This window comes from Klebsiella quasipneumoniae subsp. quasipneumoniae, assembly GCF_020525925.1.
In the GTDB taxonomy this organism is placed as follows: domain Bacteria; phylum Pseudomonadota; class Gammaproteobacteria; order Enterobacterales; family Enterobacteriaceae; genus Klebsiella; species Klebsiella quasipneumoniae.
Window position 1 is genome coordinate 1,582,363 of sequence record NZ_CP084876.1, and the last position, 115,343, is coordinate 1,697,705.

Sequence of the window (115,343 nt, forward strand, 5' to 3'; positions counted from 1 at the left end):
GACGTGGGCCAGCACCAGCACGCGGCCGCGGGCCAGTCGGGCAAGCTCGGCGATCACCAGGCTTTTGCCCGCGCCGGTGGGCAGGACAATCGCCGCCGGCTCGGTATGGCGACGAAACCAGGCGAGGGTGGCATCGACGGCTTCTTGTTGGTAGGGACGTAATGTAAAAGTCATGAATTCACGGGGCTAATTAACTCGCGAATAGTATGCCATGAATCTTTTCCCTTGAGTGGTGTTAAGAGCCCGTTATACTAGCCAGTGAATTTCTTCTTTTTCGGGCGATTTGCCCGCTCCAGCACTTTGACAGGCTAAAAAAATCTCATGCGACTTGATAAGTTTATCGCTCAGCAGCTTGGCGTCAGCCGGGCTATTGCCGGGCGTGAAATCCGCGGCAGCCGCGTTACCGTGGACGGCGACATTGTAAAAGATGCTTCCTTTAAGCTTCAGCCGGAGCACGAGGTGGAGTATGACGGGAACACGCTGACCCAGCAGAACGGCCTGCGCTATTTTATGCTCAACAAGCCGCAGGGGTACGTCTGTTCCACCGACGATCCCGATCATCCGACTATCCTCTATTTCCTCGACGAGCCGGTGGCGCATAAGCTGCATGCCGCCGGTCGGCTGGATATCGACACCACCGGACTGGTGCTGATGACCGATGACGGCCAATGGTCGCACCGCATTACCTCGCCGCGACACCACTGTGAAAAAACCTATCTGGTGGCGCTGGAAAGCCCGCTGGCGGAAGGGACCGCGGAGCTGTTTGCCAAAGGCGTCCAGCTGCATAACGAAAAAGATCTCACCAAACCGGCGGTGCTGGAAGTTATCACTCCGACCGAAGTGCGCCTCACCATTAGCGAAGGCCGCTACCATCAGGTGAAACGCATGTTCGCCGCCGTGGGCAACCACGTGGTTGGCCTGCATCGGGAACGCATCGGCGACATCCTGCTGGATGAATCTCTGGCGCCGGGTGAATATCGTCCGCTGACGGAAGCGGAAATCGCCAGCGTGGGCGCTCCGCAGCCACGGAGCAAAACGTGACGCTGAAGCAAAATTCGTCTCTGGGGATTGTCTTTATCCTTGGCCTGCTGGCCATGCTGATGCCGCTGTCGATCGATATGTATCTCCCGGCCCTGCCGGTGATCGCTGCCCAGTACCACGTGCCGGACGGCAGCGCGCAGATGACCCTCAGCACCTATATCCTCGGCTTTGCGCTGGGGCAGCTGCTGTACGGTCCAATGGCCGACAGCCTCGGCCGCAAGCCGGTGATCCTCGGCGGAACGCTGGTCTTCGCCGCGGCGGCGGTGGCCTGCGCCCTGTCGCAGACCATTGAGATGCTGATCGCCATGCGCTTCTTCCATGGTCTGGCGGCTGCGGCGGCCAGCGTGGTGATCAACGCCCTGATGCGCGATATCTATCCGAAAGATGAGTTTTCGCGGATGATGTCGTTTGTCATGCTGGTGACGACCATTGCGCCGCTGGTGGCGCCGATGGTCGGCGGGGCGGTGCTGGTCTGGTTCAGCTGGCATGCCATCTTCTGGATCCTCGCCCTGGCGGCCCTGCTGGCGTCGCTGATGATCGGCCTGTTTATCCGCGAAACGCTGCCGGCTGAAAGGCGTCAGCCGTTCCACCTGCGCACCACGATGGGTAACTTTGCCACCCTGTTCCGCCATAAGCGGGTCCTGAGCTATATGCTGGCGAGCGGGTTTAGCTTCGCGGGCATGTTCTCTTTCCTTAGCGCCGGGCCTTTCGTCTATATCAATATTAACCACGTCGCGCCTCAGCACTTTGGCTACTATTTTGCGCTGAACATTGTCTTTCTGTTCCTGATGACCATGTTCAACAGCCGGTTTGTGCGGCGGGTAGGGGCGTTGCGCATGTTCCGCGCCGGGCTGTGGATCCAGTTTGCCATGGCGGTGTGGATGGTGGTTTGCGCGCTGCTCGATGTCGGCTTTTGGTCGCTGGTCATCGGCGTGGCGGCCTTCGTTGGCTGCGTATCGATGGTGTCGTCGAACGCTATGGCGGTGATCCTCGATGAGTTTCCGCATATGGCGGGCACCGCTTCGTCGCTGGCGGGGACTTTCCGCTTTGGTATCGGGGCGATTATCGGCGCGCTGCTGTCGATGGCCACCTTTACCACCGCCTGGCCGATGTTAATCTCCATCGCCTTCTGCGCCACCAGCTCTATTTTCTTCTCCCTTTACGCTTCCCGCCGGCGAAAAATCGCACGCTAGGTCACATTTTCAGGGGCGAAATCGCCCCTTTCTTGATGCACGTCAACCGCAATGGGCTTCAGGGTTCTGCGATTTGTTTCCTTTATGTAAAATCAATTAGTGTAAAAAGTCGCATTGTTGCGATAAAAAAGTTGTTTTGGATCACAGAAACGGGTACATATAGCGCCAATCGGCTTGCCGGGTGAAAAAATAACACGCTGGAATATAAGCGCTTAACCCTGGGCCGCCGCGGCTGTAAACGTTTTCTGCGTCTGAGCAGGACTATTTGTCAACAGTGTGTTAATATTGATGTAAATTTATTGTGAAGCCTTTTGCTTCCGGGGAAACCACGTGAATACACAACAACTCTCTATCGTACACCGTCTGCCGCAGAGCTATCGCTGGCTGGCCGGTTTTGCGGGTTCCAGAGTTGAACCGATTCCGCAAAACGGCGCGCAGAACGAAAACAGTCTCGTCGCCCTGAAGTTGCTGAGTCCGGACGGTGAAAAAGCCTGGCCGGTGATGCATAAGCTCAGCCAGGCGTTAAGCGACATCGAAGTCGACTGTTCCGTTCTGGAGTGCGAAGGCGAGCCCTGCCTGTTCGTTAATCTGCAGGATGAGTTTGCCGCCACCTGTCGTCTGAAAAACTTTGGCGTGGCGATCGCCGAGCCCTTCTCCGGCAATAACCCTTTCTGACCGTCAGCTTAGCGCCAGCAGCTGGCGGGTATACTCATGCCGGGGCGCGCTGAAGACGGACTGGCACTCGCCCTGTTCGACCACCACTCCCTGCCGCAGCACCATCACCTGGTGACACAGCGCGCGCACCACGCCTAAATCATGGCTGATAAAAATATAGGCCAGCTGATGCTTCAGCTGTAACGCTTTCAGCAGATTCAGGATCTGCGCCTGAACGGTTTTATCCAGCGAGGAGGTCGGCTCGTCAAGGACGATCAGCTGCGGCTTGACGATTAACGCTCTGGCGATGGCGATACGCTGGCGCTGGCCGCCGGAGAAAGCCGCCGGGTAGCGCTGGCGGCTGGCCGGGTCGAGGCCGACCTCCTGCATGGCAAGGATCACCGCCTGTTCGCGTTCAGCCGCCGTCAGCGTCGGCTGGTGGACGCGCAGGCCCTCCTCAATGATCTGCTGCGCCGTCAGGCGCGGATTGAGCGACGAGTTCGGATCCTGAAAAACCACCTGCATCTGTCGGCGCAGCGGCAGCAGCTGTCGGCGACCGCGTCCCTGAATCGGCTGGCCGGCAAAGGTTATCTTGCCCTCGGAGGGGATCAGGCGCAGCAGCGCAAGACCGGTCGTGCTTTTGCCGGAACCCGATTCTCCCACCAGACCCAGCGTCTCGCCGGCCCGTAGCTGGAAATGGAGATCATTGACCACCCGATGGTGATCGACCACCCGACGCAGGATCCCCCGACGAATGGGGAACGCCACCTGTAACGCCTCCGCCTGCAGCAGCACCGGGGCATCGGCGGCCAGCGGCACCGGCTCGCCGTCCGGTTCGCTATCCAGCAGGCGTTGGGTGTAAGGATGGGCCGGCGCGCTAAACAGCGCCCGACAGTGATTGTGCTCCACGCAGCGGCCGTTCTGCATCACCGCCACCCGGTCAGCCAGCTGGCGGACGATGCTCAGGTTATGGGTGATAAACAGCAACCCCATGTTCAGCTCCCGCTTTAGCTCGCGCAGCAGCTGCAGAATTTGCGCCTGCACTGACACATCGAGGGCGGTGGTCGGCTCGTCGGCGATCAACAGCTCCGGGCGCGTCAGCAGCGCCATGGCGATCATCACCCGCTGGCGCTCGCCGCCCGAGAGCTGGTGCGGATAGTCCGCCAGCCGCCGCGGCGCCTGACGGATCCCGACGCGCTCCAGGCAGTCGAGGATCTCCCCGCGCGCCGCCTCTTTGCGCATTCCCCGGTGTAACGACAGCACCTCGTAGAGCTGTTTTTCCAGGGTATGGAGGGGATTGAGCGACACCATCGGCTCCTGAAAGATCATCGCGATCCGGTTGCCGCGCACGCCGCGCAGGGTCGCCTCATCCGCATGCAGCAGCGACTGGCCATGAAAACGGATATCGCCGCTGGGGTAGCTGGCCGGCGGGGTAGGGAGCAGCCGCAGCACCGACAGGGCGGAGATGCTCTTACCGGAGCCGGATTCCCCCACCAGGGCCAGCGTTTCGCCGGCCGCCACCTCGAGCGACAGATTATGCACGACGGTCTGCGTCTCCCCCTGCTGGCGAAAGGCGATAGAGAGATTGTCGATAGCTAACAGCGGGTGGGTCATATTATACCGCCTTACTGGGGTCAAAGGCGTCGCGCACCGCTTCACCGATGAAAATCAGCAGCGTCAGCAGCACGGCGACAGAGAGAAACGCGGCAATGCCCAGCCAGGGCGCCTGCAGGTTGTTTTTGCCCTGCAGGAGCAGCTCGCCGAGGGAGGGCGAGCCGAGCGGCAGGCCGAAGCCGAGAAAATCCAGCGACGTCAGGGTGGTAATAGAGCTGCAGAGAATAAAAGGCAGGAAGGTGAGGGTCGCCACCATCGCGTTGGGCAGCATATGCCGCAGGATGATCTGCCGGTCGCTGACCCCTAACGCCTGCGCCGCCCGGATATAGTCGTAGTTGCGGGTGCGGAGAAATTCAGCGCGCACCACGCCCACCAGCGTCATCCAGCCAAACAGGACGGTGATCGCCAGCAGCCACCAGAAGCCCGGCTGCACGACGCTGGAGAGCAGGATGATCAGAAACAGCGTCGGCATACCGGACCAGACTTCGATAAAACGCTGCCCCCAGAGGTCGATTTTACCGCCGTAATAACCTTGTATCGCACCGGCCAGCACCCCCAGCACGCTGGAGAACAGCGTCAGCAGCAGACCAAACAGTACCGAGATGCGCGTCCCATAAAGGATCCGCGCCAGCACATCGCCGCCGTTGGCGTCGGTGCCGAGCCAGTTGCTGGCCGAGGGCGGCGATGGAAAAGGAACCGTGCTGGCAAAATTGATCGTCGTCGCGCCGAAGCGCACCGGCGGCCAAAGCGCCCAGCCGTGGCTGGCCAGCTGCTGCTGCAGCCAGGGATCCTGATAGTCGGCGGCGGTGGCGAATGCGCCGCCGAAGGTCTGCTCGGTATAGTTTTTTAACACCGGGACGTACAGCTGGCCCCGGTACTGCACCAGCAGCGGCCGATCGTTGGCCAGCAGCTCAGCCCCCAGGCTGCAGAGGAAGAGGATTAAAAACAGCCACAGCGACCAGTAACCGCGACGGTTGTGGCGAAAGCGCGCCCAGCGGGCCTGATTAACGGGACTGAAGAACGACATTAGCGGCCCTCAAAATCAATACGCGGGTCGACCAGCGTATAGCTGATATCGCTGACGATATTCAACAGCAGGCCGATCAGGGTGAAAATATAGAGCGTGCCGAACATCACCGGATAGTCGCGGGAGACCGTCGCTTCATAGCCCAGTAGCCCCAGACCATTCAGGGAGAACATCACTTCGATCAGCAGCGAGCCGGTAAAGAACATACTGATAAAGGTGGCCGGGAAACCGGCGATCACCAGCAGCATGGCGTTGCGGAACACATGTCCCCAGAGGATCTGTTTCTCACCGACGCCTTTGGCGCGGGCGGTGACCACATACTGTTTGCGGATCTCGTCAAGGAAGCTGTTTTTAGTCAGCATGGTCAGGGCGGCAAAGCCGCCGATCACCGTCGCCAGCACCGGCAGGGTGATGTGCCACAGATAGTCGAGGATCTTTTCATACCACGGGAGGGTGTCGAAGTTTGGCGAGACCAGACCGCGTAGCGGGAAGAGGTCGAAATAGCTGCCGCCGGCGAAAATCACGATCAGCAGGATGGCGAACAGAAAGGCGGGGATCGCATAGCCAACGATAATCAGCGTACTGCTCCAGATGTCAAAGCGGCTGCCGTTGCTGACGGCTTTGCGGATGCCCAGCGGAATGGAGACCAGATAGATGATCAGCGTGCTCCACAGCCCGAGGCTCACCGAGACCGGCAGGCTGTCTTTAATCAGCTGCAGCACGGAGGCGCTGCGAAACAGGCTGTCGCCAAAATCAAAGCGCAGATAATCGCCCAGCATCTTCAGGTAGCGCTCGTGCAGCGGTTTGTCGAAGCCGTAGCGGTGGGTGATCTCGGCGATGACTTCCGGATCGAGGCCGCGCCCCCCGCGATAGTGACCCTCGCTGATATTGCCGGCGCCGGTGCGGGCATGGCTGGCGCCCATCCCGCCGTCGCCGGCGCCTGGCATTCCGCCGTGCTGACCAAATTCGATGGCGGCGATGGCCTGGTCGACCGGGCCGCCGGGAGCGATCTGTACAATAAAAAAGTTAATGGTAATGATGGCCCACAGGGTGGGGATCACTAACAGCAAACGGCGGATCAGGTAGCTGCCCATGGTATGTCCTTAGCGTCTGTCCGCGGGGAGGGTGGCCGCTTTGTTCGCGTCATACCACCAGGTATCAAGGCCGGACGAATAAATGGGGCGGGTTTGGGGGAACGAGAATTTATTCCACCACGCGGTGCGGTCCTGCGCCATATACCACATCGGCAACATGTAGTGGTTCCAGGTGAGGACGCGGTCCAGCGCCCGGCCAAGCGGGATCAGCTTCTGCTTATTACCCTGCCACTGCAGGATCTGCGCAATCAGTTTATCCACCACCGGACTTTGCACCCCCGGCGCGTTGTAGCTGGAGTGAATATAGTCCGACGCCCAGGAGATTTGCAGGTCAGTGCCCGGCCAGGGCATGGCGCGCCACAGGCTCGGCATCATGTCGTAATCGCGGCTGCGGCGGCGGTTGCTGTACTGCGAGTTATCCACCTGACGAATATCCATGACGATCCCCAGGCGCTGCAGGTTGTGCTGAAACGGCAGCACCCAGCGGTCATTGCTTCCGGCCGGCATCAGCAGTTCAAAGCGCAGCGGCTTGCCGGTGGCGGCGTTAACCCGGCGCTGGTTCTTCACCGTCCAGCCCGCCGCGTTAAGCAGGGCGTCGGCTTGGAGTAAGTTGGCGCGGTCGAAGCCATCGCCGCGGGAGACCGGCGGCTGGTAAACCTGGCTGAAGAGCTCGGGGGGCAGTTCGTTTTTCATCGGCGTCAGCAGGGCCAGCTCGGCCGCGTCGGGCAGGCTGCGGGCGGCATATTCGGTGTTCTGGAAATAGCTGTTGGCGCGCTGATACGCGCTGTAAAACAGCGCCTTGTTCATCCATTCAAAATCAAACGCCAGGGTAATGGCCTCCCGCACCCGGCGATCGGCGAATACCGGGCGCTGAATATTGAACGCCAGCCACTGGGTATCCTGCGCCGAGGTGTTGGCATACTCCTCTTTAATGATGTAGCCGCGGCTGAAGTTGCGGCCGACGTAGCGGGTGGCCCAGTTTTTGGCGACCGTCTCTTCCCGGCGGTCGACGGCCCCGGCTTTAAAGGCTTCGAAAGCGACGTTGTCGTCAAGATAATAGTCATAGCGCAGCGTATCGAAGTTCCAGCGACCGCGGTTGACCGGCAGGTCGGCCGCCCAGTAGTCGGCGACCCGGGAATAGGTAATATACTGTCCCATCCGCCAGGCGCTGATGCGGTAGGGCCCGCTGGCCAGCGGCGGCTTTGACAGCGGGTCGCTGAGTTTGTGATGACGCCAGAACGCCTCGGGCATCACCGGCAGGCTCAGCAGGCTCAGCATGTTCTCTTTACCGGGCTGGCCGAGGTCGATACGCACGGTCAACGGCGCGATGGCCTTCACGGTGGTGCCTTTATAAAAGAGGCGGAACTGCGGCACCCCTTCGGTCATAAACTTATTGAAGGTAAAAGCGACATCGCGGGCGGTGATTGGCGTGCCGTCGTGAAAACGGGCGCGCGGGTTGAGGGCGATCTCCATCCATGAATAGTCCCCGGCGTAGCGCGCCCGTTCGGCAATCAGCGGATAGTAGCTGCCGGGCTCATCATCCGAGGTGGTGAACAGGGGATCGTAGAGCGCCTCAGTGCGTACCGCCGGATTGCCGCGCAGCGCGTAGCGGTTGAAGTTGTCAAAGGTGCCAATCGCCGCCAGGGTGAGGGTGCCGCCTTTCGGCGCCTGTGGATTAACATAATCAAAATGGCTGAAATCGGCGGCGTATTTGGGTTCGCCGATAATCGCGAAGGCGACGCTTTCCTGAATGGATTGCGCTTTAGCGCTCAGGCTAAACAGAGCAAGCAGAAGCAGAAAAAGTCGCGCATACATAGGCGGCAGAATACCCTGTCATAGCCGGCCCCCGTGGCCGACTTCTGTTCCCGCATCATAAGTGAGACTTAACGCGTTGTGAAATAATTCGCGGGTTCATCGTGCGCGGCCACTAGCGCCGCCAGCGACAGCGGCCGGCTGATCCAGTACCCCTGCAGGAAATGCACTCCCTGAGCGCGGAGCCACTCCGCCTGCTCCTGGGTCTCCACCCCTTCGGCAACGGTCATCAATTTCAGCCGACGGCTGAGGGTCAGCACCGCATCCAGCACTGGCGAGGTGACGGTTTCGGTGCCGATCGCCTGCACAAAGCCGCGATCGATCTTCAGATAATCGAAGTTATAGCGTTCGAGATAGATCAACGCGCTATGCCCGGTGCCAAAATCATCGATCGCGATTTCAAAACCGTGCTGGTGCAGCCAGGCGAAGTTAGCGACCGATTTTTCTTTGTCAATCATCGCCCGCTCTGTGACCTCCAGCACCACGTGAAAATGGCTGGCGGGCAGCGCGGCGGCGAAGCGCAGCATATCGTCGCGGAAGCTGTCGGCCTGAAGATGGGCGGGGGAAATATTGAGCCCCAGCTTGACGCCGTGCGGCAGAATACGCTTCAGCGCCGGCGCGTCGCGGGCGATCAGCGCCAGCAGGTGATCGGTCAGCGGCACGATCATCTGCTGGGTTTCCGCGAGGTTAATAAAGACGTCAGGAGGAATTTCGCCCACCACCGGATGGCGCCAGCGCATCAGGACCTCCACGCCGCTGATACGCAGAGTCTGGGCATTCACCACCGGCTGATAGACGACGTAGAACTGGTTGTTTTTGATCCCCAGCAGGATGGATTTTCGCGGATCGGATTTGATCGACAGCACGTAATAGCAGAGCAGCCCCGCCAGCAGGCCGCACACCACCCCGAGCAGCAGAGCAAACTGCGTATTTTCCGCCAGCCAGCTGTTGGCATACAGGTAGACCTTGAGGGGGAAACCGTCGATCTGCACTTCGCGGATAGGCACGTTATGCAGCGTTTGCGGATCCACCAGCCGGTTACTGAAGGTGGAGATAGCGGTGTGGCCGATGACCAGCGCAATACCGCTGAAATCATTCTGCCGTGCGGAATAGAGGATATACGGCGTGAGATTGGCGTTAATCGACACGAAAATGCCGCTGTTTTCATCACCGGGTTTGCCTACCCATAGCGCCAGCGCCGCGCTCTTCGGCATCATCGGCGTGCCTGGCAAAATCGCCATATCAAGGGGTTTGCGGATATCAATGGCCGGGATCAGCTGGGTGAGGGGGGTATTCATGGCGCCGGTTGCCGAGGAGCAAAAGGCCACGCCGTTTTTGACCAGCAGGAAAGCGCGGACGTTAGGGCTGAACGCGGCGTGGGAGGTGAGCCCGGAGTCAATATTCTCGCAGGGCTGCTCCACCAGCGGCTGCAGGCCGTCAATGGTCTGGCGCAGGTCGTGAAAATAGCTTTTCAGATAGGTATTAACATTGTTGATAATGGCGTCGAAACGCTCGGCCCGGTTATGGTAAATCACCATAAACTGAATGCTGCCAGCCAGTAGCGCGACGATAATGCCCACGCACAGGCTGGTTAGCCAGGTTTTACGCTGGGGCGAAAAGTAGCGAGTCAGCATAGCTATAGTCTTTCCGTGTTATTGATGCGCAGCAACGGGTTGTCAGTCGTCGTTTTTCTCATTCCCACTTAAAAGACATAGCTTATTTTGCGTCGTTCAGAATCAGGTGGCAAAAAAAAACACTGCCGGGGCAGTGTTTTTTATCCCGCTTCCAGCCAAGGGATAACCGGCGGCGGTAGAGGACAGTTTACGAGCGGCTCAGGACTCGACGCGCTTCGTTGTAGCGCTTTTTCCAGTATGGCTCATCCATGCTGGAGATGGTCACTCCGCTGCTGGTAGAGGCGTGAACAAACTGATTGTTGCCGAGGTAGATCCCGACATGGCGGCCGGTAGAGCCGGCGCGGAACAGAACCAGATCGCCAGTACGCAGCTGGGTACGGGAAATCGATTTTCCGGTTTCCTGCTGTTCAGAAGTTGAACGCGGCAGTTCCAGACCAAATTGTTCGCGGAAGGTGCGCTGCACGAACGCCGAGCAGTCGATACCTTTGCGAGTGCTGCCGCCGAGGCGGTAACGCACGCCTTTCCAGCTGGCATACTGATCCATTAAACGGGACTTCACGTCCAGGTTACGGACCATCGTTTCAAATTCATCCTGAGAGGCTTGCAGTGATGATAAATCGCCACTACCCACAGCATGCGTCTCAGAATGCATATTCCTGGCGGTACTTGTTGAACTACACGCGGAAAGCAGAACCGCTACTGCAATCGCGGGGGCTACCCGCAAGATGTATCTCAAAATCGGCTGAGATTTGACCATGCTGTTTATTTTCCCTTGTTGTCCTTAACGACAATGTCGTTATAAAAAATGCCAAACGTGTTAGAGCCTAAATACCCATCCGCAATGAGACAATTCCTTAAGCTTAAATTTGTGCAGTCACGCACAATTTTATTCAGGGCCTGAATTAATGTTGCGGAAAAGGCAAAACGAGAACGAGATTACCCTATCAAACGCCGCATGGCGAGCGGTTTTGCGCGATTTCTTATAAGTATTTTGGTGACAAAAAGTGAATCATCGGGAAAGGACAAAATTGCGGCAATTACGGGCAAAAAACAGACAATTCCTTCATTTGTCACGGGATTAATGTGACAAGAAGATGAACGCGATGTTGAAAAAAAGGACAATTGAAAAAAGGGACCCAAAAGGTCCCCTTATAGATAATGCCCCTGGCGGCGGCCCGCGGCTTTATTTGGCCGATATTCCGCCGGGTAAGTAGCGATCGAAAAAGGCGATCAGTTTATCGCTCAGCGGCGTCATCAATACCCAGGGCGCGCCAATCAGCACGGCGGTCAGAGAGCCGACGGCAATATCGCTGAACCAGTGGGCGCCAATCATCACCCGCGGGAAAGCAAAGACCACAAATATCACCAGCGCCACGGCCAGCGCGCGGCGGCCAAAATAGCGCCACATAAAGCTCGCGAAGATCAGCAGCATCATCCCATGATCGCCGGGGAAGCTGTCCTTGGAAGCATCCTTAGTGGGGAAATTAACGACGTCGCTGACGCGGGTGACACCGTTAAAAAACAGCGACGGACTGGCGCGCTGAACCGGCATCAGGTGTTGCGCCAGCTGGTTGATGATCACCGCCGCCAGCAGCATCACCACGCCCATAATGGCGATCTGACGACGGCCTGCCGCCGGCGCCTTGAGCCAGTAGCTGAGCATCAGGCAACCCATCGCCAGCAGCGAGCAGGCGTCGAAGGCGCGATTGTTGATGATCGCCAGCAGCCAGGCGTAAGCGCGGCTGACGCTGACGCCATGGTTAAAGAAATGGAAGATCGCGGCGTCTACCGGCGCCCACGCGCCGTGGTTGGCTGGCAGATACCAGGAGCAAAATAGCGCCACACCCGCGATGTTAAGCAGCAGGATTAAAGGAATTCGGTTTTTCATCATAGCCATTGCGATTTTGTGACAGTCGGCGGCAACCTTAGCCGCCTTAACTTAAACGAAGCCTCAACAATGAGGTCTGGAGCGCGTTCCAGTCGGCTTCATGGGCGGAGATAAGCTCGATGCGGCTATCGGGCGGGGCGACGCTAAGGGTCTCGATATGCAGATCCTCGCCCTGGCGGTTGATCCGCACCGCCCCTTCGGCAATGCGCAGCACACCTTTGACGCGCGCCACCGGCGCCAGCCGGGCCCACTCCAGCAGGGCGATGGTGTCAAAGACCGTTTCCGCGTCGAAGATCCAGCCGCAGGCCTGATAGCTCTGGCCGCTGTTAAGGTGGCGGCGCCAGCGCTGGTGTTCCGCCAGACTAAGGGCGGCGAGACCGGCTGTGGGGGGATGGCGGTGAGCGTGCTCCGCGCTCGCCGGCAGCGGGGCGGTGTTGCGCCGCGGTTCATCAAGCAGGGCCAGGTCGATATTACCCTGGGTCGCTGACACCTGGCGGCGATCGCCGCCCCAGCGTTGCCACCAGTCGACAAACGCCTGAGCGCTTTCGGGCGTTTCCCGATCGCTTTTATTGGCCACGATGATGTCCGCCGCCGCCAGCTGGTCGCGAAAGTTGTCGTTGTTGACCGCTTTCTCGTCCAGTAGCTGACGCGGATCGAGGATGCACAGGGTCGCGCGCAGATCGATCCAGGGTTCATACACCGCCGCGGTGAGGATATCGAGGATCTGCTTTGGATGGCCAAGTCCGGTGGGCTCAATCAACAGACGATCGGGTTTCCCCTGGCGCAGCAGGGTATTCAACCCGACCTGCATCGGCAGGCCATTGACACAGCACATGCAGCCGCCGGGGATCTCCTTGAGCAGGGCGCCGCTGTCGGCCAGCAGGGCGCCGTCTATCCCGACTTCGCCAAACTCGTTAACCAGTACGGCCCATTTTTCATCCGCAGGCTTCTGCGCCAGTAGATGAAGAATCGAGGTCGTCTTACCGCTGCCGAGAAAGCCGGTGATCAAATTGGTTCTGGTCACTCTTTTCTCCAGGATAAATGTAATGTTGTAACAGTTACGCCTATCCTGACGAAAAAAGAGGGAAAAGAGAAGTCCTGAGGCGGACAGAAGGAAATTCTGTCCGCATAAGCGCAAATATTGTTAAGAATTGAGCGCGCGGGCAACCGCCTCGCGGGCGCCGTGCATCGCCAGCTGCTGCCAGGCGGCGCGGATCCCGGCGACAAACTGCGCGTTGCGCGGCAGGTCGCGGCCAAATATTTCCTCCAGACCCAGCAGGGCGTCAACGCGCTGCTGCTCATCGCTCTGCGCCACCCGCTGCTGGATCTTGTCCACCAGCGGATCGCGGACGTCGATGGCCTGACCGGCATCGTCCGTACCGCTGACGTAGCGCATCCAGCCGGCTACGCCGAGGGCCAGCAGCGGCCAGCGGCTGCCGCGCTCAAGATGCACGCGAATACCGTCGAGCATACGCTGGGGCAGCTTCTGGCTGCCGTCCATGGCGATTTGCCAGGTACGGTGTTTGAGCGCCGGGTTGCTGAAGCGCGCGATCAGGCTGTCGGCATAGGCCGCCAGATCGACGCCGGTAATGGTCAGCGTCGGGGCCTGTTCGTCAAGCATCAGCTGGCGGGCGGCGCGGCGGAAGACCTCATCCTGCATGCAGTCGCTGACGTGCGCATGACCTGCCAGATAGCCAAGCCAGGCGAGGAAAGAGTGGCTGCCGTTGAGCATCCGCAGCTTCATCTGCTCCCAGGGCAGCACGTCGTCGGTCATCTGCACGCCCGCCGTCTCCCAGGCGGGGCGCCCGGCGACAAAGTGGTCTTCGACCACCCACTGAATGAAGGGTTCGCAGCTGATGGCGCAGGGATCTTCCACCCCCAGCACGGCGGCGATTTCCGCCAGCGACTCCGCGGTGGCGGCGGGAACAATGCGATCCACCATGGTGCCCGGGAAGCTAACGTTGTCGGTGATCCAGCTCGCCAGCGCCGGACTGCGTTTTTCCGCCATGCCGAGGACGGCATTTTTCACCACGTGGCCGTTGTCGGGAATGTTATCGCAGGAGAGCACGGTAAAGGGCGACAGGCCTCGTTCCCGGCGGCGGGCCAGCGCTTCAACTAAAATACCGGGAGCCGACTGCGGCAGCGTCGGATTTTCCAGATCGTGAACGATACGCGGATGCGTCGGATCCAGCTTGCCGGTCGCCGGATCGATGCAATAGCCTTTTTCCGTGATGGTCAGCGAGACAATCGCTACCTGCGGCTCGCAAAATTTCTCGATAATCGCCGCCAGCGAATCGAGCCTGGCGTTCAGGCATTCGTGTACCGCGCCGATAACAATGGGCTGATTACCGTCGGCGCCTTTTTCCAGTACGGTAAACAGGTGGTCCTGTTCGCGAAGCTGGCTCATCAGCGTATCGCCGCTGAACAGACTAATTTCGCAGATCCCCCAGTCGCCGCCGATGTTATTCAGCACGCGATCGGTCAGCAGCGCCTGGTGCGCGCGATGAAACGCGCCAAAGCCGAAATGGACAATACGCGAGCGGAGCTGGCTGCGATCGTACTGAGGACGTTGCACGTTTTCCGGTAGCGTAGCGGTTGCAATTGTTGTCATTCTTTACACACCTGTTTAACTGCTTATTAACATTGCCAGTCTAAAGTTATATGACAGGAAATTAAATTGGTAAGCCGAAATTATCCGCTGACTGTGAGCTGGATCAATCAATGCGCCGGCTCTGTTTGCAGCCTGACGAGAAACATGTATGGTAGTCGTCATGATTGTCGCCATTATTGGTATAACAACTTTTGTGAGGGCATAGCGATGGAGCAAACCTGGCGGTGGTATGGGCCGAACGATCCGGTATCGCTTGATGATGTACGACAGGCGGGGGCGACCGGGGTCGTCACTGCGCTGCACCATATTGCAAACGGTCAGGTCTGGCCGGTCGACGAGATTAAAGAGCGTCAGGCGCTGTTAGCGGCGAAAGGGCTGACCTGGTCGGTGGTCGAAAGCATTCCGGTGCACGAGGATATTAAAACCCACAGCGGACAGTATGCGACCTGGATTGCCAACTATCAGCAGAGCATCCGCAACCTCGCGGCCTGCGGCATCGATACCGTATGCTACAACTTTATGCCGATCCTCGACTGGACGCGCACCGATCTGGAATATGAGCTGCCGGACGGCTCCCGGGCGCTGCGTTTCGATCAGATCGCCTTCGCCGCCTTTGAACTGCATATCCTCAAACGCCCGGGGGCGGAAGCGGATTACAGCGAAGAAGAGCAGCGCCAGGCCGAGGCGTATTACAAGGCGATGAGCGAAGCGGACATTGAGAAACTGACCCGCAATATCATCGCCGGCCTGCCGGGGGCGGAAGAGGGCTACACCCTCGACCAGTTCCGCGCGCGCCTGGCGGAATATGACCACATCGATAAAGCGCAGCTGCGCGAAAATATGGCCTATTTCCTGCGGGCCATCGTACCGGTGTGCGAAGAGGTGGGGATCCGACTGGCAGTGCATCCGGACGATCCGCCGCGGCCGATCCTGGGCCTGCCGCGTATCGTGTCGACCATCGAAGATATGCAGTGGCTGAAAGAGACAGTGGACAGCATCAATAACGGCTTTACCATGTGCACCGGATCCTATGGCGTCCGCGCCGATAACGATCTGGTGAAGATGGTGGAAACCTTTGGCGATCGCATCCACTTTACCCATCTGCGCGCCACCTGCCGCGAGGCGAACCCGAAAACCTTCCACGAGGCGGCGCACCTTAGCGGCGACGTCAATATGGTGGCGGTGGTGGATGCGATTCTGCGTGAAGAGCAGCGGCGTAAACAGGCCGGCGATCTGCGCCCGATCCCGTTCCGTCCGGATCATGGTCATCAGATGCTGGACGATCTGCGCAAGAAAACCAACCCAGGCTATTCGGCGATTGGCCGTCTCAAGGGGATGGCGGAAGTGCGCGGCGTGGAGCTGGCGCTGAAGATGACCAAATACCCTGAACTGCTGTAATCGCGGCAACGGGGATAACAAAAAGGACAGCCAGCGGCTGTCCTTTTTTCTGGTCAACTCGTCACGGAAAATTAATCCGCGCGGCCCATATAGCGGCACTCTTCGATATGAATGCGGATTTTCTCACCTGTGGTCAGGTATTCCGGCACCTGAATCACCAGGCCGGTGCTCATGGTGGCAGGCTTGGTGCGGGAGCTGGCGGATGCCCCTTTAATACCCGGCGCGGTTTCGATAATTTCCAGGTCCACGGTCTGCGGCAGCTCAAGCGCCAGCAGCTGACCATCCCAGGTCAACACCTGCATATCCGGCATGCCGCCTTCCGGAATAAACTGCAGCTCTTCTTCGATCTGCTCTTTCGTGAAGGTGTAAGGGGTGTAGTCTTCTTTATCCATGAACACGTATTCGTTGCCATCGACATAGGAGAAGTCAACGAAACGGCGGGTCAGGGTCACGGTATCGACGATATCGTCGCCTTTGAAGCGCTCTTCTACTTTCAGGCCGGTACGCACATCGGAGAAGCGCATTTTATACAGTGTCGCAGCACCGCGGGCGCTGGGTGACTGAATATCGATATTTTTTACAATCAGCAGCTTGCCGTTGTAATTCAGCACCATACCTTTTTTAATTTCATTCGCTCTTGGCATTGCAGTAATCCTGTCACTTAACGAGTCAAAAATATCGCGTAAAACTACTCGCGCCCGGGCGTTCAGGCAAGTGGAATTCGCGAGTTTTGCTATCTTCTGGCAAAACGTTTAGGCTGTGGCGCAAAATGAGCGTTTGGGAGCTGGGTTGTGGAATGTCGTACTGATTGTGGCGCATGTTGCATCGCCCCCTCTATATCCTCGCCGATCCCCGGCATGCCGCAGGGCAAGCCGGCCAATACCCGCTGTATTCAGCTCTCCGAGCACAATCTGTGCCTGATTTTCGGCTCCCCACTGCGCCCGAAGGTGTGCGCCAGCCTGCAGCCCTCGCCGGAGATGTGCTTCACTCATCGTGATGACGCCATCACCTGGCTGCTGGAGCTTGAGCTGGCCACCGCGCCCTGAGCTTAAAGCAGCAAATGAGACAGGTTTTTGATATGGACGCTGAGGCCGTCCAGCAGCGCCTGGACGCGTAGCGGAAGAATGTCCCGTCGCTGGTAGATAAGCCAGGCCTGCAGATCGATGCAGCGCTCCTTCTTCAGACAGGGAACCAGCTGTCCTGCCGCCAGCTCGGTGGCGAGTGAATAGTAGGGCGCATAAACGATCCCCATCCCCAGCTTCGCCAGCTCCACCGCCGGCAGCGTGTTATCGCACACGAATCCCCCCTTTACCGTGAGATTGAGCGGTTTGCCGTTTTTGCTTTTGAAGGTCCAGATATTGTCGCTGCCGCCCAGCATGCGCAGGGTGATGCACTCATGATCCACCAGCGCCTCCGGCTCGGCGATAGGGTGTTGCGCCAGGTAATCCGGGGAGGCGAAAACGCCGGTGCGAAAGCGGGTGAAGGGGCGGGCGATAAGGTTTTCATTCTGTGGCTTAAAGGGGCTTATCAGCAGATCGCAGTCGCTATTGAAAATGGCGCCGTATTTCTGTTCCCGCTCGCTGGCGTTGCGGGTGACCAGATTGATCTGCAGCTCCGGCAGCGTTTTTCTTAGCGCCGGCAGAATATAGCGCCCGAGAAACTGGTGGATGCCGATGGGCGCCCCAAGGGTGACGACGCCCTGCAGCGTGTTTTTATAACGGTCGGCGAGGTTGATAAGCTGCTCATGCTGCTCAAGAACGGCGCTGCTGGCGTGAATAAACTGCTCGCCGAACTCGGTACGCACCAGTTCCCTGGCGGTGCGCAGAAAAATGGCCAGGCCGACTTTCCGCTCCACGCTGGTCAGCGTCCGTGAGACGTTAGACTGGGGCATATTCAGGCGCTGTGCTGCCCGGCTTACGCTGGCGGTTTCGGCGATGGCGCAGAGGATCCTCAGCTCATCCATTTTAAAGTCTTTCAACATCTTATCGCTTCCTGATATTGATGGTATATCAAAAATGATATACCAGTTTGGCGGAATTGCCATGTGATTTATTGATCTGCTGAACGTATGATGGCCTTTGCCGTGAACAGTCGGTTATTTAAGGAAACCTGTGCGTTTTATTGCTTCTTTTGTGGTTCTCGACGTCATTAATAATAACGATCTTCCCGCTGGCTTTCTGAGTGTATATGCACCATGCTGCTTAATTATTTTGCTTTGTTTGTATTAATACTGGTTTTTCTCATACTGTTTTATGGAGTTATTATTATCCACGATATTCCCTATCACATCGCGCAAAAACGCCAGCACCCCCATCAGGACGCGATTCATGTGGCGGGCTGGATAAGCCTGTTTACCCTGCATGCTATCTGGCCTTTCCTGTGGATCTGGGCCACGCTGTACCGGCCCGATCGTGGCTGGGGGATGGCTTCGCAGTCCGAGGGACATCAGCAGCGAGCGGAGCTGGAAAAACGCATTGCGTTACTTGAAGCGGCGTTAAAAAACAGCCAGCAGGCGTCGGCGGAGAATAGCGAGAAATAATATGGATCTGTTAATTATCCTTTGCTATGTCGCCATTGCCTGGGGCGTGTTTAAGATATTTCGCATTCCAGTAAATAAATGGACAATCCCGACAGCGATATTAGGCGGAATAGTGGTCGTTGGCGCGTTAATATTAACGATGAACTATAACCACCCCTATACGATGCGAGCGCAAAAAATTGTCGTCTCCATTCCGATGGTGCCCCAGGTATCAGGCGAGGTGGTGGAGGTCACCAGTAAAACCAATGTGTTAATGAAGAAGGGCGAACTGCTGTTCCGCATCGACGATACCCGCTACCGCGCGCGGCTGAACAAGCTGAAAGCCGATCTGGCGGCCGAAGAGGCCACGCTGCGGGCGAAGCAGGCGACCATTGACGATGCCCGTGCCAGAGTACAGCAGGCGCAGGCGGAGTACGACCGGGTCACCCGTGACAACCAGCGCTATGCTCAGGGGGCGGCCATGCCGGTGAATCCTTTTTCGGAACAGGATGTGACTCACGCGAGGCAGCAGGTGCAGATCCAGGCGGCGGTCCTGCAGGCGGCGAAAGCGCAATTACAAAACGCCAGAGAGCAGGTATCCGGCCGCTACCACGGGCTGGATGCCAATATTGCCAGCCTGAAATCGCAGATCCTTGAGGCGGAGTATAATCTGGCGCAAACCGTGATTCGCGCGCCGAGCGACGGCTACGTCACACAGCTTCTGGCGCGGCCGGGGATGACCGCGGTGCGTCTGCCCTTCAAGCCGGTGCTGGTGTTTATTCCCCAGCAAAAGCGCCAGGTGGTGGCGGTATTCCGTCAGAACTCGGTCCTGCGTCTGACGGCCGGGGACAGCGCGGAGGTGGTGTTTAACGGTCTGCCGGGCAGCGTCTACAGCGGTAAGGTATCGCGCGTGTTGCCGACCGTCCCGGACGGCAGCTATCAGGCCAGCGGCGCGCTGCAGGGGCTGAACGCCGGGGCGGGGAAAGAGGGCATTTACGTGCTGATCGACCTCGATCCCCATCCAGAAGTGGAACATTTACCGGACGGGGTCAGCGCCCAGGCGGCGGTATATACCGATTATTTTGCCCATGTGTCGATTATGCGCAAGGTTCTGCTGCGCATGACCAGCTGGCTGCATTATCTCTATCTGGATCACTAATCTGCACTGCCCGGCTCCGGCCGGGCAACCTTATCTATACGTCTCTGATCCGCCACAGGCAGGCCTGCGTGGCGATCCCCATAACCAGCGCTATCCAGAACACCGCATGATAGCTCCAGATCTCTGCCACCACGCCCGCCAGTGAGCCGGCGATGATCCAGCCGACGCGGGTGGTATTGGTGTAGAGGGTGGTGGCCGCGCCCGCCTGCCCGGGCATCAAATCCTGGAAATAAAGCATGCCAATCCCGGCGAGGATCCCGATATAGATGGCGTTCAGCACCTGCATCGCCAGCAGCAGCGCCGGCGTGTGCACCGTCAGCATGCCCACATAAAACAGCACCCCAGCCACCGCGGAAAGGCGCATCAGAAAGCGTTTACCGAAGCGCCGGGCGTAGTAACCGGCAATCAGCATGGTGGGAATTTCCAGCCCGGCGGAGGTCCCCATCATCAGGCCGGCCAGCTTCTCCGGCAGATGCAGCTCGTTAATGATAAACAGCGGCATATTAATGATGTACAGGCTGTTGGTGCCCCACATCAGCGTGCAGATGCTGAACAGCAGCAGCGCATCGCGGCGGTGCGTGCGCGGGGCTTCCAGCCGGCCAGTCGCCACCGCCTTCGCTTTGCGCATGCTGGGCAAGAACAGCCAGACCATGATCCCGCAGACGATAAACGCCGCCGCGGCGCTGAGGTACATCGCGGTAAAGCCAAACCCCATCGCCAGCGCATAGGCCAGCGGGGGACCAATCACCCAGGCCAGGGAGACCTGGGCGCGCAAAATGGAGCTGAACATCACCGCTTCGCGGCCGGTTTTGTCGGCATGCTCGCGCGCGAGGGCGAACATCTGCGGGTTGGCGGTCGAACCAAAGCTGCTAAGGAATACGCCGATGAACAGCAAAATGAAATAGTTCCGGTTCCAGGCAAACAGCACGCAGGCCAGCACCCCCAGCAGGCAGCAGACGACAATCAGCTGCTTGCGATCGCCCTGACGGTCAGAACGTCCGGCGAGGAACTGGCTGACCAGAATGCCGATGACGGCGCTGCCGGTAAAAAAGAAACCCACCATCGCCGGGCGGACATGCACTTCATTGGTCAGAAACAGGCTCAGGGTCGGCGTCTGCAACGCCCCGGCAATGCCCGTCAGAAAGGCGACGATCAGGAAGGCGGAAGAGGTGACATCGAACCCGCGTCGGGGAAGGGCGGCGCTTCGGTTTTCCATGTGTTTGGTTTTCTGTAGTTTCAGGAGACGGCGCGGAGTTTACGCCTGCTGGCTGAAAATAAACAGTAGTATGGCACGAATAATTAAAAAGGTGTTTCAAAATAGAGGGTTCAGCAAAAAGCTGACGTTTACCGCAGCCAGGCGCCAGGGCTTCAGCAAAAGTGTGCAGTACCTCTAAGTTCTGCAATCAAGTCGCTGACGTACCTTGCGCGTTGAGCAAGAAAGGTACAGAATTCTTGAAACGTTTCAGCGTCATTCGGCATATCGTTCACCGTCAGATGGCGCCTTTTTTCTCAAGTTAGCTGAAACGATTCAATTCAGCAGGAGAGGAGAACCATGTTCCAGTTATCTGTGCAGGATATTCATCCCGGCCAGCAGGCCGGTAATAAAGAAGAGGCCATCCGGCAGGTCGCCGCCGCGCTGGTCAGCGCCGGCAACGTGGCCGATGGCTACGTGAACGGCATGCTGGCGCGCGAGCAGCAGACCTCCACCTTCCTCGGCAACGGGATCGCGATCCCGCACGGCACGACGGATACGCGTGACCAGGTGCTGAAGACCGGCGTTCAGGTGTTTCAGTTCCCGCAGGGCGTCACCTGGGGCGAAGGGCAGACCGCCTATGTGGCGATCGGGATTGCCGCCAGCTCAGATGAACACCTCGGCCTGCTGCGTCAGCTGACCCATGTGCTGAGCGATGACGCGGTCGCCGCCCAGCTGCAGTCCGCCACCACCGCGGAAGAGCTGCGTGCGCTGCTGATGGGGGAGAAACAGAGCGAAGCGCTGAAGCTGGACAACGAGACCCTGAGTCTCGACGTCGCGGCCAGCGATCTGCTGACCCTGCAGGCGCTGAACGCCGCGCGTCTGAAAGAAGCAGGCGCTGTGGATTCCGCTTTCGTTAGCCACGTCATTAACGATACGCCGCTGAACCTCGGTCAGGGCATCTGGCTGAACGACAGCGCCGAAGGCAATCTGCGCAGCGCCGTGGCGGTCAGCCGCGCCGCCACCGCCTTCACCCGCGACGACCAGCCGGTTTCCCTGCTGGTTACGGTGGCGATGACCGACGATCAGCCAACCGCGGTGCTGAACCGCCTGAGCAAGCTGCTGCTGGACAAGAAAGCTGACCATCTGCTGAAAGCCGACGCCGCCACCGTGCTGGCGCTGCTGACCAGCGACGACGCGATTGCCGAAGATGTGCTGAGCGCCGAATTCGTGGTGCGCAATGAGCACGGCCTGCATGCCCGTCCGGGCACCATGCTGGTCAACACCATTAAACAATTTTCCAGCGACGTCACCGTCACTAACCTCGACGGTTCCGGCAAGCCGGCCAACGGCCGCAGCCTGATGAAGGTCGTGGCGCTGGGTGTGAAAAAAGGTCACCGTCTGCGCTTTACCGCGCAGGGTGAGGATGCGCAACAAGCGCTGGATGCGATTGGCGAAGCGATCGCCGCAGGCCTTGGGGAGGGCGCATAAATGAGCAGACGTGTAGCAACCATTACTTTAAACCCGGCGTACGATCTGGTGGGCTTCACCCCGGAGATCGAGCGCGGTGAAGTGAACCTGGTGCGTACCACCGGCCTGCACGCCGCCGGGAAAGGCATCAACGTGGCGAAAGTGCTGAAAGATCTTGGCATTGACGTCACCGTCGGCGGCTTCCTGGGGAAAGACAACCAGGATGGCTTTCAGCAGCTGTTCAGCGAGCTGGGGATCGCCAACCGTTTCCAGGTGGTGCAGGGCCGGACCCGCATCAACGTTAAGCTGACGGAAAAAGATGGCGAAGTGACCGATTTCAACTTCTCCGGCTTTGAAGTGACCCCAGGCGACTGGGAACGCTTCGTCAACGACTCCCTGAGCTGGCTGGGGCAGTTCGATATGGTCTGCGTCAGCGGCAGCCTGCCGTCCGGCGTCAGCCCGGAAGCCTTTACCGACTGGATGACCCGTCTGCGCAGCCAGTGCCCGTGCATCATTTTCGACAGCAGCCGCGAAGCGCTGGTTGCCGGACTGAAAGCGGCGCCGTGGCTGGTGAAACCGAACCGTCGCGAGCTGGAGATCTGGGCTGGCCGTAAGCTGCCGGAGATGAAAGACGTTATCGACGCCGCCCATGCGCTGCGCGAGCAGGGGATCGCCCACGTGGTGATTTCCCTGGGCGAAGAGGGCGCGCTGTGGGTGAACGCCTCAGGCGAGTGGATTGCCAAACCGCCTTCAGTCGAAGTGGTCAGCACCGTTGGCGCCGGCGATTCGATGGTCGGCGGCCTGATTTACGGCCTGCTGATGCGTGAATCCAGCGAGCATACCCTGCGCCTGGCGACCGCCGTCGCTGCCCTGGCTGTCAGCCAGAGCAACGTCGGGATCACCGACCGTACCCAGTTGGCCGCGATGATGGCGCGCGTCGACTTACAACCCTTTAATTGACAGCAGGAGAGGCATAATGAAAACGCTGCTGATTATTGATGCCGGACTCGGACAGGCGCGCGCCTATATGGCGAAAACCCTGCTGGGTGCCGCAGCGCCAAAAGCGCACCTTGAACTGATTGATAATCCGAACGACGCCGAACTGGTGATTGTTCTCGGGTCGGCGCTGCCCACTGACAGCGCGCTGAACGGCAAACAGGTCTACCTCGGCGATATTAATCGCGCCGTGGCGCACCCGGAGCTGTTCCTCAGCGAAGCCAAAGGCCACGCGACGCCGTACGCGGCGCCTGCCGCCGCGGCAGTCCCGGCGGCCACCGGCGGACCGAAACGTATTGTCGCGGTCACCGCCTGTCCGACCGGCGTTGCTCATACCTTTATGGCGGCAGAAGCCATTGAAACCGAAGCCAAAAAACGCGGCTGGTGGGTGAAAGTGGAAACCCGCGGCTCCGTCGGCGCGGGCAATGCTATCACCCCGGAAGAGGTGGCCGAGGCGGATCTGGTGATCGTCGCCGCCGATATCGAAGTCGACCTGGCGAAATTCGCCGGCAAGCCGATGTATCGCACCACCACCGGTCTGGCGCTGAAGAAAACCGCCCAGGAGCTGGACAAAGCGGTGGCTGAAGCCAAACCGTACCAGCCTTCCGGTAAACCTCAGGCTGCTGGCGAAGGTAAAAAAGAGTCGGCGGGCGCCTACCGCCACCTGCTGACAGGCGTCTCCTACATGCTGCCGATGGTGGTGGCGGGCGGCCTGTGTATCGCGCTCTCCTTTGCCTTCGGGATCAAAGCGTTTGAAGTGAAAGACACCCTCGCGGCGGCGCTGATGCAAATCGGCGGCGGCTCGGCCTTCGCGCTGATGGTGCCGGTGCTGGCGGGCTTTATCGCCTTCTCTATTGCCGACCGTCCGGGTCTGACCCCGGGTCTTATCGGCGGTATGCTGGCGGTCAGCGGCGGCTCCGGCTTTATCGGCGGGATCATTGCCGGTTTCCTTGCCGGTTACGTGGCGAAAGCCATCAGCACTAAGCTGAAACTGCCGCAGAGTATGGAAGCGCTGAAGCCGATTCTGATCATTCCGCTGGTCTCCAGCCTGATCGTGGGCCTGGCGATGATCTACCTGATTGGTAAACCGGTCGCCGGTATCCTCGCCTGGCTGACCCACTGGCTGCAAACCATGGGCACCGCCAACGCGGTTCTGCTGGGCGCGATCCTCGGCGCGATGATGTGTACCGACATGGGCGGCCCGGTGAACAAAGCGGCCTATGCCTTCGGCGTTGGCCTGCTGAGTACCCAGACCTACGCGCCGATGGCGGCGATCATGGCGGCCGGTATGGTGCCTCCGCTGGCGATGGGTATCGCGACGCTGGTTGCCCGCAATAAGTTCGACAAAGGGCAGCGGGAAGGGGGTAAAGCCGCGCTGGTTCTCGGCCTGTGCTTTATCTCTGAAGGGGCGATTCCTTTTGCCGCCCGTGACCCGATGCGCGTGCTGCCTTGCTGTATCGTCGGCGGCGCGGTAACCGGCGCTATCTCGATGGCGATTGGCGCGAAACTGATGGCGCCGCACGGCGGGCTGTTTGTTCTGCTGATCCCGGGGGCGATTACGCCAGTGCTGGGCTACCTGCTGGCGATTGTTGCCGGGACGCTGGTGGCGGGCCTCTCCTACGCGGTGCTGAAACGCCCGGAAGCGCAGGTAGCGGAAGTCGAAAAAGCGGCATAATCTCTGCGCAATAAAAAAGGGCCGACTGTTCGGCCCTTTTTTTATGTCTCTATTTACGCCACTTCGGCGATCTGCTGCGCCCGCAGCCAGGCAATCTCTTCCGCCCAGATATCCGGGTTGATGGTTTCCAGAATCAGCGGAATGCCGTCGAAGCGGTTGTCCTGCATGATCCAGCTGAAGCAATCGTGGCCGATGTTGCCCTCCCCCAGGCTATGGTGACGGTCAACCCGGCTGCCGAAGGCGCTCTTGGCATCGTTAAGGTGCATGCCGCGCAGATACTGAAAGCCGACGATACGGTCGAAGTCGGCAAAGGTCTTCTCGCAGGCTTCCGCGCTGCGCAGGTCATAGCCGGCGGCGAACGCGTGGCAGGTATCGATGCAGACGCCGACGCGGGTTTTATCTTCCACGCCGTCGATGATGGCCGCGAGGTGCTCGAACTTAAAGCCGAGGTTGCTGCCCTGGCCGGCGGTATTTTCGATCACCGCGGTAACGCCTTCGGTCTTCGCCAGCGCGATATTGATCGATTCGGCGATGCGCGCCAGACACTCTTCCTCCGGGATCTGCTGCAGATGGCTGCCGGGGTGGAAGTTGAGCAGCGTCAGCCCCAGCTGCTGGCAGCGGGTCATCTCATCGATGAAGGCGTCACGGGATTTTTCCAGCGCCTCTTCCACCGGGTGGCCGAGGTTAATCAGGTAGCTGTCGTGCGGCAGGATCTGTCCGGGGCCAAAGTGATACTTTTCACAGGCGGCTTTGAATTCGGCGATGGTCTGGTCGCTGAGCGGCGCGGCGCGCCACTGGCGCTGATTTTTGGTGAAGAGGGCGAAGGCGGTTGCTTCGATTTCGGCGGCGCGAATGGCGGCATTGGCCAGTCCACCTGAGGCGCTCACGTGCGCTCCTACGTATTTCATAAAAAAACTCCAGTTAAAGCCGCTGGGGGGTGGGTAATGATAGCGGCTTAACTGGAGAAAGATGTAGTGCTTTATGCCATCAGGCTGTGGATGGCGACGTTAATGGCCCCGCCGCCGACAATCAACCAGACGAACAGCATCAGCGCCATCAGCAGCGGTTTCGCCCCGGCTTTTTTCAGGGCGCTGACGTGAGTGGTCACCCCAAGAGCGGCCATCGCCATCGCCAGCAGGACGGTATCCAGCGTCACCAGCATCTCCACGACCGCTTTCGGCAGCAGATGGAAGGAGTTAAACACCGCCACCAGGATGAACATAATGGCAAACCACGGAATGGTGATTTTGCTTTTCTCGCCGTTACCCGCCGGGGTCAGCTGTTTAACACGCGCCGCCAGGAACAGCAGGAACGGGGCCAGCATCATCACGCGCAGCATTTTAGCGATAACCGCGGCGTTCTCCGCATCCGGGCTGACCGCATGGCCGGCGGCGACGACCTGCGCCACTTCATGCATGGTGGAACCCATATAGATCCCGTAGGTCTCCGGGGTAAACCAGTGCGCCAGCAGCGGGTACATCGCCGGGTAGAGGAAGATGGCGATGGTACCGAAGATCACCACCGTGGCGACGGCGACGGTCACTTTACTGGCTTCAGCTTTGACCACCGGCTCGCTGGCGAGCACTGCCGCCGCGCCGCAGATGCTGCTGCCGGCGCCGATCAGCCAGCTGGTGTGCTTATCGAGCCCAAACACTTTCTGGCCCAGGAAGCAGGCGATGAAAAAGGTGCTGGAGAGCGTCAGAACGTCAATCAAAATACCGCTCACGCCGACGTCGGCAATTTGGGCGAACGTCAGGCGGAAGCCGTAGAGGATGATCCCCAGGCGCAGCAGATACTGTTTGGCGAAGATCACCCCGCCGTCGCAGGGCTGCCAGATTTTCGGATAGACCGTGTTACCGACGACCATCCCGAACAGGATAGCGAGGGTCAGGGCGCTGAAGCCCGCCCCGGCGATGGCCGGGAAGCTACCGGCCCACAGGGCGGCGCCGGTCAGGGCGGCGGTCAGCGCCAGGCCTGGGACAAAATGCCACAGGGAACGATGTTTGGTGGGTAAAGTGAGTGCTGTCATAACCTTCTCCTTTGTCTGCCTAAAGGTTACGCCGCGCGGGATTAAATATAAAATTGATTATATGTTTATAATCAATCGTAATAAGTGGTTAATGGCCGCTTCGCCGGGGACAACGGGGCAGGGGAGTGAGGCGCGCAAGCGAGCAGCTCTTGTCAGCAAGACGATGATTTTGTGACGTAAGGGGATTTTCCTTCCGTCAGCCGCCTCGATTTGTGTCACCATAGTAAGGAAGGTTATTCAGACTGGATTACTAAACGGGTGGGTTATGCATATTACGCTGCGGCAGCTGGAAGTGTTCGCCGAAGTCCATAAGAGTGGGTCGACCACTCAGGCGTCACAGATGCTGGCGCTTTCGCAATCGGCGGTCAGCGCCGCGCTGACCGATCTGGAAGGGCAGCTTGGTGTACAGCTGTTCGACCGCGTCGGCAAGCGGCTGGTGGTCAATGAGCATGGACGGCTGCTCTATCCGCGCGCCCTGGCGTTGCTGGAGCGGGCCCTGGAGATCGAGCAGCTGTTTCGCGGCGACAACGGGGCGATTCGGGTCTACGCCAGCAGCACCATCGGCAACTATATTATGCCGGAGATCATTGCCCGCTATCGCCATGACTTCCCGGATCTGCCGGTTGAGCTGAGCGTGGGCAACAGCCTGGACGTGATCAACGCCGTTGCCGACCTGCGGGTGGATTTCGGTCTGATCGAGGGGCCGTGCCATGCCGCCGATATTATCGCCGAGCCGTGGCTGGAAGATGAGCTGGTGGTGTTTGCCGCGCCTGACTCGCCGCTGCTGGCGGGGGAGGTGACCCTGCAGCAGCTGGCCGAGGCGCCGTGGATCCTGCGCGAGCATGGGTCTGGCACCCGGGAGATTGTCGATTACGTTCTGCTGTCGCATCTGCCGGCGTTTCATCTGGGGATGGAGCTGGGCAACTCGGAGGCGATCAAACACGCGGTGCGCCATGGGCTGGGGATCAGCTGCTTATCGCGGCGGGTGATTGCCGAACAGCTGGCCTCCGGCACGCTGGCGGAGCTGAAAGTGCCGCTGCCCCGGCTGACGCGCACGCTGTGGCGGATCCACCACCGGCAGAAGCATATTTCCAAAGCATTACAACGTTTTCTGCAGTATTGCCAGGTGTAGCGATCCGGCTTTATCGCCTGATAGAGGGGGGGAATTTGCTGGCAATTCCGCAGGTTAGTGCTTTACTAATAATTTGCGGTCGATCATGAAGCTCTCTTATAACTTTGCATTTGTACCGGATGGAACCCCGATCGTCTGCTACAATCGCGCCTCATTTTTTGGATGGATAGCATTATCACATGGTTTCGGAAACTAAAACCACAGAAGCGCCCACGCTACGTCGTGAACTAAAGGCGCGCCACTTGACCATGATCGCCATCGGCGGTTCCATCGGTACGGGTCTTTTTGTTGCCTCTGGCGCAACGATTTCGCAAGCAGGTCCCGGCGGGGCGCTGCTGTCTTATATTCTGATCGGTCTGATGGTCTATTTCCTGATGACCAGCCTGGGCGAACTGGCGGCGTTTATGCCGGTGTCCGGTTCCTTCGCCACCTACGGGCAGAATTATGTTGAAGAGGGCTTCGGCTTCGCGCTGGGCTGGAACTACTGGTACAACTGGGCGGTAACGATCGCCGTTGACCTCGTGGCCTCGCAGCTGGTGATGAGCTACTGGTTCCCTGATACCCCAGGCTGGATCTGGAGCGCCTTGTTCCTCGGTATTATGTTCCTGCTGAACTGGATCTCGGTGCGCGGCTTTGGCGAGGCGGAATATTGGTTCTCGCTGATCAAAGTGGCCACCGTCATTATCTTTATCATCGTCGGCGTGATGATGATTGTCGGCATCTTCAAAGGGGCGCAGCCTGCCGGCTGGAGCAACTGGGGGATCGCGGATGCGCCGTTTGCCGGCGGCTTCTCGGCGATGATCGGCGTGGCGATGATTGTCGGCTTCTCCTTCCAGGGCACCGAGCTTATCGGTATTGCCGCCGGTGAGTCTGAGAACCCGGAAAAGAACATTCCGCGCGCGGTGCGCCAGGTCTTCTGGCGTATCCTGCTGTTCTACGTCTTCGCGATCCTGATTATCAGCCTGATCATTCCGTATACCGATCCGAGCCTGCTGCGCAACGATGTTAAAGATATCTCCGTCAGCCCGTTCACGCTGGTCTTCCAGCACGCCGGTCTGCTGTCGGCGGCGGCGATCATGAACGCCGTTATCCTGACGGCCGTTCTGTCGGCGGGTAACTCGGGGATGTACGCCTCTACGCGTATGCTGTATACCCTGGCCTGCGACGGCAAAGCGCCGCGCATTTTCTCGAAGCTGTCGCGTGGCGGCGTACCGCGCAACGCCCTGTACGCGACCACCGTTATCGCGGCGCTGTGCTTCCTGACTTCGATGTTCGGTAACCAGACGGTGTACCTGTGGCTGCTGAACACCTCGGGGATGACGGGCTTTATCGCCTGGCTGGGGATTGCCATCAGCCACTATCGTTTCCGTCGTGGCTTCGTCCTGCAGGGTAACGATATTAATAATCTGCCGTATCGTTCCGGGTTCTTCCCGCTGGGGCCGATCTTCGCCTTCGTGCTGTGCCTGATCATCACCCTCGGACAGAACTACGAAGCGTTCCTCAAGGACACCATTGACTGGGGCGGCGTGGCGGCGACCTACATCGGTATTCCGCTGTTCCTCGTCATCTGGTTTGGGTACAAACTGGCGAAAGGCACCCGCTTCGTTCGCTACAGCGAAATGACCTTCCCGGACCGCTTTAAGCGTTAATCTTCGCTATTGTGCGATAAAAGCCCTCTGTAAAGAGGGCTTCATCGTGCTGGCCAGGCGCAATCTTCAGGAATTGCCCGGCGGCGCTGCGCTTGCGCGGGCCTACAGATATCTGCGTAACTGTTTGATATTGCAATTTTTCGTAGGCCGGGTAAGGCGAAAGCCGCCACCCGGCAGACATATGAGTACGATAACGAAAACAGGTTTGCATCACCCGGAAGCCCTCTGAAAAGAGGGCTTCATCGTGCTGGCCAGGTGCAATCTTCAGGAATTGCCCGGCGGCGCTGCGCTTACGCGTGCCTACAGATATTTGCGTAACTGTTTGATATTGCAATTTTTCGTAGGCCGGGTAAGGCGAAAGCCGCCACCCGGCAGACATATGAGTACGATAACGAAAACAGGTTTGTCATCACCCGGAGCCCTCTGAAAAGAGGGCTTCATCGTGCTGGCCAGGTGCAATCTTCAGGAATTGCCCGGCGGCGCTGCGCTTGCGCGGGCCTACAGATATCTGCGTAGCTGTTTGATATTGCAATTTTTCGTAGGCCGGGTAAGGCGAAAGCCGCCACCCGGCAGACAGATGAGTACGATAACGAAAACAGGTTTGTATCACCCGGAAGCCCTCTGAAAAGAGGGCTTCATCTTGCTGGTCAAGCGCAATCTTCAGGAATTGCCCGGCGGCGCTGCTTGCGCGGGCTTACAGATATTTGCGTAACTGTTTGATATTGCAATTTTTCGTAGGCCGGGTAAGGCGAAAGGCGCCACCCGGCAGACAGATGAGTACGATAACGAAAACAGGTTTGTATCACCCGGAAGCCCTCTGAAAAGAGGGCTTTTTTTATGTCCACACGGTTACAGCCTGACACAATTATTCATAATTAGATTGATAATAGAAATCATTATCTTTATCATTTCCGACCATTACGGATGAAGCCACTCCCCCCGTCTCTGCCATGTGTACAGACTGACATCGGGCGACCAGCCACATCGACGAGAAAACAGCGCGAGTCTACCGCCGACAGAGCGGCAGGCCGCCAGCGCGTGTGAGCAGCACCTTTTTGTTTGTTTGGTTGTACACCTCATGGAGATTTGGAATGTTCAGGTTAAACCCTTTTATCCGGGCGGGATTGTCTGCGTCCGTCGTATCGTTGGCGTTTCCGGCCCTGGCCGATGTGAATGAAGAAACGCTGGTGGTGACCGCCTCGGCCACTGAACAGAGCGTCAAAGACGCACCGGCGAGCATCAGCGTCATCACCCAGCAGGATTTGCAGCGCAAGCCGGTGCAGAACCTGAAAGACGTACTGCGAGATGTGCCCGGGGTCCAGCTCACCAACGAAGGGGATAACCGCAAGGGCGTCAGCATTCGCGGTCTGAGCAGCAGCTATACCCTGATCCTTGTCGACGGGAAACGCGTCAACTCCCGGAACGCCGTCTTCCGCCACAATGACTTCGACCTGAACTGGATCCCGGTGGATGCCATCGAACGTATCGAGGTGGTGCGTGGCCCGATGTCCTCCCTGTACGGCTCTGATGCGCTCGGCGGCGTGGTCAACATTATTACCAAAAAAATCGGCCAGAAATGGACCGGGACGCTGAGCGCCGATACCACCATTCAGGAACACCGCGACCGCGGCGATACCTGGAACGGCCAGTTCTTCACCAGCGGCCCGCTGATCGACGGCGTGCTCGGGATGAAGGCCTACGGCAGCCTGGCGAAGCGCGCCAAGGACGATCCGCAGTCTTCCAGCAATGCCACCGGCGAAACGCCGCGCATCGAGGGCTTCACCAGCCGCGATGGCAATGTTGAATTCGCCTGGACGCCGAACGACAACCACGATTTCACCGCGGGCTATGGCTTTGACCGCCAGGATCGCGACTCCGATTCCCTTGACCGCAACCGCCTTGAGCGTGAGAACTACTCCCTGAGCCATAACGGCCGTTGGGAGATGGGCAACAGCGAGCTCAAGTTTTACGGCGAAAAGGTGGATAACAAAAATCCGGGGCAGAACGGCACCATCACCTCGGAAAGCAATGCCATCGACGGCAAGTATGTCCTGCCGCTGGACATGATTAACCAGCTGGTGACCTTCGGCGGCGAATGGCGCCACGACAAGCTGAAAGATCCGGTCAACCTGAGCAGCGGCGGCCAGTCCACCTCCGCCAGCCAGTACGCCCTGTTTATTGAAGACGAATGGCGCATCATCGAGCCGCTGGCGCTGACCACCGGCATTCGTATGGACGACCATCAGACCTATGGCGATCACTGGAGCCCGCGCGCCTATCTGGTGTATAACGCCACCGATACCGTCACCGTCAAAGGCGGCTGGGCGACGGCGTTTAAAGCCCCGTCGCTGCTGCAGCTTAACCCCGACTGGACCACCAACTCCTGCCGCGGCTCGTGCAGCATCATCGGTAACCCGGATCTGAAGCCGGAAACCAGCGAAAGCTTCGAGCTTGGTCTCTACTATCGTGGGGAAGAGGGCTGGCTGCAGGATGTTGAAGGCAGCATCACCACCTTCCAGAATAATGTCGACGATATGATTGATGTTCTGCGCACCTCCAGCGCCAGCGAAGCGCCGGGCTACCCGAACTTTGTCGGCTGGAAAACCGTCAACGGTAAGCGCGTGCCGATCTTCCGCTATTTCAACGTCAACAAAGCGCGCATCAAAGGGGTGGAGACTGAGGTGAAGATCCCGTTCGGCGATGAGTGGAAGCTGACGGTGAACTACACCTACAACGATGGTCGCGATCTGAGCAACGGCGGCGACAAACCGCTGCAGACGCTGCCGTTCCATACCGCCAACGGCACGCTTGACTGGAAACCGCTGGACGACTGGTCCTTCTACGTGACGGCCAACTATACCGGCCAGCAGCGCGCGGTGAGCGCCACCGGCAAAACGCCGGGCGGCTATACCCTGTTTGACGTCGGCGCGGCGTGGCAGGTCACCAAAAACGTGAAACTGCGCTCCGGGGTGCAGAACGTGGGCGATAAAGATCTCAACCGGGACGACTACAGCTATACCGAAGAGGGCCGTCGCTACTTTATGGCCGTGGATTATCGCTTCTGATCGTTGGCGCTTAACGATGGCCTGCGCCGCGACGTGGAGTCGCGGCGCAGGTTGCGTTTAGCTAAAGAGATGCTGCGCGTGGAAACGCAGATGGTCTTCGATAAACGAGGCAATAAAGTAGTAGCTATGATCGTAACCGGGCTGGATGCGCAGCGTTAACGGCCAGGCCTTCTGCCGCGCGACCTCCGCCAGCACCGCGGGCTGCAGCTGTCCGGCGAGGAACGGATCGTTATCGCCCTGATCGATAAGCGTCGGCACCGCGTCCGCCGGCTGGCTGGCCTGCATCAGGGCGCAGCTGTCCCAGGCGCGCCATGTCGATTCATCGGCGCCGAGATAGGCGGTAAACGCTTTCTTGCCCCACGGCACCTGGGAGGGATTGACGATTGGCGCGAAGGCGGAGACGCTGGCGTAGCGGCCGGGATTGGTGAGCGCCATGATAAGCGCGCCGTGACCGCCCATCGAGTGGCCGCTGATGGCGCAGCGTTCGCCGACGGTAAACTCGCTGCGGATAAGCGCGGGCAGTTCGTCGCGCAGGTAATCGTACATCCGGTAGTGCGCCGACCACGGCGCCTCGGTGGCGTTCAGGTAGAAGCCAGCGCCTTGCCCCAGATCGTAACCGTCATCGTTGGCCACCTCGTCACCGCGCGGGCTGGTATCCGGCATCACCAGCGCGATGCCCAGCGCGGCGGCAATGCGCTGAGCGCCCGCCTTGGTGGTAAAGTTTTCATCGTTACAGGTCAGCCCGGACAGCCAGTACAGCACCGGCGGCGGCGTTTCACGCTCAGGCGGTAAAAAAATGCTGAACGTCATGGCGCAGTTCAGGACAGGGGAGTGATGACGCCAGCGTTGTTGCTGGCCGTCAAAACAGCGATGCTCTTCAAGCAGTTCCATGCAAGGCTCCTCGGAAGGGATGTGCGCGTAAACGTTCATAATACAGATATTTCATTAGCCGGTGAGCAACTTTCACTTTCTCCTTTTGAGAACTTACTGCATCATTAATGCAACTTATAGCCAACATGCCGGTGTAGCGATGGCGCTTATGGATGCGTACAGCGGTTGGATCATTCCGGATTCGGCGATAGGGATTTGGCGTCGCGCCTGAGGCGTGGCTTCGCGCCTTAATAAAAGGCAGCGCCAATTTCAATAATTATCGTTACGGCTACTGGATTCTGTGCGCCACCTCACGCACAATGAATACAAACTTTGCCCCCAGAAAAAGCAAAGAGCGCCACACCTGCAGGAGAAACCCAAATGTCATCACTGAGTAAAGAAGCCGTCCTCGTTCATGAAGCGCTGGTCGCTCGTGGGCTGGAGACGCCGATGCGTGCGCCAGTACAAGAAATTGATAACGAAACACGCAAGCGTTTGATTACCGGTCATATGACCGAGATTATGCAACTGCTGAATCTGGATCTGAGTGATGACAGTCTGATGGAGACCCCGCATCGCATCGCCAAAATGTATGTCGATGAGATCTTCTCCGGACTGGATTACTCCCGTTTCCCGAAAATCACCGTCATTGAAAACAAAATGAAGGTCGATGAAATGGTCACCGTGCGCGATATCACCCTGACCAGCACCTGCGAACACCACTTTGTCACCATCGATGGTAAAGCGACGGTAGCCTATATCCCGAAAGATTCGGTGATCGGCCTGTCGAAAATCAACCGCATCGTGCAGTTCTTCGCCCAGCGCCCGCAGGTCCAGGAGCGTCTCACGCAGCAGATCCTGATCGCGCTGCAGACGCTGCTCGGCACCAGCAACGTGGCGGTATCCATTGACGCGGTGCATTACTGCGTGAAAGCCCGCGGCATCCGCGACGCGACCAGCGCCACTACCACCACCTCCCTCGGTGGCCTGTTCAAATCCAGCCAGAATACCCGCCAGGAATTCCTGCGCGCAGTACGTCACCACAACTAAAACGGAGCAGGGTACATGGAGAGAAATGTCACGCTGGACTTTGTCCGCGGCGTCGCCATCCTCGGTATCCTGCTTCTCAATATCAGCGCCTTCGGCTTGCCGAAGGCCGCTTACCTCAATCCGGCCTGGTCAGGAAGCGCGACCCTCAGCGACGCCTGGACCTGGGCGATCCTTGACCTGCTGGCGCAGGTGAAGTTTCTTACCCTGTTCGCGCTGCTGTTTGGCGCCGGTCTGCAGCTCCTGCTCCCCCGCGGCAAACGCTGGATCCAGTCGCGGTTGACCCTGCTGGCGTTGCTTGGTTTCATTCACGGTCTCTTCTTCTGGGATGGCGATATTCTGCTGGCCTACGCCCTGGTGGGGCTGGTGAGCTGGCGCATGGTGCGCGAGGCGCAGCATGTTAAATCGCTGTTTAACACCGGGGTGGTGCTCTACCTCACCGGTATTGCGGTGCTGGTCCTGCTGGGGATTATCTCGGGGACGGCCGCGAATCGCTCCTGGGTACCGGACGCGGCCAATCTGCAGTATGAGCAGTACTGGAAGCTGCACGGCGGCATGGAGGCGGTCAGCAACCGGGCGGATATGCTGTCGGACAATCTGTTGGCGCTCGGCGCGCAGTATGGCTGGCAGCTGGCGGGGATGATGCTGATAGGCGCGGCGCTGATGCGCAGCGGCTGGCTGAAAGGGCAGTTCAGCCAGCGTCACTATCGGCGCACCGGCGCGCTGCTGGTGCTAGCCGGGATGGCGGTGAATGTGCCGGCTATTGTCGCCCAGTGGTATCTGGCCTGGGACTATCGCTGGTGCGCGTTTTTACTGCAGGCGCCGCGTGAACTGAGCGCCCCGCTGCAGGCTATCGGCTATGCCTCGCTGGCCTGGGGCTACTGGCCGCAGCTCTGCCGTTTCCGCCTGGTGGGGGCTATCGCCTGCGTCGGACGCATGGCGCTGAGCAACTACCTGCTGCAGACCCTGATCTGCACCACCCTGTTTTATCATCTCGGGCTGTTTATGCGCTTCGATCGTCTGCAGCTGCTGGCCTTTGTTCCCCCCATCTGGGCCGTCAACCTCCTCGTGTCATCACTCTGGCTGCGCCGCTTCCGCCAGGGGCCGGTGGAATGGCTGTGGCGTCAGTTAACCCTGCGTGCGTCAGGGACATCATTGAAAGACACATCCAGATAACGATCTCGATCACAATCATTAACAAAACGGATGTAAACGTTTCCAGCCGTGTGACCTCACTCACGTAGCGGACCGCGGGTCGCTGCCAGAATAGCCTCCTTGCTGAGCACAGGAGGTGAATGTGACGTGCTGTAATTCTCTTAAGGTCGCTGAGTATGATCACCATTCGTGATGTCGCCCGCCAGGCGGGCGTATCCGTGGCCACCGTGTCGCGGGTGCTGAACAATAGCGCGCTGGTGAGTCCGGATACGCGCGACGTGGTGATGAAAGCGGTGACCCAGCTGGGCTACCGGCCCAACGCCAACGCCCAGGCGCTGGCCACCCAGGTCAGCGATACCATCGGCGTGGTGGTGATGGACGTCTCCGATGCCTTCTTCGGCGCGCTGGTGAAAGCGGTGGATACCGTCGCCCAGCAGCATCATAAGTATGTGCTGATCGGCAACAGCTATCACGAGGCGGAAAAAGAGCGCCATGCCATCGAGGTGCTGATCCGCCAGCGCTGCTCGGCGCTGATCGTCCATTCTAAAGCGCTCAGCGATGCTGAACTGAGCGACTTTATGCAACATATCCCGGGGATGGTGCTGATCAACCGCATCGTGCCGGGCTTTGCCCATCGCTGCGTCGGCCTCGACAATGTTAGCGGCGCGCTGATGGCTACCCGCATGCTGCTCAATCACGGCCACCAGCGCATCGGTTATCTCTCCTCCAATCACGGCATTGAAGACGACGATATGCGCCGGGAAGGGTGGAGCAAAGCGCTGCAGGAGCAGGGCATCATCGCCCCGGACAGCTGGGTCGGGTCCGGCTCCCCGGACATGCAGGGCGGCGAAGCGGCGATGGTCGAACTGCTGGGGCGGAATCTCGGCCTCACTGCGGTGTTCGCCTATAACGACAGCATGGCGGCCGGCGCGCTGACCACGCTGAAGGACAACGGCATTGTCGTGCCGCAGCATCTGTCGCTGATTGGCTTTGATGATATCCCTATTTCCCGTTACACCGATCCTCAGCTGACCACCGTGCGCTATCCGGTAATGTCGATGGCGAAGCTGGCCACCGAGCTGGCGCTGCTGGGGGCGGCCGGCAAGCTGGATCGCGAGGCGACGCACTGCTTTATGCCCACCCTGGTGCGCCGTCACTCCGTTGCCCAGCGGCAAACTGTGGGGCCGATCACTAACTGAAGCGGCGGCGGGATGTAACCGCTTTCAATTTGTGAGTAAATTCACAGTATATTAACATTCACCTGATTATGATGGCAGCGTTTACCAGTCTGAACCGCGAGGTGATGGGAAATCCTCACTTTCTTCAGTAGGAACAAGGCGTTAAACGAGTATTAGAGTCGTATTTTTCTGGAGCGTTACCCGACACGGAAGACCGAATTTTCGTCGTGAAATGCGTTGTGCGGTAACACTAATGCAACAAATCCCGCCCGCACTTTTTCACAAAAATGACCCTGCATAATAAAACCGGAGATTCCATGAATAAGAAGGTGTTTACCCTCTCTGCTGTAATGGCTGGTCTGTTATTTGGCGCCGCAGCACACGCAGCAGATACCCGTATCGGCGTGACGATTTATAAATATGACGACAACTTTATGTCGGTGGTGCGTAAGGCGATTGAAAAAGATGGCAAATCCGCGCCTGACGTCCAGCTGCTGATGAATGACTCGCAGAACGACCAGTCGAAACAAAACGATCAGATTGACGTGCTGCTGGCGAAAGGCGTGAAAGCCCTGGCGATCAACCTGGTTGACCCGGCTGCGGCGGGAACGGTCATCGAAAAAGCGCGCGGGCAGAACATTCCGGTGGTGTTCTTCAACAAAGAGCCTTCCCGTAAAGCGCTGGATAGCTATGACAAAGCTTATTACGTCGGTACCGACTCGAAAGAGTCCGGGATTATTCAGGGCGATCTGATCGCCAAGCACTGGAAAGCCAACCCGAACTGGGATCTGAATAAAGACGGCCAGATCCAGTACGTCCTGCTGAAAGGCGAGCCGGGCCATCCGGATGCGGAAGCGCGTACCACCTACGTTATCAAAGAGCTGAATGATAAAGGCCTGAAGACCCAGCAGCTGCAGATGGACACCGCCATGTGGGATACCGCCCAGGCGAAAGACAAAATGGACGCCTGGCTCTCCGGCCCGAATGCGAACAAGATTGAAGTGGTGATCGCTAACAACGACGCCATGGCGATGGGCGCGGTTGAAGCGCTGAAAGCGCACAACAAGAGCAGCATTCCGGTGTTCGGCGTGGATGCGCTGCCGGAAGCCCTGGCGCTGGTGAAATCCGGCGCGATGGCCGGTACCGTGCTGAACGATGCTAACAACCAGGCGAAAGCGACCTTCGATCTGGCGAAAAACCTGGCCGACGGGAAAGACGCTGCGGCAGGCACCAACTGGAAAATTGACAACAAGATTGTTCGCGTCCCCTATGTGGGCGTCGATAAAGACAACCTGAGCCAGTTTACCGGCAAATAATCGTGATGTGAGTTGCGGGCGTGGGTTATCCACGCCCGATTATTCCTGATACAGAACCAGACTCCTGCTGGCGTTATTGCGCCGGACGGGGCGTGCATGAACGCAGCCAGGTATAACTATGGTCAGCAATAATAGCGAACGGTCAGGCGAATATTTGTTGGAGATGAGCAACATCAACAAATCGTTTCCTGGCGTCAAGGCTCTTGATAATGTCAACCTGAAGGTTCGTCCGCACTCCATTCATGCGTTAATGGGTGAGAACGGCGCCGGTAAATCGACATTATTAAAATGCCTTTTTGGGATCTATCAAAAAGATTCCGGCAGCATTCTTTTTCAGGGAAAAGAGATCGATTTCCATTCGGCGAAAGAAGCCCTGGAAAACGGTATTTCGATGGTACATCAGGAATTAAACCTAGTCTTACAGCGTTCGGTCATGGACAACATGTGGCTCGGGCGTTATCCCACTAAAGGTATGTTTGTCGATCAGGACAAAATGTACCGGGACACCAAGGCCATATTTGATGAGCTGGATATTGATATCGACCCGCGCGCCCGCGTCGGTACCTTATCGGTATCCCAGATGCAGATGATTGAGATCGCCAAGGCGTTTTCCTATGACGCCAAAATCGTCATCATGGACGAGCCGACGTCCTCGCTGACGGAAAAAGAGGTCAACCATCTGTTTAAGATCATCCGCAAGCTGAAAGATCGCGGCTGCGGTATCGTCTATATCTCGCACAAAATGGAAGAGATTTTCCAGCTGTGCGATGAAATTACCATCCTTCGCGACGGCCAGTGGATCGCCACTCAGCCGCTGGAAGGGCTGGATATGGACAAGATCATCGCCATGATGGTCGGGCGTTCGCTCAACCAGCGCTTTCCGGATCGCGAAAACACCCCGGGAGAAGTGATCCTTCAGGTGCGCAATCTTACCTCCCTGCGCCAGCCGTCCATTCGCGATGTCTCCTTCGATCTGCATAAGGGCGAAATTCTCGGTATCGCCGGTCTGGTGGGCGCGAAGCGGACCGACATCGTGGAGACTCTGTTCGGGATCCGTGAGAAGGCCAGCGGCACCATCACCCTGCACGGGAAGAAGATCAACAACCACAGCGCCAATGAGGCGATTAACCACGGTTTTGCGCTGGTGACCGAGGAGCGGCGCTCCACCGGGATTTACGCCTATCTGGATATCGGTTTTAACTCGCTGATCTCCAATATTAAGAAATATAAAAACAGCGTCGGCTTGCTGGATAACTCGCGGATGAAGAGCGATACCCAATGGGTCATTGACTCTATGCGCGTTAAAACCCCCGGCCAGCATACGCAGATTGGTTCGCTTTCCGGTGGTAACCAGCAAAAGGTCATTATTGGCCGCTGGCTGCTGACCCAGCCGGAGATCCTGATGCTGGACGAGCCGACGCGCGGTATCGACGTCGGCGCCAAATTCGAGATCTATCAGCTGATTGCCGAGCTGGCTAAAAAAGATAAAGGGATCATTATTATTTCCTCCGAAATGCCGGAACTGCTGGGGATTACCGACCGCATTCTGGTGATGAGCAACGGCCTGGTCGCGGGCATTGTTGAGACTAAAACCACCACGCAAAACGAAATACTGCGTCTTGCGTCATTGCACCTTTAAGATCAGGGGCTTCACATGAGTGCGTTAAATAAAAAGAGTTTTCTCACTTACCTGAAAGAGGGTGGGATCTATGTCGTCCTTCTGGTCCTGTTGGCCATTATTATTTTCCAGGATCCGACATTTTTAAGTCTGCTCAACCTGAGTAATATTCTGACCCAGTCCTCGGTGCGTATTATTATTGCCCTCGGCGTGGCCGGACTGATCGTCACGCAGGGCACCGACCTCTCCGCCGGCCGTCAGGTGGGACTGGCGGCGGTGATTGCCGCGACCATGCTGCAGGCGGTGGATAATGCCAACAAGGTGTTCCCGGATATGGCGACCATGCCGATCCCGCTGGTCATCCTGCTGGTATGCGCCATCGGGGCGGTCATCGGCCTGATTAATGGGATCGTCATTGCCTATCTGAACGTGACGCCGTTTATTACCACCCTTGGGACCATGATCATCGTCTACGGCATTAACTCGCTGTACTACGACTTCGTGGGCGCGTCGCCGATCTCCGGCTTCGACAGCCATTTCTCCCATTTCGCGCAGGGGTTTGTGGCGCTGGGCTCGTTCCGCCTGTCCTACATCACCTTCTACGCGCTGATTGCCGTCTTCTTTGTCTGGATCCTGTGGAACAAGACGCGCTTTGGCAAAAACATCTTCGCTATCGGCGGTAACCCGGAAGCGGCGAAGGTCTCCGGGGTCAACGTAGCGTTGAACCTGCTGATGATCTATGCCCTCTCCGGCGTGTTCTACGCCTTCGGCGGCCTGCTGGAAGCCGGTCGTATCGGCTCGGCGACCAATAATCTCGGCTTTATGTACGAACTGGACGCCATCGCCGCCTGCGTGGTGGGCGGCGTATCGTTCAGCGGCGGGGTAGGGACCGTATTCGGCGTGGTGACCGGGGTGATTATCTTCACCGTGATCAACTATGGCCTGACCTATATCGGCGTTAACCCTTACTGGCAGTACATCATTAAGGGGGCGATCATTATCTTCGCCGTGGCGCTGGATTCCCTGAAATACGCCCGTAAGAAGTAATTTTTGCCTGAGTAAAAACCCGCGCCTGGCGCGGGTTTTTTTATACCTGAAACGGATGCGTTGATGGAGGCTACTTTTCTTTCTGCAGCTCCAGTAGCTGCTCCGGGGTGACCGCCGGGTAGGACTGGGCGTCATCCGGCACGTCGTGCTGCTGCGCCGGAATCGGAATTAAAGGACCGAGGAAGCGCGGTTCCCGTTTGAAGATGTAGAGGTCCGCCAGCGCGCCGAAGCGGGCGCCGAATTCGCGCAGCCGCACGCTCCACATATCCTTCGGCGACGGCACCGCGTAGCACTGAGCCTGGATCCCCATATGCAGGGCGATAAACAGCGCCCGTTCGCAGTGGAAGCGTTGGGTGATGATAATGAAGTCGTTGGTGTCGAACACTTTGCGGGTGCGGACGATCGAGTCGAGCGTGCGGAAACCGGCATAGTCCAGCACGATATCCGCCGGATCGACGCCGCCTTTAATCAGGTCCCGGCGCATAGTCATCGGTTCATTGTAGCTTTGCAGGGCGTTATCCCCGCTCAACAGCAGATAGTTGACCTTGCCGCTGTTGTAGGCGTTGAGCGCGCCCTGGATGCGGTAGCGGTAATACTGATTGATCACCCCGGTGCGGTAGTATTTAGCGGTGCCCAGCACCACGCCGACCTGGCGGTAGGGGAGGTCCTGCAGCTCGTCATAGATATAGGGCGCGGTTTTCCAGCTCATCCAGCGGTCAAGACCCAGCACGGTCAACAGCAGCAGGCCGAGCAGGACTAACAGGCTGTAGAACACACGCTTTAACATGAACTTGGCTCAATAATAGACAACGGAGTCTTCAGGCTACTTTACCCGCCGGGTAAGCGCAAGAAACCCGCGTTTAATTGCGGGGATTTTCAGCAATATGAGCCGATCGCCGATCCCAGACCGGGCAAGGCGTAGCCGCAACCTGTTCTCCGGCCCTCCGTAACGTCTCAGCGACTTTGAGGCCGTCAGGTCGGCAGTTTCAGCAGCCATCGCGATCTTCAGCTCGCAATGGCGCGAACGGTAGGTCGGGTTAGCGGAGCGCCACCCGACAACATAACGGCATAAAAGGTTGGCCGGATTAGACGAAACCGCCATCCGGCCATCTGCTCAGGCGCGCAGGCTGATTAACCTAACAGCACGCGCTCGATATTGTGGCAGCCCAGCGCCTTCAGGGTGGCGACGGTGGCGTCCCACTGAATCAGCGCCGCATCGGCTTTCTCCGCCAGGATCGCCCGCTGGATGTCCGGATAATCATAGCCGTTGAGGCTGAGGAGATTCAGCGCCCCCTGCAGCGGCGGCAGCGTCGGGTTGAACGCCGCGTTTTCCGCATAGCTGCCGCTGAAAAGGGTGCCATCTTTCAGCTCCAGCGCTACGCCGGAAGGCGAGTGGCTGTAAGGCGCGTGGCAGCGGTTAGCGGCCTCAATCGCCGCCTGGGACAGGGCATCGCCGCTGACCGGGAAGCCGTGGTTCTGGTGGTCCATCAGCAGGGTTTTGATCTCCAGGTCTTTCGGGCCGAAGGCATCCGGCAGATAGTGCTGCAGCGCATGGGCTTCGCGACCGGGCAGATGAATGCGCAGCGCCAGTCCGCTGTTCAGTTCGTTCATAAACTGACGACAATGGCCGCACGGCGTGTAGTTCACCGTGATAGCGCGCAGGGAGGTTTCACCGCGCAGCCAGGCGTGGCTGATGGCGCTCTGCTCTGCATGGACGGTCTGCTGCATGGTGGCGCCGACAAACTCCATGTTGCCGCCAAAGTACCAGCGGCCGCTGACGCCGCGGGCGATAGCCCCGACGTTAAAGTGGGAAAGGTCGGCGCGCGCGCAGGCGGCGGCCAGCGGCAGTAGCGCAAAGGCCAGCGCGTCTTCGTCCAGACCTGTCGCCTGTTGCAGCGTCGCCACCTGATCGGCCTCGAGCAGCGCCGGGAAGTGCGGGTCGGCGAGCATCGGGGCGATGGCCGCCTGCAGGTCTGCTGCCAGAGTCGTCAAAGCAGCTTGAAAACGTGAGTGCATAGCGTTGCCTCATAACAGTGTAATGGGAAACCAGTGTACGGGCGTCAAGGGGTTTCAAGTGTGATTTACATCTCATTGCTAATGCAACTTTTCATCGTTGCATTAATAAATGTGATACGAGTCACATTTTATCCCACTACCGCAAGGATCAGCGGGAATAAAAACGGCGCCATCAACGAGGTGATGATCCCGCACAGCACCAGCGCCAGCGAGCTGAACGCCCCTTCCTGATAGTCCAGTTCCGCACAGCGGGCGGTACCGAGGGCGTGCGAGGCGGTGCCCATCGACAGGCCGCGCGACGCTTTAGTGCGAATACGCATCAGGTTGAGCAGGGTATGGCCGAATACCGCGCCAAGGATGCCGACAAAAATCACGCACACGGCGCTAATGGCCGGGATGCCGCCGATACTGCCGCTCACCGCCATGGCAATCGGCGTGGTCACCGATTTGGGCAGAACAGAGGCGGCGATCTGCGGTGTGGCGCCCATCAGCAGGGCCACGGTGGTGCCAGTGATCATCGCCACGCAGCTGCCGATAAAGCAGATGGTGATGATCGATTTCCAGCGCGCGCGGATCTGGTGCAGCTGTTCATACAGCGGGAAAGCCAGCGCGACCACCGCCGGCTGCAGCAGATCGTTCAGGATCTTGCTGCCGGCAAAATAACGCTCATAGGAGATCCCGGTCAGCAGCAGAAACGGGATTATCACCACCATCGCCACCAGCAGCGGGTTGAGCAGCGGGAATTTGAAGCGGGCCGCCAGTTTGCGGGCGAGGAAAAAGACGATCAGGGTTAGCGGTAGCGACCACCAGATTTCATGCATCATTTTTCTTTTCCTTTTGCCCAATCACTTTGCGTTCGCCGTGCACCAGGTGGGAGCTCCAGCTCACCACCACAAACACCACCAGCGTGCTGATGGCGCAGGAGATGACGACCGGCCCCAGCTGCGCGCGCAGCAGATCCCAGTACTGCATCACGCCGACGCCGATCGGCACGAACAGCAGCGCCATATAGCGGATCAGGATATTGCAGCCGGGGTTGACCCACTGCGGCGGCATAATTTGCAGCGCCAGCAGCACGAAGAGGATCAGCATGCCGATGATGCTGCCGGGGATGGTGATGGGCAGCAGCCCGGCGATAAATATTCCGGCGTATAAGCAGGCGTAAATCAGGACGAAAGCCCGCAGGTAGTGCCAGATAATAGTCAGCGATTTACTCATGGTAATAACCCTTGATGAAGTGCATTCATCATACAATTAATCCCTAAAATGTGCTACCGATCACATCATGAATTCTATGCATAGCGCTGATAGCGTACGGGAACAATAGCCTCTCCCGGCAGGACCTGACAGCTCGCAGCTTTGGGTATATCGGGTCCCACGCTACCTTTTTGGAAGAGAAGCGGCAAATGAAGGCGGTATGAGACGCCGCAGACTCCTGTAAAGCATAGAGATTATCTCCTCGCTTTGCCGCATTCGCCGAATGGGGAATGGCGTACGGTAGGCGGGAAGCATTGAGCACTTTCAACCAACGCCCGGAGGCGCTACCATAGCGCCTCTTTTTTTTCCGGGTAACGATATGCGTGTACTACTGGCGCCGATGGAAGGCGTGCTCGATTCGCTGGTGCGCGAGCTGCTGACCGAAGTGAACGATTACGATCTGTGCATCACCGAGTTTCTGCGGGTGGTGGATCAACTGCTGCCGGTTAAATCGTTCTACAGGCTGTGCCCGGAGCTGCATCATCAAAGCCGCACCCCGTCCGGTACCCGCGTGCGCGTCCAGCTGCTGGGGCAATATCCCGAGTGGCTGGCGGAAAACGCCGCCCGCGCAGTGGCGCTTGGCTCGTGGGGCGTCGATTTAAACTGCGGCTGTCCGTCGAAGCTGGTGAACGGCAGCGGTGGCGGGGCGACGCTGCTGAAAGACCCGGAGCTTATCTATCGCGGCGCGAAGGCGATGCGCGAGGCGGTGCCCGGACATCTGCCGGTGACGGTGAAAGTTCGTCTCGGCTGGGACAGTGGCGAACGGCGCTTTGAAATCGCCGACGCGGTGCAGCAGGCGGGGGCCAGCGAGCTGGTGGTCCACGGCCGCACTAAAGAAGATGGCTACAAAGCGGAGCGCATCAACTGGCAGGCCATCGGCGAGATCCGCCGGCGCCTGACCATTCCGGTAGTCGCCAACGGCGAAATCTGGGACTGGCAAAGCGCTCAGGACTGTATGGCCGTCACCGGCTGCGATTCGGTGATGATTGGCCGCGGGGCGCTCAACGTACCGAACCTCAGCCGGGTGATCAAATACAACGAACCGCGCATGCCGTGGCCGCAGGTGGTTCAGCTGTTGCAAAAATATACCCGTCTGGAAAAGCAGGGCGATACCGGCCTGTATCATGTGGCGAGAATTAAGCAGTGGCTGGGCTATTTACGCAAGGAATATACCGAGGCGCTGACGCTGTTTAATGAAATTCGCGCCCTGCAAACCTCTGCTGAAATAGCGGCGGCGATCGCCCGCTATTAAGCGCCATATTGTTATTCGCTTCACATATTATTACTTGCCTGCCTATTGATGATAGGCATGAGTGAAATAAAGTGATACTGTGCGGTCAATCAATTCAGGATTGCTACTGAACGCAGGCAAAACCTAAGCACTTCCGTCATTCGTGGCGGCAAGTGCTTAGGTTTTTTTTTGGCCAAAATTTAACGGTGGGTAAATGATGACGTAAAACGAGAGATTGTCATTCATCTTTTCTCTGGCACGGTCGCGGTTTTATTACCGAAGGAGGCCCCTTGCCATTCATTTTTTAAAAAAAGAAAACAGGTAAATAAATAGCCTGGGGATCCCCTTTGTTTTTATTCAGTCACGGTGGAGATCACAATGTATAACAAAAAAATAAATCAGCTTTTTATCGGCGCGGCGCTGGCGGCGATGGCGCCCGTCGTGAACGCGGCGCAAACCCCGGCGTGGAACGGCAGCGTGCTGGGGTTTGAAGCCGGACAGCCAGGGCTGCTGGGCGATATGCTGGGTATTCGTCCAATCCTTGAAGAGAACGGCTTTCATTATAATCTCGGCTATCTTAACGAGATGGCCTACAACGCCGGCGGCGGTTATAACCACGATAAACATCTGGCCTATATTGACCAGGTGTCGTTGACCTTTACCCAGGATCTGGAGCGCTGGACCGGCATACCGGACGCCCGTCTCGAGGGCAACATCGTCAACCGCAACCACGATGATAACCTCACCACGAAACGGCTGCAGGATCCGCGGGTCAGCTTCAACGATCTGTCGCAGGAAAGCTGGGGCGGCGGGTCGATCACCCGTCTCGGCTGGCTGACCTTCGCCCGCAGCTTTGACGACCGTCGTCTGACCTGGCGCATCGGCATGATGAACAAGGTGCAAACCTTCGACCAGATCATTCCCTGCGATTTCCAGCTGTTGACCCAGTGCGGCGGCAAATCGGCCAACTCGCTGACCTGGAATAACTGGAACATCCACACCTGGGGCACCACCCTGGAGTACAAGCTGACGCCGACGGTGACCCTCAAAGGCGGGGTGATGGAGCAAAACCCGCAGGCCGCCTCGCGCAGCCATGCCTGGAGCTGGTCGACGAAGGGCAGCAAAGGCATTTTACTGCCGATGGAGATCGAAACCCGTCCGCTGATGAATGGCCTGCCGGGAGCCTATAACCTCGGCGTGGTCTGGACTAACGCGCCGCAAAGCGACCTCTACAGCGGCAAATCCGGCGGCGCCGGGGCGACGGACCCGCAGGGCTACGCCGAGCACAACAGCACCTGGTTTATGTACGCCGGCCTGAACCAGCAGATTACCCGCCACGCCGACGATCCGCTGCGGGGAATGAGCGTCTCGCTGAGCGGCAGCCTCAGCGACCAGCGCAGCAACTATATCCACTCCGCCGTCGCCGCCTCGATGCGCTACCGCGGGCTGTTTGACGCCCGTCCGGAGGACTGGATCGGCTTCGGCCTGACGTGGATCGACATGAGCAGCCACTACGCGCGCAATCAGCGCTACATGAACCAGCTCAGCGGCGCCGCCGACTATAACGATCCGGCCTGGCAGCCGGTGGCCGGCCACTCGCTGAACGGCGAACTCTATTATCGCTTCCGCCCAGTCTCCTGGCTGGAGCTGCAGCCGGGCCTGCAGTACTGGCACCGTCCGGGCGGCGTTGCGCAGACCCAGGACGCGTGGGTGGTGGAGTGGAAAACCGTCGTGACCTTCTGATAGTCGCGATCTTAATCACGTTTTTTCACTTGTCAGGTTGAGCGCGCAGCAGAAGTTGTTACAGTGCTGGCGTTGGATTGCAACTGCTGCGGCAGGCAAAACCTGATTACCTGGCGTTTCGTCGGGGGTCAGGTTTTTTTGTTTCTGGGGTCAATATGCAAATCGCCAAAGTACTCAATAACAATGTGGTGGTGGTTCTTGACGAACACCAGCGCGAACAGGTGGTGATGGGGCGAGGGCTGGCCTTTCAGAAACGCCCGGGCGACGCGCTGGACGACAGCAAAATTGAAAAAGTCTTCGCCTTACAAAGCGATGAACTGGTCGGCCGCTTAGGTGAACTGCTCAGTCAGATTCCGTTAGAAGTGATGACCACCTGCGATCGCATTATCGACCTGGCGCGCGGGCGGTTGGGCAAGTTACAGGAAAGTTTGTACATCACGTTAACGGATCACTGTCACTTTGCTATCGAGCGGCAGAAAAAGGGCATCGCACTGCGTAACGTGCTGCTGTGGGAGATCAAGCGGCTCTATCCGAAGGAGTTCGCGCTGGGCCAGGAGGCAAGGGCCATTATTAGCAAACGGCTCGGCGTGGCGCTGGCGGAGGATGAAGCCGGATTTATCGCCCTCCATCTGGTGACGGCGCAGCTCAACAGCGAAATGCCGGAGGTCATGCACGTGACCCGGGTGATGCAGGAGATCCTGCAGCTGGTGAAGTATCAGCTGCAGCTGAACTACGACGAGGAGTCGCTGAGCTATCAGCGTTTCGTCACCCATCTGAAGTTTTTCGCTCAGCGGATGCTGACCCGCACGGTGGTGGAAGATGACGACGTCTCGCTGCACAGCGCGGTGAAAGACAACTACGCCAAAGCGTGGAAGTGCGCGGAAACGGTGGCGACGCATCTGCAAAAGCAGTATCAGCGGGCGCTGACCACCGAAGAAATTATGTTTCTTGCCATTCATATTGAACGGGTAAGAAAAGAGGGACGCTAAGTCTCCCGACAAAACTGGATTGTTACTGCATGATGCAGGCAAAACCTGAGCGCGACGCCTACCGGCGTGGTTCTCGGGTTTTTTTTATTTTTACTACTCAGTCGCCGGTTGTCTGCGGACAGCGGCAGTAAGGAAAAGAGCATGGAATATAAAGCACTCGCGCAGGATATTCTCCGCCGCGTCGGCGGCAAAGAGAACATTGTGAGTCTGGTTCACTGTGCGACACGTCTGCGTTTTAAGCTGAAAGATAACGGCAAAGCCGATGCCGAAGGGCTGAAGGCCAACCCGGGCGTCATTATGGTGGTGGAGAGCGGCGGCCAGTTTCAGGTGGTGATTGGCAACCACGTTCACGACGTCTGGCTGGCGGTGCGTCAGGAGGCAGGGTTAAGCGACGACAGCGAACCGGTGGCGGAAAGCGTTGAAAAAGGGTCGCTGCTGGGGCAGATCATCGATGTCGTGTCGGGAATTTTCACGCCGTTTATCGGCGTGCTGGCGGCTTCCGGTATCCTGAAAGGGATGCTGGCGCTGGCGGTCGTCTGCGGTTGGCTGACCCCGCAACAGGGAACCTATAAAATCTGGTTTGCCGCCAGCGACGCGCTGTTCTTTTTCTTCCCGCTATTTCTCGGCTACACCGCCGGTAAAAAATTTGGCGGTAACCCGTTTGTCTCGATGGTGATCGGCGGGGCGTTAACCCACCCGCTGATGATTCAGGCCTTTGAGGCCAGCCAGGCGCCGGGCGCGGCGGTGGAGCACTTTCTCGGCATCCCGGTGACCTTTATTAATTACAGCTCATCGGTGATCCCGATTATTCTCGCCTCATGGGTCTGCTGCTGGCTGGAGCGCAAGAGCAACGCGCTGCTGCCGTCATCGATGAAAAACTTTTTTACGCCGGCGATTTGTCTCGCCGTTGTGGTTCCGCTGACGTTTCTGCTGATTGGCCCTCTGGCGACCTGGCTCAGTCATCTGTTGGCCCAGGGGTATCAGATTATCTACGCGGTGGCGCCGTGGCTGGCGGGAGCGGCGATGGGCGCGTTGTGGCAGGTTTGTGTGATCTTCGGCCTGCATTGGGGACTGATTCCGCTGATGATTAACAATCTGACGGTGCTTGGCCATGATTCCATGCTGCCCATGCTGCTGCCGGCCGTTATGGGGCAGGTCGGCGCGGTGCTGGGTATTTTGCTGAAAACCCGCGATGCCCGTCAGAAAGTGCTGGCCGGTTCTGCGTTTTCAGCGGGCATCTTCGGCATTACCGAGCCCGCTATCTATGGCTTAACATTGCCGCTGCGCCGGCCGTTTATCTTCGGCTGCGTGGCGGGCGCCATCGGCGGCGCTATTGTGGGTTTCAGTAATGCTAACGTCTATTCATTCGGCTTCGGGAACATTTTTACCGTGGCGCAAATGATCCCGCCCCAAGGGCTTGATAGCACCGTTTGGGGCGGCATAGTGGGCATCTTCGCGGCGTTGATTATCTCCTGTGGCTTAACTTTCTTCGCCGGCCTGCCGCGCGCCAGCGCCGCTCCGGGCGCCGTGGCGGTAGCGCCGGTCTCGGCAAACGACATTCTGGCGCCGATGAGCGGCAGCGTCATCGCCCTCGATCAGGTGCCGGACAGCACCTTCGCCAGCGGCCTGCTGGGGAATGGGGTCGCCATTATCCCGGCGGTAGGCAAAGTCATCGCCCCGTTCACCGGCGAAGTGGCCTCTCTGTTTCAGACCAAACACGCCATCGGCCTGCAGAGCGACAGCGGTATTGAGCTGCTGATCCACGTCGGCATCGACACGGTCAAACTCGACGGCGTGCCGTTTACCGCGCATGTGAAAGAGGGCGACAGAGTACAGGCCGGCGATCTGCTGATTGAGTTCGATCGTCAGGCAATTCTGGACGCCGGTTACGACCTGGCGACCCCGATTATTATCAGCAACAGCGATGACTATCGCGAGATCGACACGGTGGCGCCCAGCGCCGTCGAAGCCGGTCAGCCGCTGTTGTCAGTCAGCCATTAATCACAGGAGAGAGAGATGAAAACATTCCCGGCAGATTTTTTATGGGGCGGCGCGACCGCGGCGAATCAGGTGGAAGGGGCGTACCTGGAAGATGGCAAAGGGTTATCCACCTCCGATGCGCAGCCGCACGGCGTCTTCGGCGAAGTGGTCGAGCGCGTACCCGGCGACAGCGGGATTAAGGATGTGGCGATCGATTTTTACCATCGTTACCCGGAAGATATCGCCCTGTTTGCCGAGATGGGCTTTAACTGCCTGCGGGTGTCCATCGCCTGGACCCGTATCTACCCCAACGGCGATGACGCCGAGCCGAACGAAGCCGGACTCGTGTTCTACGACAAGTTGTTCGACGAGATGGCGAAGCACAACATCACCCCGCTGGTGACGCTGTCGCATTATGAAATGCCGTGGGCGCTGGTGAAAAACTACGGCGGTTGGGGTAGCCGGCAGGTGATTGGCTTCTTTGAGCGCTACGCCCGGACGGTGTTCAGCCGTTATAAAAACAGGGTCAAACTGTGGCTGACCTTTAACGAAATCAATATGTCGCTGCATGCCCCGATGACCGGCGTCGGCCTGCCGGCCGGCAGCAGCAAAGGCGAGGTATATCAGGCCATTCACCACCAGCTGGTGGCCAGCGCCCTGGTGGTCAAAGCCTGTCACGAGCTGGTGCCCGAGGGCAAAATCGGCAATATGCTGCTCGGCGGATTGATGTATCCCCTGAGCTGCAAACCGGAAGATGTGTTCGAGACGCTGCAGGAGAACCGCAGCTGGCAGTTCTTCGGCGACGTGCAGGCGCGCGGGGCGTACCCGGGCTATATGCAGCGCTTTTTCCGCGACAACGGCATCACGCTCGACATCACCGAGGCCGATCGCGACACGCTGAAAACCACCGTCGATTTTATCTCCTTCAGCTACTACATGACCGGGTGCGTCACCGCCGATGAGGCGCTGAACCAGCAGGCGCGCGGCAATATTCTCAGCATGGTGCCGAACCCGCACCTGGCGAGCTCGGAGTGGGGCTGGCAGATAGACCCCCTGGGCCTGCGTACGCTGCTGAACGTGCTGTGGGATCGCTATCAGAAGCCGCTGTTTATCGTGGAAAACGGTCTGGGCGCCAAAGATAAGGTGGAAGCCGACGGCAGCATTAACGATGACTACCGCATCAGCTACCTGAACGACCATCTGGTGCAGGCGCGGGAGGCCATTGACGATGGCGTTGAGCTGATGGGCTTTACCAGCTGGGGACCGATTGACCTGGTGAGCGCCTCGAAGGCGGAGCTGTCGAAGCGCTACGGCTTTATCTATGTCGACCGCCATGATGACGGCACCGGCACCCTGGCGCGCAGTAAGAAGAAGAGCTTTGACTGGTATAAAGAGGTGATTGCCAGCCGCGGCGCCAGCCTGAAAGCGTAACGTTTCCCCGCCCGGCCATCGTCGGGCGGGGTATTAAGCCGGTTTACGCGCGCGCAGTAAAAAGATCATCGGCCGCTCTTTCTCTTCCTCCAGGGCGGGCTGTTGAGCAATCTGTTCGGCGCCTGGTCCCCACTCATCCAGCTGCTCCAGCACAAAACCGGCGGCGATAAGCGCGTTTATCCAGCTCGAGAGTTTGCGGTGCTGTTTAATGACGCCCTCGGCAAACCAGTTGCTGACGCGCTCCCCCTCCTGCTGATAGTGGCTGACCGGCCAGCTCTTTTGCCCCTGTTCATTCACCTGCCATCCCTGCTGCAGCGGCGCGGTATAGATGGGATGTTCGGCAGAAAAGACCAGGATACCGCCAGGGACCAGCGCCTGCTGCAGGGTGGAGAAGAGCGGGGCGATGTCGGGTAAATAATGCAGGGCCAGCGAGCTGTAGATCAGATCGCAGCTGTTGGCGGGCAGCGTCAAGGTTTGCAGATCGGCGCAGCGGTAGTCAATCTCATCCCCGCGGGTCATTTCCCGTGCCTGCGCCAGCATACGCCGGGAGATATCAAAACCCATTATCTGGCTGGCTCCCTGCTGCTGCGCCCAGCGGCAAAACCAGCCGTAGCCGCAGCCGAGATCCACCACCCGCAAACCGGCTAGCGGCGGCAGCATTGCCTGTAGCGATGGCCACTCCGGTGCGCCATCCAGCCCTTTCACCGAACGATCGAGGGTTGCATAGCCGGCGAAGAAGTGCGGATCGTCATAAATATTCTGGCTCATATTCATCCCTTGAATTGATAAGTTTGTTTATTTTTAGCTAACTAATAATTTAGTCACACGCTTTACTAAACGCGTTTAATTCAATTAACTTATGATCACTCACCTGATTATATTATCTGACCTGTCTAATGAAATTGAGATTAAATAATAGCGTGCTGGCGGCCTTGCCCCTGGCCATCGCGCTGGTAGGCTGCGCGCCTTCCCATGAGGTAGCTCGTCCGCCGCAGCAGCAAATTCCGGCTTCCCACGTTGCCATGGATCTCCCCGCCGCCGTCAAAAACGGCTGGCCGCAGACCGACTGGTGGAAAGACTACCACGATGCCCAACTGGATAATTTGATTCAGCGCGCGCTCGCCAACGCGCCGGATATGCAGATTGCCGAACAGCGCATCAGGCTTGCCGAAGCGCAGGCCAGAATGTCGCAGGCGAATCTTGGCCCGGAGATGGATTTCTCCGCTGACATCGAACGTCAACGCATGTCGGCCGAAGGCCTGATGGGGCCGTTCGCCACCGACACCGACGGCAATACCGGCCCGTGGTACACCAACGGTACCTTCGGCCTGACCGCCGGCTGGGATCTCGATCTGTGGGGCAAAAACCGTGCGCTGGTGAAAGCCCGCATTGGCGAGCTGAAAGCCCAGGTGGCCGAGCAGGCTCAGACCCGCGAGCTGCTCTCCGGCAGCGTGGCGCGCCTGTACTGGCAGTGGCAGACGGAAGCGGCGATCAAAGCGGTGCTGCAGCAGGTGAAAAACGAGCAAAATAATATCGTGACGGTCGACAAGGCCCTGTATCAGCGCGGGATCACCAACTCCGCCGAAGGGGCGGAAAACGATATTAACGTCAGCAAAACCGACCAGCAGCTGGCGGACGTGGCGGGCACGATGAAAGAGATTGAAGCGCGGCTGATGGCCCTGACCAACAGCCAGAGCCAGTCGCTAAACCTCAAACCCGCCAGCCTGCCGACGGTCAGCGCGCAGCTGCCGGACACCCTTGGCTATGAGCTGCTGGCGCGTCGCCCGGATCTGCAGGTCGCTCACTGGTATATCGAGGCGTCGCTGAGCGAAGTGGACGCGGCGAAGGCGGCGTTTTACCCGGACATCAATCTGATGGCGTTCCTGCAGCAGGATGCCCTGCACTTAAGCGATCTTTTCCGCCATTCGGCGCAGCAGATGGGCGTCACCGCCGGACTGACGCTGCCGATCTTCGACAGCGGTCGCCTCAATGCCAATCTGGATATCGCCAGCGCGCAGAACAGCCTGTCCATCGCCCAGTACAACAAAGCGGTGGTGGATGCCGTCAACCAGGTGGCGAAAACCGCCAGCCAGGTCGAGACGCTGATGGCCAAGAGCCAACAGCAGCAGCAGGTTGAAAAAGACGCCCAGCGGGTGGTGGACCTGGCGCAGGCCCGGATGGCGGCGGGGATCTTGCCCGGCTCCCGGGTCAGTATGGCGAAGCTCCCGGCGCTGCAGGAGCGTATCACCGCCTTGCGCCTGCACGGCCAGTGGATTGACGCCAGCATTCAGCTGACCTCGGCCCTCGGCGGCGGCTACCACCAGAGCGTGAAGTAACCGGCCCCCCGGCGCGTCAGCGGGCGCGCCGCTCAGTCTTTCTTCTTCCCTTCGCGCCGCCTGAACCACCAGTGGGCGGCCACGACCAACACCACCGCGAGGATCAGCCAGATCCAGTGCTTCAGATGGGCGTCGAGGTGGTGCAGCCACGGGCCAACCACCTCGCCGCCAAGATAGCCTATGGTGGTAAACAGCAGAGCCCACACCAGCGCCCCGGCAATATTCAGCGGCAGGAAAATGCGCGGCGGCAGGCGGCTGGCGCCGATCAGCAGGGGGCCGATCACCCGGAAGCCGTACATAAAGCGGGTGCCGATGACAAACAGCCACGGCCGGTGCTGGATCATGCGCTGGGCTTTCCTGATCCGCGCCTTCTGGCTGGCGAAACGGCGCAGAATGCGCCCGCCGAAGCGGCGACCAAGCAGATAGAGCAACTGATCGCCAATCATCCCGCCGAGGGCGACAGCGATCACTACCAGGGGAAACTTCAGTAGTCCCTGATGCGCCGCGACGCCGCCCAGCAGGGTAATGGTCTCACCTTCCGCCATGCTGCCGACGATCAGCGCCGCGTAGCCATACTGGGAAATCAGGTGATTGATATCCATAAACAGCTTATCTCCTTACCTCATCACCTGTTAATCATACACCCTGCAGACCAAAACGCGTCGACGCAGATTTTTTGTCCTGTACACAAAATAATCTACAGGGTGAATTATACTTGGATCAGTGCAGTACGAAGCCGTGACAAGGGGGACGCTATGAACCATGTCTGGGGGCTCTTCGCTCATCCCAATCGGGAGATGAGCGTGATAAAGAGCGAGAATGAAACCATTTCTCATCACTATACGCACCATGTGCTGCTGATGGCGGCGGTTCCGGTGGTTTGCGCCTTTATCGGCACCACGCAGCTGGGCTGGAACTTCGGTGACGGCACCATTATTAAACTGTCGATGTGGACCGGGCTGGCGCTGGCTGTCCTGTTTTATGCCGTGATGCTGGCCGGGGTGGCGATCATGGGGCGGGTTATCTGGTGGATGGCCAGGCAATATCCACAGCAGCCTTCCCTGAAACGCTGCATGGTCTTTGCCGGCTATGTGGCCACGCCGCTGTTCCTGAGCGGGATTGTGGCGCTCTATCCGCTGGTCTGGCTGTGTGCGCTGATCGGTACCGTTGCCCTGTTCTATACCGGTTATCTGCTCTATCTCGGGATCCCGACCTTCCTGAGCATTAACCGGGAAGAGGGGCTCAGTTTCGCCAGCTCGACCCTGGCCATCGGGGTGCTGGTGCTGGAAGTACTGCTGGCGATCACCGTGGTGCTATGGGGGTATGGCTACCGACTGTTCTGATCGGACGAAACGGGTCAATATGCATTGCCGGCAAATATGTATTTTATGTCGGCAATGCAGCATTTCTTCACGATTCTTATTAGGCACAGGGCCTTACGGCGCGGTATGATGGCGTTTGCCAGCGAAGTTGCCCACTTAACCTCGCGGCGTACGTTCAATAACGTGCAAAAATACTTTTCAGAATGCCCATGATGCCGAAATTCCGAGTCTCTTTGCTCAGCCTGACCTTGCTGCTGGCTGTGCCTTTTGCGCCCCAGGCGTTAGCAAAAACCCCGACGGCGGTAGCCGCCTCGCAGCCGGACATCGCTTCCGGCAGCGCCATGATCGTCGATCTGGCCACCAAAAAAATCATCTACGCCAGCCAGCCGGATCTGGTGCGCCCGATGGCGTCGATCACCAAGGTGATGACCGCCATGGTGGTTCTCGATGCCCATCTGCCGCTGGATGAAATGCTGACGGTGGATATCAGCCATACTCCGGAAATGAAGGGGATTTACTCCCGCGTGCGTCTCAATAGCCAGATCAGCCGCCGCGATATGCTGCTGCTGGCGCTGATGTCTTCCGAGAACCGCGCGGCCGCCAGCCTGGCGCATCACTATCCGGGCGGCTACGACGCCTTTATTCGCGCGATGAACGCCAAAGCGCAGGCGCTGGGTATGACCCATACCCGCTATGTGGAGCCCACCGGTCTGTCGGTGCATAACGTCTCCACCGCCCGCGATCTGACCAAACTGCTGATCGCCAGCGAGCAGTATCCGCTGATTGGCCAGCTGAGCACCACCAAAGAAGAGACCGCCACCTTTGCCCATCCGGCCTACAGCCTGCCGTTCCGCAACACTAACCATCTGGTGTATCGCGACAACTGGAACATCCAGCTGACCAAAACCGGCTTCACCAACGCTGCCGGCCACTGCCTGATTATGCGCACGGTGATTAACCAACGTCCGGTGGCGCTGGTGGTGATGGATGCCTTCGGCAAATATACCCACTTCGCCGACGCCAGCCGTTTGCGGACGTGGATCGAGACCGGGAAGGTAATGCCGGTCCCGGCTTCGGCGCTGAGCTATAAAAAGCAGCGCGAAGCGCAGATGGCGGAGGCGATGCTGAAAGGCGGCGCCCAGACCGCGCAGAACGATTAATCTGCATATACCCCGGATGACGGCGCATTGCGCCTTATCCGGGATAAAGATGCATTTATATCAAAGGGTTATCAGGTCTTGTAGGCCCGGCAAGCGCAGCGCCGCCGGGCAATCACGCCGAGTGCCGCGTTTGTGCCGGATGGCGGCGGACGCCTTATCCGGCCTACGTTATTTGGCGCCGGGTTCCGCCCCTTAGTAGGCCCGGCAAGCGCAGCGCCGCCGGGCAATCACGCCGAGTGCCGCGTTTGTGCCGGATGGCGGCTAACGCCTTATCCGGCCTACATGATTTGGCGCCGGGTTCCGCCCCTTTCGCAGGCCCGGCAAGCGCAGCGCCGCCGGGCAATCACGCCCAGTGCCGCGTTTGTGCCGGATGGCGGCTGACGCCTTATCCGGCCTACATTATTTACCGCCGGGTTCGGCCCCTTCGCAGGCCCGGCAAGCGCAGCGCCGCCGGGCAATCGGGCTGGGGCGTTTATGCCGCGAGCCGCGGGATGTAACGCCGAATATTACTCCGGCAGCGTCCAGTCGCCGTCACCCAGCGCGCGCTGCATAATCAACGTATCCCGCCAGTCGCCCATCTTATAGCCGACGCTGCGCAGCTGACCTGCCACGGTAAAACCGAACTTTTTATGGATCGCCAGCGAGCCGGCATTGTTATGGCCATCGCCGATGATCGCCAGCATCTGCCGCCATGGGCCTTTCTCGCATTCGGCGATCAGCCGCGACAGCAGCGCGCTGCCGATGCCGCGCCCGCCCATTCCGGATTCCACGTAGATCGATTCTTCGAGGGTGTAGCGATAGGCCGGGCGCGGGCGATAGAAAGTGGCGTAGCAGTAGCCGACGATAGCCCCGCGCCACAGCGCTACCAGCCAGGGCAGCCCGTTATCGCGCACGGTCTGGATCCGTTTACGCATTTCGTCAACGGTGGGAGGGATCTCTTCGAAGGAGGCGCGGCCATTGAGCACGTGCCAGACATACAGCGCGGCGATGGCGTGCGCATCATCGGGCAGCGCTTCACGAATTTCTAAATCACTGTCGAGTAACGGGGCCTCTGCAGGCATGGCGGCGCTCCTGAATCTGCCGGAGAAACATTCTCCGGCGTGCAGCGTAATACAGAAGCGCCAGGCTGAATAGTCCTGCCGCCGATTATTGCGGATCCGTCGGGGAGACTGGCGCCGGGGCCGCTTCACCCCAGTATTTCTGCTTGCTGGTTTTGCCGATCCCCGGGTTCATGCTGTTGGTCGGATCGTTCTGGCGATAGAACTGCTGCAGGCTCTCCGGCGCTTCATACAGATGACCCACGTTATGCTCCGCCGGGTACTGGGCGCCGCGGGCTTTCAGCAACGCCAGCATCTGCTCCTTCAGCGCATGGGCGTCGACCCCTTTCTTGACGATGTAATCCTGATGGAACACATGGCACATAAAGTGGCCATAGTAGAGCTTATGCACCAGCTGGCTGTCGATCTCCGGCGGCAGATGTTCGAACCACTCGGTATCGTTGCGGCGCAGGGCGATATCCAGCGCCAGAATATCTTCCACCTCGTCAGCATGCACCGCCTGATAGCGGATCGCCGCGCCCGCGGCGGCAAAGCGATGGAGGAACGCTTTGCTGCCTTCCTCCGGCGTGCAGGCGAAGAACTCCCCCTCGGCCTGTTGGAAGTACGCCGTCAGCCAGCGCTGCGCTTCTTCGATGCCGTCGCCGGCCATCTTCAGCAGCAGATGGTGTTCATATTTGTCGCGCCAGGTTTTCATCCGCTCCGGTAAATGCGCCGGGAAGACGTGGCCGAGCTTCTGCATAAAGCGGTCGGTAAAGTGCGGCTTAAACAGCGACACTTTCTCCAGCATCGCGTCGGTGCGCCCCTTCATGGTGAAGAAGAACGGCATTTTGTCGGTGCCGAGCTTGTCGATCATCAGGAAGGTGTCTTTGCCATACTTCTCGGCGATATCGTAAATATCGCGGTGCATATATTCCCCGGCCACCGGCAGATGCCGGAACTCGGCGAGGATATGGCGGCGGATCTCGGTCAATACCTGCGGCTGATTGGTGCCAATGTAAAACACCTGCTGGCGCTTCTCCGCCGGGAAGGTATCGAGACGCGCGGCGAAAACCGCCAGTTTACCGGCGCAGCCGGAGGATTCGAACAGGCGGTCCGGGTCGGCGTTGTAGCGCGCCGGGGTGTCGGCATCGACATCACGCACGCGGGTAACATAGTCGTGATCGTGGGCGTGACGGCCATCATGCAGCACATCGCTATCGCTGATCCGCTCGTCGTCGAGTCGGCTGAGGATCTGCTCCGGCGTACTGCCGAGATCGATGCCCAGATGGTTGACCAGCTTTAGCTTACCGTCGGTGTCAATCTGCGCGAACAGCGACATCTCGGTATAGGCTGGCCCGCGCTGCACCAGGGAGCCGCCGGAATTGTTGCAGATCCCGCCGATCACCGACGCGCCGATGCACGATGAGCCGATCACCGAGTGCGGCTCGCGCCCCAGCGGTTTCAGCGCTTTTTCCAGTGAATAGAGAGTGGTGCCGGGCCAGGCCAGCACCTGCTCGCCTTTGTCCAGCAGATGCAGCTTATCCAGGCGCAGGGTGCTGATAATCACGATCTCGCGATCGTAATCATTGCCGTTGGGGGTGGAGCCTTCGGTCAGGCCGGTGTTGGCCGCCTGCATCAAAATGATTTTATCGGCGTCGACGCAGGCGTTGAGCACGCGCCAGAGTTCCAGCAGGGTGCCGGGAAAGACAACCGCCAGCGCTTCGCCCTGGCCGGAGCGGAAGCCTTTGCGGTAGCGCTGGGTTTTTGCCGGGTCGGTCAGCAGATGCGAAGGGCCAACCAGGCGCGCCAGGTCAGCCAGAAACGTTTTATGGGTGTTAGTGGGTGCAGATGACATGTTCCACTCCTTGTGGTGGTGCGCGAAATATCGAGGATAAGCATAGCGCTTTGTATGACAATTTGATGCATGAATGTTTCGCAAAAATCAGAGAAGAACCTTAGCATTCTGCGGGCGCGTTGTTTATATATATGGCAAACTGCGGTTTTTATTATGTTTTACCAAGTCCCCGTCTGAGAAAAAGCGAGATAACAATGAAATGGCTCTGCACTGTAGGCGTCGCCGTGAGTCTGGCGCTGCAACCCGCGCTGGCGGATGAACTGTTTGGTAACCACCCCCTGACCCCGCAGGCGCGGGATGCCTTTGTTACCGACCTGCTGAAAAAAATGACCGTGGACGAGAAAATCGGCCAGCTGCGTCTGATAAGCGTCGGCCCGGATAACCCGAAAGAAGCGATCCGCGAGATGATCAAAGCGGGCCAGGTGGGAGCGATTTTTAACACCGTCACCCGTCCGGATATCCGCGTTATGCAGGATCAGGTGATGCAGCTTAGCCGCCTGAAGATCCCGCTGTTCTTTGCCTACGATGTGCTGCACGGCCAGCGCACTGTCTTCCCGATAAGCCTCGGTCTGGCCTCGTCGTTTAACCTCGACGCGGTGAAAACCGTGGGCCGCGTGTCAGCTTATGAAGCCGCCGATGACGGGCTGAACATGACCTGGGCGCCGATGGTCGACGTCTCCCGCGACCCGCGCTGGGGACGCGCTTCCGAAGGCTTCGGGGAAGACACGTATCTGACCACGATGATGGGCCAGGCGATGGTGGAGTCGATGCAGGGCAAGAGCCCGGCTGACCGCTATTCGGTGATGACCAGCGTCAAGCACTTCGCCGCCTACGGCGCGGTGGAGGGCGGGAAAGAGTACAACACGGTCGACATGAGCCCGCAGCGCCTGTTCAACGACTATATGCCGCCGTATAAAGCCGGTCTCGATGCCGGCAGCGGCGCGGTGATGGTGGCCCTGAATTCGCTGAACGGCACCCCGGCGACCGCCGATTCCTGGCTGCTGAAAGATGTCCTGCGCGACCAGTGGGGCTTTAAAGGCATCACGGTTTCCGACCACGGCGCCATCAAAGAGCTGATCAAGCACGGCGTGGCCTCCGACCCGGAAGACGCGGTGCGCGTGGCGCTGAAGTCCGGCATCAACATGAGCATGAGCGACGAGTATTACAGCAAATACCTGCCGGGGCTGGTGAAATCCGGCAAGGTGACCATGGTTGAGCTGGATGACGCCACCCGTCACGTGCTCAACGTCAAATATGACATGGGGCTGTTCAACGATCCGTACAGCCACCTGGGACCAAAAGATTCTGACCCGCAGGACACCAACGCGGAAAGCCGTCTGCATCGTAAAGAGGCGCGCGAAGTGGCCCGCGAGAGCCTGGTGCTGCTGAAAAACCGTCTCGATACGCTGCCGCTGAAAAAATCCGGCACTATCGCGGTGGTGGGCGCGCTGGCGGACAGCAAACGCGACATGATGGGCAGCTGGTCGGCGGCGGGCGTGGCCGATCAGTCGGTGACCGTCCTGACCGGCATCAAAGAAGCGCTGGGCGATAACGGCAAAGTGATTTACGCCAAAGGGGCGAACGTTACCGACGACAAAGGCATTGTCGATTTCCTCAATCTGTATGAGAAAGCAGTGCAGGTTGACCCGCGCTCGCCGCAGGAAATGATCGACGAAGCCGTCGCGGCGGCGAAGCAATCCGACGTGGTGGTCGCCGTAGTGGGCGAGGCGCAGGGGATGGCCCATGAGGCCTCCAGCCGGACCGACATCACCCTGCCGCAGAGCCAGCGCAATCTGATTGCCGCCCTCAAAGCCACCGGCAAACCGCTGGTGCTGGTGCTGATGAACGGCCGTCCGCTGGCGCTGGTGAAAGAGGATCAGCAAGCCGATGCGCTGCTGGAGACCTGGTTTGCCGGCACCGAAGGCGGGCATGCCATCGCCGACGTGCTGTTTGGCGACTATAACCCGTCGGGCAAGCTGCCGATGTCCTTCCCGCGCTCGGTGGGGCAGATCCCAACCTACTACAGCCATCTGAATACCGGTCGGCCGTATAATCCGGAGAAGCCGAACAAGTACACCTCGCGTTACTTCGATGAGGCCAACGGCCCGCTGTACCCGTTTGGCTACGGTCTGAGCTACACCACCTTTAGCGTCTCCGATGTCACTATGTCGTCGGCCACCCTGCCGCGCGACGGCAGCGTGACCGCCAGCGTGCAGGTGACCAACACCGGCAAACGCGAAGGGGCGACAGTCATTCAGCTGTATCTGCAGGACGTCACCGCCTCCATGAGCCGGCCGGTGAAAATGCTGCGCGGCTTTAAAAAGGTCACCCTCAAGCCGGGTGAAACGCAAACCGTCAGCTTCCCGATCGACGTCGACGCGCTGAAGTTCTGGAACCAGCAGATGAAATACGTCGCTGAGCCGGGCAAATTCAATGTCTTTATCGGCGTGGACTCCGCCCGCGTGCAGCAGAGCGAGTTTGAGCTGTTGTAAGACAGAGCCCTTAAGCCCAACGTCACACGTTAAAGGCCGATTAATCGGCCTTTTCTTTTTCGTATCGCTGGCAAATGGACTACGCTTTTCTCTTAAGCTTCTGTAAGCGAAGCGCAAAAGAACTGAGGGAAGCGGGATGAAGATGGCGACGAAATGGTCCGGCGCGCTGGCGCTGGCCGCCCTGATAAGTGTGCCGCTGCAGGCGGCGGAGCCGGTGAAGGTCGGCTCGAAAATTGATACCGAAGGGGCGCTGCTGGGCAATATGATCCAGCAGGTGCTGGAAAACCACGGCGTCAAAACGATTAATAAAATCCAGCTCGGCACCACGCCGGTGGTGCGCGGGGCGATTGTCGCCGGCGAGCTGGATATCTACCCGGAGTATACCGGCAATGGCGCTTTCTTCTTTAAAGATGAAAACGACCCGGCATGGAAGAATGCCCGGCAGGGCTATGAGAAGGTGAAACGCCTGGATCAGGAGAAACATCAGCTGGTATGGCTCACCCCGGCGCCGGCTAACAACACCTGGACCATCGCCGTGCGCCAGGAGCTGGCGGAGAAAAATCATCTGACCTCGCTGGCCGACCTCAGCCGCTATCTGCAGCAGGGCGGCGAATTTAAGCTGGCGGCTTCGGCGGAGTTTATTGAACGCCCGGACGCGCTGCCGGCGTTTGAAAAAGCGTATGACTTCAAACTCAACCAGAACCAGCTGCTGTCGCTGGCCGGGGGCGATACGGCGGTGACCATCAAAGCGGCGGCGCAGCAGACCTCCGGCGTTAACGCGGCGATGGCCTACGGCACCGACGGCCCGGTGGCGGCTCTGGGGTTACAGACGCTGAGCGACCCGCAGGGCGTGCAGCCGATTTACGCCCCGACGCCGGTGGTGCGCGAGGCGGTGCTTAAAGCCTACCCGCAGATCGCCGACTGGCTGAAGCCGGTCTTCGCCAGCCTCGATGAAAAGACCCTGCAGCAGCTCAACGCCCGCATCGCGGTGGAAGGCCAGGATGCGAAGCGCGTGGCGGCAGATTATCTGCAGCAGAAAGGCCTGCTGAAGTAAGCCACCGGTGACCATTCGCTGTACTCACCGCGTCGGCCTGCTGCTGACAGGCCTGCTGCTGGTTACGCTGGCGCTGCCGTTTATCGCTTACGCGCCGAATCGCTTACTCTCCGGGGAAGGGCGCGGGCTGTGGCAGGTGATGCCCTGGCTCGCCGGCGTTCAGCTGGCGGCAGCCCTCGCCGGGATACTGCTCTGCTGGCTGCCGGGCAGGGTTGCGCCGCTTCTCCATCTGCTGCTGGCCGAACTGCTCTTCCCGCTGCTTATCTGGGGCAGCGGCCAGGCGGCGATTGAGCTCTCCCGGCACGGCTCGCCGCTGGCGCGCACCTCGCCCGGCAGCGGTCTGTGGCTGTCGCTGGCGCTCTGCCTGCTGCTGGCCAGCGAGGCCATTCGTCATCTTACCGCCCGGCCGCTGTGGCGCTGGCTGCTCAATGCGCAAGTCTGGCTTCTGCCCATCATCCTGCTCGCCGCCGGGGCGCTCGATCAGCTCTCGCTGCTGAAGGAGTATGCCAACCGCCAGGAGGTGTTTGACGACGCCCTGCGCCAGCATCTGCTTCTGCTGTTTGGCACCCTGCTGCCGGGCCTGATCATTGGCCTGCCGCTGGGGGTATGGCTCTGGCGGCGTCCGCGCTGGCAGGCGCCGGCCTTCACCGTGCTCAATGTGATCCAGACTATCCCGTCGGTGGCGCTGTTCGGCCTGCTGATTGCCCCGCTTGCCGGTCTGGCGCGCTATTTCCCGGCGCTGGGCGAGCTGGGCGTCTCCGGGACCGGCGTGGCGCCGGCCCTGATCGCCCTGACGTTGTATGCGCTGCTGCCGCTGGTGCGCGGGGTGGTGACCGGCCTGCAGCAGGTGCCGCGGGATGCGCTGGAGAGCGCGACGGCGATGGGCATGAGCGCCGGTCAGCGTTTTCGTCAGGTGCAGCTCCCGCTGGCGATGCCGGTGCTGTTGCGCAGCCTGCGGGTGGTCAGCGTGCAAACCGTCGGCATGGCGGTGGTGGCGGCGCTGATCGGCGCCGGCGGCTTTGGCGCGCTGGTGTTCCAGGGGCTGCTGAGCAGCGCGCTGGATCTGGTGCTGCTCGGGGTCGTGCCGACCATTGCCCTGGCGGTGGTCGTGGATGCTCTGTTCGCCCTGTGGGGCGCCTGGCTGAAAGGAGAGGCCAATGATTGAATTTGAAGGGGTCAGCAAAGCGTTTGCCGGCCACCCGGCGGTGAAGGACCTGACCCTGCAGCTGCGCGAAGGCGCTTTCTCGGTGCTGGTGGGAACCTCCGGCTCGGGCAAGTCGACGACGCTGAAAATGGTCAACCGCCTGCTGGAGCCGGACCGGGGCATGATTCGCTTTGCCGGCGAAGACATCCGCCAGCAGCCGCTCCTGACCCTGCGGCGGCGGATGGGCTATGCCATCCAGTCCATCGGCCTGTTTCCCCACTGGACGGTGGCGCAGAATATCGCCACCGTGCCGCAGCTGCAAAAATGGCCGCGGGGGAGGATCGCCGACCGGGTCGACGAGCTGATGGCGCTGCTGGGGCTGGAGGCAACGCTGCGCGACCGCTACCCTCATCAGCTCTCCGGCGGCCAGCAGCAGCGGGTCGGGGTGGCGCGGGCGCTGGCGGCAGACCCGGAGGTACTGCTGATGGATGAGCCCTTCGGCGCCCTCGACCCGGTGACCCGTGAGGCGCTGCAGCAGGAGATGCTGCGCATCCATCGCCTGCTGGGGCGGACGATTGTCCTGGTGACCCATGATATTGACGAAGCGCTGCGTCTCGCGGACCACCTGGTGCTGATGGACGGCGGCGAGGTGGTCCAGCAGGGGGCGCCGCTGGAGATGCTCCTGCGGCCAGAGAATCGCTTTGTGCAAACCTTTTTTGGCCGCAGCGAGCTGGGCGTGCGCCTGCTGTCGCTGCGCGAGGTGCGAGACTATCTGCGTCCCGACGAGCGGCTGGCGGGCGAGGGGCTGACCGTCACCATGACCCTGCGGGAAGCGCTGTCGCAGTTTGTCGCCCGGCGCTGCGAGGCGCTGCCGGTGGTGGATGCCGAGGGGCACCCCTGCGGCACGCTGCATTTTGCCGATCTGCTGCGCCAGGAGGCGAGTCATGAAGGCGCTTCGTGAGCCGCTGTGGTGGCTTAGCGCGCTGTTTATCGGCCTGCTGGCGGGGCTGCCCTACAGCGCGCCGCTGTTCAGCCGGCTGTTTCCGGAACTGCCGCGGCCGGTCTACCAGCAGGAGAGCTTCTGGGCGCTCACTGTCGATCACGGCTGGCTGGTGGCGGCGTCCAGCCTCGCGGCGACCGCTGTCGGGCTGGGGGCAGGGGTGGCGGTCACCCGGCCCGCGGGCAGCGCGTTTCGTCCGCTGGTGGAGACCATCGCCGCTATCGGACAGACCTTTCCGCCGGTGGCGGTGCTGGCGATGGCGGTGCCGGTGCTGGGCTTTGGCTGGCTGCCGGCGCTGATCGCCCTCGCGCTGTATGGCATACTGCCGGTGCTGCAAGGGACTCTGGCCGGTCTGGGGTCGATACCGTCGGGCGTGTCAGATGTGGCAGAAGGGATGGGCATGACCGGCTGGCAGCGTCTGTGCAAGGTGGAGCTGCCGCTGGCGGCCCCGGTGATCCTGGCGGGGATCCGCACCTCGGTCATCGTCAATATTGGTACTGCGACGATAGCCTCGACGGTGGGGGCCAATACGCTTGGGACGCCGATCATCATCGGCCTGAGCGGGTTTAATACCGCCTATATCGTGCAGGGGGCGCTGCTGGTGGCGCTGGCGGCGATTATTGTCGACCGCGCATTTGAGCGCCTGGCCCGCTGGCTCAGCCGACACCGCCACGTACAATAAAGGAATAGCCGGCCAGCATCACGCCGCTGATCCCGCCGATGGCCATAAGTAAGAAGAGAGTGACGACCGCGATTTTCGCTGGCTTCATAATAGGCTCCTGATGTTAACAGGGGGATTATACGGTGAAGCACAGGTGTTAATGAAACATTAATTGCGGTTTAGCGCGCCGCGCCGGGCTTTTTGCCGCTTTCGCTGCGTCACACGCCGCAAAAAAGTGTGATCCTGCCCGTCATTTTTCATTTTTATGCAGGGCTTCAAAGAAAGTCTCCGCCAGGCAGTGTAAGGTACGCGCTTTCAGGAATGTGTGGTTTGCGGGTATGTACGAGTTTGATCTGGTGTTGCTGCTGCTTCAGCAGATGTGCGTATTTTTGGTCATCGCGTGGTTGATGAGCAAAACCCGACTGTTTATCCCCCTGATGCAAGTCACCGTTCGCCTGCCGCACAAGCTGCTGTGCTACGTCACCTTCTCCATTTTCTGCATTATGGGGACCTATTTTGGTCTGCATATCGAAGACTCTATCGCCAACACCCGCGCCATCGGCGCCGTGATGGGCGGCCTGCTCGGCGGCCCGGTGGTCGGCGGGCTGGTGGGGCTGACCGGCGGCCTGCACCGCTACTCGCTGGGGGGGATGACCGCCTTAAGCTGCATGGTCTCCACTATCGTCGAGGGGCTGCTGGGCGGTCTGGTGCACAGCGTGCTGGTCAAACGCGGCCGGCCGGACAAAGTCTTTAGCCCGCTGACCGCCGGGGCGATCACCTTCGTGGCCGAGCTGGTGCAGATGATGATTATTCTGCTGATTGCCCGCCCGTTCCAGGACGCCCTGCATCTGGTGCAGAGCATTGCCGCGCCGATGATGGTGACCAATACCGTCGGCGCGGCGCTGTTTATGCGCATTCTGCTGGACAAGCGGGCGATGTTCGAGAAGTACACCTCCGCCTTTTCCGCCACGGCGCTGAAGGTGGCGGCGTCCACCGAGGGGATCCTGCGTCAGGGGTTCAACGAAGAGAACAGCATGAAGGTGGCCCAGGTGCTGATCCAGGAGCTGGATATCGGCGCGGTGGCGATCACCGACCGCGACAAGCTGCTGGCGTTTACCGGCATCGGCGACGACCATCACCTGCCGGGCAAACCTATCTCCTCCTCGTATACGCAACGGGCGATTGAGACCGGGGAGGTGGTGTATGCCGACGGCAACGAGGTGCCCTACCGCTGCTCGATTCATCCGCACTGTAAGCTGGGGTCGACGTTGGTGATCCCCTTGCGCGGCGAGAACCAGCGGGTGATCGGCACCATCAAACTGTATGAGGCGAAAAACCGCCTGTTCAGTTCGATCAACCGCACCCTGGGGGAGGGGATTGCCCAGCTGCTGTCGGCGCAGATCCTCGCCGGGCAGTACGAGCGGCAGAAGGCGCTGCTGACGCAATCCGAAATCAAGCTTCTGCATGCCCAGGTCAACCCGCACTTCCTGTTTAACGCGCTTAACACCCTGAAGGCGGTGATCCGTCGCGACAGCGAGCAGGCCGGCCAGCTGGTGCAGTATCTGTCGACCTTCTTTCGCAAGAACCTGAAGCGGCCGACAGAAATCGTCACCCTCGCCGATGAGATCGAGCATGTTAACGCCTACCTGCAGATTGAGAAGGCCCGCTTTCAGGCTAACCTGCAGATCCAGATGGCGGTGCCGGAAGGGCTGGCGCATCACCAGCTGCCGGCCTTTACCCTGCAGCCGATCGTGGAGAACGCTATTAAGCATGGCACATCGCAACATCTTGGCGTCGGCGAAATTACCATTCGCGCCAGCCAGGACGATCGCTGGCTGCAGCTGGATATCGAAGATAACGCCGGGCTGTACCGGGCCAACCCTCAGGCCAGCGGGCTGGGGATGAATCTGGTGGACAGGCGGCTTCGGGCGCGTTTTGGCGCCGACTGCGGCATCAGCGTCACCTGCGAACCGGAGCGCTTTACCCGTGTCACCCTACGTTTGCCCCTGGAGGAGAATGCATGCTGAGAGTATTGATCGTCGATGATGAGCCGCTGGCGCGGGAAAACCTGCGTATTTTGCTGGAGACTCAGCGCGATATCGAGATCGTCGGCGAATGCGGCAACGCGGTGGAGGCGATTGGCGCGGTCCATAAGCTGCGTCCCGACGTGTTGTTTCTCGACATCCAGATGCCGCGCATCAGCGGCCTGGAGATGGTCGGGATGCTCGACCCGGAGCACCGCCCCTATATCGTGTTTCTCACCGCCTTTGATGAATACGCGGTGAAAGCCTTTGAGGAGCACGCCTTTGACTATCTGCTCAAGCCGATTGAAGCTGCCCGGCTGGAGAAAACCCTCGCCCGTCTGCGCCAGGAGCGTAATCTGCAGGATGTGTCGCTGCTGGATGACGCCCGGCAGACGCTGAAATACATACCCTGTACCGGCCACAGCCGTATCTGGCTGCTGCAGATGGAGGATGTGGCCTTCGTCAGCAGCCGGATGAGCGGGATCTACGTGACCGACCGCGAGGGCAAGGAGGGGTTTACCGAGCTGACCCTGCGCACCCTTGAGAGCCGCACGCCGCTGCTGCGCTGTCATCGCCAGTATCTGGTGAATATGGCGCACCTGAAGGAGATTCGCCTGGAGGAGAATGGTCAGGCGGAGCTGCTGATGCGCGCCGGGCAAACGGTGCCGGTGAGCCGGCGCTATTTAAAAAGCCTGAAAGAGGCGATTGGCCTGTAAAGCTGCTACACTGCGCCCCATTGCATCATCGACAGTAAAAGGCACTCATGCTCAGTAATGATATTCTTCGTAGCCTGCGCTACACCCTGAAAGTCAATAATAACGATATGGTGCGCATTCTTGCGCTATCCGATATGGAATCCACCTCCGCCAGCTTTGACACCTGGACGACGAAAGAGGATGAAGAGGGCTTTGTCCGCTGCCCGGACATTATCCTGTCGGGTTTCCTCAACGGCCTTATCTATGACAAGCGCGGAAAAGACGATTCGGCGCCGGAGCTGGCGCTGGAGCGCCGGGTGAATAACAATACGGTGCTGAAAAAGCTGCGGATCGCCTTCTCGCTGAAAACGGATGATATTGTGGCGATCATGAGCGAGCAGAAATACCGCGTCTCGGTGCCGGAAGTGACCGCCATGATGCGGTCGCCTGACCACAAAAACTACCGCGAGTGCGGCGACCAGTTTCTGCGCAATTTCCTGCGCGGCCTGACCCAGCGGGTGCATAACCCGAAGGCGTGATGGTTAGCCGGGGGGCGGCTTCGCCTTACCCGGCCTACAAAACCCGTCGGCCCGTGCAAGGGTAGCGCCGCCGGGCAAAAAAAAGCCGGAGATATTCTCCGGCTTTTTTATTATTTCACCTGCTGACCCGGCTTCGCGCCGTCGTCAGGGCTTAACAGGAAGATATCCTTCCCGCCAGGGCCGGCGGCCATCACCATCCCTTCCGAGATGCCGAAGCGCATTTTGCGCGGCGCCAGGTTGGCGACCATCACCGTCAGGCGGCCAATCAGCGGCTGCGGATCCGGATAAGCGGAGCGGATGCCGGAGAAGACGTTACGCTTCTCGCCGCCAAGATCCAGCGTCAGGCGCAGCAGCTTGTCGGAGCCCTCGACGAATTCCGCGTTTTCAATCAGCGCCACGCGCAGGTCGACTTTGGCGAAATCGTCAAAGGTGATGGTTTCCTGAATCGGATCGTCCGCCAGCGGGCCGCTGACCGGCGCCGCGGTGGCTTTCACCTCTTCTTTAGAGGCTTCCACCAGGGCTTCCACCTGCTTCATCTCGATGCGGTTGTACAGCGCCTTAAACGGATTGACCTTATGCGCCAGCAGCGGCTGCTGGATGGCGTCCCAGCTCAGCTCGCTGTTGAGGAACGCTTCCGCGCGCGCGGCCAGCTGCGGCAGGACCGGCTTCAGCCAGGTCATCAGCACGCGGAACATATTCAGGCCCATGGTGCAGATGGCCTGCAGGTCGGCGTCGCGGCCTTCCTGTTTCGCCACCACCCACGGCGCCTGCTCATCGACATAGCGGTTGGCCACGTCGGCGAGGGCCATGATTTCGCGGATGGCCTTACCGAACTCGCGGCTGTCCCACGCTTCGCCGATGCTTTCCGCCGCGTCGGTGAAGGTTTTGTACAGCGCCGGGTCGGCCAGCTCAGCGGCCAGCACGCCGTCAAAACGCTTGCTGATAAAGCCGGCGTTGCGCGAGGCAAGGTTAACCACCTTGTTGACGATGTCGGCGTTAACGCGCTGGATAAAGTCTTCCAGGTTGAGGTCGATATCATCGATGCGCGAAGAGAGCTTGGCGGTGTAGTAGTAGCGCAGGCTGTCGGCATCAAAGTGCTTCAGCCAGGTGCTGGCCTTAATGAAGGTGCCGCGCGACTTAGACATCTTCGCGCCGTTGACCGTCACGTAGCCATGCACGAACAGGTTGGTCGGTTTACGGAACTGGCTGCCTTCCAGCATCGCCGGCCAGAACAGGCTGTGGAAGTAGACGATGTCCTTGCCGATAAAGTGATACAGCTCGGCCGTGGAGTCTTTCTTCCAGTATTCGTCGAAGCTGGTGGTGTCGCCGCGCTTGTCGCACAGGTTCTTGAAAGAGCCCATGTAGCCGATCGGCGCGTCCAGCCAGACGTAGAAATATTTGCCCGGCGCGTTCGGAATTTCGAAGCCGAAGTACGGCGCATCGCGGGAGATGTCCCACTGCTGCAGGCCGGATTCGAACCACTCCTGCATTTTGTTCGCCACCTGCTCCTGCAGCGCGCCGCTGCGGGTCCACGCCTGCAGCATTTCGCTGAACGACGGCAGGTCGAAGAAGAAGTGTTCGGAGTCACGCATCACCGGCGTGGCGCCGGAGACCACCGATTTCGGGTCGATCAGTTCGGTGGGGCTGTAGGTCGCGCCGCACACTTCGCAGTTATCGCCGTACTGGTCCGGAGATTTACACTTCGGACAGGTGCCTTTCACAAAACGGTCCGGCAGGAACATGCCTTTTTCCGGATCGTAGAGCTGAGAGATGGTGCGGTTTTTGATAAAACCGTTCTCTTTCAGACGGGTGTAGATAAGCTCCGACAGCTCGCGGTTCTCGTCGCTGTGCGTCGAGTGATAGTTATCGTAGCTGATGTCGAAGCCGGCAAAATCGGTCTGATGCTCCTGACTCATCTCGCCAATCATCTGCTCCGGAGTGATACCGAGCTGTTGCGCCTTGAGCATGATCGGCGTGCCGTGGGCGTCGTCGGCGCAGATGAAGTTGACCTCGTGGCCGCGCATTCGCTGGTAACGGACCCAGACATCAGCCTGGATGTGCTCCAGCATGTGGCCGAGGTGGATGGAGCCGTTGGCGTACGGCAGGGCGCACGTTACCAGAATTTTCTTCGCGACTTGAGTCATAGTGAGCATTACATCTTCTGTTGTAAAAAGGGCTTCCGATATTACCAAAAGGGCTGTGGGTGCGCCATAAATGGCTGCCCATATATGGATAATCCTTTCCTGTGATAAACTCTGTGATTACTGAAAGCATCTCAAAACAACAAAGGAGTCGGGATGAATTCGCAATCCCAGGCCAAATCCCCCGAGCGCCTCCGCGCGATGGTCGCCGGGACGCTGGCCAATTTCCAGCACCCAACCCTGAAGCATAATCTCACCACCCTCAAGGCGCTGCACCATGTCGCCTGGCTGGACGATACCGTTCATATCGAGCTACAAATGCCGTTCGTCTGGAGCAGCGCCTTCGAAGCGCTCAAAGAGCAGTGCAGCGCCGAGCTGTTGCGCATCACTGGCGCGAAGGCCATCGACTGGAAGCTGACCCACAGCATCGCGACCCTCAAGCGCGTGAAAAACCAGCCCGGCATCAACGGCGTGAAGAACATTATCGCCATCAGCTCCGGGAAAGGCGGCGTCGGTAAATCTTCTACTGCCGTAAACCTGGCGCTGGCGCTCGCCGCGGAAGGGGCGAAGGTGGGCATTCTGGATGCCGATATCTACGGCCCGTCGATTCCGACCATGCTTGGCGCGGAAGACAGCCGCCCGACCTCGCCGGACGGTACCCATATGGCGCCGATCATGAAGTTCGGTCTGGCCACCAACTCCATCGGCTACCTGGTGACCGATGACAACGCCATGGTGTGGCGCGGGCCGATGGCCAGCAAGGCGCTGATGCAGATGCTGCAGGAGACCCTGTGGCCGGATCTCGACTACCTGGTGCTGGATATGCCGCCGGGCACTGGCGACATCCAGCTGACGCTGGCGCAGAACATTCCGGTCACCGGCGCGGTGGTAGTCACCACGCCGCAGGATATCGCGCTGATCGACGCCAAAAAAGGCATCGTGATGTTCGAAAAAGTGGAAGTGCCAGTGCTGGGGATCGTGGAAAACATGAGCATGCATATCTGCAGCAACTGCGGGCACCATGAGCCGATCTTCGGCACCGGCGGCGCGCAAAAACTGGCCGAGAAATACCACACCCAGCTGCTGGGCCAGCTGCCGCTACATATTACGCTGCGGGAAGATCTGGATAACGGCACGCCGACGGTGGTGGCGCGTCCGGAAAGCGAATTTACCGACATCTACCGCCAGCTGGCGGGTCGGGTGGCGGCCCAGATGTACTGGCAGGGAGAAGTGATCCCGGGCGAGATTGCCTTCCGCGCCGTTTAAGGCCGCGGCGAGCGCATCAGCCAGTATCCGCCCTCGGGCGAGGCGCCCTGTGCTTCGATGGTCCAGCCGTGACGCTGGTAGAAGCGCAGGGCGTTTTTATTTTCCATCAGGCACTTCAGCGTCCCGCTGGCGGTAAAGGTCCGTTCGACCTGCGCCAGCAGCGCGCTGCCGATATGTTTGCCCTGCCAGTCCGGGTCGACGAACAGATGGTGAAGAAAGTTATCGGCGGTCCATACGGCGGCAAAGCCCACCGGCAGGCCGTCGTATTCCGCGACCCATAGCTGTTCATCCGCGGTGGCGGCATCGAAATCTTCCAGCCGCCATGTCGTGGAGGGAAGCCAGGTCCACGACACACTGCGCGCCCGCAGAAAGAGCTGGCGCAGCGCCGGAAAGACCGCTGGTTCGCCGGGGCGGATGCGGAGTTTGAGCGGATCAGCGATGATAGAAGATCTCGCCATCGTACACCTTGAGGATTTTGCCTTCGGTGTCGGTGATCAGCACGTAGTTACCGCCCATATAGGTCCAGTGGCTGCCGGCGTCCGGCGCGGGCAGATTACGCTGCTGCCACCCTTTGATGTTGTATTCGGGGGTGAGGTACATCGCCGGAACGGTGTCGCCAATGTGAAACTGGGTGAAGTCGGCGGTGAACTCTTTCAGCGCATACTGATCGATCCCCGCGGCAGAAGCCGTCCAGCTGGCGCCGGCGGTGGCAAGGAGTACGCCCAGAAGCATCATTTTTGTTTTACGCATAGTTTCCTCAATATTACCTGGACTCAAAATAGCAGCCTCGTATCATTCCTGATGCGTTGCTGAAATGGCAAGCACTGGATTTTTAAAAAGTGTAAGCAAAACACGGCGCAAGTCCTGCGCCGCTTGCGTTGCAGCGACGGTGATGCCTATTTTGGGAGCAATCTGAAGCAGGGGAGAATCGGCATGTTCAGGCTGGAAGATCTGACCTTATTTGTCCGCGCCGCGGCACTGGGCAGTTTTAGCGACGCCGCGCGCGAGGCGGGGCAGCAACCGGCGCAGGTGAGCGCGGCGATTAAGCGTCTGGAGACAATCCTCAATATTCGCCTGTTCGCCCGCTCGACCCGCAGCCTGCGCCTGACGCCGGAGGGGGAGACCTGGCTGCCGTATGCCACCCAGATGCTCGATACCCTCGAGGCCGGCCTGCAGAAGATCCAGACCCCGGACGATGAAATTCGCGGCATGCTGCAGATCGCCGTGCCGTCGGATCTCGGGCGTAACCTGCTCCTGACCCTGTTCCGCGACTTTCGGCAACGCCACCCGGCGCTGCGCCTGCGGCTGCTCTTTTCCGACCAGCTGACCGACGTGTTTAAAGATCCGGTGGACGTCGCGTTTCGCTATGGCAATAACGATGACGCCTCGTTTATTTCGCTGCCGGTGGCGCCGGAAAATCGTCGGGTGCTGGTGGCCTCTCCTGAGTGGATCGCCCGCCACGGCGAGCCGCAGACCCTTGAGGAGCTCGGCCAGCACAATGCGTTGATCTATATATTGCGCGGCCGCCCGTTCGACCGCTGGTCGCTGAGCCTCGACGGCGAAGTCCTGCAGCAGAAGGTCTCCGGCACGGTGATGAGCGACGACGCGGAGGTGATCCGCCGGCTGGCGGTGGCCGGGGAGGGCATTGCCTATAAATCGATGCTCGACGTCAGCGACGATCTGCGGGCGGGTCGCCTGCGGCGCCTGCTGCCGCGTTACCAGGGGGATGTGGTGCCGTTGAACCTGATTTGTCCGCACCGCAAACAGCTCTCTGCCGCGGTGCGTTTGTTATATGAAGAGGTGAAATCACATTGTGAAGGGCTTAATGTCTAACTAAGGTCGCGAAGTAGTAGACCAGCGGGACGGCCAGCACCCACAGGCCAATCGGGATTTCCCGCCACTTACCGGCGATGGCCTTGATCACAATGTAAAACAGCAGCCCGCCGGCGATGCCGGTGCCGAAGCTGTTGGCGATGAGGGTGATCATCACCATCATCAGCACCGGCAGGCCGTCGGTGAAGTTGCCAAGATCCACTTTGCGCAGGCCGCTGAACATGTTCAGGCCGATCAGGATCAGCGCCGGGGCGGTGGCCTCCTTCGGGATCATCAGCGCCACCGGCGTGAACAGCAGCATCAGCAGGAACATCACCGCCGCTGACAGCGCGGTGAGGCCGGTTTTGCCGCCGGCTTCCGCCGCCGCCGAGGACTCAATCAGCGCCGTTGCCGCCGGAATACCTACCCACGGGCCGAGCGCCGCGGCAATCGAATCGACCATAAACGGGCGATTAATCTGCGGCATGTTGCCTTCTTCATCCAGCAGACCCGCCTCGCCGCCCACCGCCAGCGTCGTCCCCATGGTGGAGAAAAACTCAGAAGCGAAAAAGACGAACAGGAACGGCAGGAAGGCGATGTTTAACGCCCCCAGCAGGTCAACCTCTCCCAGCACCGGGGCCAGCGAGTGGGGGACATCGATAAAATGCGTCGGCAGTTTCGTGACGCCGAACGGGATCCCCACCAGGGTAGCGCACAGAATGGCCCACAAAATGGCGCCCGGCACCTTACGCGCCTGCAGGGCTATCGCCAGGAACAGGCCGCACAGCGCCACCAGCGCGCCGGGGGCGAGGAAGTCGCCGAGCATCAGGGCGTTGGTTTTGGCATTGGCGAGCACCAGCCCGGCGTTGCGAAAGCCGAGGACGGCGACGAACAGGCCGATGGAGGCCGTCAGCCCCAGCTTGATCGACTGCGGCACCGAGCGGGTGACCACTTCGCGCAGGCCAAAGCGGGTCAGCAGGAAGAAGAGAACCCCCGACCAGCAGGCGATCCCGAGGCCTGTCTGCCAGCCAATCCCCTCGCTACCGGCCAGCGTGACCCCCACCAGCACCGAGCCGCCAATGCCCGGGCCGACGATAAACGGCAGGTTGGCGTAAAACGCCATCAGCAGCGAGCCGACGACGAAGACCAGAATGGTGCCGGTGGTGGCGGCGCCTTTGTCCATTCCGCCGATCGCCAGCAGTCCCGGGATGACCACCAGTAAATAGGCGGCGGCGAGAAAACCGGTGATCCCGGCCAGGCATTCGCTGCGCAGCGTGCCGCCGCGCGAGCGCAGCGCAAAGCGGCGCTCCAGCCAGTTATCGCGGGCGGAAGAGTGAAGTGTGTTATCGGCCATGCTCAGGCTCCCTGAGGATTATTGTTGTGAGGCGTTGGCGCCGGGGTTTCCCGGCAGGCTATCAACGGGTCGACTATCTGGCGGCTGCCGCCGTCGGTCAGACCCAAATCGGTTAAATGCGGCCCGGCGTTACAGGCAAGACAGGTGCCTTCAATGGCCTTAAAGACCCGGTACGGCGGCTCCCAGTCGGCGACTTTGCTGCTCAGATCGCGCAGCTCGCGGAACTGACGCGCCAGCTCGGCGGCCGGGAGATCCGACAGCATGCCGGCAATCGGCATCGCCACATGGGCGAGGATCTCGCCCCGTTGCGCCAGCGTCATCCCGCCGCCGGAGGCGATAAGCTGGTTGGCCGCCTGCGCCATATCCTCAGCATTGCGCCCGAGCACCACCAGATTGTGTGAATCGTGGGAATAGCTGGTGGCGATGGCGCCGCGCAGCTCGCCCCAGCCTTCAAGCAGGGCGATTTGCGGCGTCGCCTGATGGCGGCCGTGGCGGTGCTTGACCCAGATCAGGCTGAAGCCGGCGGGCAGCTGGACCTGGCCGTCTCGGATCTGCACTTCGACCTCGCCCCACTGGGTGAAGCGCGCGCCGCGGATATGGCGCAGGCGGGCGACGCCGTGGCGAATGCCCTTGATGCGCAGGATAAAGTCATCGGCGGCGAGGGGGGCTATCTGCAAGGTATCGCGCGGCGGCGTCACGCCCGGCGCCGGGGCGATCGGCTTCAGCAGGCGGCCGGCATGGGCCAGCCGTTCCCCGCCAACGTAGACTTCGCGGGCCGCCAGTTTCTCCAGGGAATCAAACACCACCAGGTCGGCGCGACGCCCGGCGGCAATCAGCCCGAGATCGTGGCGCTGCAGGCGAATAGCGGCGTTGAGGGTGGCGAAACGCAGCGCATCGACCGCCGGTAATCCATGCTCGATCAGCAGGTTGAGCAGGGCGATGATCCCGCCTTTCTCCAGCAGCATATCCGGCGGCACGTCATCGGTGCAGACGGTGATCTGCGAGGAGAGGTGCGGCAGCGTTTTCAACGCCGCCACGATCTCCGGCAGCAGGTAGGGGTGCGAGCCGCGGATCTCGATCGTCAGCCCGGCGCGCAGTTTTTCCAGCGCGTCGTCCGCCGAGGTCAGTTCATGATCGGAGGTGACGCCGGCGGCGAGGTAGGCCTGCAGGTCGGCGCCGCTCAGCCCGCGGGCGTGGCCTTCAATCAGTTTTCCGCTGTTGAGACCGGCCTGGACAATCTCCTGCATCCGCTCGCTGCCGTGCAGCACGCCATGCATATCCATCACTTCCGCCACGCCGCGCACTTCCGGCCAGCCGAGCATGGTCTCCATTTCCGCGCCGGCGAAATCGGCGCCGGACATTTCGAGGCCGGGGGTGGAGGGCACGCTCGACGGCGCGGCGACCATCACCTGCAGCGGCAGGTGGCGGCTGGCGTCTACCGCGTAACGCACGCCCTCGACGCCGAGCACATTGGCCAGCTCATGCGGATCCCAGAACACCGCGGTGGTGCCCTGGGTGAGGACGATTTCGGCGTAGCGCTCGGGCGGCAGGTGGGAGCTTTCGAGGTGCACGTGGGTGTCCATCAGGCCGGGCGACAGGTAGCCGCCGGACAGGGAACGCACTTCATGGGCGTCGACGCGGCTGCCGCGCGGGTGGACGCTGGCGATCATCTCGCCGACGATACCGACGTCAGCCGGGCGGATTTCGCCCGTGGCCATATCGACGATCTGCGCATCGACCAGCAGCAGATCAAACGGGGATTCGCCGCGCGCGGCCTGCACGGCGCGACGGCGGACTTGAGCATTGCTGGACATAACCACTCCGGCACAAGGATAATGCGGATACTCTAGGGGCACAGCAAACGTTTGCCCAGATGAATAAATTTATCACCCGATAAGCTCGGGTTATTGTGCAGGACCACCGTAGCGAACCCGATGATGAACGAACCCTGGCAGCGGCTGCCCGCGCTCTCTCTTAAACAGCTTCAGTATTTCGTCACCCTGGCCCAGCTGCGCCATTTTACCGATACCGCCAGTCGGCTGGCGATTAGCCAGCCGGCGCTGAGCAGCGCTCTGCGGCAGATTGAAACGGTGCTCGGCGGCAAGCTGGTCAACCGCACCGCTTCGGCGGTCACCCTGACTGAACTGGGGGCGGCGATTTTACCCCACGCCCAGCGGATCCTCAGCGTGGCGCAGGCGGCCTTTTTCGATATGCAGCAGATCGTCGAGGCGGGCGGCGACGGGACGGTGCGCATCGGCCTGGTGCCGTCGGTCAGTTCGCTGCTGTTTCCGCTGCTGCCGCAGACCCTGGCCCAGGCCTTTCCCCGCCTGCGTATTGAATTTCACGATCAGACCAACGATGCGCTCATCCAGGCGCTGTTGCGCGGCGAGATTGATTTCGGCATCGGGGCGATCGACAGCTCACTGCCCGCAGAACTGCTGGTCTATCCGCTGCGCGACGATCCCTTCGTGGCGGTGCTGCACCGCGACGATCCGCTGGCCGCGCAAGCGCATCTGCCGTGGAAACAGCTGGTGGGGCGGGACATTGCCGTCTTCTCGAAGGGCAATATTCAGCGGCTGGTGGCGGCATTAGTGGAGAGCCATCGCCTGACGCTGACCACCCGCTACCAGGTGGACTATATCGAAACCCTGTATGGCCTGGTGCGCTCGCGCTTAGCGGTGGCGATACTGCCGGAGCTGTACACCACCCATCTGCAGGACCCGGCGCTCAAGGTCGCCCAGCTGCAGCAGCCGGCGTTGACCCGCACGGTGGCCCTGATGCGCGGGCCGCAGGCGCTGCCGCCGCTTATCGAAGACTGTTTTTCCCTGCTGCAGGCTGCCTTGCGCTAGGGCAGGTGCTTGATCAGCACGTCTATGGTCAAGTGGTTGATGTACTCCAGCGAGTGTGAGGAGAGGACGCCCAGCAGCCGGTTATGGTGCCCGGCAATAATTAAATCGATCTGCCGCTGTCGAACGCAGGTTTCGACATCTTCAAAGCGGCGGGTGGTCACCAGCGAGAGGGTATCCACCGGCAGGGAGACGGTGCAGGCCAGCTCGTTGAGCAGGGCTTTGGCCTGGATCACCTCCTGCGAGACCTGATCGTCGCGCAGGCTGTCGGAAACATAGTTCAGCGCCCGGTAGTCGGTGCTGATGTGGGCGATAGTGATGCGCATGCCGTTCTCTTCCGCCATTCTGGCGGCATGCTCGAGCAGCGGGACGCCGTCCTGACTGCTGTTAATCAGTACCAGCGCATGGTGATAAAGCGCCATAAATACCTCCGCGCAAAAAAGTTGTCCTCAGCGTATTTTGAGCCGCGGGCGGGGGGATGGCAAACCCTCGGCGCGTTTGCCTGAAGATAAAATTCCCCCGCGGCCTGGCAGGCGGCGGGGGAGCGTGGGGCGCGTTGCGCTTACGGGGTGACGATGTTGAACCAGAAGGCAAAGGTGTCCATATAGCTCAGCATTTCGTCGAGCTTAGCGCCATTGCCGCTAATGTTAACCTCGCCGTTGGCCTGAGCTTGCTTCAGCGTCTCCTGTTTCAGGATGATCTTATTCAGGGTGTCGCGGCTGAGCGAGATGCTGGCGTCTGCGTTGTCGGCTACCGCATTGGCGGTATGGTTAAGCACGCCGTTTTCCAGCTCCAGTTTGTACTTGCCGCCGTCTTTACCGAGGTCGATGTTAAAGACCGCTTTAGCCGCCCCGGCTTTTTCGCCGTTGATATGCACCCCGAGGTAATCGAAGAACATTTCCGGCGTCATCGCCCGCACGGTATCCGGACTGGCGGTGTTCGGCGTCGGCAGTTTCTGCACGCCGTTACGCAGCTCCTGAGCGCCGGTGAGGTAGAAGTTGCGCCAGGTCCCGGCTTCCGCCTGATACCCGAGCTGCTCCAGGGCGTCGGCTTCCAGATGACGCGCCTGCTGATTGTTCGGATCGGCGAAGACGATTTTGCTGGTCACCTGCGCCACCCAGCGGTAGTTCCCCTGCTGGTAGTCGGCTTTGGCTTTCTGCATGATGGCATCGGCGCCGCCCATATATTCCACGAACTTCTTCGCCGCCTGCTCTGGCGGCAGCTCGTCGAGGGTGGCCGGGTTGCCGTCGAACCAGCCGAGGTAGAAGACGTAGGTCGCTTTTACATCGTGGCTGACGGAACCGTAGTAGCCGCGGCTGGACCACTGTTTCTCAAGGGACTCCGGCAGCTTGAAGTTGGCGGCGATCTCATCGCGGGTCATGCCCAAATTCGCCATCCGCAGAGTCTGGTCGTTGATATAGCGATACATATCGCGCTGACCTTTCATCAGCTTAACGATATTGTCGTTGCCCCAGGTCGGCCAGTGGTGCTGCGCGATAATCACTTCCGCATCGTTGCCCCAGCGGTCGATGGCGGCGTTGATGTATTTCGACCACGCCAGCGGATCGCGGATTTTGGCGCCGCGCAGCGAGTAGGTGTTGTGCAGGGTATGGGTGACATCCTCTGCCGCCTCGATCATTTTCTTCTCTTTGACATACCACAGCATCTCAGACGGCGCTTCCGAGCCCGGCGCCATCATAAAGTCATAGGTCAGGCCGTCGATCACTTCCTGCTGACCGGTATGGGTAATGTAGTTGGTCGGCGGGATCAGCGTGACGGTACCCGCCGAGGTGGTGGTGCCGAGACCGGCGCCAACCTGACCTTTGGCGTCCGGCTTCAGCAGGTTGCCATACATATAGCTGGCGCGGCGGCTCATTGCGGTACCGGCCATGATATTTTCGGAAACCGCTTCTTCCATAAAGCCGTCCGGGGCGTAAATCTTCACTTTTCCGGCTTTGACATCGGCTTCATCCACCACCCCGCGGATACCGCCGTAGTGGTCCACATGGCTGTGGGTAAACAGCACCGCCACCACCGGTTTTTTCGGCCGGTGGGCAAAATAGAGCGCCAGAGCCTCTTTAGCCGGTTCGGCGCTTAGCAGCGGGTCGATGATGGTGATCCCGGTTTTGCCTTCAATAATGGTCATATTGGAAAGATCGAGATTACGGATCTGGTAAACGCCGTCGGTGACTTTGAACAGACCGCCGATATTAAGCAGCTGCGACTGTCGCCAGAGGCTGGGATTGACGGTGTCCGGCGCCTTTTCGCCCTCTTTGACGAAATTATATTTGGCCGGATCCCAGATAATATTTCCCTGGTCACCTTTGAGCATCGCCGGCGGCAGGGGCGCGATAAATCCCTGATGGGCGTTGTTAAAGTCGGTTTTATCCGCAAACGGCAGTTTACGGTATAGCGCCTGGTTCGCCTCCCGCGTGGCCGGTGTGGCATCCTGTTGTTGCGCGGCGGCAAAGGCGGTTACCGACAAAGACGATAACATTCCGGCCAGCGCCAGATTTTTGGCTATCTGATTTAATTTCATCACTACCTCTCAGGTAATTTATTATGCGGAAATAAAAAATATCTCCCGCTTAAAAAGTGAATGGCTTGTCGTTTATTCTAAAGACTAATATTCCGCTGAATAGTCCCATATGGGACTGGCGCGGCGCCGCTAAAGGATCTCCTCGTCTTTAGCAGGCGAGGGCTGCTATACTGTCGCTAACGGCGCAGGCGAGGGCAGAAAATGAATTTCCAGGAAATACATAGTTATTATAAGACGTTAGCCATAGCCGACTTTTTTGCCGATATCCTCGTGGAAGGTGAAGAGGTTATTCTCGCCGCCAATAAAAAATGGTGCCCGCAACCGGGGTATATTTATTTTTGTACCGAGGGTTCGCTATCCATATTAATGCCGGATGATGGGTTGAATATCGGTAATACTATTGAGCATATGCCGATTGGCCTGATGGAACGGTATTGCCCGCTGGCGAAATTTGAATATACCGGAAGCGCAACCGTGACGCTGCGTAAAATTTCCTACGCCACTTTTGATCGCCTTTTTATTGCAACCCACCCGCAGCGCATTGAGGCGCTGGCGAAGGTGTTGGTGTTCATGAGTATCTTTACCATCGACCTGCACAATGAACGTCGCCAGGTCACCAGCTACCAGACGATTCGTCCGATGCTGTATCGCTATTTGTATCGGCAGCATACGCATGAGGGTGAAAATGAGGGGCTGGCGTTATTTATCATCCGGCGTACCAATCTTTCGCGCACTCATGTGTTTCGCGTGCTGGCGGACTTAAAGGCGGGGGGATATATCACGATGAAACGTGGCAAACTGATCTCTATCGATCGACCGCTGCCTGCGGAGTACTGACCGGGCAGGAGAGGGTAACAAGGCAGAATGCTCTGTCTTGTTACCCACGACGCCTGTCAGCGAATCATTACGGCGTCACGATGTTAAACCAGAAGTCAAACGGGTCCATATAGCCTAACATCTCATCGAGTTTAGCCCCGTTACCGCTGATTTTAACTTCCCCTTTATCTTCCGCCTGCTTCAGGGTCTCTTCTTTGAGAATGATTTTATTCAGGGTAGCGCGATCCAGCGTCAGGGTGGCATCCGCCTCTTTGGCTTGCGCATTGGCGGTGTGGTTCAGCACGCCGTTTTCCAGTTCCAGTTTATATTTACCGCCGTCATTGCCCAGATCGATATTGAAGACCGACTTCGCATTGCCCGCTTTTTCGCCATTAATATGGACCGCCAGATAATCAAAGAACATTTCCGGGGTCATGGCGCGGACGGTGTCCGGGCTGGCGGTGTTCGGGGTCGGACCTTTCACCACGCCATTGCGCAGTTCCTGGGCGCCGGTAAGGTAGAAATTACGCCACGGGCCGGACTCCGCCTGATAGCCTAATTGCTCCAGGGCATCGGCTTCCAGATGACGCGCCTGCTGGTTGTTAGGGTCGGCGAAGACGACTATGCTCACCACCTGGGCAACCCAGCGGTAGTTACCCTGGTCGTAATCCTCTTTCGCTTTCTTCAGGATGGCATCCGCGCCGCCCATGTACTCGACGAACTTCTTCGCCGCTTCTTCCGGCGGCAGTTCGTCAAGGGTGGCCGGGTTGCCGTCGAACCAGCCGAGATACAGCACGTAGGTGGCCTTCACATCGTGGCTGACCGAGCCGTAGTAGCCGCGGTTAGCCCATGTATTGGCGAGGCCGTCCGGCAGCTTAAAGTTAGCGGCGATTTCATCGCGGGTCAGGCCTTCGTTAGCCATCCGCAGGGTCTGGTCGTTGATGTAACGATACAGGTCACGCTGACTCTTCAGCAGGTTAACCACGTTCTCGTTGCCCCAGGTTGGCCAGTGGTGCTGGGCCATTATGATCTCAGCCTTATCGCCCCAGCGAACGATCGCCTGGTTGATATATTTCGACCACGGCAGCGGCTCACGGATCTTCGCCCCGCGCAGCGAGTAGGTGTTATGCAGGGTGTGGGTGACATCCTCTGCGGATTCGATCAATTTCTTCTCTTCGATATACCACAGCATTTCTGACGGCGCTTCGGAGCCTGGCGCCAGCATGAAGTCATAGGTCAGGCCGTCGATCACCTCTTTCTGGCCATCCTTATCAATGATGTTGGTTGGCGCAATCAGGGTGACGGTGCCTGCCGAGGTGGTCGTCCCCAGGCCCGCGCCCACCTGGCCTTTAGCGTCCGGCTTCAGCAGGTTGCCGTACATATAGCTGGCGCGGCGGCTCATGACGTTCCCGGCCATGATATTTTCCGCCACCGCCGCTTCCATAAATCCGGACGGCGCGTAGATTTTTACTTTACCCGCTTTGACGTCGGCTTCATCAACCACGCCGCGCACGCCACCGTAATGGTCAACGTGGCTGTGGGTGTAGATCACCGCGACGACCGGTTTTTTACCCCGGTTTTTATAGTAGAGATCCATGCCGACTTTGGCGGTTTCAGCCGAGACCAGCGGGTCTACGACGGTGATCCCCTCTTTGCCCTCAATGATTGTCATATTGGAGAGATCGAGGTTGCGGATCTGGTAGACCCCGTCGGTGACTTCAAACAGGCCGCTGATGTTGATCAGCTGCGACTGACGCCACAGGCTCGGGTTTACGGTTTCTGGCGCTTTTTCCCCTTCTTTAATGAAGGCGTACTGGCCCGGATCCCAGATGACATTGCCCTGTTCGCCTTTGATGACCTCTGGCGGCAGGGCGGCAATAAAGCCTTTATGCGCATTGGTGAAATCGGTGTTATCGGAGAAGGGGAGTTGGTTGTAGAGGGCATCGTTCGCTTTTTTGGTCGCTTCGGTTGCCTCTTTGGCTGACGTATCTGCCCAGGCGGCGAAAGCGAGACTACTCAACATGCCCGCTAACGCTAACCCTTTCACTATCGGGGTTAATTTCATTGGAATCCTCATTTATTGCATGGTTCGTTCGGTTTTACCGATTTAACGCAGGTGACTGTTTGTTACAGATTTTTTAAATATAACCACACATTTACATTCATCCAGTTTTGCTTGCAAAAAACATATTTTTAATCAGAAATTACGCCTTTTGTATTAGCTGGCGGACGGGGAAAAAAGCCGGTCAGCTTGTGTTACACCGCCACATTTCATATCCTGCTTCAGGAAAATGTTGTACCGCTTTTATGACTCGGGGTGCCCTTCTTCGTTGAAGGCTGAGAAATACCCGTACCACCTGATCTGGATAATGCCAGCGTAGGGAAGTCAGAGACCGCAGGGTCATTGCTTCTACCTCGTCTGGCGGGAGCAAACCATGCCTGAGCTGTTGAATCCCGCGCCTGTCGCGCACCTGCGCCATCTGCTGCGCGCCCATTCCCCCCTTGTGCACTGCATGACCAATGACGTGGTGCAGACCTTTACCGCCAATGTCCTGCTGGCCGTCGGCGCCTCGCCGGCGATGGTGATCGATCCCCGCGAAGCGGCGCAGTTCGCCGCCATCGCCGATGCGCTGTTAATCAACGTCGGCACCCTGACCGAAGATCGCGCAGTGGCCATGCGTGCTGCAGTGGAGCAGGCCCGCCAGGCCGGCAAGCCCTGGACGCTGGATCCGGTGGCGGTCGGCGCCCTGACCGTGCGCACGGCCTTTTGTCACGCGCTGCTGGCCTTCCAGCCGGCGGCCATTCGCGGGAATGCCTCCGAAATTCTGGCGCTGGCCGGGATGAGCGCCGGCGGGCGCGGGGTGGATACCACCGATACGGCCGCCGCGGCGCTGCCGGCGGCCCAGGCGCTGGCTCGTCAGTTGACCACTGTCGTGGCGGTCACCGGTGAGGTGGATTACGTCACCGACGGCGAGCAGGTGCTCAGCGTGGCGGGCGGCAGTGCGCTGATGACCCGGGTGGTGGGCACCGGCTGCGCGCTGTCGGCGGTGGTGGCGGCGAGCGCGGCGCTGCCGGGAGACCGGCTGGAAAACGTGGCCGCCGCCTGCGGGCTCATGAAACAGGCCGGGGAAATCGCCGCCCGTCACGGGGGGCCCGGGAGCTTTGTTCCGGCGTTTCTCGACGCGCTGTATCAGGAGGTGCGCGCATGAAACGCATCAATGCTCTGACCATCGCCGGCACCGATCCCAGCGGCGGGGCCGGTATCCAGGCCGATCTGAAAACCTTCTCCGCGCTGGGGGCCTACGGCTGCTCGGCGATCACCGCCCTGGTGGCGCAGAATACCCGCGGCGTGCAGTCGGTCTATCGTATTGAACCGGACTTTGTGGCGGCGCAGCTTGATTCGGTGTTCAGCGATGTGCGCATCGATACCACCAAAATCGGCATGCTGGCGGAAACCGATATTGTGGAAGCCGTGGCCGAGCGGCTGGCGCGCTACCGGGTGGCCAACGTGGTGCTGGATACCGTCATGCTGGCGAAAAGCGGCGATCCGCTGCTGTCGGCCTCGGCGGTGGAGACCCTGCGTCAACGATTGTTGCCGCAGGTGTCGCTGATCACCCCGAACCTGCCGGAAGCGGCCGCCCTGCTTGATGCACCCCATGCGCGCAACGAGCGCGAAATGCTGGAGCAGGGGCGGGCGCTGCTGGCGCTGGGCTGCGGCGCGGTATTGATGAAGGGCGGCCATCTCGACGATGCCGAGAGCCCGGACTGGCTCTTCACCCGCGAAGGGGAACAGCGATTTACCGCGCCGCGAGTACAGACCAAAAACACGCACGGCACCGGCTGCACGCTCTCGGCGGCGCTGGCGGCGCTGCGTCCGCGTCACGCCGACTGGGCGGCCACCGTTACCGAGGCCAAGGCCTGGCTGTCGGCGGCCCTGGCGCAGGCCGACTCCCTGGAGGTGGGCCACGGCATCGGGCCGGTGCACCATTTCCATGCCTGGTGGTAAATGGCAGCGTAACGGGACAGCAGAATCTCCTGAAAAAATGCCCTCCCGGCTGGAAAATAGGCTAAGTCGGTACCAGGCTTAACCTGCCCAAAATAATTGGGTTGGGATAATGCATGCCGGCTCCGGCCGACCTTACGGGAGATTGCTATGACTGATATTACGCAGTTGCTGGGCAAAGATGCCGAGAGCCTTTTGCAGCACCGTTGTATAACCATTCCGGCCGACCAGCTGTATCTGCCTGGCGCAGATTATGTTGATCGGGTGATGGTGGATAACAACCGGCCGCCGGCGGTGCTACGCAATATGCAAACCCTGTACAACACCGGACGACTGGGGGGGACCGGCTACCTGTCCATTCTGCCGGTCGACCAGGGCGTGGAGCACTCGGCGGGGGCCTCCTTCGCCGCCAACCCGCTGTACTTTGATCCGAAAAATATCGTCGAGCTGGCGATCGAAGCCGGCTGTAACTGCGTGGCGTCGACCTACGGCGTGCTGGCCTCGGTGTCGCGCCGTTACGCGCATCGTATTCCTTTCCTGGTGAAGCTCAACCATAACGAAACGCTGAGCTACCCCACCGAGTACGACCAGACCCTCTACGCCAGCGTTGAGCAGGCGTTCAATATGGGGGCGGTGGCCGTGGGCGCGACGATCTATTTCGGCTCGGAACAATCGCGTCGTCAGATAGAAGAGATCTCCGCGGCCTTTGAGCGGGCCCATGAGCTGGGCCTGGTCACCGTGCTGTGGGCCTATCTGCGCAATTCGGCATTCAAGAAAGACGGTGTCGACTACCATGTTTCCGCTGACCTGACCGGTCAGGCCAACCACCTGGCGGCCACCATCGGCGCCGATATCGTCAAGCAAAAGATGGCGGAGAATAACGGCGGCTACAAAGCGGTTAACTTCGGCTATACCGACGACCGGGTGTACAGCAAACTGACCAGCGATAACCCCATCGATCTGGTGCGCTACCAGCTGGCCAACTGCTACATGGGCCGCGCCGGGCTGATTAACTCCGGCGGTGCGGCGGGCGGGGAGACCGACCTTGCCGACGCGGTGCGCACGGCGGTGATCAATAAACGCGCCGGCGGCATGGGGCTGATCCTTGGCCGCAAAGCGTTTAAGAAATCGATGGCCGACGGCGTGAAGCTGATCAATGCCGTACAGGATGTCTATCTCGACGGGAAAGTGACTATCGCCTGATAAGCACCAGTATCGTTGGGTTCCCCGGTGGCGCGACGCGCACCGGGGTTACCGTTTTGTATGTGTCCTCAGTCCGCGCCGTTAGCGCGTCAGCAGCCAGCGCGCGGTATGTTCATCGGTCACCAGACCGTTGATCCAGCCGCCTTTAAGGGCGGCCAGGATCGCCGGTCGTTTGTATTCTCCACAGGCCGCGGCAATCCGCGGGCAGTGGTTCTGGCGGATATCATAGCTGGTGATCATGCGGTTGATCTCGCTGTCTACCACCTCGCCTTCTGCATCGATAAACCGCCCGAGGATCTCCCCGATGCCGCCGCGGGCGGTCACCTCATCCATCTGCGCCTGATTGATAAAGCCGTCTTTAAAGATGGGACTTTGCGTGCCCAGCGGACCAATGCCGACAAAAATGACGTCCGCCTCCCGGGCGACGCCAGAGACGCTGCGGAATAAGCGATTGGTGCACCACATCTCATACTCATCCGCGGTCTGGGCGTAGCGCGGCGCAGGCCACTGATAGTACTTGGCCTTAATTTTGCGGGTGAGCAGCAGGGGCACGTCATCGTAATAGTTGCACTGCCCGTCGGCGTCCATGGCGCTGATCAGCGCCACGCAGCGGGTATTCAGGCTGTCGAAATCGATGCGCTGCAGCGCTTTTTTCAGGGTCAGTCCCGAGCCCAGGCCGATGATTTTCTCTTTATCATCCTGCAGATAGCGAGCCATCAGCTGATAGCAACCAAACGATACGCTGTCGAGGGTACTCTCTTCGCTAAAGGCGGGGACCACATTGCATTCGATAAGCCGGTACTTTTCCTGCAACAACTGCGCATAATCGAGGCAGTTCGCCACCGGATGGTGCAGATTAATCGACACAATCCCTTCTTCTTTCGCGGCGGCGATCAGCCGTTGCACCACCGGTCTGGAGGTGCCCAACTGGCTGGCGATCTCGCTTTGATTCTGGCCGGCGATGTAGTACATCCATGCGGCACGCACCTTCTGATCCAACCGGATATCGTCTTCTTTACTCATGGTTTCCCGCCCTAAGTTGCTGGCCAGGGCACGCAATTGGCCCGGCGAATATCCGCATTCTCGCCGTGGTTGCCATAACTGGCAAGCTTTTGCTCTTTTCTGGTCATTTGTAATTTAATTGGGTAATTGCTCTTTTGTGATCCGTGGATCTTATTTTGGTCAAATGATCAATTACAGTGGCGCCATCCACTCAAGGAGAGCAGAACATGAACAATCAATTCACATGGCTTCATATCGGTCTGGGTTCTTTTCATCGCGCGCATCAGGCGTGGTATCTGCACCGTCTGATCGCTTCCGGCGATAAGCGCTGGCGCATCGCGGCGGGCAATATTCGCAATGACGCCGAGCAGGTGGTGCAGGCGCTGGCGGCGCAGGACGGACGTTACGTCCTGGAGACCGTCAGCCCGGAAGGGGAGCGTGAATATGAAGAGATCACCTCAATTCAGAAACTGCTGCCGTGGCAGGCCGGGCTGCAGCCGCTGATTAACGAAGGGGCCAACCCGCAAACCAAAGTTATCGCCTTTACCGTGACGGAAGGGGGGTACTACCTGAATACCCGCCATCAGCTGGAAACCAGCAACCCCGATCTGCAGGCTGACCTGAAAGGCGAATGCAAAACCATTTACGGCACCCTCGCGCGAATTCTGGAAAAGCGCATGGCGGACAACGCCGGGCCGCTGACCCTGCTCAACTGCGACAACGTGCGTCATAACGGCGAGCGCTTCCACGACGGGATGGTGGAGTTCCTGCAACTTACCGGCAAACAGGCGGTGATTGACTGGATGGCGGCCAATACCACCTGTCCGAACACCATGGTGGACCGCATCACCCCGCGCCCGGCGGCCGATCTGCCGGCCCGTATCAAAGCGCAAACCGGCATTGACGATAAGGCGCCGGTCATGGGCGAGACCTTTATCCAGTGGGTGGTGGAGAACAATTTCCGCGATGCCCGCCCGAACCTGGAAGCGGTCGGCGTGGAGATGGTCGAGTCGGTTATCCCGTATGAAGAGGCGAAAATCCGCATCCTGAACGCGTCGCACAGCTGCATTGCGTGGGCGGGGACCTTAATCGGCCAGCAGTATATTCACGAAAGCACGCTCACCGATGTTATCTACGCCATTGCCGACCGCTACGTCACGGAAGATGTGATCCCATGCCTGGGCGATAACGGCATTGATTTGCCGACCTACCGCGATGTGGTGCTCAAGCGCTTTACCAACCCGCATATCCAGGACACCAACCAGCGCGTCGCCGCCGACGGTTTCTCGAAAATTCCGGCGATGATCGCCCCAACCCTGCAGGAGTGCTATCAGCGCGGCGTCCGCCCGGAAGCGACCGCCATGCTGCCGGCGCTGTTCTTCGTCTTTATGGAGCAGTGGCATAAGGGAACCCTGCCGTATCAGTACCAGGACGGCATCCTGGATGAGCAGGCGGTGCATGAGATGTATGAGGCTCAGGATCCGCTGGCTGTCTTCGCCCGCGATAAAGCCCTGTTTGGTGACCTGGCCGACAACGCGGATTTCCTGGCGCTGATGCGCGAGAAAGTCGCCGCCGTTTACACGCTGATTAAATAAGAGGTGGCTATGTATCTGGGTATTGATCTTGGCACATCGGAAGTCAAAGCGCTGGTCATTGATGAGAACAATCAGGTTATCGCCAGCCATAGCGCGCCGCTGAGCATTCAGCGGCCTCATCCGCACTGGTCAGAACAGTCGCCGGAGTTATGGTGGGAGGCGACGGAGTATCTGATGGCCACGCTGCGGGAAAAATGCACCCAGCACTGGCCGGCCGTCAAGGCGATTGGCCTCTCCGGACAGATGCACGGCGCGGTGTTGCTGGATGAAAAGGGGGAGACGATCCGTCCGGCCATTCTGTGGAATGACACCCGCTGCGCCGCAGAGTGCGCTGAGCTGGAGGAGATGGCGCCGGAGCTGCATCAGGTGGCGGGCAACCTGGCGATGCCCGGCTTTACCGCGCCGAAGCTGCTGTGGGTGCGTCGTCACGAGCCGCAAAACTTTCAGCGCACCGCCACGGTGCTGCTGCCGAAGGATTATCTGCGCTACCGGATGACCGGGAAGAAAGTCTCCGATATGTCGGACGCCGCCGGGACGCTGTGGCTGGACGTGGCGAAGCGCGACTGGTCCGATGCGCTGCTGGACAAGTGCGGTCTGTCGCGCAGCCAGATGCCGACGCTGGTGGAAGGCTGCGAGGTTTCCGCCACCCTTGACCCGCAGGTGGCCGAACGCTGGGGGCTGAACGCCTCGGTGGTGGTGGCCGGGGGCGGCGGCGATAACGCGGTCAGCGCCATTGGCGTCGGGGCGGTTTCACCGGGGGACGCGTTTATTTCTCTCGGTACCTCAGGGGTGCTGTTTGTGGTAACCGACGCCTATCGTCCGGCGCCGCAGTCGGCGGTCCATGCGTTTTGTCACGTTCTGCCGAACCTGTGGCATCAGATGAGCGTGATGCTCAGCGCCGCCAGCTGTTTGCAGTGGTTCTGCCGCCTGACCGGCACCACGGAGGTGGCGCTGCTGGCGGAGATTGCCGAGCTAAGCGAGGAGGAGAAAGCCAACGCGCCGTTCTTCCTGCCCTATCTCTCCGGGGAACGTACCCCGCATAACGATCCTGACGCTCGCGGCATGTTCTGGGGTATGACCCACTCCAGCCTGCGCGCCCAGCTCGGCTACGCGGTGCTGGAGGGGGTGAGCTTTGGCATCAACGACGGCCTGCAGGTATTGAAAGAGAGCGGGACGCCGATCGCGCAGTGCTCGCTGGTGGGCGGGGGCGCCCGCAGTCCGTTCTGGGCCCAGCTGCTGGCCGATATTCTCGCTATGCCGGTGGTGACCCACAAAGGCGGAGAGACCGGCGGCGCGCTGGGCGCGGCGCGGCTGGCCTGCCTGGCGGCGGGCAAACCGGTTGCCGCGGTATGTGAAAAACCGGAAGTCTGGCAGACCTGGCGTGCGGATCCCGTTCGCCACCACACCCTGATGCAACGCTACGCGCAGTTTAAAGCCCTGTATTTAAACGATCTGCATTATCGGCAGCATTAATTTTTATCAACATAACCGCTCCGGTGAACTGACCGGAGCGGCCTCCTGTACCCTGAAAACGAGGTCATTATGTCTATCAATAATAAACAGTGGCTCGGTTTACCCCTGAACCTGCTCTGGGGATACATCGCCATTGCCGTATTTATGACCGGCGACGGTTTTGAATTAGCCTTTCTCTCGCACTATATCAAAGCGCTCGGATTCTCCCCGGCGGAGGCCTCCTTTGCCTTTACCCTCTATGGCCTGGCCGCCGCGCTGTCGGCGTGGATTTCCGGCGTGGTGGCGGAAATTATTACGCCGCTGAAAACCATGATGATTGGCTTCGTGCTGTGGTGCGTATTCCACGTGCTGTTCCTCGTTTTCGGCCTCGGTCACGCCAACTATGCGCTGATCCTGGTTTTCTACGGCATTCGCGGCTTCGCGTATCCGCTATTCCTTTACTCGTTTATCGTGGCGATTGTCCATAACGTCAAAAGCGACAACGCCAGCTCGGCCATCGGCTGGTTCTGGGCGGTCTATTCCATCGGCATCGGCGTCTTCGGCAGCTATATTCCGAGTTTCACCATTCCGCACATTGGCGAAATGGGCACCCTGTGGCTGGCGCTGGCCTTCTGCGTTACCGGGGGCGTGATTGCGCTAGCTTCCCTGCGCCATATTAAAACGCCGCAGCATATGCAGAACCTGACCACCCGCGAGAAGTTTGCCGAGCTGGGCCGCGCCGCGACGCTGCTCTATACCAACCGCAATATTCTGCTGTCGAGCATGGTGCGAATTATCAATACGCTCTCGCTTTTCGGCTTTGCGGTGATTATGCCGATGATGTTCGTCGATGAGCTGGGCTTTAGCACCTCGGAATGGCTCCAGGTGTGGGCGGTCTTCTTCTTTACCACCATTTTCTCTAACGTGCTGTGGGGCATTCTGGGCGAAAAACTGGGCTGGATGAAGGTGGTGCGCTGGTTTGGCTGCATCGGGATGGCGCTCTCCAGCCTGGCGTTTTACTACATCCCTCAGCACTTTGGCCACAGCTTTGCGATGGCGCTGATCCCGGCCATCGCCCTGGGGATCTTTGTCGCCGCCTTCGTGCCGCTGGCCGCCGTGTTCCCGGCGCTGGAGCCGAAGCACAAAGGCGCGGCGATTTCGGTGTATAACCTGTCGGCGGGGATGTCGAACTTTCTCGCACCGGCGATCGCCGTGGTGCTGCTGCCGTTCTTCAGCACCATTGGGGTCGTCATCGCCTATACCGCATTGTACGTGGTGGCCTTTTTCCTCTGTGCGTTTATCCGCGTCGAGCAGCCTGGATTTTCCCACAAGGAAGCGCCGGCCAGCGAGCAGGTGGAGTTCTCTTAAGGTGATGCGGCTGGCGTGCCAGGCATGCCAGCCTTAATGAGGTGAATGATGAGTATTCAGGCAGTGATTTTTGACATGGATGGCGTGATTATTGATTCCGAAAGCCTGTGGCGGCAGGCGCAAATCGACGCCCTCGCGCAGTGGGGGGCAACGGCGAGCGTGGCTGAGTGTGAAACCCTGACCAAAGGCAAGCGCCTCGATGAGATCGCCGGCACCTGGTGCCGCTATTTTCAGCTTAACCTTGCCCCGTCGCTGCTGGAAGACGCCATATTGCAGCGCATCACCGGCCTGATCGCCGCCGAAGGCGAGCCGATGCGCGGGGTGCATGAGGCGTTACGCTATTTTCGCCATGCCGGCTATAACATTGCCCTCGCCACCTCCTCGTCCCGGCAGGTTATCGCCGCCGTGCTGAACAAGCTCTCGCTGTGGCACTTTTTTGACGTGATCTCCAGCGCGGATGATGAACCACGTGGCAAGCCGCATCCGGCGGTGTATCTGACGACGTTGGATAAGCTTAATCTCGACGCCAGCCGGTGCCTGGTGATCGAAGACAGCTTCAACGGCTTTTGCGCGGCTCAGGCCGCGGGTATTCCTACGGTGGTGGTTGCCGAAGATAGCCAGCACGCGCGTTTTCAGGCCGCCGTGGGCCGCTATCAAACCTTACCTGAACTGCTGGAAGCGCTTACCGCCGAGCCAGAGGCGGCGTTTTAAGTAACCATTAGTGGGCGCAGACATTCCCGGGGTGTAGCTGGTCGGTTAATCTCTTCTCTGCGCTCACGCCCCATTTATAGCTTTTATCCGCGGGAGAGGGGCAGGGGGCTGCGCCGAACCGGTGTTTTGCCGGGTGGCGGCTGACGCCTGACCCGGCCTACATAGACTTACCGGATGGCGCGGCGCTTGTCCGTGCTGCATGAGAGCCGCGGACCGCAGGCCCGGCAAGCGCAGCGCCGCCGGGCGATGGGCGCCTGTCCGCCTCAGCGCAACAGCGGGCAGTCGGGCGGCAGCCGGCAGCGCAGGGCTGCCGGTAACAGCTCCATGCGGAAAGTTTTGCCGGTCAGCGGTTCGCCGTCGAGGTTAAACGTCATCTCATGGGGGGCGGTGATCTCAAACCACGAGGAGACGCCGTCGACAATATTCGGCGAGTTTTCCGGATTCGCCAGGGTGCTGAAGAGGGCAGGGATCAGCTCTTCGCCGGTGAAAATGCGCAGATGCAGCAGGCCGTCGTTAATCAACGCCTCCGGACACAGCTGCTGGCCGCCGCCCGCCTGGCGGCCGTTGCCGATGCCGATGACCAGCGCATCGCCCTGCCAGTGAAAGTTCTCCCCGCGGATCTCGCAGCGGTCCGGCTTCAGGGTATCCATGCGCATCAGGCCGTGGATTAAATAAGAGACACCGCCGAGCGCGGCTTTGAGTTTTTCCGGCGTTTCGGTGGTGATCCGGGTGCCGAACCCGCCGGTCGCCATATTAATAAAGCCGGTCTTATCATTAACCCGGGCGATATCTATCGGCACATCGCGGCCGACGATCGCCAGCTTCAGGGCGCTGGCCAGATCCTGCGGAATACCGACGCTGGTGGCGAAGTCGTTGGCCGTGCCCAGCGGTAAAATCCCCAGCGCCATCCTGCTGCCGCGCTCCACCAGCGCCGTCGCCACTTCATTAATGGTGCCGTCGCCGCCGCCGGCGATCACCGTTTCAACGTTCAGCTGCAGGGCTTCATCGATAAACCGTACGGCATCGCCCTTTTCCCAGGTGACGCGGACGTGAATATCGATCCCTTCGTCACGCAACAGGTTAACCGCCTCGCGTAGCTGCGGTTCATTGGCACCTTTGCCGTTAAGGATCAGTAAGCTGGCAGTAAACGTAGACATCATCAAGGGAACCTTTATTGCTCAATGTTGCATAAAGTGTACCGCATGACGCCAGCGAAGGCCGGAGGAGAGACAAAAAAATAAGCCCGCGTAAGGGAGATTACGCAGGCTAAGGAGGTGGTTCCTGGTACAACTAGCATTTATGGGTTATGTTTTTCAGCGAAATGGATGATACCTGTTTCGATCGAAACGGTATGTGATCCGATTCTAATATCCTTACATCGTGAAAAAATAACGCAAATTAACTAGTTACCGTGCGGATTTCTGGTTGTCTGACCAGTAAAGTTGCGCATCAGCAGCGCATACTGCAGGGGCAGGTCATCCGGCACAGGCAACCATACGGTATAGCCGTCGCCCGGGGCCACCGGCATGGCTTCGCCTTTGCCATTTTCCATCTGCTCGAGGGTGAAGTTGACGTTACCCTGCGGGGTCATCAGTTCCAGACTGTCGCCAACGCTGAACTTATTTTTGACCGCCACAGCCGCCAGCGGGCCGTTACGCTCCCCGGTGAATTCGCCGACAAACTGCTGGCGCTCGGAGAGGGAGTAGCCGTACTCGTAGTTCTGATAATCGTCATGGGTATGGCGGCGCAGGAAGCCTTCGGTGTACCCGCGATGGGCCAGCCCTTCCAGCGTTTCCAGCAAGCTGGTATCGAACGGTTTGCCGGCGGCAGCGTCGTCGATTGCCTTGCGGTAAACCTGTGCGGTGCGCGCGCAGTAATAGAAGGATTTGGTGCGGCCTTCGATCTTCAGCGAGTGAACGCCCATCTGGGTCAGACGCTCAACGTGGGCGATAGCCCGCAGATCTTTCGAGTTCATGATGTAGGTGCCGTGCTCGTCCTCGAAGGCGGTCATGTACTCGCCCGGGCGTTTGGCTTCCTCGATCATAAAGACTTTATCGGTCGGCGCGCCGATGCCGAGGGTTGGCTCCACGGTCTGCACCGGGATCGGCTCATATTTGTGGACGATGTTGCCGACGTCGTCCTCTTTGCCTTCCGCCACGTTATATTCCCAGCGGCAGGCGTTGGTGCAGGTTCCCTGGTTCGGGTCGCGTTTGTTGATATACCCGGAGAGCAGGCAGCGGCCGGAGTAGGCCATGCACAGCGCGCCGTGGACGAAAATCTCAATTTCCATCTCCGGCACCTGGCGGCGAATTTCTTCGATTTCATCCAGCGACAGTTCACGCGACAGGATCACGCGGGTCAGCCCCATCTGCTGCCAGAATTTGACCGTCGCCCAGTTGACGGCGTTGGCCTGCACCGAAAGATGGATCGGCATATCCGGAAAGTTTTCCCGCACCAGCATGATTAAACCCGGGTCGGACATGATCAGCGCGTCCGGCCCCATCTCCACCACCGGCTTCAGATCGCGAATAAACGTTTTCAGCTTGGCGTTATGCGGGGCGATGTTGACCACCACATAGAATTTTTTACCCAGCGCGTGGGCTTCATTGATGCCGAGCTGCAGATTTTCGTGATTGAATTCGTTGTTACGCACGCGCAGCGAGTAGCGCGGCTGGCCGGCATAAACGGCATCGGCGCCATAGGCGAAAGCGTAACGCATATTCTTCAGCGTTCCCGCCGGGGAAAGGAGTTCTGGTTTAAACATGGTGTTCTCGTTCTGATGACAGGTCAGATTCGCCGCACCCGGTGCGGCGAGTTGGGGGAGTGTCCCCACATTAAGGGCGGGCATTGTAGCGCCGCGGCGAAGGGGAGTAAATATCAGTTGGGTATCTTTCAGCATGGCTAATTTGTTTGCCATTTTGAACCTGGGCAGTGCTCATACTGACAGCACTAATAACGCCTGGGGGGATAGGCTCTATGGAATTCCCCCGGGTTGCGGCGTAAACGCCTTACCCGGGCTACGGATTGCAGACGGCGGTGAACGTGTAGCCCGGCTAAGCGCAGCGCGAGCCGGGAAAAGGCTAACTACGCCAGCCGGCAGGCGTCCGCTTCCCAGCGGTAGCCAACCCCGTATACGGCGCGGATAAACGACTGTTCGGCGTCCAGCGCCTCCAGCTTGCGCCGCAGGTTCTTGATGTGGCTGTCGATGGTGCGGTCGGTCACTACCCGATAGTCGTCATACAGATGGTTGAGCAACTGTTCGCGGGAGAAGACCTTCCCTGGCTCCTGGGAGAGGGTTTTCAGCAGCCGGAACTCGGCGGGGGTGAGGTCCAGCAGCTTGTCGCGCCACGAGGCCTGAAAACGCCCCTCGTCGACAATCAGCGGGCTCTGGGCGTCCAGCGCCTGCAGGTCGCGCTGCGGCTTGCAGCGGCGGAGAATGGTTTTCACCCGGGCGACCACTTCCCGCGGGCTGTAGGGCTTGCAGATATAGTCGTCGGCGCCGATCTCCAGCCCCAGCAGGCGGTCGATCTCTTCGATTTTCGCCGTCACCATCACCACCGGAACGTCGGAGAAGCGGCGGATTTCCCGGCACAGCGTCAGGCCGTCGGTGCCGGGCAGCATCAGATCCAGCAGGATTAGATCCGGCGGGGTCTGCCGAACGTAGGGCAGGACCTTATCGCCATGGTTAATCAGCGTAGGCGCATAGCCGGCGGCCTGCAGATAATCAATCAGCAGCTGGCCGAGCTTGGGTTCATCTTCCACGATCAGAATGCGCGGGGTGTTTTCATCTACAGGCAATTCAGTCATACGTCTCTCGGTAAATCATGTTCCAGAGGTAACTCAACTTTAATGCTAACCCCGCCAAAAGGCGAATGGTCGGCGCGCAGGGCGCCGCCGTGGGCCGCTACGATATTGAGGCAAATCGCCAGCCCGAGGCCAGAGCCGCCGCTGGCGCGGTTGCGCGATCCTTCCGCCCGATAAAAGCGTTCGCACAGGCGGGCCAGCTGCTCATCGCTGACCCCGGGGGCGCTGTCGGCGAAGTCGATCACCAGCATCCGTCCGCTGCGGCGGGCGGTAATGTGCAGGCTGCCGCCGCTGTCGGTATAGCGCAGGCTGTTCTCCAGCAGATTGTTGAAGAGCTGCATCAGGCGGTCGCGGTCGCCGAAGATCATCGCCTGCTCCGGGAGCGACACCTGAATGCTCAGCTGCCGGCCGGCGAAGCGCTCGCGAAACGCGCCTGCGGCCACCTCCAGCAGGGTGATGATATCCAGCGAGGTTTTCTGGTAGGCCAGCGCGCCCTCATCGGACATCGACAGCTGGTGAAGGTCGTCCACCAGCTTGGTGAGGGTGGCGACCTCGGCCTGCAGGGAGGGAATGGACTCAGGAGTGAAGCGCCGGACCCCGTCCTGAATCGCCTCCAGTTCGCCGCGCAGCACCGCCAGCGGGGTACGCAGTTCATGGGAGATGTCGGCCATCAGATCGCGACGCATCTGCTGGTTGCGCTCCAGGGTGCTGGCGAGCTGGTTAAAATCCTGCGCCAGGCGGCCGAGCTCATCGCCGCCGGTCACCGTCACGCGGGTGGAAAAGTCGCCCGCCGCCAGCTTATGGGTGCCTTCCACCAGCCGCTTCACCGGCGCCAGCAGGCCGCGGGCCAGCGGGAAGGTGGCCAGCGCGGCAAGCAGGGTGGCAAGGGCAACGATCAGCCAGCTGGTGCGCTTCTGCTGCCGGTCGAAGTTAATGTCGGTATTGCGGGTTAGCCTTTCCACCGGCGAGGCGATCACTCTGCCTACCTCCACGCCGTTGACCATAATGCTGCGCTGGCTGCCGTCCTCTGGCACGCGCTCGCGGGGGCCCACCAGCACGCGGCCAGACTGATCGACCACCCAGAACATGGTGCGCCAGCCGTGGGGCGGCATTTCCGGCCTCGGGCGCGGGCCGTCAGGGGGGCCATCCGGCGGCGGCCCGTCCGGAGCGGCGTCCGGCGCGTCCATCGCCCCCGGCTTCATGGCGTGCCCCGGCGGCGAGCGGTCGTCATTATCCCGTTCGAAGGTGCGCAGCAGCTGGAAGATAAAGCGGTCGTTGTTGCGCAGAAACGCCCAGCTGCCGTGCTGGGCATACTGCTCGCTCAGCGCGTCGCTGAGCATGGTTAACCGCTGCTCATTGCCGCGCTTGATGTAATCGATAAACCCGCGTTCGAAACTGATGCGCACCGCCCAGTGCATGCTGATCAGCAGCACGATGCAGGTGGCGAAAATAGCGAGGAACAGCTTACCGGTAATGCCCGGGCGCCAAAATTTCACGATCCACTCCTGTTGCGTCGACGAATGACGGTATTACTGCCGACGTCATCCGGTACCCGGGAAAAGATGAGCGCTGGCAGGGCGATGATCGCCGCCATGCTCAGATAGGTATAGAGAAAGACCTGATGGGTGCCGGCGGCGTCGAGGCTCAGATGCTGCTGGCCGTACAGCCCCAGCAGCAGCCCGGCGATGGTCACGCCAATACTCATCGACAACTGCATCACCATCGACAGCAGACTGTTGCCGCTGCTGGCCAGATCGTCGGGGAGATCTTTCAGGGTCAGGGTATTCATCGAGGAGAAGCGGCTGGCGTTGATCATCCCCTGCAGAAACAGGATCAGCGGCAGCACATAATACCAGCCCGCCAGGGCGCTAAACATAAACAGCAGGCTGACCGCCGCCAGGCCCAGAGTGCTGGCGACCAGCACCCGACGATAGCCGAAGCGGTTGACCACCTGGACCACGATCCGCTTCATCCCCATGCTGCCGAGCACCATCGGGATCATCATCAGCCCGGCGTGGAAGGGGCTAAAGCCGAGGCCGATCTGCAGAAACACCGGGGTCATAAACGGCAGCATGCCGCTGCCGATGCGCCCGGCGAAGCTGCCGCCGAGGCCAAGGGAGAAGGTGCGGTTGCGAAACAGGTTAAGGCTGAACAGCGCCCGGGCGTTACCGCGGGCATGCCAAAGGTACAGCAGCAGGGCGGCGAGGCCGATGGCCACCAGTCCCGCCAGCCAGCGTGTCGATATGCCGAGCCCTTTCTGGCCGTCCAGGGCCAGGGTCAGGGTCGCCATCCCGGCCGCCAGCAGCACAAAGCCGGCGAGATCGAAGCGCCGGGTCTGCATGGTGTAGTTGGGCATCAGGCAGAGGGTGGCGATGGCCCCGACGATCCCCACCGGGATGTTAATAAGGAAGATCCAGTGCCAGGAGGCGTACTCCACCAGCACCCCGCCCAGCGCCGGGCCGAGCAGGGGGCCGACCTGCCCCGGCAGAGTAACGAAGGTCATCGCCGCCATGTACTGATCGCGCGGGACGATCTTCATCACCGTCAGGCGGCCGACCGGCACCATCATTGCGCCGCCGACCCCCTGCAGCACCCGGGCCATCACCAGCTGGTCGAGGGTGCTGGCCTGGGCGCAAAACAGCGATCCGGCGGTAAACAGCACGATGGCGGTAAAGAAAATATTGCGCACCCCGACCCGGTCGGCCAGCCAGCCGCTGGCCGGGAGCATCACCGCCACCGTCAGGACATAGGAGACGATGATCATATGCATATGCAGCGGACTCTCCCCGAGGCTTTTGGCCATCGAGGGGAGGGCGGTGTTGACGATGGTGGTGTCCAGCGACTGCATAAAGAAGCCGAACGCCACTATCCATAGCTGCCAGCGCACGCTGGCCGGGAGGTCTGTCATCTTATTCGCTTACCGGTTGAGTGGAATGACGCGAAAAACGCAGCCGCAAACGGTCAAAGAAAAGATAGACCACCGGCGTGGTGTAGAGCGTTAACAGCTGGCTCATCACCAGACCGCCGACGATGGTGATCCCCAGCGGCTGGCGCAGCTCGGAGCCGTCGCCGCCGGAGAGCACCAGCGGCAGGGCGCCGAACAGCGCGGCGAGGGTGGTCATCATAATCGGCCGGAAACGCAGCAGGCAGGCCTGGAAAATCGCCTCTTCCGGCGTCAGGTTGCCGGTGCGCTGCGCCTCAAGGGCAAAATCAACCATCATGATGGCGTTTTTCTTCACGATGCCAATTAATAACATGATCCCGATAAGGGCGATGAGGCTGAACGGGGCATCGAATATCTCCAGCGCCAGCAGCGCGCCCACCCCGGCGGAGGGCAGCGTCGAAAGGATGGTCAACGGATGCACATAGCTCTCGTAGAGCATCCCCAGCACGATATAGACCGTGGCGATGGCCGCGAGGATCAGGATCACCTGCGCGTTCATGGTCTGCTGGAACACCTGAGCGGTACCGGCAAAGGAGCCGCGTACGGTGGACGGCACCCCGAGCTGGGTCATCGCGCGGTTAATCGCCTCGCTGGCTTCTGACAGCGAGCGGCCGGTGGGCAGGTTAAAGGAGATAGTGGACGCCGCCGACAGCCCCTGGTGGTTCACCGACAGCGGGGCGTTGGCCGGCTGCCATTTGGCGAAGTAGGCCAGCGGGATCGGCTTGCCCTCGCTGTTGATGACAAACATCTTATCCAGGGCGCTGACGTCCTGGGTATAGGCCGGGTCGACCTGCATCACCACTTTATACTGGTTCAGCGGCTGGTAGATGGTGGAGATCTGCCGCTGGCCGAAGGCGTTGTTCAGCAGGTTGTTGGCGTCCTGAACGCTGATGCCAAGGCGCGACATGGTATCCCGGTCATAGACGAGGTCCATTTCGGCGCCATTGTCCTGCTGATCCGAGTTGACGTCCGCCAGCTCAGGCAGCGCCGCCAGCGCTTTGCGGATCTTCGGCTCCCATTCGCGCAGCGCCGACAGGTCATCGGACAACAGGGTGTACTGATAGCTGGCGTTCGACTGCCGGCCGCCGACGCGGATATCCTGCACCGCCATCAGGAACAGATTGGCCCCGGGCTCGTTGGCCAGCTTTTTGCGCAGCCGGTCGATCACCTGCTGCGCCGTCTCGTGGCGCTGGTCGCGCGGCTTGAGGGTGATAAACATCATCCCGCTGTTGACCCGCGAGCCGCCGGTAAACCCGGTGACGTTATCCACCGCCGGATCTTCGCGAATGATCTGCATAAAGTCCTGCAGCTTGCCGCGCATCGCCTGAAAGGAGATGCTCTGGTCGGCCTGAATGCCGCCCATCAGCACTCCGGTGTCCTGCTCCGGGAAGAAGGTTTTCGGGATCGAGATATAGAGCCAGAGGCTGAGGGCGATGGTGCCCAGCACCACCAGGCCGGTCAGGCGGCTGTGCTTCAGCACCCATTTTAACGACTTACCATAGCCGCCCTGCATGGCCACCAGCAGGCGGCCAAAGCCGCGGTTGCGCGTCGGCTGGTGGGGTTTGCCGCTTTTCAGCAGCCAGCCGCACATCATCGGCGTCAGGGTGAGGGAGACCGCCAGCGAGATGCCGATCGCCACCGACAGGGTGACGGCGAACTCGCGCAGCAGGCGGCCGGGCAGGCCGCCCATCAGCAGCAGCGGCAAAAACACCGCCACCAGCGACAGGCTCATCGACAGGACGGTAAAGCCGACCTCGCGGCTCCCCTGCAGCGCCGCCTGCAGCGGTTTCATCCCCGCCTCCAGATGGCGGGAGATATTCTCCAGCACCACGATGGCGTCATCCACCACGAAGCCGGTGGCAATGGTCAGCGCCATCAGCGACAGGTTGTTAAGGCTGAAGCCGCACAGGTACATGGCGGCGAAGGTACCGATTAAGGAAACCGGGACGGCGACGGCCGGGATCAGCGTCGCGCGCCCGGAGCGCAGGAAGAGGAAAACCACCAGGATCACCAGCGCCACCGAGATCACCAGCGTCTGCTCCACCTCCTCCAGCGAGGCGCGAATAGTCGGCGAGCGGTCCTGGGCGATCTGCAGATCGATGGCCGCCGGAATGGTCTGCTGCAGCTCCGGCAGGCGGGCGCGGATGCTGTCCACCGTCTGGATGATATTGGCTTCCGGCAGTTTGCGGATCATCAGCAGGATCGCCGGTTTGGCGTTGGTCATCCCGGCGTTGCGCACATCCTGCACCGAATCCGAGACGGTGGCGACATCCCCCAGCCGCACCGCGGCGCCGTTCTGGTAGTGGACGATCAGCGGCTGATAGTCGGCGGCGGTCTTCAGCTCATCGTTGGTCTGCACCTGCCAGCGGTGGGCGCTGTCCTCCAGCGCCCCCTGCGGTTTGCGCACGTTAGCGTCGCTGATGGCGGTGCGCACCGCGTCCAGCGACACGCCCTGGTTGAACAGCGCCTGCGGGTTGAGGTCGACGCGCACCGCCGGCAGGGAGCTGCCGCCGACGTCGACATCGCCGACGCCGTCGATCTGCGCGATGGTCTGCGCCAGCTGGGTGGAGGCGAAATCATACAGCTCACCCTGGGAGTAGGTATCCGAGGTCAGCGTCAGGATCATGATCGGCGCATCCGACGGGTTGGCTTTGCGGTAGGTCGGACGGCTCGGCATCCCGCTCGGCAGCAGGCTTTGCGCGGCGTTGATCGCCGCCTGGACGTCGCGCGCCGCGCCGTTGATATCGCGGTCGAAGTTAAACTCGAGAATGATGCGGGTGCTGCCGAGCGAGCTGGAGGAGGTCATCTCATTGACCCCGGCAATCCGCCCCAGGGAGCGCTCCAGCGGGGTGGCCACCGACGAGGCCATGGTCTCCGGCGAGGCCCCCGGCAGCGAGGCGCTGACCATGATCACCGGGAAATCCACCTGCGGCAGCGGGGCCACCGGCAGCAGCCGGAAGCCGAGAATGCCGCACAGGGTGATGGCCAGCGAGATGAGGATCGTCGCCACCGGGCGGTAAATGAAGAGGGCGAAAAACTTCACTTACGCCTCCTCTTCCTGACGCGGGAAGCGACGCTTCAGATGCAGCGACAGGCGGTCGAACAGCAGGTAGATCACCGGGGTGGTGAACAGGGTCAGCACCTGGCTGAGCATCAGACCGCCGACCATGCCGATCCCCAGCGGACGCCGCAGCTCGGCGCCGACGCCGGTGCTCAGCATCAGCGGCAGGGCGCCGAGCAGGGCGGCGAGGGTGGTCATCAGGATCGGGCGAAAACGCAGCAGACAGGCCTGATAGATCGCCTCCCGCGGCGGCATACCCTGCTCGCGCTCGGCGGCCAGCGCGAAGTCGATCATCATGATGGCGTTCTTCTTCACGATGCCGATCAGCAGAATAATGCCGATGATGGCGATCACGTCCAGCTCGCTGCCCGCCAGCCACAGCGCCAGCAGCGCCCCGACCCCGGCGGTGGGCAGGGTGGAGAGAATGGTGATCGGATGGATAAAGCTCTCATACAGCACCCCCAGCACGATATACATCGCCACTACCGCGGCTACGACCAGCCAGACGGTGCTGCCGAGCGCCGACTGGAAGGCCAGCGAGCTGCCCTGGAACTGGGTGCGGATATCGGTCGGGAAATCCAGCGACTGTTCGGCGGCGAGGATCGCCTCCACCGCTTCGCCGAGCGAATAGTTGTCCGGCACGTTAAACGAGATGGTGGTCACCGGGAACTGATCGAGGTGGTTCACCGACAGCGGGGTAAAGCGCTGCTCCACCGTGGCGATGGCGGTCAGCGGCACAATGCCGCCGTCGCTGCTGGTCAGGCGGATATTATCCAGCGCCGCCAGGCCCGGCGTCGCTTCGGTATCCTGCTCAAGCACCACGCGATACTGATTCGCCTGGGTGTAAATGGTGGAGATCAGCCGCTGGCCAAAGGCGTTGTACAGCGCGTTATCGACGTCCGCCATCGAGATGCCGAGGCGGCTGGCGCTGTCCCGGTCCACCTTGATGTAGGCGGCCAGGCCTTTGTCCTGCCAGTCGCTACTGACGTCGGCCAGCTGCGGCTGAGCCTGCAGGCGGCTGAGCAGCGGCGGCACCCAGGTGCTCAGCGCCTCGAGGGAGTTCGCCTGCAGAGTGAACTGGTACTGGGTGCGGCTCACCGTGGTGTCGATGGTCAGATCCTGGGTCGGCTGCAGATAGAGCGCCACGCCGGGGACGCCGGCCACCGCCTGCTGCAGACGGCTAATCACCGTCTGAACGCGGTCGTCGCGTTCATCCAGCGGCTTGAGGTTGATCTGCAGGCGGGCGCTGTTCAGCGCCGGGTTGGTGCCGTCGACGCCGACAAACGAGGTCAGGCTCTCCACCGCCGGATCCTTGAGGATAATGTCGGAAACCTGCTGCTGGCGCTGGGCCATGCTGGCGAAGGAGATCGACTGCGGCGCCTGGAGGGTACCCTGGATAATGCCGTTATCCTGGATCGGGAAGAAGCCTTTGGGAATAAAGATCCACAGGAGGATCGACAGCGCCAGGGTGCTCAGGGCGACGCCGAGCGTCAGCCACGGATGGTTCAGCACCCGGCTCAGCCAGCGGCCATAGACGGCGATCACCCGGTCGAAGAAGCGCTCGCTGGCCCGCGAGAAGCGGTTCTGCTTGCGCAGCGATTCGTGGCTTAACATGCGGGCGCACATCATCGGCGTCAGGGTCAGGGAGACCACCGCCGAGATAAGAATAGCGACGGCAAGGGTGACAGCGAATTCGCGGAACAGACGGCCTACGATATCGCCCATAAACAGCAGCGGGATCAGCACCGCGATCAGCGAGAAGGTGAGGGAGATAATGGTGAAACCAATTTCCCCTGCGCCTTTCAGCGCGGCGGCCAGCGGTTTCTCGCCTTTTTCGATATAGCGCGAGATGTTCTCGATCACCACGATGGCGTCATCCACCACAAAGCCGGTGGCGATGGTGAGGGCCATCAGCGTCAGGTTGTTGATGGAGAAATCAAGGAACACCATCACCGCGAAGGTGCCCACCAGCGACAGCGGCACCGCGACGCCGGGAATAATGGTCGCCGGGACGTTGCGCAGGAACAGATAGATGATCATCACCACCAGGGCGATGGCCAGCATCAGCTCAAACTGCGTGTCGCGCACCGAGGCGCGAATATTGGTGGTCCGGTCGGAAAGAACCTGCACCTTCACCGATTTTGGCAGGCTCTCGGTGAGCTGCGGCAGCATCTGGCGAATGCTGTCGGCGGTGTCGATAATGTTGGCCCCCGGCTGACGCTGGACGTTCATGACGATGGCCCGCTGCTGGTTGGCCCACGCCCCCAGCCAGCTGTTCTCAGCGCCTTGTTCGACGCTGGCGACGTCGCCAAGGCGGATCGGCGCCCCGTTCTGATAAGCGATAATCAGCCGGCGGTAATCCTCAGCGGACTGCATCTGATCGTTAGCGGAAAGCGTCACCGCGCGGGCCGGGCCGTCGAGGCTGCCTTTCGCCGAGTTGACGTTGGCGCTGGTGATGGCGGTGCGCACGGTTTCGCTGGTCAGGCCGAGGGCGGCGATGGCCTGGGCGTTCAGCTTGACCCGCACCGCCGGGCGTTGGCCGCCGGCGAGGGTCACCAGACCGACGCCGGAAACCTGAGAAATCTTCTGCGCCACCCGGGTCTCCACCATATCCTCCACCTGGGTCATCGGAATGGCCGAGGAGGTGACGGCGAGGGTCATGATCGGCGGATCCGCCGGGTTGACCTTGCTGTAGACCGGCGGGTTGGGCAGATCGCTCGGCAGCAGGTTGGTGGCGGCGTTAATGGCCGCCTGCACTTCCTGCTCGGCGACGTCCAGCGGCAGGGTCAGCTGGAACTGGAGCGTGACGACCGAGGCGCCGCCGGAGCTTTGGGAGGACATCTGCTTAAGGCCGGACATCTGGCCGAACTGGCGCTCCAGCGGGGCGGTGATGGCGGAGGTCACCACGTCCGGGCTGGCGCCCGGATAGAGGGTGACCACCTGGATGGTCGGGTAATCGACCTCCGGCAGGGCGGAGACCGGCAGAAAACGGTAGCCGATGATCCCGGCCAGCAGGATCGCCACCATCAGCAGCGTGGTGGCCACCGGACGCATAATAAATAGCCGGGACGGGCCGCCGGTGCGGCCTGGGGGTAACACCTGCATCAGGAACGCGCTCCGTGTTTACCGCTCTGGCGCGGGGCGGGCTGCGCCTGCTCGCCGCTGCTGGCGGTGACAACTTCCACTTTCGCCCCTTCGGTCAGGCGGTCAATACCGTCGGTGACCACGCGATCCCCGGCGGAAAGCCCGGCGCTGATCACCACTTTCTGGCTGTCCTGAATCCCCGGGGTGACGCTGTGTTTGCTGACCTTATTCTCATCGTTCAGCACCCATACAAAATGCCCTTCGTTGCCCATCTGCAGGGCGGCGGCAGGGATCACCACCGCGTTCTGCTGGGTATCCACCAGCAGGCGGGCGTTAACGAACTGGTTGGGGAACAGGGCGTCGTCCAGATTGCTAAAGCGCGCCTTCAGCTTGATGGTCCCGGTGGTCGCATCGATCTGGTTGTCGAGGCTCAGCAGCTCCCCGACGCTGATTTTCTGCTTATTGGTGCGGTCCCAGGCTTCGACGCTGAGCGCTTTGCCCGCTTTCTGCGCCTGCACCACCGTGGCGATGGTGCTTTCCGGCAGGGTAAAGACCACGTCGATCGGGTGCGTCTGGGTGAGAACCACAATCCCGGTGGTATCCCCGCTGGAAATCTGGTTGCCGATATCCACCTGCTTTAAGCCGACGCGGCCGTCAATCGGCGCGGTGATGCGCGTCCAGTCGAGCTGCAGCTGGGCGCTGGCGACGGCCGCTTCATCGGCCTTCACGGTGCCGGCGGATTCCACCACCAGCGACTGCTGGGTGTCGAGCTCCTGGCGGGAGACGAGGTTGGTTTTCACCAGCTGCTGGTAACGGGCCAGATCGCGGCGGGCGTTGGCCAGGGTGGCGTTATCTTTCGCCAGCTGACCCTGCGCCTGGGCAAGGGCCACCTTAAACTGGCTGGGGTCGATCTGCGCCAGCAGATCGCCGGCTTTGACCTGCTGCCCCTCCTGGAAGTGAAGGCTCAGCAGCTGGCCGTCGACCCGGCTGCGGACGGTGACGGTATTGGCCGCCGTCACGGTACCCAGCCCGGTAAGATAGCGCGGCACCGCTTGTTCGGTCGCGGTGGCGGCTTGCACCGGCGCCAGCGCGCCGCCAAAGCGACCATGGCGCGCGCCGCCTGGCCCCTGCGGACCCTGCCCGGCGGCGGGCGTCCCGCTGCCGCTCGTTCCACGATCGTGCCAGAACCAGTAGGCGGTCCCGGCGATAATCACTACCGCCAGCGCGGCGCCCCAACGACGTATGTTACTGCCTTTCATTAGTTTACGGTCTCATCCTGAAGCGTTTCGCTGAATGATACTAGTTTAGTGAGGGAAGGGGCCGTAAAAATGGAGGAATTATGAAAAGAAGGTTGAGAAATGTCTGGATAACGGCGGCGATGGCGGGCGGTCTCGCCGCCGATTTCCGGGGTGATATCAACTTTTAGTTTAAAAAAGTAAAAAATAGTTGTATCCGCAAGGGCTTTAATTAGATTTATGCGGTGAATAAATCAGTGCATTTCCATAATAATAAAATATGCACTTAAAAATCAACGTGTTGAATAATCAGGGGTCATTGCTGTGGCAAACGCAAACAAACTCACGCTCTTCATCGTCATTTTTATGCTGATGGGGATCCTCTCCGGCGCGGCTATCCATGCCTACGCGACGCCGACCACCATCTCCGCATGGGCAGACAACATCACGCTGCTGACCGATCTGTTTCTGCGCTTAATCAAAATGGTCATCGCGCCGTTGGTGTTCAGCACCCTGACGGTCGGTATTATGCGCCTCGGCGAGACGGCGACCATTGGCCGGGTGGGCGGTAAGGCGATGGTGTGGTTTATCACCTCGTCGGTATTGTCCATTCTCGTCGGGCTGGTGATCGTCACCTTCCAGCACCCGGGCGCCGGGCTAAACCTGACGGTGCCGAAAGAGGCGGTGGATACCGGCCTGGCGGTCAGCGGCATGACCCTGAAAGGGTTCCTGTCGCATACCATTCCCACCAGCATCACCGAGGCGATGGCCAACAACGAGATCCTGCAGATCGTGGTGTTCTCGATGTTCTTTGGCATCGCCGGCGCGTCGCTGGGGGAGAAGTTTAATGCGCCGCTGGTGGCGGCCCTTAACGTGGTGTCGCACATTATGCTGAAGGTGACGGGCTATGTGATGTACGTTGCGCCGCTGGCCATCTTCGCCGCCATCTCGTCGGTGATTGCCTCGCAGGGGCTGGGAATTTTGCTCAACTACGCGTCGTTCATTGGCGGTTATTACCTGGCGGTGCTGCTGACCAGCGCGGTGCTGATTGCCGTCGGCTATATGGTGCTCAAGAAAGAGGTCTTCCGCCTGCTGAACATGCTTAAAGATCCGGTGCTGGTGGCTTTTACCACCAGCAGCTCGGAAGCGGCCTATCCGAAGACCCTCGAGCGGCTGGTGAAGTTTGGCTGTTCGCGAAATATCGTCTCGTTCGTCCTGCCGATTGGTTACTCATTTAACCTCGTCGGCTCGATGGTTTACTGCTCCTTCGCCGCGATGTTTATCGCTCAGGCCTATAACGTGTCGCTGAGCTTCAGCGAGATGACGGTCATGATGCTGACCCTGATGCTGGCCTCAAAAGGCATCGCCGGGGTGCCGCGCTCGGCGCTGGTGGTGCTGGCGGCCACCATTCCCAGCTTCCATATTCCGGTTGCCGGGATCCTGCTGCTGATGGGCATCGACCACTTCCTCGATATGGGGCGCTCCGCCATCAACGTGCTGGGCAACGGCATCGCCACCGCCATGCTGTCGAAAAACGAAGGTCTGCTCACCGACGAGGAAGCGCAGCCGGACTGGGAAGCGGAGAAAGTGGAAGCCTGATCCTGCCGCGCCCTCGCGCAGAGGGCGCCATTCCACATGGAAAAAAAGACCCCTGACAGGCACGTCAGGGGCAATGTGACGAAGTATCAGTTTTCCTCGTAAATAGTCTTTTTTCTTATATAAAGGCGCGCGGTAACGTCTTTATACCGAGGAAGCGTCAGAGTTTAACGTTATGTCTGGCAGCGCTGGCGCTTTTTTAGCATTCAGCGGCTATTTTCAGATTTCCGACAATATAGCCAGGTGAAAATCTTATTTTCTTCTGCACGCTATTTGCCTACCAGCGCTCACGTAACAGATTCATAAACTGGAAAAAGTCGTGGTTATTATTCAGGCTGTATTTTTCCATTATCTTATTCTTATGATAAGCGGCGGTGCGGGGGCTGACGCGCTGCAGGGCGGCGATTTTACTCATATCGAGACCTTCGAGAATACCGTGCACCACGGCGGTCTGGGATCGCGACAGCACGCGATGGGGGCAGCTGGCGCAGCTGAGCTCCCGGCCCGCGTCGTCGGTGGCCGAAGGCGCCATACAATGCTGGAGCTCGCTTTTAATAATCGTCAGCAGTTGCGGAATACTGGCCGTCTTGAGCGAGACAAAAATGACCCCTTTCAGGCAGTTAATCATGAAATCCTCTTCCGGCAGCTGGTCGTAGCTGTGGAGGATAATCAGCGAACTGCCTTTTTTCCTGTTTTTAATCAGCGTATTGCACAGGTAGATTTCGCCGGGGATCACTTCGCAAATGATGATGTCTTCCCCTGACAGGTCATTATTCCGCCAGGAAAAGCGTGCCCGCTGATCGCCCCGGGTGAGGTCATTGACCATGGCGACCAGCGATTCACGGACAAAGGTGTTACGGGTATTGATGGTGACATTAATGTTTCTCATGGCGTTATTTCCTTACGCAAAAACATAACGCCATGCTGTGACACATCCTCCGGGCGTATGCGGTGTGTTGACTGTATTAAAGTGCCTACAATATGTTTTTATTATTCTACAGTGAATTATTTACGACGCATTGAACGCTTATCGTTGAAGGTAAATTTCTGCCGTCTCCTGTCTTTCAGATAGGAAATAAAACTGTATACAGAGATGCTAAAGAAAAAAATGCATAGCAATAAAACTAACCACGTTTGCATGGCCATTGTTTATACCTTGTTTGTGTTGCATGGTGTCAGAATTTGCCGCGAACGGCTAATACGTTTTGTTATATGCTTTTCTGTCCAATGAAAATCATACGACATCATCCTTATGTAGTAGCACTATAAGAAAGTTCTTAAGGTCATCGTCAGTCTCATTCCTCTCATTTCTCTCAGAAAATGAGAAAAATTAACACTTGCGAGTCATTCATATCCAGCACGGCCGCCGACATACCCCGTCTATCAGGAGATAAAGGCCAGCCCCTTACCAAAGATGGCGCGTACGGGCAGGTGGATCCCCTGCTGGCGAGCCTTGTGGCGCAGGCGGCTAACCACCACGTCGATGCGGTGCAGGTCAGGCTCGCTTTCATGGGCGAACAGGCAGGCATGGAGATCCAGCTTGCTGCACACTTCGTTGCGATTGCGCATTAAGAGTTCCACCAGGCGATATTCCTGCTGGGTTAACTCCAGCGTCCGGGCGTCGGGTGAGATCAGTTTATCTTCGTGCAGACGCCAGAGCCCGGTGGCGGGGGGAGAGACGGCGCTGGCCGTCTCCGGCGGCGGGGAGGCCGCCGGGCGATCCTGCCGCAGGCGGGCGCCGAGGGCGGTCAGGGTCTCCGCGAGGTGGGCGAAGTTAACCGGCTTGATCAGGTAAGCATCCGCCCCGAGGCTCAGCGCCTGCAGTTTATCCTGCTGCTGGCCGCGGGCGCTGACCACCACCAGACCGTAGTGGCCCAGCTCATGCAGGTAGCTCAGCACGCTGAAGCCATCCTCGCCGGGCAGACCGATATCAATCAGCACGATGTCCACCGGATGGCTGTGCAGTTGCCGCCAGAAGGCCTCAGCGCTCCGCGTCCCCCATACCTCGAAGCCGCGATAGCCCAACCAGGCCAGCAGTTCATCCAGCAGATCGGGGTTATCTTCAATTATCGCCAGCCGTAAAGCCATGCGTCGTTCTCCTCTTAAGCAACCGTGGGGAGGGTGAGAATAAAGGTGCAGCCGTCCGGGCCATGCTCGGCCAGCCACAGTTTGCCATCATGAGCCTGCACGATCTGACGCGCAACATACAGTCCGAGACCGGTGCCGCCCGGCACCGGCGACGTATGTTCCCCGCGGCGATAGCGCTCAAAGATCAGTTCCGCCTGTCCGGCGGGGAGCCCAGGACCGTAGTCGCGAATGCGCAGCTCTGTTTGCCCGGCATCGGCGTGAATATCGATGGTGATTTCGCCCGGGGGCGAATACTTGACCGCGTTATCCAGCAGGTTGGCGATGGCGATGCACAGCAGGCCGGCATCGGCCTGCAGCTGGGGGCTTTCCACCGCGCCGTGATGGTGGATGTTCAGGTAGTGATCATGGGAGATGGCCACCACCGAGGCGGCCATGTTGATCACCGCCAGCAGGGCGGTCTGCTGGCGGTCGACGTGCAGATCGTGGGAGGCGAGGCGGGCGTCGGCGAGGCAGTTATCGGTGAGCTGCACCAGACGGGTGGTGGCGCGGCCGATGCGATCGAAGCGCGCCTCCTGGCTGGCGGAGGCCGCCGAGAGGCGGAGATTCTCCAGCGCCGCCTGGATCACCGCCAGCGGGGTGCGGAATTCATGCGCCACCATGCCCATAAACTGCCGCTGGTGGAAGCTGGCCTCGCGCTCGATCTGCAGCTCGCGCGCCAGGCGCTGCTTCTGCTCCAGCTGACGGTTTTCAGCCCGCACCCGCAGGATGGCAATGATCAGCACCGTAATGATGTGGACGATCAGCGCATACTGCCAGAGGGAATAGATCGCCATATGAAACGGGATAATACCGTGGATCGACAGCTGCACCAGCACCGCGGCGGCGACATAGAACGGCGGCAGGAGCCCCAGCAGGAGGGTGTTGCGGTCGATAGCTTTTTTGCGCCACAGCCACCAGGAGGTGAACAGCAGCACCGGAGTGATAATGATAAAGATCACCCCTTCAATCTGCATGGCGAGGCCGTAAAACCCCAGCGGAATGCTGACCTGCAGCAGCAGGTTGAGCGCCACGGCGGCGATCAGCAGCCGGTAAAGCCGCGGCATATTTTTCTTCAAATCAAATATCTCGCTGTGCAGCCACAGGGCGGTGGCATAGCTGAACAGGGAGAGGCTGCTGATCATAAAGTCCTGGAAGGGCAGCGCGGCGCGGCCGAAGAACCACTCCGGGAAGCCGTGCAGGGCGGCCACCAGCGGATAATTGAGCGAGAAGAAGCAGATGCCCCACAGCAGACGCCGGCGCAGGGCCAGGGCCAGCCACAGCGCCACGCCGCTGGCGACCGCCGCCAGGCCAAAATAGAAGCTCCAGAAGGCGGTGTCGGCGGTGGCCCGCTGCAGATAGGCCTGCGGAGAAGAGAGGGAGGCCAGCAGGATCAGGGTGCTGGTGCTTTGCAGGCGAAAGACCATCTCATAGCCGGCGGCGGTGGGCGGCGGAGGGAGGATCAGCACGCTTTCCCGATAGTGGAGATCGCTCTCCCGGGCGATGTCACGGTCGCCAAAGGTCCGCGCGGTCCACGGCGCGTCGCTGCCCAGTGGCCGGTAATAGAGAGTCAGGTGGTCGACGAAAGAGGGACCAATCTGCAGCCAGCGCGACTCGCCGGCAAACCATTCCCCCGGCAGCTCGCTGCGCAGCCACAGGGTTTTGCGTGAATAGCCGAAGGAGGGGATTTGCCGGGTGGTGGCGAGCTGGTCCACGGGCAGGTCGGCAAAGCGATCGATGGTCATCTGGCCGCTGTCGTCCGCGTACCATTCGACGGGGATATCCGTTCCCAGTTGTCGGGGCGCCGACTGCGCCTGCGGGGCGATCAGCAGCAAGAGCAATCCGCAGCTGACCAGACAGCCAGCCAGGAACCGCGGCCGGCAACGCCGGACCGCTGCGAAGATCGCAGACACCCTTTTCAATCACGCCCCCTTGCGGCATGCAAAGATTACTGACCGCAGACGACTGGCTACGGTATGGATAATACGCCCCCGGAAGCGGAGGAAAGTGGACAGGCCTGTCCGGATGAACAGGCCATTTTGCGTGGGAGACCAGGAATATTCCAGCGTAATCTGCAGCGCCGCGATCAGGACAGACCTGCTGCGCGGCAGCGCCGGGCAAGGGCTAGCGGAAAACCACCTGCGCCCAGCGGGCCAGCCCGGCGGTTACTGAGCCAAAATCATCGCCACCGGCCAGCGGAATACCCGGGAGCTTGGCCGCCAGCGCCTTTTTGATCAGCGGTGAGCGGGCGCTACCGCCGGTCAGATAGATCACGTCCGGGGTGGTCTGGCTGCTGTCGAGGGCAAGCTGCACCTGTTCCATAATGCGGCTCAGCGGCTGATCCAGCGCCGCTTCCAGCCCCTGCCGGGCGATGGCGGTGGCCAGCTCGTCCTGAATAAACGGCAGCGCGGTCTCGACGCTGTCCGCGCTGGAGAGGGCGATTTTGCTCTCTTCGGCGCTGCGCACCAGGCGATAGCTCAGGCGCTGACGCCAGACCTTCAGCAGCAGGGCCACTTTATCGGCATCCCGGGCGCTGCGCAGCAGGTCATTCAGCAGCCGGCCGTTGGCGGTGCTGTAGAAGTCGCTCTGCGCCGGGACGTCGTTGATCGCCACCGCGTTCCACCACGGGAGGATCGGCAGCGCGGTGCCTTTCTCCGTTTCGCCGCCCATGCCGAGCAGGGGCATCAGGCATTTGAAGGCCAGGGCAATATCGAGGTCGTTACCGCCGATGCGGCAGCCGCTGTGGCCGAGCAGGCTCTGCTGGCGGTCGGCGCGCTCCCGCCACTGCGGGCCCATCAGCAGCAGGGAGCAGTCGGTGGTCCCGCCGCCGATATCGACGACCAGCACCCGCTTCTCTTCACTGAGGGTGGCTTCGAAATCCAGCCCGGCGGCCACCGGTTCAAACTGGAAGACCACATCGCGGAAACCGGCGCGAAGGGCGGCCCGCTCAAGGATCCCCTGCGCCTGGGCGTTGGCTTCGTCGCCGCCGAGGCCCTGGAAGTTGATCGGCCGGCCTATCACCGCCTGGTCGATCTGCTCGGGCAGCTGGCTTTCCGCCTGCAGCTTGATGTGCAACATCATGGCGCAGACCAGGTCTTCAAACAGGGCCACCTGCTGCGGCTTGAGGCCGCTGGCGCCGAGGAAGGACTTTGGCGATTTGACGAAGTAGACCTCTTCTGGATCTTCAACATACTGATGCAGGGAGGCGAGGCCGAACTGCACGCTGTTGCGCAGCACCTCAATGTCTTCGTCGCGGTTGGCGGCGATGGCCCGGCGCAGCAGCGCCTGGTTTTCGTCGCTGTGGGTCGGCACCTCGTGATGGCGATAGAGCCACTCGCTGACCGCTTCGCGCGTCGGCGCGCAGAGCATGGAGGGCAGCAGCGCGCTGCCGTTTTCCAGCGTCAACAGCTGGGGCTTGTTTTCCCGCATCACGGCCACCGAACAGTTGGCGGTGCCGTAGTCAAAACCAATAAACATCGTCTGCAAAATCCCCATGCCGGTGAAGAAGGGGGGCGACTTTAGCGGATCGCCGTCATGCCGACAACCGGAATTTAAAAGCAAGGCGCTGACGGTGAAGGGCGACTATCATTGAAACGCTATATAAAGGAGAGCTTATGGTGCTGTTACCCTGGACCCCGCCCTACGACTGGGGGTGGATGGTTGGTTTTCTGCAGGCGCGCGCAGTCGCCGGCGTCGAGCGTTTTCATGACGGAGGCTACAGCCGCAGCTTTCGCGTAGCAGGCCACGGCGGGCTGATTCATCTGGCGCCGGACGAGGAGGCGCAGGGCCTGCGGGTGACGCTCTCCACGGGGCTGCAGCCGGTGGCGGAGATCTGCTATGCGCGAATTGGCCAGCTGTTTGATCTGGCCTGCGACCCGCAGCAGGTCGCTCGCACGCTGGGCGATCTGGCGCAGGCGCGGCCGGGGCTGCGCCTGCCCGGGGCGCTGGACGCTTTCGAACAGGCGGTGCGTGCGGTGCTCGGCCAGCTGGTGAGCGTGGCGATGGCCGCCCGGCTCACCGCCAAAGTGGCGGCCGGCTGGGGCGAACCGCTGGCGGATGCCCCCGGCTATGTTTTATTCCCCACGCCGGAGGCGCTTTCCCGGGCCGATCCGCAGGCGCTGAAGGCGCTGGGGATGCCGCTTCGCCGCGCGGAGGCGCTGATCCACCTCGCCCGGGCGGCGCTCAGCGGCGAGCTGCCCCTGACCGCGCCGGCGGATATCGACGCCGGGCTGCGTCAATTGCAGACTTTGCCCGGGATTGGCCGCTGGACGGCCAGTTATTTTGCCCTGCGCGGCTGGCAGGCGAAGGATATCTTTTTGCCGGACGACTACCTGATTAA

The 115,343-nt window shown here is 59.9% G+C and carries 95 protein-coding genes, 1 pseudogene and 1 riboswitch (2 of these 97 only partly in view); of the genes and pseudogenes, 48 read left to right on the forward strand and 48 right to left on the reverse strand.

Features of this window, described 5'->3' with window-relative positions:
- Window positions 1–174 carry the 5' portion of a DEAD/DEAH box helicase gene (locus tag LGM20_RS07770; RefSeq protein WP_044524231.1) on the reverse strand. The gene continues 1,584 nt to the left of window position 1, outside the view, so 174 of the gene's 1,758 nt are visible here — the first part of the coding sequence; its start codon is at window positions 172–174; its stop codon lies off the left edge, out of view.
- 147 nt (window positions 175–321) lie between these two features.
- Here LGM20_RS07770 and rsuA point away from each other — a divergent pair, with 147 nt between their 5' ends.
- The 3 genes from rsuA (at window position 322) to LGM20_RS07785 (ending at window position 2,909) form a co-directional block, all read left to right on the forward strand.
- Entirely contained in the window at window positions 322–1,041 is a 720-nt protein-coding gene (rsuA, locus tag LGM20_RS07775; RefSeq protein ID WP_044524230.1) for a 16S rRNA pseudouridine(516) synthase RsuA, read from the forward strand.
- Window positions 1,038–2,234, forward strand: a complete 1,197-nt coding sequence (locus LGM20_RS07780) for a Bcr/CflA family multidrug efflux MFS transporter (protein ID WP_023290465.1) — start codon at window positions 1,038–1,040, stop codon at window positions 2,232–2,234. Before rsuA ends, LGM20_RS07780 begins: the two co-directional genes overlap by 4 nt.
- Before the next feature lie 330 nt (window positions 2,235–2,564).
- Entirely contained in the window at window positions 2,565–2,909 is a 345-nt protein-coding gene (locus LGM20_RS07785) for a YejG family protein (RefSeq protein ID WP_002912974.1), read from the forward strand.
- A 3-nt stretch (window positions 2,910–2,912) separates the two neighbouring features.
- Here LGM20_RS07785 and yejF read toward each other — a convergent pair whose 3' ends face one another.
- The 9 genes from yejF to LGM20_RS07830 all read right to left on the reverse strand — a co-directional run bounded on the left by yejF (window position 2,913) and on the right by LGM20_RS07830 (window position 14,568).
- Window positions 2,913–4,502, reverse strand: a complete 1,590-nt coding sequence (gene yejF, locus LGM20_RS07790) for a microcin C ABC transporter ATP-binding protein YejF (RefSeq protein WP_032453538.1) — start codon at window positions 4,500–4,502, stop codon at window positions 2,913–2,915.
- A gap of 1 nt (window position 4,503) precedes the next feature.
- Window positions 4,504–5,529, reverse strand: coding sequence for a microcin C ABC transporter permease (locus LGM20_RS07795; protein ID WP_023290463.1), 1,026 nt, complete (start codon window positions 5,527–5,529; stop codon window positions 4,504–4,506).
- Complete coding sequence (locus LGM20_RS07800; protein ID WP_023290462.1) at window positions 5,529–6,623, reverse strand: microcin C ABC transporter permease YejB; 1,095 nt, start codon at window positions 6,621–6,623, stop codon at window positions 5,529–5,531. Before LGM20_RS07800 ends, LGM20_RS07795 begins: the two co-directional genes overlap by 1 nt.
- A gap of 9 nt (window positions 6,624–6,632) precedes the next feature.
- Window positions 6,633–8,438 carry an extracellular solute-binding protein gene (locus LGM20_RS07805; RefSeq protein WP_044524228.1) on the reverse strand — a complete coding sequence of 602 codons (1,806 nt, stop codon included), beginning with the start codon at window positions 8,436–8,438 and terminating at the stop codon, window positions 6,633–6,635.
- 68 nt (window positions 8,439–8,506) lie between these two features.
- Window positions 8,507–10,069 carry a cyclic di-GMP phosphodiesterase gene (locus tag LGM20_RS07810; RefSeq protein WP_044524227.1) on the reverse strand — a complete coding sequence of 521 codons (1,563 nt, stop codon included), beginning with the start codon at window positions 10,067–10,069 and terminating at the stop codon, window positions 8,507–8,509.
- 187 nt (window positions 10,070–10,256) lie between these two features.
- On the reverse strand, window positions 10,257–10,826 hold the full coding sequence (gene mepS, locus LGM20_RS07815; protein WP_004201653.1) for a bifunctional murein DD-endopeptidase/murein LD-carboxypeptidase: 570 nt from the start codon (window positions 10,824–10,826) through the stop codon (window positions 10,257–10,259).
- A gap of 426 nt (window positions 10,827–11,252) precedes the next feature.
- Window positions 11,253–11,966, reverse strand: a complete 714-nt coding sequence (locus LGM20_RS07820) for a phosphatase PAP2 family protein (RefSeq protein ID WP_072413743.1) — start codon at window positions 11,964–11,966, stop codon at window positions 11,253–11,255.
- 37 nt (window positions 11,967–12,003) lie between these two features.
- A complete protein-coding gene (locus tag LGM20_RS07825; RefSeq protein ID WP_044524226.1) occupies window positions 12,004–12,981 on the reverse strand; it encodes a CobW family GTP-binding protein in 978 nt (325 codons plus the stop codon).
- Window positions 12,982–13,101: 120 nt separating this feature from the next.
- The gene (locus LGM20_RS07830; protein ID WP_044524225.1) at window positions 13,102–14,568 is read right to left on the reverse strand and encodes a mannitol dehydrogenase family protein; all 1,467 of its coding nucleotides are present in this window, start codon (window positions 14,566–14,568) and stop codon (window positions 13,102–13,104) included.
- 207 nt (window positions 14,569–14,775) lie between these two features.
- Here LGM20_RS07830 and uxuA point away from each other — a divergent pair, with 207 nt between their 5' ends.
- Window positions 14,776–15,966, forward strand: coding sequence for a mannonate dehydratase (gene uxuA / locus LGM20_RS07835; RefSeq protein WP_023290455.1), 1,191 nt, complete (start codon window positions 14,776–14,778; stop codon window positions 15,964–15,966).
- A gap of 71 nt (window positions 15,967–16,037) precedes the next feature.
- Here uxuA and yeiP read toward each other — a convergent pair whose 3' ends face one another.
- The gene (yeiP, locus tag LGM20_RS07840) at window positions 16,038–16,610 is read right to left on the reverse strand and encodes an elongation factor P-like protein YeiP (RefSeq protein ID WP_002912951.1); all 573 of its coding nucleotides are present in this window, start codon (window positions 16,608–16,610) and stop codon (window positions 16,038–16,040) included.
- A gap of 147 nt (window positions 16,611–16,757) precedes the next feature.
- Here yeiP and LGM20_RS07845 point away from each other — a divergent pair, with 147 nt between their 5' ends.
- On the forward strand, window positions 16,758–17,012 hold the full coding sequence (locus LGM20_RS07845) for a YkgJ family cysteine cluster protein (protein WP_023290454.1): 255 nt from the start codon (window positions 16,758–16,760) through the stop codon (window positions 17,010–17,012).
- Window positions 17,013–17,014: 2 nt separating this feature from the next.
- Here the strand turns inward: LGM20_RS07845 and LGM20_RS07850 are convergent, their stop codons facing one another.
- On the reverse strand, window positions 17,015–17,947 hold the full coding sequence (locus tag LGM20_RS07850) for a LysR family transcriptional regulator (RefSeq protein ID WP_032453533.1): 933 nt from the start codon (window positions 17,945–17,947) through the stop codon (window positions 17,015–17,017).
- A gap of 213 nt (window positions 17,948–18,160) precedes the next feature.
- On the opposite strand from LGM20_RS07850, the gene LGM20_RS07855 reads away from it, so the two are divergent.
- Both LGM20_RS07855 and LGM20_RS07860 read left to right on the forward strand, forming a co-directional pair.
- Window positions 18,161–18,505, forward strand: a complete 345-nt coding sequence (locus LGM20_RS07855) for a DUF3302 domain-containing protein (RefSeq protein WP_032453532.1) — start codon at window positions 18,161–18,163, stop codon at window positions 18,503–18,505.
- A 1-nt stretch (window position 18,506) separates the two neighbouring features.
- Window positions 18,507–19,643, forward strand: coding sequence for an HlyD family secretion protein (locus tag LGM20_RS07860; protein ID WP_044524224.1), 1,137 nt, complete (start codon window positions 18,507–18,509; stop codon window positions 19,641–19,643).
- Between the two features lie 34 nt (window positions 19,644–19,677).
- Here the strand turns inward: LGM20_RS07860 and setB are convergent, their stop codons facing one another.
- Complete coding sequence (gene setB, locus LGM20_RS07865; protein WP_044524222.1) at window positions 19,678–20,859, reverse strand: sugar efflux transporter SetB; 1,182 nt, start codon at window positions 20,857–20,859, stop codon at window positions 19,678–19,680.
- Between the two features lie 336 nt (window positions 20,860–21,195).
- On the opposite strand from setB, the gene fruB reads away from it, so the two are divergent.
- From fruB to fruA, 3 genes are read left to right on the forward strand one after another with little or no spacing between them, the layout of a single operon-like run.
- Window positions 21,196–22,326 (forward strand): fused PTS fructose transporter subunit IIA/HPr protein, encoded by a 1,131-nt coding sequence (gene fruB, locus LGM20_RS07870; protein ID WP_023290452.1) that lies wholly within the window; start codon window positions 21,196–21,198, stop codon window positions 22,324–22,326.
- Window positions 22,327–23,265: a 1-phosphofructokinase gene (fruK, locus tag LGM20_RS07875; RefSeq protein ID WP_002912941.1), complete on the forward strand. Its 939-nt coding sequence runs from the start codon at window positions 22,327–22,329 to the stop codon at window positions 23,263–23,265. It begins immediately after the preceding gene.
- Window positions 23,266–23,281: 16 nt separating this feature from the next.
- Window positions 23,282–24,976 (forward strand): PTS fructose transporter subunit IIBC, encoded by a 1,695-nt coding sequence (fruA, locus tag LGM20_RS07880; RefSeq protein WP_044524221.1) that lies wholly within the window; start codon window positions 23,282–23,284, stop codon window positions 24,974–24,976.
- 53 nt (window positions 24,977–25,029) lie between these two features.
- On the opposite strand, the gene nfo is transcribed toward fruA, so the two are convergent.
- A complete protein-coding gene (gene nfo, locus LGM20_RS07885; RefSeq protein ID WP_023290450.1) occupies window positions 25,030–25,884 on the reverse strand; it encodes a deoxyribonuclease IV in 855 nt (284 codons plus the stop codon).
- Between the two features lie 71 nt (window positions 25,885–25,955).
- Window positions 25,956–27,005 (reverse strand): YeiH family protein, encoded by a 1,050-nt coding sequence (locus LGM20_RS07890; RefSeq protein WP_044524219.1) that lies wholly within the window; start codon window positions 27,003–27,005, stop codon window positions 25,956–25,958.
- 265 nt (window positions 27,006–27,270) lie between these two features.
- Here LGM20_RS07890 and yieE point away from each other — a divergent pair, with 265 nt between their 5' ends.
- Window positions 27,271–28,137 carry a DNA-binding transcriptional regulator YeiE gene (yieE, locus tag LGM20_RS07895; protein ID WP_004201638.1) on the forward strand — a complete coding sequence of 289 codons (867 nt, stop codon included), beginning with the start codon at window positions 27,271–27,273 and terminating at the stop codon, window positions 28,135–28,137.
- Between the two features lie 179 nt (window positions 28,138–28,316).
- Window positions 28,317–29,786, forward strand: coding sequence for an amino acid permease (locus LGM20_RS07900; RefSeq protein WP_023290447.1), 1,470 nt, complete (start codon window positions 28,317–28,319; stop codon window positions 29,784–29,786).
- Here the strand turns inward: LGM20_RS07900 and LGM20_RS07905 are convergent.
- Window positions 29,776–30,165, reverse strand: a complete 390-nt coding sequence (locus LGM20_RS07905) for a hypothetical protein (protein ID WP_044524217.1) — start codon at window positions 30,163–30,165, stop codon at window positions 29,776–29,778. The genes LGM20_RS07900 and LGM20_RS07905 overlap by 11 nt on opposite strands.
- Before the next feature lie 712 nt (window positions 30,166–30,877).
- Here LGM20_RS07905 and cirA point away from each other — a divergent pair.
- On the forward strand, window positions 30,878–32,851 hold the full coding sequence (cirA, locus tag LGM20_RS07910) for a catecholate siderophore receptor CirA (protein WP_023290446.1): 1,974 nt from the start codon (window positions 30,878–30,880) through the stop codon (window positions 32,849–32,851).
- A 57-nt stretch (window positions 32,852–32,908) separates the two neighbouring features.
- Here cirA and fghA read toward each other — a convergent pair whose 3' ends face one another.
- The gene (gene fghA / locus LGM20_RS07915) at window positions 32,909–33,742 is read right to left on the reverse strand and encodes an S-formylglutathione hydrolase (protein WP_044524215.1); all 834 of its coding nucleotides are present in this window, start codon (window positions 33,740–33,742) and stop codon (window positions 32,909–32,911) included.
- Window positions 33,743–34,102: 360 nt separating this feature from the next.
- Between fghA and folE the strand changes: the two genes are divergently transcribed.
- From folE to mglC, 6 genes are all read left to right on the forward strand, one after another.
- Complete coding sequence (folE, locus tag LGM20_RS07920; protein ID WP_023290444.1) at window positions 34,103–34,771, forward strand: GTP cyclohydrolase I FolE; 669 nt, start codon at window positions 34,103–34,105, stop codon at window positions 34,769–34,771.
- Between the two features lie 15 nt (window positions 34,772–34,786).
- Window positions 34,787–35,944, forward strand: a complete 1,158-nt coding sequence (yeiB, locus tag LGM20_RS07925; protein ID WP_044524213.1) for a DUF418 domain-containing protein YeiB — start codon at window positions 34,787–34,789, stop codon at window positions 35,942–35,944.
- A 155-nt stretch (window positions 35,945–36,099) separates the two neighbouring features.
- The gene (galS, locus tag LGM20_RS07930; RefSeq protein WP_023290442.1) at window positions 36,100–37,122 is read left to right on the forward strand and encodes an HTH-type transcriptional regulator GalS; all 1,023 of its coding nucleotides are present in this window, start codon (window positions 36,100–36,102) and stop codon (window positions 37,120–37,122) included.
- A gap of 296 nt (window positions 37,123–37,418) precedes the next feature.
- A complete protein-coding gene (gene mglB, locus LGM20_RS07935) occupies window positions 37,419–38,417 on the forward strand; it encodes a galactose/glucose ABC transporter substrate-binding protein MglB (RefSeq protein WP_023290441.1) in 999 nt (332 codons plus the stop codon).
- A 118-nt stretch (window positions 38,418–38,535) separates the two neighbouring features.
- Entirely contained in the window at window positions 38,536–40,056 is a 1,521-nt protein-coding gene (mglA, locus tag LGM20_RS07940; protein WP_002912876.1) for a galactose/methyl galactoside ABC transporter ATP-binding protein MglA, read from the forward strand.
- A 15-nt stretch (window positions 40,057–40,071) separates the two neighbouring features.
- A complete protein-coding gene (gene mglC, locus LGM20_RS07945; RefSeq protein WP_002912871.1) occupies window positions 40,072–41,082 on the forward strand; it encodes a galactose/methyl galactoside ABC transporter permease MglC in 1,011 nt (336 codons plus the stop codon).
- A gap of 70 nt (window positions 41,083–41,152) precedes the next feature.
- Here the strand turns inward: mglC and sanA are convergent, their stop codons facing one another.
- The 4 genes from sanA to LGM20_RS07965 all read right to left on the reverse strand — a co-directional run bounded on the left by sanA (window position 41,153) and on the right by LGM20_RS07965 (window position 44,316).
- Window positions 41,153–41,869 (reverse strand): outer membrane permeability protein SanA, encoded by a 717-nt coding sequence (sanA, locus tag LGM20_RS07950; protein ID WP_004201624.1) that lies wholly within the window; start codon window positions 41,867–41,869, stop codon window positions 41,153–41,155.
- Window positions 41,870–42,213: 344 nt separating this feature from the next.
- Window positions 42,214–43,098, reverse strand: coding sequence for a cytidine deaminase (gene cdd / locus LGM20_RS07955; RefSeq protein ID WP_044524212.1), 885 nt, complete (start codon window positions 43,096–43,098; stop codon window positions 42,214–42,216).
- A 128-nt stretch (window positions 43,099–43,226) separates the two neighbouring features.
- Window positions 43,227–43,922, reverse strand: coding sequence for a CidB/LrgB family autolysis modulator (locus tag LGM20_RS07960; protein ID WP_004201621.1), 696 nt, complete (start codon window positions 43,920–43,922; stop codon window positions 43,227–43,229).
- A complete protein-coding gene (locus LGM20_RS07965; protein ID WP_023290438.1) occupies window positions 43,912–44,316 on the reverse strand; it encodes a CidA/LrgA family protein in 405 nt (134 codons plus the stop codon). The genes LGM20_RS07960 and LGM20_RS07965 overlap by 11 nt, the downstream gene beginning before the upstream one ends.
- A gap of 358 nt (window positions 44,317–44,674) precedes the next feature.
- On the opposite strand from LGM20_RS07965, the gene dusC reads away from it, so the two are divergent.
- The 5 genes and pseudogenes from dusC (at window position 44,675) to LGM20_RS07990 (ending at window position 51,729) form a co-directional block, all read left to right on the forward strand.
- Window positions 44,675–45,607, forward strand: coding sequence for a tRNA dihydrouridine(16) synthase DusC (gene dusC, locus LGM20_RS07970; protein ID WP_023290437.1), 933 nt, complete (start codon window positions 44,675–44,677; stop codon window positions 45,605–45,607).
- Window positions 45,608–45,964: 357 nt separating this feature from the next.
- Window positions 45,965–47,329, forward strand: coding sequence for a carbohydrate porin (locus tag LGM20_RS07975; protein WP_044524211.1), 1,365 nt, complete (start codon window positions 45,965–45,967; stop codon window positions 47,327–47,329).
- Window positions 47,330–47,484: 155 nt separating this feature from the next.
- Entirely contained in the window at window positions 47,485–48,318 is an 834-nt protein-coding gene (gene bglG / locus LGM20_RS07980; RefSeq protein ID WP_044524210.1) for a transcriptional antiterminator BglG, read from the forward strand.
- Window positions 48,319–48,347: 29 nt separating this feature from the next.
- Window positions 48,348–50,319, forward strand: a pseudogene (gene bglF, locus LGM20_RS07985) (PTS beta-glucoside transporter subunit IIABC).
- A 15-nt stretch (window positions 50,320–50,334) separates the two neighbouring features.
- On the forward strand, window positions 50,335–51,729 hold the full coding sequence (locus LGM20_RS07990; RefSeq protein ID WP_044524207.1) for a glycoside hydrolase family 1 protein: 1,395 nt from the start codon (window positions 50,335–50,337) through the stop codon (window positions 51,727–51,729).
- Between the two features lie 33 nt (window positions 51,730–51,762).
- Here LGM20_RS07990 and LGM20_RS07995 read toward each other — a convergent pair whose 3' ends face one another.
- Entirely contained in the window at window positions 51,763–52,497 is a 735-nt protein-coding gene (locus tag LGM20_RS07995) for a class I SAM-dependent methyltransferase (RefSeq protein WP_023290432.1), read from the reverse strand.
- Between the two features lie 128 nt (window positions 52,498–52,625).
- Between LGM20_RS07995 and mdtQ the strand changes: the two genes are divergently transcribed.
- Window positions 52,626–54,065: a multidrug resistance outer membrane protein MdtQ gene (mdtQ, locus tag LGM20_RS08000; RefSeq protein ID WP_044524206.1), complete on the forward strand. Its 1,440-nt coding sequence runs from the start codon at window positions 52,626–52,628 to the stop codon at window positions 54,063–54,065.
- A gap of 32 nt (window positions 54,066–54,097) precedes the next feature.
- On the opposite strand, the gene LGM20_RS08005 is transcribed toward mdtQ, so the two are convergent.
- The gene (locus tag LGM20_RS08005; protein ID WP_044524205.1) at window positions 54,098–54,667 is read right to left on the reverse strand and encodes a DedA family protein; all 570 of its coding nucleotides are present in this window, start codon (window positions 54,665–54,667) and stop codon (window positions 54,098–54,100) included.
- 153 nt (window positions 54,668–54,820) lie between these two features.
- Between LGM20_RS08005 and LGM20_RS08010 the strand changes: the two genes are divergently transcribed.
- A complete protein-coding gene (locus tag LGM20_RS08010) occupies window positions 54,821–55,408 on the forward strand; it encodes a Yip1 family protein (RefSeq protein WP_032453512.1) in 588 nt (195 codons plus the stop codon).
- A 188-nt stretch (window positions 55,409–55,596) separates the two neighbouring features.
- Window positions 55,597–56,547, forward strand: coding sequence for a D-alanyl-D-alanine endopeptidase (gene pbpG, locus LGM20_RS08015; RefSeq protein WP_023290428.1), 951 nt, complete (start codon window positions 55,597–55,599; stop codon window positions 56,545–56,547).
- Between the two features lie 506 nt (window positions 56,548–57,053).
- Here pbpG and LGM20_RS08020 read toward each other — a convergent pair.
- Both LGM20_RS08020 and dld read right to left on the reverse strand, forming a co-directional pair.
- Window positions 57,054–57,608, reverse strand: a complete 555-nt coding sequence (locus LGM20_RS08020) for a GNAT family N-acetyltransferase (RefSeq protein WP_002912829.1) — start codon at window positions 57,606–57,608, stop codon at window positions 57,054–57,056.
- Between the two features lie 85 nt (window positions 57,609–57,693).
- Window positions 57,694–59,439 (reverse strand): D-lactate dehydrogenase, encoded by a 1,746-nt coding sequence (dld, locus tag LGM20_RS08025; RefSeq protein ID WP_044524201.1) that lies wholly within the window; start codon window positions 59,437–59,439, stop codon window positions 57,694–57,696.
- A gap of 194 nt (window positions 59,440–59,633) precedes the next feature.
- On the opposite strand from dld, the gene bglX reads away from it, so the two are divergent.
- The 5 genes from bglX to LGM20_RS08050 all read left to right on the forward strand — a co-directional run bounded on the left by bglX (window position 59,634) and on the right by LGM20_RS08050 (window position 65,811).
- Window positions 59,634–61,931 (forward strand): beta-glucosidase BglX, encoded by a 2,298-nt coding sequence (bglX, locus tag LGM20_RS08030; protein ID WP_044524200.1) that lies wholly within the window; start codon window positions 59,634–59,636, stop codon window positions 61,929–61,931.
- 136 nt (window positions 61,932–62,067) lie between these two features.
- Complete coding sequence (osmF, locus tag LGM20_RS08035) at window positions 62,068–62,985, forward strand: glycine betaine ABC transporter substrate-binding protein OsmF (RefSeq protein WP_023290425.1); 918 nt, start codon at window positions 62,068–62,070, stop codon at window positions 62,983–62,985.
- A gap of 7 nt (window positions 62,986–62,992) precedes the next feature.
- A complete protein-coding gene (locus LGM20_RS08040) occupies window positions 62,993–64,150 on the forward strand; it encodes an ABC transporter permease (protein WP_044524199.1) in 1,158 nt (385 codons plus the stop codon).
- Window positions 64,143–65,090, forward strand: a complete 948-nt coding sequence (locus LGM20_RS08045) for an ABC transporter ATP-binding protein (protein WP_044524197.1) — start codon at window positions 64,143–64,145, stop codon at window positions 65,088–65,090. The genes LGM20_RS08040 and LGM20_RS08045 overlap by 8 nt, the downstream gene beginning before the upstream one ends.
- On the forward strand, window positions 65,074–65,811 hold the full coding sequence (locus LGM20_RS08050; protein ID WP_023290422.1) for an ABC transporter permease: 738 nt from the start codon (window positions 65,074–65,076) through the stop codon (window positions 65,809–65,811). Before LGM20_RS08045 ends, LGM20_RS08050 begins: the two co-directional genes overlap by 17 nt.
- Here LGM20_RS08050 and LGM20_RS08055 read toward each other — a convergent pair.
- Window positions 65,786–65,899 (reverse strand): protein YohO, encoded by a 114-nt coding sequence (locus LGM20_RS08055; RefSeq protein ID WP_002912762.1) that lies wholly within the window; start codon window positions 65,897–65,899, stop codon window positions 65,786–65,788. The two genes, LGM20_RS08050 and LGM20_RS08055, sit on opposite strands and share 26 nt — an antisense overlap.
- A 229-nt stretch (window positions 65,900–66,128) precedes the next feature.
- Between LGM20_RS08055 and LGM20_RS08060 the strand changes: the two genes are divergently transcribed.
- Genes LGM20_RS08060 through LGM20_RS08070 form a run of 3 tightly spaced genes read left to right on the forward strand, consistent with a single transcriptional unit; the run spans window position 66,129 to window position 69,048 of the window.
- On the forward strand, window positions 66,129–67,817 hold the full coding sequence (locus LGM20_RS08060) for a sensor histidine kinase (protein ID WP_004189065.1): 1,689 nt from the start codon (window positions 66,129–66,131) through the stop codon (window positions 67,815–67,817).
- Window positions 67,811–68,530, forward strand: a complete 720-nt coding sequence (gene btsR, locus LGM20_RS08065) for a two-component system response regulator BtsR (protein ID WP_023290421.1) — start codon at window positions 67,811–67,813, stop codon at window positions 68,528–68,530. Before LGM20_RS08060 ends, btsR begins: the two co-directional genes overlap by 7 nt.
- Before the next feature lie 47 nt (window positions 68,531–68,577).
- On the forward strand, window positions 68,578–69,048 hold the full coding sequence (locus tag LGM20_RS08070; RefSeq protein WP_023290420.1) for a YehS family protein: 471 nt from the start codon (window positions 68,578–68,580) through the stop codon (window positions 69,046–69,048).
- Between the two features lie 110 nt (window positions 69,049–69,158).
- On the opposite strand, the gene metG is transcribed toward LGM20_RS08070, so the two are convergent.
- On the reverse strand, window positions 69,159–71,192 hold the full coding sequence (gene metG / locus LGM20_RS08075) for a methionine--tRNA ligase (protein ID WP_032429194.1): 2,034 nt from the start codon (window positions 71,190–71,192) through the stop codon (window positions 69,159–69,161).
- 153 nt (window positions 71,193–71,345) lie between these two features.
- On the opposite strand from metG, the gene apbC reads away from it, so the two are divergent.
- On the forward strand, window positions 71,346–72,455 hold the full coding sequence (apbC, locus tag LGM20_RS08080) for an iron-sulfur cluster carrier protein ApbC (protein WP_023290418.1): 1,110 nt from the start codon (window positions 71,346–71,348) through the stop codon (window positions 72,453–72,455).
- Here the strand turns inward: apbC and LGM20_RS08085 are convergent.
- Window positions 72,452–72,913: a GNAT family N-acetyltransferase gene (locus LGM20_RS08085; protein WP_044524195.1), complete on the reverse strand. Its 462-nt coding sequence runs from the start codon at window positions 72,911–72,913 to the stop codon at window positions 72,452–72,454. The two genes, apbC and LGM20_RS08085, sit on opposite strands and share 4 nt — an antisense overlap.
- On the reverse strand, window positions 72,888–73,205 hold the full coding sequence (locus LGM20_RS08090) for an RcnB family protein (RefSeq protein WP_004201590.1): 318 nt from the start codon (window positions 73,203–73,205) through the stop codon (window positions 72,888–72,890). The genes LGM20_RS08085 and LGM20_RS08090 overlap by 26 nt, the downstream gene beginning before the upstream one ends.
- Before the next feature lie 183 nt (window positions 73,206–73,388).
- Here LGM20_RS08090 and LGM20_RS08095 point away from each other — a divergent pair, with 183 nt between their 5' ends.
- Window positions 73,389–74,288, forward strand: a complete 900-nt coding sequence (locus tag LGM20_RS08095; RefSeq protein WP_032453496.1) for a LysR family transcriptional regulator — start codon at window positions 73,389–73,391, stop codon at window positions 74,286–74,288.
- Here the strand turns inward: LGM20_RS08095 and LGM20_RS08100 are convergent.
- Entirely contained in the window at window positions 74,278–75,621 is a 1,344-nt protein-coding gene (locus LGM20_RS08100; RefSeq protein WP_023290415.1) for an NCS2 family permease, read from the reverse strand. The two genes, LGM20_RS08095 and LGM20_RS08100, sit on opposite strands and share 11 nt — an antisense overlap.
- A 2-nt stretch (window positions 75,622–75,623) precedes the next feature.
- The gene (locus LGM20_RS08105) at window positions 75,624–77,435 is read right to left on the reverse strand and encodes an adenine deaminase (RefSeq protein WP_044524194.1); all 1,812 of its coding nucleotides are present in this window, start codon (window positions 77,433–77,435) and stop codon (window positions 75,624–75,626) included.
- A gap of 120 nt (window positions 77,436–77,555) precedes the next feature.
- Here LGM20_RS08105 and LGM20_RS08110 point away from each other — a divergent pair, with 120 nt between their 5' ends.
- A complete protein-coding gene (locus LGM20_RS08110; protein ID WP_044524193.1) occupies window positions 77,556–78,470 on the forward strand; it encodes a LysR family transcriptional regulator in 915 nt (304 codons plus the stop codon).
- On the opposite strand, the gene LGM20_RS08115 is transcribed toward LGM20_RS08110, so the two are convergent.
- Together LGM20_RS08115 and LGM20_RS08120 are read right to left on the reverse strand one after the other, a co-directional pair.
- Entirely contained in the window at window positions 78,467–78,889 is a 423-nt protein-coding gene (locus LGM20_RS08115; RefSeq protein ID WP_023290412.1) for a universal stress protein, read from the reverse strand. The genes LGM20_RS08110 and LGM20_RS08115 overlap by 4 nt on opposite strands.
- Window positions 78,890–79,029: 140 nt before the next feature.
- Complete coding sequence (locus LGM20_RS08120; RefSeq protein WP_044524191.1) at window positions 79,030–81,006, reverse strand: alkyl/aryl-sulfatase; 1,977 nt, start codon at window positions 81,004–81,006, stop codon at window positions 79,030–79,032.
- 201 nt (window positions 81,007–81,207) lie between these two features.
- Between LGM20_RS08120 and LGM20_RS08125 the strand changes: the two genes are divergently transcribed.
- Complete coding sequence (locus tag LGM20_RS08125) at window positions 81,208–81,843, forward strand: helix-turn-helix domain-containing protein (RefSeq protein WP_044524189.1); 636 nt, start codon at window positions 81,208–81,210, stop codon at window positions 81,841–81,843.
- Window positions 81,844–81,910: 67 nt separating this feature from the next.
- Here LGM20_RS08125 and LGM20_RS08130 read toward each other — a convergent pair whose 3' ends face one another.
- Window positions 81,911–83,887: an alkyl/aryl-sulfatase gene (locus LGM20_RS08130; RefSeq protein WP_044524187.1), complete on the reverse strand. Its 1,977-nt coding sequence runs from the start codon at window positions 83,885–83,887 to the stop codon at window positions 81,911–81,913.
- A 238-nt stretch (window positions 83,888–84,125) separates the two neighbouring features.
- A riboswitch (TPP riboswitch) is annotated at window positions 84,126–84,223 on the forward strand.
- A 34-nt stretch (window positions 84,224–84,257) separates the two neighbouring features.
- Here LGM20_RS08130 and thiM point away from each other — a divergent pair.
- The 3 genes from thiM (at window position 84,258) to fbaB (ending at window position 87,028) form a co-directional block, all read left to right on the forward strand.
- Window positions 84,258–85,031 carry a hydroxyethylthiazole kinase gene (thiM, locus tag LGM20_RS08135; RefSeq protein WP_044524185.1) on the forward strand — a complete coding sequence of 258 codons (774 nt, stop codon included), beginning with the start codon at window positions 84,258–84,260 and terminating at the stop codon, window positions 85,029–85,031.
- On the forward strand, window positions 85,028–85,828 hold the full coding sequence (thiD, locus tag LGM20_RS08140) for a bifunctional hydroxymethylpyrimidine kinase/phosphomethylpyrimidine kinase (protein WP_009307429.1): 801 nt from the start codon (window positions 85,028–85,030) through the stop codon (window positions 85,826–85,828). Before thiM ends, thiD begins: the two co-directional genes overlap by 4 nt.
- A gap of 147 nt (window positions 85,829–85,975) precedes the next feature.
- Window positions 85,976–87,028 carry a class I fructose-bisphosphate aldolase gene (fbaB, locus tag LGM20_RS08145; protein WP_004201578.1) on the forward strand — a complete coding sequence of 351 codons (1,053 nt, stop codon included), beginning with the start codon at window positions 85,976–85,978 and terminating at the stop codon, window positions 87,026–87,028.
- An 81-nt stretch (window positions 87,029–87,109) separates the two neighbouring features.
- Here the strand turns inward: fbaB and LGM20_RS08150 are convergent, their stop codons facing one another.
- Window positions 87,110–88,051: a sugar-binding transcriptional regulator gene (locus LGM20_RS08150; protein WP_044524179.1), complete on the reverse strand. Its 942-nt coding sequence runs from the start codon at window positions 88,049–88,051 to the stop codon at window positions 87,110–87,112.
- Window positions 88,052–88,257: 206 nt separating this feature from the next.
- On the opposite strand from LGM20_RS08150, the gene dalD reads away from it, so the two are divergent.
- From dalD to LGM20_RS08170, 4 genes are all read left to right on the forward strand, one after another.
- On the forward strand, window positions 88,258–89,625 hold the full coding sequence (dalD, locus tag LGM20_RS08155; protein ID WP_044524177.1) for a D-arabinitol 4-dehydrogenase: 1,368 nt from the start codon (window positions 88,258–88,260) through the stop codon (window positions 89,623–89,625).
- A 9-nt stretch (window positions 89,626–89,634) separates the two neighbouring features.
- Window positions 89,635–91,098 carry a xylulokinase gene (gene xylB, locus LGM20_RS08160; protein ID WP_044524175.1) on the forward strand — a complete coding sequence of 488 codons (1,464 nt, stop codon included), beginning with the start codon at window positions 89,635–89,637 and terminating at the stop codon, window positions 91,096–91,098.
- Window positions 91,099–91,167: 69 nt separating this feature from the next.
- Window positions 91,168–92,445: a D-arabinitol transporter gene (dalT, locus tag LGM20_RS08165; protein ID WP_032453479.1), complete on the forward strand. Its 1,278-nt coding sequence runs from the start codon at window positions 91,168–91,170 to the stop codon at window positions 92,443–92,445.
- 48 nt (window positions 92,446–92,493) lie between these two features.
- A complete protein-coding gene (locus tag LGM20_RS08170) occupies window positions 92,494–93,156 on the forward strand; it encodes an HAD family hydrolase (RefSeq protein ID WP_044524173.1) in 663 nt (220 codons plus the stop codon).
- Window positions 93,157–93,419: 263 nt separating this feature from the next.
- Here the strand turns inward: LGM20_RS08170 and yegS are convergent, their stop codons facing one another.
- The 8 genes from yegS to LGM20_RS08210 form a co-directional block, all read right to left on the reverse strand.
- Window positions 93,420–94,316 (reverse strand): lipid kinase YegS, encoded by an 897-nt coding sequence (gene yegS / locus LGM20_RS08175; RefSeq protein ID WP_023290399.1) that lies wholly within the window; start codon window positions 94,314–94,316, stop codon window positions 93,420–93,422.
- A 242-nt stretch (window positions 94,317–94,558) separates the two neighbouring features.
- Window positions 94,559–95,920, reverse strand: a complete 1,362-nt coding sequence (gene trhP, locus LGM20_RS08180; RefSeq protein WP_032428934.1) for a prephenate-dependent tRNA uridine(34) hydroxylase TrhP — start codon at window positions 95,918–95,920, stop codon at window positions 94,559–94,561.
- Window positions 95,921–96,240: 320 nt separating this feature from the next.
- Window positions 96,241–96,963, reverse strand: a complete 723-nt coding sequence (gene baeR / locus LGM20_RS08185; RefSeq protein ID WP_023290397.1) for an envelope stress response regulator BaeR — start codon at window positions 96,961–96,963, stop codon at window positions 96,241–96,243.
- Window positions 96,960–98,456 carry an envelope stress sensor histidine kinase BaeS gene (baeS, locus tag LGM20_RS08190; RefSeq protein WP_044524172.1) on the reverse strand — a complete coding sequence of 499 codons (1,497 nt, stop codon included), beginning with the start codon at window positions 98,454–98,456 and terminating at the stop codon, window positions 96,960–96,962. The genes baeR and baeS overlap by 4 nt, the downstream gene beginning before the upstream one ends.
- Window positions 98,453–99,868, reverse strand: a complete 1,416-nt coding sequence (gene mdtD / locus LGM20_RS08195; protein WP_023290395.1) for an MFS transporter — start codon at window positions 99,866–99,868, stop codon at window positions 98,453–98,455. The genes baeS and mdtD overlap by 4 nt, the downstream gene beginning before the upstream one ends.
- Before the next feature lies 1 nt (window position 99,869).
- Entirely contained in the window at window positions 99,870–102,947 is a 3,078-nt protein-coding gene (gene mdtC, locus LGM20_RS08200; protein ID WP_044524169.1) for a multidrug efflux RND transporter permease subunit MdtC, read from the reverse strand.
- Window positions 102,948–106,070 (reverse strand): MdtB/MuxB family multidrug efflux RND transporter permease subunit, encoded by a 3,123-nt coding sequence (locus LGM20_RS08205; protein ID WP_044524167.1) that lies wholly within the window; start codon window positions 106,068–106,070, stop codon window positions 102,948–102,950.
- Window positions 106,070–107,308, reverse strand: a complete 1,239-nt coding sequence (locus LGM20_RS08210) for an MdtA/MuxA family multidrug efflux RND transporter periplasmic adaptor subunit (protein ID WP_023290392.1) — start codon at window positions 107,306–107,308, stop codon at window positions 106,070–106,072. The genes LGM20_RS08205 and LGM20_RS08210 overlap by 1 nt, the downstream gene beginning before the upstream one ends.
- A gap of 342 nt (window positions 107,309–107,650) precedes the next feature.
- On the opposite strand from LGM20_RS08210, the gene LGM20_RS08215 reads away from it, so the two are divergent.
- Window positions 107,651–108,883, forward strand: coding sequence for a dicarboxylate/amino acid:cation symporter (locus LGM20_RS08215; RefSeq protein ID WP_194244631.1), 1,233 nt, complete (start codon window positions 107,651–107,653; stop codon window positions 108,881–108,883).
- Window positions 108,884–109,157: 274 nt separating this feature from the next.
- Here the strand turns inward: LGM20_RS08215 and LGM20_RS08220 are convergent, their stop codons facing one another.
- The 5 genes from LGM20_RS08220 to yegD all read right to left on the reverse strand — a co-directional run bounded on the left by LGM20_RS08220 (window position 109,158) and on the right by yegD (window position 114,481).
- Window positions 109,158–109,769 carry a helix-turn-helix transcriptional regulator gene (locus LGM20_RS08220; RefSeq protein WP_023290390.1) on the reverse strand — a complete coding sequence of 204 codons (612 nt, stop codon included), beginning with the start codon at window positions 109,767–109,769 and terminating at the stop codon, window positions 109,158–109,160.
- A gap of 116 nt (window positions 109,770–109,885) precedes the next feature.
- A complete protein-coding gene (locus LGM20_RS08225; protein WP_004146563.1) occupies window positions 109,886–110,026 on the reverse strand; it encodes a small membrane protein in 141 nt (46 codons plus the stop codon).
- Between the two features lie 237 nt (window positions 110,027–110,263).
- A complete protein-coding gene (locus LGM20_RS08230) occupies window positions 110,264–110,968 on the reverse strand; it encodes a response regulator transcription factor (RefSeq protein WP_044524164.1) in 705 nt (234 codons plus the stop codon).
- Window positions 110,969–110,982: 14 nt separating this feature from the next.
- Window positions 110,983–112,839: a sensor histidine kinase gene (locus tag LGM20_RS08235; protein WP_044524161.1), complete on the reverse strand. Its 1,857-nt coding sequence runs from the start codon at window positions 112,837–112,839 to the stop codon at window positions 110,983–110,985.
- Between the two features lie 289 nt (window positions 112,840–113,128).
- Window positions 113,129–114,481, reverse strand: a complete 1,353-nt coding sequence (gene yegD / locus LGM20_RS08240; protein WP_023290387.1) for a molecular chaperone — start codon at window positions 114,479–114,481, stop codon at window positions 113,129–113,131.
- Window positions 114,482–114,618: 137 nt separating this feature from the next.
- Between yegD and alkA the strand changes: the two genes are divergently transcribed.
- A protein-coding gene (gene alkA / locus LGM20_RS08245) for a DNA-3-methyladenine glycosylase 2 (protein ID WP_044524160.1) crosses the window boundary here: on the forward strand, window positions 114,619–115,343 show its 5' portion. 124 nt of this gene lie beyond the right edge of the window; 725 of the gene's 849 nt are visible here — the first part of the coding sequence; it begins with the start codon at window positions 114,619–114,621; the stop codon falls past the right edge of the window.

Bases quoted from the DNA above. Each gene is read 5' to 3' on its own strand.
- fruB (WP_023290452.1), top strand. From the start codon at position 21,196: ATGTTCCAGTTATCTGTGCAGGATATTCATCCCGGCCAGCAGGCCGGT.
- mglC (WP_002912871.1), top strand. From the start codon at position 40,072: ATGAGTGCGTTAAATAAAAAGAGTTTTCTCACTTACCTGAAAGAGGGT.
- mepS (WP_004201653.1), bottom strand. From the start codon at position 10,826: ATGGTCAAATCTCAGCCGATTTTGAGATACATCTTGCGGGTAGCCCCC.
- mglB (WP_023290441.1), top strand. From the start codon at position 37,419: ATGAATAAGAAGGTGTTTACCCTCTCTGCTGTAATGGCTGGTCTGTTA.
- LGM20_RS07890 (WP_044524219.1), bottom strand. From the start codon at position 27,005: ATGACAGCACTCACTTTACCCACCAAACATCGTTCCCTGTGGCATTTT.
- LGM20_RS08225 (WP_004146563.1), bottom strand. From the start codon at position 110,026: ATGGCCATGCAAACGTGGTTAGTTTTATTGCTATGCATTTTTTTCTTT.
- yieE (WP_004201638.1), top strand. From the start codon at position 27,271: ATGCATATTACGCTGCGGCAGCTGGAAGTGTTCGCCGAAGTCCATAAG.
- dld (WP_044524201.1), bottom strand. From the start codon at position 59,439: ATGTCATCTGCACCCACTAACACCCATAAAACGTTTCTGGCTGACCTG.
- LGM20_RS07960 (WP_004201621.1), bottom strand. From the start codon at position 43,922: ATGATGCATGAAATCTGGTGGTCGCTACCGCTAACCCTGATCGTCTTT.
- yeiB (WP_044524213.1), top strand. From the start codon at position 34,787: ATGGAGAGAAATGTCACGCTGGACTTTGTCCGCGGCGTCGCCATCCTC.
- metG (WP_032429194.1), bottom strand. From the start codon at position 71,192: ATGACTCAAGTCGCGAAGAAAATTCTGGTAACGTGCGCCCTGCCGTAC.
- LGM20_RS07800 (WP_023290462.1), bottom strand. From the start codon at position 6,623: ATGGGCAGCTACCTGATCCGCCGTTTGCTGTTAGTGATCCCCACCCTG.
- LGM20_RS07805 (WP_044524228.1), bottom strand. From the start codon at position 8,438: ATGTATGCGCGACTTTTTCTGCTTCTGCTTGCTCTGTTTAGCCTGAGC.
- dalD (WP_044524177.1), top strand. From the start codon at position 88,258: ATGAACAATCAATTCACATGGCTTCATATCGGTCTGGGTTCTTTTCAT.
- LGM20_RS07990 (WP_044524207.1), top strand. From the start codon at position 50,335: ATGAAAACATTCCCGGCAGATTTTTTATGGGGCGGCGCGACCGCGGCG.
- LGM20_RS07965 (WP_023290438.1), bottom strand. From the start codon at position 44,316: ATGAGTAAATCGCTGACTATTATCTGGCACTACCTGCGGGCTTTCGTC.
- LGM20_RS08090 (WP_004201590.1), bottom strand. From the start codon at position 73,205: ATGCGTAAAACAAAAATGATGCTTCTGGGCGTACTCCTTGCCACCGCC.
- LGM20_RS08220 (WP_023290390.1), bottom strand. From the start codon at position 109,769: ATGAGAAACATTAATGTCACCATCAATACCCGTAACACCTTTGTCCGT.
- LGM20_RS07975 (WP_044524211.1), top strand. From the start codon at position 45,965: ATGTATAACAAAAAAATAAATCAGCTTTTTATCGGCGCGGCGCTGGCG.
- thiM (WP_044524185.1), top strand. From the start codon at position 84,258: ATGCCTGAGCTGTTGAATCCCGCGCCTGTCGCGCACCTGCGCCATCTG.
- LGM20_RS08170 (WP_044524173.1), top strand. From the start codon at position 92,494: ATGAGTATTCAGGCAGTGATTTTTGACATGGATGGCGTGATTATTGAT.
- rsuA (WP_044524230.1), top strand. From the start codon at position 322: ATGCGACTTGATAAGTTTATCGCTCAGCAGCTTGGCGTCAGCCGGGCT.
- mdtQ (WP_044524206.1), top strand. From the start codon at position 52,626: ATGAAATTGAGATTAAATAATAGCGTGCTGGCGGCCTTGCCCCTGGCC.
- dalT (WP_032453479.1), top strand. From the start codon at position 91,168: ATGTCTATCAATAATAAACAGTGGCTCGGTTTACCCCTGAACCTGCTC.
- LGM20_RS07860 (WP_044524224.1), top strand. From the start codon at position 18,507: ATGGATCTGTTAATTATCCTTTGCTATGTCGCCATTGCCTGGGGCGTG.
- LGM20_RS08230 (WP_044524164.1), bottom strand. From the start codon at position 110,968: ATGGCTTTACGGCTGGCGATAATTGAAGATAACCCCGATCTGCTGGAT.
- LGM20_RS08045 (WP_044524197.1), top strand. From the start codon at position 64,143: ATGATTGAATTTGAAGGGGTCAGCAAAGCGTTTGCCGGCCACCCGGCG.
- osmF (WP_023290425.1), top strand. From the start codon at position 62,068: ATGAAGATGGCGACGAAATGGTCCGGCGCGCTGGCGCTGGCCGCCCTG.
- LGM20_RS08050 (WP_023290422.1), top strand. From the start codon at position 65,074: ATGAAGGCGCTTCGTGAGCCGCTGTGGTGGCTTAGCGCGCTGTTTATC.
- nfo (WP_023290450.1), bottom strand. From the start codon at position 25,884: ATGAAATACGTAGGAGCGCACGTGAGCGCCTCAGGTGGACTGGCCAAT.
- LGM20_RS07830 (WP_044524225.1), bottom strand. From the start codon at position 14,568: ATGACAACAATTGCAACCGCTACGCTACCGGAAAACGTGCAACGTCCT.
- LGM20_RS07900 (WP_023290447.1), top strand. From the start codon at position 28,317: ATGGTTTCGGAAACTAAAACCACAGAAGCGCCCACGCTACGTCGTGAA.
- LGM20_RS07850 (WP_032453533.1), bottom strand. From the start codon at position 17,947: ATGTTGAAAGACTTTAAAATGGATGAGCTGAGGATCCTCTGCGCCATC.
- bglX (WP_044524200.1), top strand. From the start codon at position 59,634: ATGAAATGGCTCTGCACTGTAGGCGTCGCCGTGAGTCTGGCGCTGCAA.
- mglA (WP_002912876.1), top strand. From the start codon at position 38,536: ATGGTCAGCAATAATAGCGAACGGTCAGGCGAATATTTGTTGGAGATG.
- LGM20_RS08210 (WP_023290392.1), bottom strand. From the start codon at position 107,308: ATGAAAGGCAGTAACATACGTCGTTGGGGCGCCGCGCTGGCGGTAGTG.
- mdtD (WP_023290395.1), bottom strand. From the start codon at position 99,868: ATGACAGACCTCCCGGCCAGCGTGCGCTGGCAGCTATGGATAGTGGCG.
- LGM20_RS08120 (WP_044524191.1), bottom strand. From the start codon at position 81,006: ATGAAATTAAATCAGATAGCCAAAAATCTGGCGCTGGCCGGAATGTTA.
- trhP (WP_032428934.1), bottom strand. From the start codon at position 95,920: ATGTTTAAACCAGAACTCCTTTCCCCGGCGGGAACGCTGAAGAATATG.
- fghA (WP_044524215.1), bottom strand. From the start codon at position 33,742: ATGGAACTGCTTGAAGAGCATCGCTGTTTTGACGGCCAGCAACAACGC.
- LGM20_RS08085 (WP_044524195.1), bottom strand. From the start codon at position 72,913: ATGGCGAGATCTTCTATCATCGCTGATCCGCTCAAACTCCGCATCCGC.
- LGM20_RS08095 (WP_032453496.1), top strand. From the start codon at position 73,389: ATGTTCAGGCTGGAAGATCTGACCTTATTTGTCCGCGCCGCGGCACTG.
- sanA (WP_004201624.1), bottom strand. From the start codon at position 41,869: ATGTTAAAGCGTGTGTTCTACAGCCTGTTAGTCCTGCTCGGCCTGCTG.
- uxuA (WP_023290455.1), top strand. From the start codon at position 14,776: ATGGAGCAAACCTGGCGGTGGTATGGGCCGAACGATCCGGTATCGCTT.
- yegD (WP_023290387.1), bottom strand. From the start codon at position 114,481: ATGTTTATTGGTTTTGACTACGGCACCGCCAACTGTTCGGTGGCCGTG.
- LGM20_RS07905 (WP_044524217.1), bottom strand. From the start codon at position 30,165: ATGTCTGCCGGGTGGCGGCTTTCGCCTTACCCGGCCTACGAAAAATTG.
- LGM20_RS08125 (WP_044524189.1), top strand. From the start codon at position 81,208: ATGAATTTCCAGGAAATACATAGTTATTATAAGACGTTAGCCATAGCC.
- LGM20_RS08005 (WP_044524205.1), bottom strand. From the start codon at position 54,667: ATGGATATCAATCACCTGATTTCCCAGTATGGCTACGCGGCGCTGATC.
- LGM20_RS08215 (WP_194244631.1), top strand. From the start codon at position 107,651: ATGCTGATGGGGATCCTCTCCGGCGCGGCTATCCATGCCTACGCGACG.
- LGM20_RS08115 (WP_023290412.1), bottom strand. From the start codon at position 78,889: ATGGCGCTTTATCACCATGCGCTGGTACTGATTAACAGCAGTCAGGAC.
- LGM20_RS08010 (WP_032453512.1), top strand. From the start codon at position 54,821: ATGAACCATGTCTGGGGGCTCTTCGCTCATCCCAATCGGGAGATGAGC.
- LGM20_RS07855 (WP_032453532.1), top strand. From the start codon at position 18,161: ATGCTGCTTAATTATTTTGCTTTGTTTGTATTAATACTGGTTTTTCTC.
- LGM20_RS08130 (WP_044524187.1), bottom strand. From the start codon at position 83,887: ATGAAATTAACCCCGATAGTGAAAGGGTTAGCGTTAGCGGGCATGTTG.
- yegS (WP_023290399.1), bottom strand. From the start codon at position 94,316: ATGATGTCTACGTTTACTGCCAGCTTACTGATCCTTAACGGCAAAGGT.
- thiD (WP_009307429.1), top strand. From the start codon at position 85,028: ATGAAACGCATCAATGCTCTGACCATCGCCGGCACCGATCCCAGCGGC.
- bglG (WP_044524210.1), top strand. From the start codon at position 47,485: ATGCAAATCGCCAAAGTACTCAATAACAATGTGGTGGTGGTTCTTGAC.
- cirA (WP_023290446.1), top strand. From the start codon at position 30,878: ATGTTCAGGTTAAACCCTTTTATCCGGGCGGGATTGTCTGCGTCCGTC.
- yejF (WP_032453538.1), bottom strand. From the start codon at position 4,502: ATGACCCACCCGCTGTTAGCTATCGACAATCTCTCTATCGCCTTTCGC.
- setB (WP_044524222.1), bottom strand. From the start codon at position 20,859: ATGGAAAACCGAAGCGCCGCCCTTCCCCGACGCGGGTTCGATGTCACC.
- fruK (WP_002912941.1), top strand. From the start codon at position 22,327: ATGAGCAGACGTGTAGCAACCATTACTTTAAACCCGGCGTACGATCTG.
- LGM20_RS07995 (WP_023290432.1), bottom strand. From the start codon at position 52,497: ATGAGCCAGAATATTTATGACGATCCGCACTTCTTCGCCGGCTATGCA.
- LGM20_RS08205 (WP_044524167.1), bottom strand. From the start codon at position 106,070: ATGCAGGTGTTACCCCCAGGCCGCACCGGCGGCCCGTCCCGGCTATTT.
- pbpG (WP_023290428.1), top strand. From the start codon at position 55,597: ATGATGCCGAAATTCCGAGTCTCTTTGCTCAGCCTGACCTTGCTGCTG.
- fruA (WP_044524221.1), top strand. From the start codon at position 23,282: ATGAAAACGCTGCTGATTATTGATGCCGGACTCGGACAGGCGCGCGCC.
- apbC (WP_023290418.1), top strand. From the start codon at position 71,346: ATGAATTCGCAATCCCAGGCCAAATCCCCCGAGCGCCTCCGCGCGATG.
- fbaB (WP_004201578.1), top strand. From the start codon at position 85,976: ATGACTGATATTACGCAGTTGCTGGGCAAAGATGCCGAGAGCCTTTTG.
- LGM20_RS08110 (WP_044524193.1), top strand. From the start codon at position 77,556: ATGATGAACGAACCCTGGCAGCGGCTGCCCGCGCTCTCTCTTAAACAG.
- btsR (WP_023290421.1), top strand. From the start codon at position 67,811: ATGCTGAGAGTATTGATCGTCGATGATGAGCCGCTGGCGCGGGAAAAC.
- dusC (WP_023290437.1), top strand. From the start codon at position 44,675: ATGCGTGTACTACTGGCGCCGATGGAAGGCGTGCTCGATTCGCTGGTG.
- cdd (WP_044524212.1), bottom strand. From the start codon at position 43,098: ATGCACTCACGTTTTCAAGCTGCTTTGACGACTCTGGCAGCAGACCTG.
- xylB (WP_044524175.1), top strand. From the start codon at position 89,635: ATGTATCTGGGTATTGATCTTGGCACATCGGAAGTCAAAGCGCTGGTC.
- LGM20_RS08150 (WP_044524179.1), bottom strand. From the start codon at position 88,051: ATGAGTAAAGAAGACGATATCCGGTTGGATCAGAAGGTGCGTGCCGCA.
- LGM20_RS08020 (WP_002912829.1), bottom strand. From the start codon at position 57,608: ATGCCTGCAGAGGCCCCGTTACTCGACAGTGATTTAGAAATTCGTGAA.
- LGM20_RS08070 (WP_023290420.1), top strand. From the start codon at position 68,578: ATGCTCAGTAATGATATTCTTCGTAGCCTGCGCTACACCCTGAAAGTC.
- yeiP (WP_002912951.1), bottom strand. From the start codon at position 16,610: ATGCCAAGAGCGAATGAAATTAAAAAAGGTATGGTGCTGAATTACAAC.
- baeR (WP_023290397.1), bottom strand. From the start codon at position 96,963: ATGACTGAATTGCCTGTAGATGAAAACACCCCGCGCATTCTGATCGTG.
- LGM20_RS08105 (WP_044524194.1), bottom strand. From the start codon at position 77,435: ATGTCCAGCAATGCTCAAGTCCGCCGTCGCGCCGTGCAGGCCGCGCGC.
- LGM20_RS08060 (WP_004189065.1), top strand. From the start codon at position 66,129: ATGTACGAGTTTGATCTGGTGTTGCTGCTGCTTCAGCAGATGTGCGTA.
- LGM20_RS08100 (WP_023290415.1), bottom strand. From the start codon at position 75,621: ATGGCCGATAACACACTTCACTCTTCCGCCCGCGATAACTGGCTGGAG.
- LGM20_RS07820 (WP_072413743.1), bottom strand. From the start codon at position 11,966: ATGGCTATGATGAAAAACCGAATTCCTTTAATCCTGCTGCTTAACATC.
- LGM20_RS07810 (WP_044524227.1), bottom strand. From the start codon at position 10,069: ATGCTGACTCGCTACTTTTCGCCCCAGCGTAAAACCTGGCTAACCAGC.
- galS (WP_023290442.1), top strand. From the start codon at position 36,100: ATGATCACCATTCGTGATGTCGCCCGCCAGGCGGGCGTATCCGTGGCC.
- LGM20_RS08055 (WP_002912762.1), bottom strand. From the start codon at position 65,899: ATGAAGCCAGCGAAAATCGCGGTCGTCACTCTCTTCTTACTTATGGCC.
- folE (WP_023290444.1), top strand. From the start codon at position 34,103: ATGTCATCACTGAGTAAAGAAGCCGTCCTCGTTCATGAAGCGCTGGTC.
- LGM20_RS07795 (WP_023290463.1), bottom strand. From the start codon at position 5,529: ATGTCGTTCTTCAGTCCCGTTAATCAGGCCCGCTGGGCGCGCTTTCGC.